The organism is Acinetobacter sp. ANC 4636 (genome assembly GCF_054454555.1).
This window is the reverse complement of sequence record NZ_JBTKVD010000002.1, coordinates 168799-284141: the sequence shown is the minus strand read 5'-3', so window position 1 is coordinate 284141 and position 115343 is coordinate 168799. Positions and strand designations below refer to the sequence as shown.

The window sequence follows — 115343 nt, the reverse complement described above, 5'->3', positions numbered from 1 at the left end:
TAGTTTTTGTCATTGGCAGTGGTATTTAAATATTCAGACTGGCCTTTTACTTCAAATTGGTATGCGTGTGCACCAGTCATGGCAAGTAGAACTGCTGCAGCTAAACCGATTTTTTTCATGTTAATTTCTCAACTTTCCAATAGACATACTTGCTATTCTATTGTTACAAAATATTAAGTCAATCAATTCAGCCGCATTACAATGTTTAAAAATTGTAGTTTTTCTTCATATAAATTAAATAAATCACAAAAAAAATTACTTTTTAGGGGGGAAATTAAAATAAAAATCGACTGTTATTTACAAATTTTTATATTGTTTTTCAATAATATATTGATTTAAAAATAATCAGTAAATAATTTGAAATATAAATTGAGCTGTCATTCATATTTTATACAGAATTTCAATCTTAAATTGTAAGAAGAGTTGATTTGTTTGCTGCCTATGATATTGAATTCTCAATTTTCTGGGTAAAACCTTGAAGTTGTCGAGGCGATGCTGTGAATGATTTAGGTAATCAATGTGATTGTATGATGAGAAATGCTTAATGAAAAAAGGAAGGAACAGTAATAGACGTGATTCATTGTTTCCCCATTTTTAGTTTTTCTCCCAGCGTAAGGGACATAAAATGGACTGATGAAAGACGTCAACTGTTCCTTCTTTATTTAGGCAAAATTATGCTAACAATGGCTTTAAAAAACGCCCTGTATGGGAAATCGCAACGTCTGCGACTTGTTCAGGTGTACCTTCGGCAACGATTTCACCACCGCCAGAACCCCCTTCAGGCCCTAAGTCCACAATCCAGTCAGCGGTTTTAATCACATCCAGATTGTGTTCAATCACCACAATGGTATTTCCTTTGTTGCGTAGCTCATGCAGGATGTCGAGCAGCTTGGCAATATCATGAAAATGCAGACCTGTGGTCGGCTCATCCAGAATATACAGGGTTTTGCCCGTATCGCGTTTTGCCAGTTCGCGGGCCAGCTTCACCCGCTGTGCTTCACCGCCAGACAGGGTGGTCGCCGCCTGACCCAAACGGATATAGCCCAAGCCAACCTGCATCAAGGTATCTAAACGACGATGAATCACAGGAATTGCATTAAAAAATTCTGCTGCATCTTCAACTGTCATGTTGAGTACATCGGAAATGTTCTTGCCTTTATAACCGACTTCCAGTGTTTCACGATTGTAGCGCTTGCCATTGCAGGCATCGCAAGGCACATACATGTCAGGTAAAAAGTGCATCGCGACTTTAATCATGCCATCGCCTTCGCAGGCTTCACAGCGTCCGCCTTTGACATTGAAGGAAAAGCGCCCAGCACTATAACCACGGGCTTTGGCTTCTGGGGTTTGGGCAAATAGCTCGCGAATCGGTGTAAATACGCCTGTATAGGTTGCAGGGTTTGAGCGCGGTGTACGTCCAATCGGGCTTTGGTCGATATCGACCACTTTATCCAGATGCTGCAAGCCATCAATTGACTGGTATTTTTCCGCCGTCAAGGTGGTTGCGCCGTTGAGTTCGGTTGCTGCAAGCGGCAGTAAAGTGCGGTTAATTAAGGTTGATTTGCCTGAACCCGAAACACCTGTGATACAGGTCATGACACCCAATGGCAGATTTAAGGTGACATTTTTCAGGTTGTGCCCAGATGCACCGCAAAGCTGAATGGTATTTTCAGGGTTTGGTGGGGTAACGCGCTGTTCAGGCACCGCAATTTTTAGTTTGCCTGCCAAGTATTGCCCAGTCAGCGAGTTTTTATTTTTTGCCAGTTGCTTAGCCGTACCTTCGGCAATAATTTCCCCACCATGTACCCCAGCGCCAGGGCCAATATCAATGATATGGTCAGCCGCACGAATTGCATCTTCATCATGTTCAACCACCAGTACCGTGTTGCCCAAGTCACGTAGGCGAATCAGGGTTTGCAGTAGGCGGTCATTGTCACGTTGATGCAGACCAATTGAAGGTTCATCCAGCACATACATGACGCCCATCAAGCCTGCACCGATTTGTGAAGCGAGTCGAATACGCTGCGCTTCACCACCTGACAATGTTTCAGCCGAACGCGACAGGCTCAGGTAATTCAGCCCGACACTGACTAAAAATTGTAGACGCTCACGAATTTCTTTAAAGATTTTATCGGCAATTTCACCTTTTGCCCCTTCAAGGCTCAAGTGTTGATAATAATCTGCCGCATCACCAATCGACATGCTCGTGATTTGTTCAATACTATGGTCTTTGACTTTGACATGACGTGAAATTTCGTTCAGGCGCGAACCACCGCAGGCATCACAGGCTGCATTGGATAAGTACTGTGCCAAGTCATCGCGAATATAGTTGCTTTCCGTTTCTCGGTAACGGCGCTCTAAATGTGGCAACACGCCTTCAAATGCCATGACACGACTGTGTTTGCGTCCGCGTTCGTCGATATAACTCAGGTCGATTTTCTCTTTGCCTGTACCATTCAGGAATTTCTTTTGGGTATCTTTATCGAGATCTTGCCACGGGCAATTGAGGTCAAAGCCATAATGTGCTGCGACTTTTTCTAGCATGCTGTAATAGTAGGGACGCTGGCGATCCCAACCGCGGATTGCTCCTTGATGAATCGACAGGTGTGGATTGGGGATCAGTTTTTCAGCACTAAAATGACTACGTGTTCCCAAACCATCACACACTGGGCAAGCGCCAAACGGATTGTTGAAGGAAAACATGCGTGGTTCAAGTTCTGCCACGGCACGGTCACACTTAGGGCAGGAGTGGCGCGCTGAAAACACGCGGTCAGGCTGTTCGCCTTTCATCCAGGTCAAAATCGCCAGATCACCGCCTAAACGCAGTGCGGTTTCAAATGATTCTGCCAAACGGTTGCCCAAATCATCACGCACTTTAAAGCGGTCGATCACCACTTCAATGGTGTGTTTTTTCTTTTTATCCAGCTCAGGCGGGCTGTCGATGTCAATGACTTCCCCGTCGACACGGGCACGAACAAAGCCCTGACTTTGCAGTTGTTCAAACAGGGTACTGTATTCACCTTTACGCTCACGCACTACGGGTGCAAGCAGCATCAGCGCTGTGCCTTCTTCTAAAGCTTTGACTGCATCGACCATTTCCGACACGGTTTGCGCCACCATCGGCAGGTCATGTTCAGGGCAATACGGTGTTCCGACGCGTGCATAGAGTAGGCGTAAATAGTCGTAAATTTCAGTAATGGTTCCCACAGTTGAACGTGGGTTGTGACTGGTAGATTTTTGCTCAATGGCAATTGCAGGACTTAAGCCTTCAATCGAGTCGACTTCGGGTTTTTCCATTTGCGATAAGAACTGGCGCGCGTAGGCTGACAGCGATTCGACATAACGGCGTTGTCCTTCAGCGTATAAGGTGTCGAATGCCAGTGACGATTTCCCTGATCCCGAAAGTCCTGTAATCACCACAAATTTATCGCGTGGAATATCAAGGGACACATTTTTCAGGTTATGGGTACGTGCGCCTCGAATACGGATATGACTGTGACTCATAAGATCTCTCGGTAATAAGCAAGTAGAAACTGCTATATGATAACGATTTAAAATTGTTCAAGCTGTAACAAAACGATTTTAGGCGACAGATCATGTCGGGTAAATGAAGAAGGAAAATAAAATGTTGATTGCAAAAATATTGATTGCGCTGATTGGCGTATTGCATGTGTATATTTTGGTTTTGGAAATGTTTTTATGGAATAAACCTGCTGGCTTAAAAGCCTTTGGCCATAGTCTGGAAAAAGCGAAACTTACCAAAGTCTTAGCACAAAATCAGGGACTATATAATGGCTTTCTTGCCGCAGGGTTATTTTGGTCATTGCTGGTGAGTAATCCTGATTTTTCTCGTTCAATTGCTACGTTCTTTTTAGGCTGTGTTTTTGTGGCAGGCGTTTATGGCGGTTTAACGGCGAGCAAAAAGATTATTTATATTCAGGCAGTACCTGCGCTGCTGGCTTTACTGGTGCTGCATTTTGCCTAATAAGCTGTATTTATAAAAAAAGCACAGGAGAACCTGTGCCATGGAGGAAAATGTGATTAAGCGCATGCAGGGGGTAATTCGCGCTTAAAAATCGAGTCGATTTGCTCAAAACGCAGCGTACGCCATCCATGTTGCTGAAAGGCATAATGAGTCACCTATTGTTCAAGCATAGACAAGAAATGTTCATAGCTACAAAATTCAGCATGAAATCCTGAATAGGGCGATTGGTAAAATAAATCAGATCAGGCGCAGCAGTACCACAATGCAAACAGCCTTGATGCAGATAGGTTTCTTTGTGATCAAACCAACACTGCCTCAAGCTTAATTAATAATGATTATTATTTATTTAATTAATGATTCCTGCTGAAAAAGCAAGCATAGCGTGCAATAAAACATGGGCAATGACTTAATTCTTTGTAAAATGCATGCGAAGAACATTAAGCGGTGAAGTGACGATGTGGGCGTTAGTATTTAAATGTACCTTGGGTGCACTGGTCGTGTTGCTTATTTCAATACTGTCGAAAAGCAAGGCGTTTTATATTGCAGGGCTGGTACCATTATTTCCGACCTTTGCCTTGATTGCGCATGTCATTGTTTTTCAGCAACAGGGTGCAGATGCGCTACGCCGCACGGCTTTATTTGGTTTATGGTCGCTGATTCCGTATGCCGTGTATTTGATCATGGTGTATTTACTTGCCACCCAAATGTCAGTGCTGAGCTGTTTAAGTCTGGCAACACTGGCATGGACAATTGCGGCAGGTATTTTACTGTATGGTTGGTATTTGTGGGCTTAAGGCTCGCTGTGTTGACGACCTGTCACCGCAATCCCAATCGATGCCGTAACAATCAACAATAACGCAATCCATTGAAAAAGGCTAAGTTGTTCGGACAGTAAAATATAACCTGTTAAGGCTGCGACAACAGGCGATAAACTGGTCAAAATACTATAACGCAGTCGTGCCAAATGTTTTAGTGCCACCAAATCAAGGGCATAAGGGATTGCTGTCGCTAAAATTGCAATCACTAAACCAAGCCACCAATACTGCACAGCGAACAGTTCATCGGGGTGTTGCCACAGTTCAATAGGCAATAGCATGATTGCTGAAAAACTAATGGCAATACTGAGCATATGGATGCCGATATTTTGCCGAACCACTTTGTGTCCAAAATAAATATACGCTGCCCAAAACAGCCCCGCACCAATCGCAAGGCACATGCCTAGATATGAAAAGTCCGCACTGTGCCCACCCCACGGAATAATCAGAATAATGCCTAAGATCGAGCAAAATACCCAAATCAAGTCACGACGACTCTGAATGGAACACAGTGCTAAACCCAAAGGGCCAATAAACTCTAAACCTACTGCAAGACCCAAAGGTAGATGGCTGAGTGAGCTATAAAATAACAGGTTCATGAGTCCCAATGAGACGCTATAGCACAACAGATCACGCCATTTGAGTGTTTTGAATTTCGGCAAAATACGCCATGAACGAAACACCACAATCACAATTATCGAGGCAAAACACAGCCGAAATAAGGTCACACTTAATGGATTGAGATGTTCAAATAGTTGTTTGGCAAAACTAGCGCTGACCTGATAAGACGCCATAGAGAGCAACATGCAGCCTGCGGCAAAAAGTTGTGAATTCATGTGCTGTCTCGCCGAGAAAAAAGTTCATGATTGAAATGCCCTGAAATACAACCCCTGCGCCGACAATAAAGTTCATTGCAACCTGTTCATGCAGCAGGATCACGCTAAACAGCGTCCCATAAAATCTATTGCATGTCATGTCGGCTGCCCTGATCATTCCATAAAAATGCCAGCAGCAATCTGCAAAAAGTGATGTCAAGACTGAGCCATTGCATACTGTTCAGCTATTCGCTTGGCAGTCGGTAATGCTAATGTCAGCCCACAAAAATCGGAGTAGTATACAGCAGAACAATACTGTGTTCAGCATGGGTTTAGTTTAAAAAATTATATAAAATCATTATCTTATATTAAAAACTGCGTTTATTAATATATTTATAAAACGCATGTATTATCCAGCCTACCAGTTTCAAAAATCCTTGCAGGCATGAACAACAGATGGATCAGAACAAGAAGAGTCAAGGCAGTCGCTACGGCCTCTATGCGACTGCCTTGGATTGAATCTAGCTCAATTCATACCCAAAGAATTTTTTACGAATCCAAAAGCTGACACTGACTAGCGAGATCAGGACAGGTACTTCCACCAGTGGGCCAATCACCGTGGTAAAAGCGACAGGTGACGCCAGACCAAAAGTTGCCACTGCCACTGCAAGTGCCAGTTCAAAGTTATTGCCTGCCGCGGTAAATGAAATTGCCGTGCTGCGTGCATAGTTGTTACCGAGCCATTTACTCATGGCAAAACTTAGAAAAAACATCACGATAAAATAAATGGTTAACGGAATCGCAATCCGTAGGACATCGCTTGGCAAGCTCAGAACTTCTCCACCTTTGAGGCTAAACATTGCCACAATAGTCAACAGTAATGCCACTAGGCTAATCGGGCTGATTTTCGGTAGAAACTGGTTTTGATACCAGCTTAAACCTTTGGCTTTGACCAGAATGCTACGGGTGAGAAAACCTGCGAAAAATGGAATGCCCAAATAAGTCAGTACCGCTTGGCTAATGTCTAAAAAGCTAACATCAATCACTTGCCCTTTTAGACCGAAATACGGCGGTAAAAAGCTGAGAAAGAACCACGCATAAGCACTAAAAAACAGGATTTGAAACAGACTGTTAAATGCGACCAGTGCTGCAACATATTGGTTGTCGCCACAGGCCAAACCATTCCAGACCAGTACCATGGCAATACAGCGCGCCAGCCCAATCAGAATCAGTCCTGTCATATAGCTCGGCGAGTCATGCAGAAAAATCACGGCCAAAGCAAACATGAGAATCGGGGCGATCAGCCAGTTCTGAATTAAAGACAGGGCAAGGGTTTTCTTGTCCTTAAAAATTTCAGGCAGGGCAGCATAGTCTACTTTTGCCAGTGGTGGATACATCATTAAAATTAAGCCAACGGCAATTGGCAGATTGACTGAACCGACACTCAAATGATTGAGAGCGCTAGAGGCTTGTGGGAAAAACTGTGAAATGGCAATCCCTAGCCCCATAGCCAGAAAAATCCACAGCGTCAGATTGCGATCAAGAAATGATAAACGAGATTGAGTCATGGCAAACATCATGTAAGAAATTAATCACAGCAATGCACTGCGGTTGAAGTTGCTGTGGGGAAGGCATTGTTTTGCTGCAACAACGCTAAAATTTCACGACACCATGTAGGCAGTTGCTCATGCAGACGGTAATACACCCATTGCCCCTTACGGCGGTCTTGTAAAATCCCCTGATTACGTAGCAGCGCCAGATGCCGTGAAATTTTTGGCTGGCTGAGTTGTAATTTTTCAGTCAGGTCACAGACACATAACTCTTGGTGTTGTGTGACCAATAACACCAGATTGAGGCGGGTTTCATCGGCAAGGCATTTAAAAAATTGTACTTGATCCATATTTTCAACCTGAGACACATTGCCCATGTTCATCAATAATCTGTTCGCCATCTTCTTTATAAAAAGCACCAAGCTGCGGTAAAGGTAAAATCTCCAGCACCACTTCAGATGGGCGGCACAGGCGTGTACCTTTTTCAGTCACAACAAAGGGACGGTTAATTAAAATCGGGTACTGCAACATGAAATACAGCAAGGCATCACCTGACCAGTGACTCTGTTCAAGTTGCAAAGTTATGTATGGTTCGACATTTTGACGCAAGGCTTCGCGCACGCTTAAGCCTGCATCGTGAATCAGTTGAATTAGCTGTTCTTTGCTTGGTGGATTTTTAAGATATTCAATGATTTCAGGTTCTATGCCTGTATTTTTAATCAGGGCGAGCGTGTTACGCGATGTTCCACAAGCAGGATTGTGGTAAATCTTGATGCTGGTCGACATATCAAAAACTTCAGTATATGGCAGATAAGCGCTTTTATATATGAATATCCATATATATACAATTACAGATATATGACAGCTTAAAAAAGCGCCAGAATATGGCGCTTTACAACTAGTAGACAGGATCGAGACCAGGCCATTGCTGTTGATGATAGGCACTGTCCCAAAACAGCCATTCGAGCTCAGCCCCACGACGGTAGACCTGCTGCATTTTGGCAAGTGTGTCTGCATCACAGCGCGCAGCAACTTTATCAATCGTGGCAATCACATTACGTACCGCAGCATGGAACTCTTCGCCTGCATAAGTGTCAATCCATGCCTGATAGGGGTTGTTGGCAGCCGAGTTTTCAACAATTGCCAATCCCACTTCGGCATAAATCCAGAAACAAGGCAGTAAGGCGGCCAGTACCACAGGATAGCTTTCTGACCATGCTGTTGCCAGTAAAAAAGAGGTGTAATGGTGGCAAGCCAAACTCAATGGTGTATTGGCAAACTGTTCAGGGCTAATCCCAAACTGCTGCATAAAGCCGGCATGTAAACTACGCTCCACAATAATCGCAATTTTTGCACCTTCCGAAAACTGCATGATGTCATCGGCATCAAAGGCTTTGGCTGCTGCGACTGCAAGAATGCGCCCATATGCCAGTAAGTAATGTGAGTCCTGAATAATATAATGTTGAAAAGCTTCCGATTTGAGCGTGCCCTGCGCCAACTCTTGGTTAAATGGATGCTGGACAATTTTTTGGTATAAGGCAAGGTTGTTCTGCCAGAGCTGCTCTGAAAAACGCATGGTCACTCCACGATGATGCGAAAACTGCAATATAGCGTGTTTTTTTTAAATAGGTAAAAAAACAGAAGCGCGTATAATATTGATTAATATTTTCTGATACGTGCGCGAACAGCATGTACTTTTTATTTTTTATAGGTCAGGTCAGTTCATGAAACATTTTCGTTTCTCATTTATTTTCAGCATCATCTGTTTGGGAATTGCAGCTTACTGGGGCTTCACGCATGGCCCTGAAGCCGGGGTTTCGACCATGCTACAGGCGCTCTCGGTAACTGCCATTTTGGCGATTATGGAAGTGTCTTTATCTTTCGATAACGCCGTGGTCAATGCATCGGTACTGCGGAGTTGGGATCATTTCTGGAAAATGATTTTCCTTACACTCGGGATGATTATTGCGGTGTTCGGTATGCGTCTGGTGTTCCCGATTGTGATTGTCGCAGTGACAGCTAACATGAACATGATGGATGTGGTCAGCATGGCGCTCAATGATCCGAAAAATTACTCAATGCGATTGATTGAACATCACGCGGAAATTGCAGCATTTGGTGGTGCATTCTTGGCACTGGTGTTTTTCAATTTCTTCCTTGATGCAGAAAAAGATACGCACTGGTTCAAATGGCTTGAAAAACGCCTGACTAACTTAGCCAATGTCCCTGCCATGTCAGTGTTTTTAACCCTGATCGCTTTATTGGTGATGGCACACAATGTAAGCGAGAGCGAGCGTTTGGCTGTGACCTTATCGGGGGTTTGGGGCATTGTGGTCTATATCGGTGTGCAGGTGCTTGGGCATTTACTCGGTGGTGAGCCTGAAGTGGACGAAGAGGCCAGCAGTTCAGGCAATGCTGCCAATGGCGTGATCAAAGCGGGTTTAGGTGGTTTCTTGTATCTGGAAGTGCTGGATGCATCTTTTAGTTTTGATGGTGTGATCGGGGCATTTGCGATTACTTCTGATGTCATCATCATTATGCTCGGGTTGGCAATTGGTGCAATGTTTGTGCGTTCCATGACGATTTATCTGGTCGAAAAAGGCACTTTAGAAGCCTATGTTTATTTGGAACATGGTGCGCATTATGCGATTGGTGCTTTGGCAGTGATTATGTTGGCCAGTGGTACAGGGGTGCATGTGCCTGAAGTGGTCACAGGACTGATTGGTGTAGCATTTATTGTTTGGGCGGTGATTGCCTCAATTCAATATAGTAAACGCCAGCTGATTGATTAAGGCAAATTTCAGGAAAATGTATAAAATGATGGGGTACAATGCTGTTGTACCCCATTTTTATTTTTAATGCTTTGCTTGTTTTCCCCAAGAGATTACAGATTGATATGATGAATGCTTTAGAACGCCGTTCCACTTTTGCCTTAAGCAGTATTTTTGCATTACGCATGTTGGGATTGTTCATGATTATTCCTGTGTTTGCAGTGGCTGGGCAGACATATCAATATGCAACGCCTGCATTGCTTGGGTTTGCCGTAGGTGTTTACGGCTTATCTCAAGCGATTTTACAAATCCCGTTTAGCCTGTGGGCAGACCGTTTTAGTCGTAAACCTTTGGTGGTCATCGGCTTGTTATTGTTTGCTTTGGGTGGTGCAATTGCGGCGATGTCACATACCATTTATGGTGTGATCTTAGGGCGTGCGATTGCAGGGGCAGGTGCGGTTTCTGCAGTGGTGATGGCATTGCTTGCCGATGTTACCCGTGAAGAAAACCGTACCAAAGCCATGGCGGCTATGGGCATGAGTATTGGGCTATCATTTGTGGTGGCCTTTAGTCTTGGGCCGTGGCTGACGCATCTGGTGGGAATTTCAGGGCTGTTTTGGGTGACCACCATTATGGGACTTGCGGCGATTGTTATGCTGCTATTGGTACCTAAAACCACACGTCATCATCGTAATTTTCAGCATGGTTATCTGAAGCAGCTTAAGCATGTATTGAAAATGCCTGACCTGAACCGTCTGCATTTCTCAATTTTTTCGCTACATTTGTTGCTCACTGCGATGTTTATTTATGTGCCATCGCAACTGATCCAGTATGCTGAAATTCCTTTGGCAAAACATGGTTTGGTGTATTTGCCATTATTGCTGATCGGTGTGATTTGTGCTTTCCCAAGTATTATTCTTGCTGAGAAATACCGCAAAATGCGTAGCATCTTTTTAGGTGCAATTGTTGGTGTCGTTGTGGGTTTACTGGTACTGGTTTTTGGTTATCAGTCCAAATATAGCTTGCTACTGGGTTTAGGGATTTTCTTTGTAGCATTTAATGTCATGGAAGCATTGTTACCGTCTTGGTTGTCTAAAGCCGCACCGATTCAGTCCAAAGCCACCGCCATGGGGGTAAATGCCAGTGCCCAGTTCCTGGGAGCATTTTTTGGTGGCACACTTGGCGGTCAATTATTAATGCTACATAATACTTCAACAGGTTGGAGCATTCTTGCTGCGATTGCCATGATCTGGGCATTGGTGAGTTTTGGTTTACAGCAACCGCGTTATTTATCTTCAGTCATTTTACGTTTGCCTGAGGGTAAACAAACAGATGAATGGACTAGCCAGTTATTGGCAATTCATGGTATTGAAGAAGTGGTGGTCATGCTGGATCAGCAGATCGCCTATGTAAAACTGGATAAGAAGCAGCTAGATGAAACTGCGCGACAACATTTAACGCACTTGTTGGGGAAAGAGCTAGTCATTTGAAGATAACTCTTATAAAGTAAAACGTAGAAACATATAGGAAGATAGTAGCGAATGCGTGGTGTCAATAAAGTTATTTTGGTCGGTACATTGGGTCGAGATCCTGAAACCAAGACTTTTCCAAATGGTGGGTCGTTAACTCAGTTCTCAATTGCAACGAGTGATTCTTGGGTAGACAAAAGTACAGGTGAGCGAAAAGAGCAAACCGAATGGCATCGTATTGTATTGCATAACCGTTTAGGTGAAATTGCCCAGCAATATTTGCGTAAAGGTTCAAAAGTCTATATTGAAGGCTCACTGCGTACTCGCCAATGGACAGATCAAAACGGTCAGGAGCGTTACAGCACTGAAATCCGCGGTGATCAGATGCAAATGCTAGATTCAACCCGTGGTCAGTCAGAACAAGGCGCAGGCGATAACTCAGGTTATGGTCAACCGCGGTTTAACAATAATAATCAGCAAGGCGGTGCTAATAGTAATAATAACTACAGTGGTGGTTATGGTCAAAATACTGGCTTTAATCAGCAAGGTGGTAGTCAAGGCGGCGGTTTCAATAACTATGGCGCAGGCAATAACAATGCCCAAGGTAGTTTTAATAACAACCAAGCGGCTAAGCCAAAACCAGCGGCAGCACCAGCTCCTACAGATTTAGATGACGATTTACCATTTTAATTACAGCATTCAATTTAAAAAACCTGATTAAGATCAGGTTTTTTTATGTCCGAAAGTGCCAAATCTGTATAGTTGAACAGAATATGATAAGATTTGAGAGACGATAAAATGTATTGATAATATTGAAGTTAATTCATAGAAAATAAAAAAATCGGTGAATAAAATTTAGAACATACCAAGATTCATTTGATTAAAAAATCTTATAACTTACTTACACATGGGGAATCGCTTTTGTGAATTTTAAAACAAATATGGCATGGTTATGGAAAATGCTGAAAAAGCATTGGTTTAAACTTTTTGCAGGAATTTTTATTTTCTATAGTTTTATCTTACCGTGGTATGTCATTAAATATCATTCAAATTTACCTCCTCAAGATCAGCTTTATAAAGAAGTCGGGACTTTAAACTATGAGAAGGTCGATGCCCGTAGAGGGTATTTGGTTGGAATTACAAGCCATGGTCAAACGAATTATTTTACCTGCCGTAGCCCAATGGGTAAGCGTAATGATTGTTTGATTTCTCAAGGATTTGATGAACTTAAGGCCAATAAAGGTAAGCCTGCTGAGGTATTGTGGTTTAAACAAGATCAAGGTATTGGCTATAGCCAAAGATTAGTTGCTCTAAAAGTTGATGGCAAAACATGGGTCAGTCTAAAAGAAGGGGAAAGACAATTAAGCATCCAGCGTAAAGGGATAGATGGCTTTACAGTATTCGCACTTCTTTTTATATTCTCTATATTCTGGGTAAAAAATAAACTAGAATGAAAAAAGAAAGACAGAGAAAATGTCAAAAATGAAAAGAAGCTCATTTAAAAAATAAATCATTTGATTAGAAAAACGAGGGACAGCTTTTGTGAACTTTAAAACTAGTATTACTGTTTATGCAAAAGCCAAAAAAGCCAATTCATAAATAATTCGCACAAATTTTAGCGATTGATTGAGCTGAAAAGAGATGCATCTTTTCTGTTTATGAACTTCAATTAGCAAAGAGATTTTTTTATTCGCCAAAAAAAGCATGCACTTTTAAAGCCAATATCGTTACTATAGCTTCCTGCGTTTTTTTTTAGTGTCATGATGTTTGGGAAATATGAAGATTGTTCAACTACTTTCAACTTTTGATAGCGCGACCATTGAGCGTAGTCGCGGTTATATCAATGAGATAGATGCTGAACAACTTTCGGTTCAACCCCAGTCGGCCAACCGTTGGCTGATTCAAGCACAGGTAAAGGGGCAGTTTGCCTATCGTACTCGTGTCACTCTCGATGCTGCTCGACAGCAGGTCTTACAAAGCCGTTGTAGTTGTCCTGTTGGTGATCACTGTAAACATGGGGCAGCGCTTGTTCAGTACGCTGTACAGCATCATTTGATTGCACCTCCTCAGATTGAGAGTACCAGTTCGGCATGGTCACAGCGTTTTGAGTCAACCCTGAACCATTTGCAAGTGCATCCAGAGATGGCTTCGGTTCTGGAAGAAAACTATTTTATTTATATTGTTGAGCGTCAACCACAAACGGGTTTAATGAGTCTGCAGCTCTACAAGGTACGCCGTAATAAACAAGGTGAAATTCGCGAAGCCAAACAATATACCAATTATGCCAATATCCTGAATGCTCATGTTGATACGACCGTGCAGGAACGTTTGTTGTTTCAAGATATATACACAGCACAAAATACCCAAAAAAATAATCAGTTACCTTCCCATACTTTAAGTTTTAAAGGTCTGCCAGCCAATCTGTTACAACAGGTCACACAGTATGGCTGGCTGTATGCCGAAGACTATAAACACGCTCCCTTGCGTTGGTCAGATACACTGTATCAACTGGATTTTACTTGGGAAACCCAGCCCGATGGGCAATCCGAGCAGTTGATTGCCGATATTTATGCATTGGGTAGCAAGAATGAATTAAAGCATGTGCCACATATCTGGATTTTGGCGACACAGCCTTTAACCTATATTGATCTGCGCCAAAATAGTATTGGTCGAGTAGAAGCCGCTTATCGTTATGACATTATTGATGATTTGCTGAATATGCCGATCATTCCTAGCCATTTGTTGGGGCAGATGGAGCAGACTTTACAGCGTTATCTGGTCGATCAAACGACATCTGCTTACCCATTCGAGCAGAATTTACCTGAAATGCAGGGTAATCCAACAGCTGTGCTGCGCTTTGGTGATCAAGCTCATCTGGATCAGATTTTCTCGAAAAACGATTTGGCATGTGCCAGCGTATTTTTTGATTATCCTGCAGGGCGCGTTCCTGCAAATTATGCAGAAAATAGTTTTGTAGGGCAGTATCAGCAGAAGCCTGTTCGGCAAATGCGCGATTTAAAACAGGAACAGCACCTGTTACGCAAGCTTTGGGAGCTCCTGCCGAATATCGCATGGCTGGAACAGTTGCCTCAGCTCAAATTGCCGTATGTCGATATGGCGAATTTGCTCTGTATCGATGCGCATGAATTGATCTCGGCACTGTTGCCTGTCAATTTGATTGAAGCTTTAGATTGGAAAGTCGAACATAGTGCACAGAGTTTATTTAATCTGCAATTGGCACAGCATGTCGATGTTGCGCTGACCCAAGCCGATGAGCGTTATGAATGGTTTAACATTGGCATGACCATTCAGGATCAGCGTGGTCATAAACACAACTTGGCAGAATTGCTGGCACGCCTGATTCAGTTACACCCCAAATTACTTGATATACAACGGTTGCAAGAATTTGATGAAGATCATTATTTTGTGCTGCCGATCAGTCATGCGCCTAGCTTGCTGATTTATTTGAAAGACATCAAGCCGATTCTGATTCATTTAAACCAGTTGTTTAATCAGGAAGATGATTTTCAGCTCGATGTTTATGATGTGGCACTGTTATCACAAGCCAATGATTTGAATCTGAATTTGTATCATGCAGAGCGTTTAAAACAGTTTGTGCAACGCTTGCAGCAAGGTGAACAGCAAGCGCTGGCTACGCCCGAAGGTTTCTGTGGAGAACTCCGCAGTTATCAACAGCAGGGTTTGGGCTGGCTTCAGTTCTTGACCGAAACTCGTCATGGCGGGATTCTGGCAGATGATATGGGCTTGGGTAAAACTGCGCAAACGCTGGCACATATTTTATTGCAGCAGCAAGCAGGAAAATTAAATAAAACCCCTGTGCTGATTATTTGCCCGACTTCGCTGACCTCGAACTGGTTTAAAGAAGCACAGAAATTTACACCACAACTCAAAGTATTGGTGTTGCATGGGCATAACCGTCATGTGCATTTCCAGCATTTGCCCGAATATGATGTGATCATTAGCACGTATCCACTGTTGGCACGTGATATTCATCTGTTAAAAAATCAAAAATTTCATACTGTGGTGCTCGATGAAGCACATTACATTAAAAATCCGAATGCCAAAGTCTCACAAGCGGCACGGCAACTGCAATCGCAGTATCGTTTGTGCTTAACAGGTACACCGCTGGAAAACCATTTGGGTGAGCTGTGGTCATTGTTTCATTTTCTGATGCCCGGATTTTTGGGGACGCAAGATTACTTTAACCGCAAGTATCGTTACCCGATTGAGCGTCAACAGCGTGTTGATTTACAGGAACGGCTGATTTTACGCACCCGCCCATTTATTTTGCGCCGTTTAAAAACTGAAGTCGCGAAAGAGCTGCCGAAGAAAACCACCATTGAAGTCAATATCGACATGAATGATGCGCAGCTTAAGCTCTATGAGGCGCTGCGTACTGCAATGCAGAGCAATGTGCGGCGGTTACTGGCAGAGCGTGGACTAAAACGCAGCCATATCCAGATTCTGGATGCCTTGCTGAAATTGCGTCAGGTGTGTTGTCATCCGCGGTTATTGAATCTGGAAGGCATGAACAGTCACAAGATTCATTCTGCCAAACTGGATTATCTCATGGAGACCTTGCCTGATATGTTGCAGGAAGGGCGCAAGATCCTGATTTTCTCGCAGTTTACCAGTATGCTCAGCCTGATTGGTGACGCTCTGCAAAAACAGGGCATCGAGTTTGCCAAACTGACAGGGCAGACGCAAAAACGTGATGAAGTCATTCAGCGTTTCCAGTCAGGCGAAGTGCCGATTTTCCTGATCAGTCTCAAAGCAGGCGGAGTGGGCTTGAACCTGACCGCTGCCGATACCGTAATCCATTATGATCCGTGGTGGAACCCTGCCGCAGAAGAACAGGCATCGGATCGAGCATGGCGCATCGGGCAGGACAAACCCGTGTTTGTGTATAAACTGATTATGAATCAGAGTATTGAAGAAAAAATCTTGCTGATGCAAAAAAACAAGGCACAACTGGCACAGTCGATTTTGTCGAAAAACAGCCAGATTAATGCGGCATTTAGTGAAGATGAGCTGTTGCAACTGTTTGATGCCACATAAAAAACAGCGATGTTTGGGAACATCGCTGGGGGTAAAAATGTCTTCTTGGAATGCTTTATTATTATTTGTCTAGGGTTTTACACAGTGAGCAGATGGTGCCGCTATGTTTGTGCGAGAACAACACATCTGGGCGTTCATAAGTTTCATCACAGACCACACAGTTATACACAGTTGCCATTGGCGTACCTTCTGCGTCATAACGCGGCTCTTTAATGCCGTCATGATCTTGTTTGATATAGTATTTTCCACCAGTTACCAAGCCCATGACTGGAGTCATCACAAAGGCAACCACGAGCGCAATCAGAGGCGAGTAGGCGGCAAGGAAACTGCCGAACATTCCAAAGAACGCTGCGATGGATAGACCTGCTGCGGCAAGGAAAGCCACCATGCCCACAGGGTTGATGTTGTACAGCATGTCGCGACGATATTCAGGTTCTTTCGGTGAAAGCTTTAACACATATTTGTTGATGGCAATGTCGGTTGCAACCACCACCACCCAAGCGATGGCAAAGTTGGAATAGAAGCCCAAGATTTTGCCCAAGACTGCAAACATGTTGCCTTCCATCAGCGCCAGTGCAATCGCCAGATTCACCAAGACAAAGATGATGCGACCCGGATAATGTTTGCTGATACGGGTGTAAGCGCTGGTCCATGCCAAAGAGCCTGAGTATGCATTAGTCACGTTAATCTTGATTTGTGAAATCACCACCAAAATCACCGCCAAAGCCAGCGCTAACCAACCCGGTAACATGTCATGGAAAGCGGCATTGAACTGCTGTACAGGTTCAGTGGTGTTGACCCCTGGGACTTTGGTGAGTAGATAGAATCCTAAAAATGCACCGATGACTTGTTTGATCGCACCCAAAATCACCCAACCTGGCCCTGCGGAAATCACCGCCGCCCACCATTGTTTGCTGTTGGCTTTGGTTTTGGCTGGCATAAAGCGTAGATAGTCAATTTGTTCACCAATTTGCATGATCAGCGATAAACACACGCCCGCACCGAGCATGATGGCTGCTATGTCCATCGGGGCAAAGCCGTCATGACCTGTAAACTGAGCAAACTGACCGACCAGATTCGGCTCTTTGTTGATGAGGTAGGCGACAGGGCCAACCATCAAAATTAGCCACACAGGCGTAGTCCAGACTTGTAATTTACTCAAGGCTTTCATGCCATAAATCACCAGTGGAATCACCATAAAGGTCGAGATCAGATAACCTGCCCACAGCGGAACACCCAGACCGAGCAGCAAGCCCTGCGCCATGATCGAACCTTCAAGGGCAAAGAAAATGAAGGTAAAACTGGCAAAAATAATACTGGTCAGCACCGAACCAAAGTAGCCAAAACCTGCACCACGGGTAATCAGATCAAGGTCGATGTTATAACGTGCGGCGTAGTAGGCGAGTGGAATCCCTGTCAGGAAAATGATGATTGCGGCAAATAAAATCGAAAATACTGCGTTGGTGGTGCCGTAAGACATGCCAATGCTTGCGCCAATCGAGAAATCCGCAAGGTAGGCAATGCCGCCCAGTGCGGTAATCGCCACCACTTTTGGGCTCCAGCGCCGAAAGCTGTGTGGTGCATAACGTAAGGTATAGTCTTCTAGGGTTTCGTTGACCGCTTTTTGATTGTCACTGCTGCCTTGCAGGCTGTTGACATCTGAATGTTGAGATACGCTCATAATTGCCATTCTCCCCGATGCTGATGGTGAATTCTTGAGATGCATTCAGTGTGGCGTGCAGGGACAAAATCGAAAATACGTTATATTGCGTATCTGTACGCAGGATAAAAGCATGGTCAAAATCGGCAAATTTTGGCAAAGTGCAATGAGAGATTTATTGTCCACATTTTGTTGGAATTCGCTGCATGCCAAAATCATCCACACCACCTTCTGCACCACAACGGGTAATTCCAACACGCCGTGAGTACAACATTTGGGTGGCGGATGAGAGTATTGAAGATTTTGCCTTGCGCTACGCACCGCGCTCGGTGCGGAAATGGTCGCCGTGGATGGTGACCAATACCGCCATGTCGACGGTGAGCTTTCTGGCGATGGAAGCGATTGGTGCAACCATGCTGTGGCAATATGGTTTTAGCAATGCGTTGATGGCAGCCATTGTGGTGTGTAGCCTGATTTTTCTGACCAGTTGGCCGATCAGCTACTATGCTGCCAAGTACAATGTGGATGTGGATTTACTGACGCGTGGTGCAGGTTTTGGCTATATCGGTTCGACCATTACTTCGGTGATTTATGCCAGTTTCACCTTTATTTTGCTGGCGTTTGAAGCGGCGATTATGGCAATGGCATTGGAGCTGGCGCTGCATATTCCGCAGAGTGTCGGCTATCTGATTTCAGCTCTGATCATTTTGCCTTTGGTGGTCAAAGGTGTGGGTTTTATCAATAAAGTTCAGGCGATTACTCAACCGATCTGGCTGATCTTACTGCTGCTACCGTGGATTTTTGTATGGTGGAAACAGCCGCAACTGCTTGAGCAAAGTATGCAGTTTGTTGGCGTTACTTCGCATTCGACCGCGTTTAATCTGACGTATTTTGGTGCTGCCTGTACCTTGCTGTTTGTGTTTGTGATTCAGATTGGCGAGCAGGCTGACTATTTGCGCTTTTTACCACCGCGTGAGCAGCATCCGCGCTCATGGTTGCTGGCGGTATTTCTGGGTGGCCCCTCATGGATTATTTTTGGTTTTGTCAAAATCCTGATGGGCATGCTGCTGATGGTGTTGGCCTATCGCTATGCCGTGCCGCACAGTGAACTGAGCAATCCGACCTATCTGTACTGGTTCGCTTTTCAGCAAGGGATTTCCTCGGCAGACGTTGCGCTCTGGCTGACGGTGCTACTGGTGTGTCTGGCACAAATCAAGATCAACATGACCAATGCCTATGCAGGCTCACTGGCATGGTCAAATTTCTTTGCGCGTTTAACCCATAGTCACCCTGGGCGGATAGTCTGGCTGATTTTCAATATCCTGATTGCGATCATGTTGATGGAAATGGGCATCAGCCATGCGGTTGAGCAGATTTTGGGGCTGTACAGCAATATTGCACTTGCATGGATGGGGGCGGTGGTCGCAGACCTAATCATCTGTAAACCGCTGGGTTTAAGTCCGAAAGGCATTGAGTTTCGCCGTGCCTATCTGTATGACATTAACCCTGTTGGAGTTGGTGCATTACTGCTGGCATCTTTGCTGTCGATGCTGAGTTATCTGGGGTTTTTCGGAGAACTGGCAAAAGGCTTAGCCAGTTTTATTGCACTGGGTACTGCGATGCTGAGTGTGCCGATGATTGCCTATCTGACTAAAGGTAAATATTACCTTGCCCGCCAGCCTGAACCTTTAGCTATGACTTCAGTAGCGACTTGTGTGGTGTGTCAGCGCGAGTATGAAGTGGCGGATATGGCGAGTTGCCCTGCCTACAGTGCAGAAATTTGTTCCTTGTGCTGTTCACTGGAGGCTCGTTGCCATGACCGTTGTAAACCGCATGCACGCTGGTCGGAGCAATGGAAAAATTTCCTGATTCGCTATCTACCGCATTCATGGGCGCAACGTCTCAATACGCGCCTAAGCCTGTATTTACTGGTGATGCTGAGTTTGGCACTAGCACTCGCGGTGTGTCTGAGCTTGGTGTATTTGCAGGAAAAAAGCAGCTTAGATGCCATCCATGCAGTCGGGCAGCAGCAACTGTTTGCTCTATTTGTGAAAATTTACTGCATCCTATTTTTGCTGATCAGTGTGGCAGCATGGTGGCTGGTGTTGAATGATGAAAGCCGCCGCAATGCCGAGCAGGAAAGTGAGCAGCAAAATAGCCTGTTACTGGAAGAAATTGCCGCGCATGAAGTGACTTCGCAGCATTTGCAGGATGCGCGGATTCAGGCGGAAAAAGCCAATGAAGCCAAAAGCCGTTATGTGATTGGCATTAGCCATGAGCTGCGCACGCCGCTGAACAGTATTTTGGGTTATAGCCAGTTGCTGCAAAAGCAGGAACATTTCTCGGAACAAGGCGAAAAAGCACTGGGAGTGATTAGCCGTAGCGGGCAGCATTTGACCTCATTGATTGATGGTTTGCTGGATTTGGCACGCATTGAAACAGGCAAGATTTCTCTGAATATGGTGGATATCCATTTCCCTGATTTTATTCAGCAAATTGTGCAAATGTTTCAGCCACAGATTGAGCAGAAGCATCTCAAATTTGTCTGTCAAATCAGTGAACATTTGCCGCAATATGTGCGTAGCGACAAAAAACGTTTGGAACAGGTACTGATCAATGTGTTGGGCAATGCGCTGAAATTTACCCGTAAAGGTGAAATCCGTTTGCAGGTCGATTACCGTTTTCAGACTGCCTATTTTACGGTTCAGGACACAGGCTGTGGCATTGCCGAAGAAGATTTGCAGCGGATTTTTAACCCGTTTGAGCGTGGACGAAATGTAGTGCAGGGTGGTTTTTTAGGGACAGGGCTAGGGCTACCGATTGTTAAATTACTGGTGGATTTGCTTGGTGGACAACTCACGGTGAGTAGTGAGTTGAATCGAGGCACGAGCTTTCATATCAAACTGTATTTACCCTCCAAAGATTTGGTGCATCCGATTCGTAACCTGCATAGTAATCAGATCGTCGGTTATGTCGGTGAGCGCAAACGGATTTTGGTGGTGGACAATGAAGCGGTGGATCGTGGTCTGGTCGCCAACTTTTTGCGTCCGCTGGGTTTTGAGTTACAAGAAGCCGAATCGGGGATTGACTGCCTGCGCCAAGTGCCGATGTTTCAGCCCGACCTGATTCTCATGGATTTGACCATGCCGTTGATGGGTGGCTGGGAAACCGCACGGTTGCTGCGCCAAAACCACATTACCAATGTGCCGATCGTGATTATTTCCGCTGATGCCAATGAGCGTGCTGTCAATCCGCAAGATGCTGTACTGACAGAAGATTTTTTACTTAAACCGATTGATCTGAATTTACTGCTCAGCAAAATTGGCGACAAACTGGATTTAACATGGCTAAATGCCGAGCAGCAAGCCCAGCAGCCCAATTTACAACATCAGGCAGAATCAACTCAGTCTCCAACAACATTAGACACGGTAAAAGCTGCTGAAATACAAACAGCGACTTCGGTACAGAGTTTGCCGCAAGCCTTGGATCATTTACAGGAGGTACTGAGTCAGGGCTATATTCGCGGGGTGCAGCAGGCACTACAGCAGTATCAGCAGGATTTTCCCGAACAGCAAAAATTATGGTTGCAGTTGGCACAATCTGTGCAAAAATTTGACCTGAAAATGGCCAAACAGCAGCTTCAGGACTTTAGCATTGATGAATAATCATGATGCGGTGATTTTAATTGTGGATGATGTGCCCGAAAACTTGGGGCTTTTACATGAAAGTCTTGATCAGGCAGGCTATCGGGTGTTGGTCACCACCGATGGTTTAAGTGCGATTGAAATTGCGCATCGCTGTCAGCCCGACATGATTTTACTCGATGGCAACATGCCACATATGGATGGTTTTGAAAGCTGTCTGCAACTCAAAGCCAGTCCAATTACCCAGCTCATTCCCGTGATTTTTATGACGGGGCTTTCGGAAACCGAGCATATTGTGCGTGGTTTTCAGGTCGGGGGCGTGGACTATGTCACCAAGCCGTTAAATATCGAAGAAGTGTTGGCGCGAGTCCGTACACATCTGACCCATGCCAAGTTATTGCAACAACAAAAACAGGTGATTGATGCCACCGAAACAGCAATTCTGGCACTGGATGCAGAAGGGCAAATGCTGTGGCAAACCCAAAAAGCCGAGCTGATTTTACAGGAATGCTTGTCTGATCAAGCAGGTTTTGCACAGGGGCTTAAGCACTGGTTTAGCGAACTGAGGCAGGACAAAGACCCGAAGCGTTTGATGAGCTGTACTTATGCAGCGCCAACCCAAAATCTACAGCTTTTGTTGCTGACGCTGTGGCAAGCCGAGCGCAGCAATCAAAACTATCTGGTACAGATTAAACTGGCAACAGCGAATTTAAGTGTGACGGATATTCTGAAATTTTGCCCGCAACTGACCCAGCGTGAAGCCGAAGTCATGCACTGGTTGATTTTGGGAAAAACCAATAAGGATATTGCGGAAATTTTGGCGCTCAGCCCACGCACTGTGAATAAGCATCTGGAACATGTCTTTGCCAAACTGGCGGTTGAAAACCGTACTGCGGCAGTGGCGTATTTGCATAGTCTGGTTCAGGATAAGGGGTAAATGAACAAGAATTTCTGCTGCTTGAATCTAACGAATTGATTCAAATAGTTTTTAAAAATCTGATAGTTTAAATATTTCAAAATGGTATCTTATTTTTTTTAAATCAGATGCTTGAAGCTCATCCGTTCTTTTGTTTTGCCAAAAGAACCAAAAACATTTGCCATTCGCAAAACTCGGCAAATTTCTACACTTTATTGATAAATCGCAAAAACACGATCTTTTCAAAGTATGGTTGCCTCGAACAGTTGCGAATGGCACTTCCATGAATCCAATTTAATCTAAGTAAATTTTGGATAAATGAATTTTTGAATATTAAGGACGCAGCAAGACTTTCCCTTGTTTCCCTGAACTTAGACTACGTTTCACCGCTTGCCCAATTTCGGCAAAAGGAAAAATCGCTTCAACAGGCAGTTTCAGTTCTTGGCTGATAAGACGCTGCATGAGTTCGCTAATCAGGCGTTTTTTATCTGCCACGCTCATGTTTTGGCTGACTTTACTGCCCCAAAAACCTTTCACGGTGGCTTGTTTAAAAATCAGATCACCCGAAGCAATTTGCATTGGCTCGCCGAGCTGAGTACCAAAAGATACTAGCGTGCCATTTTCCCCAAGCAAACTGAGTAGGTCTGCGCTGGCCTGTCCACCAATCGAATCCACCGCAGCACGAATCGGCGCACCCGCCACAAGCTGCTCGACTTGCTGTTGCCAGCCACTTTGCGCTGTGGAAACCACATGCTGAATGCCCAAAGCCTGTAACTCAGCCACGGCTTCATCACGACGTACAAGATTAATGCTATGCACGCCACGCGACTGTGCCAGCATCGCGAGTGTTTTGCCGACTGTACCATTGGCGGTATTTTGAATGATCCAGTCTCCCGCATTGACCTGTAAAAATTCCAGCAACATCAGGGCACTGAGCGGCATGGCGATCAACTGTGCCGCGACTTCATCGGGAATTGCATCGGGCAGTGGAATCACCATACGGCTTGGGGCAATAAAATATTCTGCCCATGTACCATGTACGGAAGCCACTGCAACACGTTGACCCACCTGCAAATGCTCAACCTCTGCACCCACAGCATCAATAATTCCGACGGCTTCACTGCCGCCAATCGCAGGGAAGCTTGGCTTGTAACCATAGCGTCCGCGTACCGTCCACAAATCATGATGATGAATCGGTGCAAGCAGGGTACGAATGCGTACCTGATCAGCCTGTAATTCAGGTACAGGTTGTTCAGCCAGATGCAAAACCTCTTCAGGTTCGCCAAAGCGCTCATGAATTAAACTTTGCATGAAATTACTCCTGAGTTGGGTTCAGCATATTTTGTAATTGTTGATACGCTGCGGCATAAGGTGCACGTAAACGTAAATTGGATTCGCCTTTCGGACTTTGCACCACAATCGGTTTGGCATGGCTAAAGCGTCTGAAACCATGCACGCCGTGGTATGCGCCAATGCCTGATGCCCCGACACCGCCAAACGGCAAGGTTTCAATTACTACATGGGTCATCACATCATTCACCACCAACGCACCCGAGGTGGTTTGTTCAGCAAAATACTGCTGTGCTGCGGCATCTTCCGAGAAGTAATAAGCCGCCAACGGGCGTGGATGCGCATTGATATAGTCAATTGCTTGCTGTTCTTGCTGATAGGTTTTGATCGGTAATATTGGCCCAAAAATTTCTTCCTGCATCACCAGCATGTCATCGCTGACATTCAACACCAAGGTAGGCACAATTTTACGGCTGACATCATCGTGTGTTGTTTCTTGCGTATGTGCAGTCAGCGGAATTAAGGTTGCGCCTTTGGCTTGGGCATCCTCTAACACATGCAATAAACGCTGATAATGCCGCGAGTTAATAATCGCGGTGTAATCAGGATTGTCTTGGAAATGGCTAAAGCTTTCTGCCATAAATTGCTGTGCAATCGCCACAAAATCCTGCTGTTGCTGTTCAGGCAACAACACATAATCAGGTGAAATACAGATTTGCCCAGTATTGAAGGTTTTCACCGTTAAAATGCGTTGCACAGCCTGTTCAAGTTTGGCATCAGGTGCAATTACCACAGGTGACTTGCCGCCAAGTTCCAACGTCACAGGTACAAGATTTTCTGCGGCAGCGCGCATCACATGCCGCCCGACCTGTGTACTGCCTGTAAATACCAAATGATCAAAAGGCAGGGCACTAAATGCTGCGCCCATCTCGGCATCTCCTGTAACGACACCGAGTTCCAAAGCATCGAAATATTGAGGAACCAGTTCTGCCAACAGTTCTGCTGTTTTAGGCGTCAGTTCAGAGGGTTTGATTAAGGCGCGGTTGCCTGCGGCAAATACACCTGCCAGTGGGCTAAAGGCAAGATTTAGCGGAAAATTCCATGGGCTAATAATTCCCACCACACCCAGCGGTTGTTGATGAATTTCGGTACGCATCTCGGCATATGGTGCTGCGACAATTTCAGGCTGCATCCACACAGCCAGTTGTTCTTGGGCATAACTCAACGCAGCAACAGAAGCCAAAATGTCTGACACCAAACTTTGGTAGGCACTGCGATGCCCGAAATCTGCCGAAATCGCAGCAATGAGTGCTTCACGATTTTCAATCAGTAATTTTTTGGCACGTTCCAAACGGTCATGACGCAGTTCCAGACTGGCAGGTGCAGCTTGAGTATGCGCTTGGCGCATGGCTGCCAAGCGTTGCTGTAAAGTTGTAATATCCATTTGAAGCGCTTAAGCTGCGGGGTTCAGCAAAGCGAGAAGCTGTTCTGCGACGGCTTCCGAGCTGGCAGGGTTTTGTCCTGTCACCAAATGTCCTTCGGTAACAATGAAAGACTGCCAGTCTGCACCTTTTTGATAATGTGCACCTTGTGCTGTAAATTCATCTTCAATTAAAAATGGCACAACCTCAGTCAGCCCAACCGCAGCTTCTTCACTGTTGGAAAAGCCTGTAACCTTTTTACCTGCCACGAAAGATTCACCTGCTGCAGTTTTGACATGTTTCAGTACCGCAGGGGCATGGCAGACCAAGCCCATCGGTTTGCCTGCACGGTCAAAATATTCAAGTAGCGCAATTGAAGCGGCATTTTCAGTCAGATCCCAAAGTGGGCCGTGACCCCCTGGATACATCACCGCATCAAAGTCAGTGACATCAACCTCAGCAAGGGCATGGGTGTTTGCCAATAGCGCTTGAGCTTCAGCATCTTGCTCAAAACGACGGGTTGAATCCGTCTGGAAATCAGGTTCGTTACTTTTAGGATCAAGTGGTGGTTGTCCACCTTGAGGTGAGGCTAATGTGATTTCTACTCCCGCATCTTTAAACACATAATACGGTGCAGTAAATTCCTCTAGCCAAAAACCAGTTTTATGACCTGTGTTGCCTAAGCGGTCATGGGAAGTTAGTACCATTAAAATTTTCATCATATTCTCCAAAATGCCTTAAGCGCTCGCTTGACCGAGCATAAATTCTGTTGCCCGCAGTGCATCGTGCATCGGGTCTTTGCTTTGACTGAGTTTGCCGAGCAGGGCAGCACCGAGCCACATCTGATACAGCACTTGTGCGGTGGCAGCAGGGTTACTGCACAACTGCATCGAACCTTCATCGACACCACGTTGTAGTAATTCACTCAGGCGAGCTAACAGGGTTTGCACACCTTGATGCATGATTTGACGCATATCTTCCGATAAATCAGCCACTTCAGCAGCGAGTTTGACAATCAGGCAGCTTTCCGCCCAACCTGTGTCGGGTTGTTCTGGGTCTTGAATCCACGCCTGAAAATAGCTCAGTAACTGCTCACGTGCAGACTGTTCAGTTTCGCTCCATAGAGCAGAGAGGCGTTGCCCATAGTTGCTGATGTAGTGTTGCAACAGCTCGCAACCAAACACTTCTTTAGAGGCAAAGTAGTGATAGAACGAACCTTTGGGAACACCACTGGTTTTTAAAATTTCCTGCAAACCGACACCGACAAAGCCTTTGTGCAGCACCAGCTCAAAGCCTGTATCTAAAATATGCTGTCGAGTTTGTTCTGCTTTCTTGCTGAGTGTCATCGGGTTACCTATTTTAAAATAGACCAGTCGTCTATTAATTAGATTACAGCAAATTATTTTCTTGTCAATTGGGGCAAATAGGGGAACAGATATAGTTAAAAATGATGGAAATAGTTATAAATTCAAAAGCTTTAACAAAAATAGAGAAAGGAGCAACATAAGATTTTTTACAAAAGGCTACAATTGTGGGGCGGATTCGTGAAGTGCCACAGTTTTACCATCCGAACAATTCGTGTTTAGCTCGCAATGTACTTTGTTTTCAATCCAAGAAGGCAACAATCTAATACATGGTATGAAGTAGAAAAATTTTTTAAATTAATGATATTTTGAATAATTTTGTTAAATTCCTGAGAGATTAGGCTGCGAATTTCGCACTGATTTTTCGTTAACTGGCAGTGTCAGTTTCGATATAACCTGTTTGGCATTTTTCTTGTATAGAGGTCTTTGTTAAACTAGATCTTTAGATTTTTCTCTCTGCGCATATGTCGGCACTTTCGCATTATTTACAACAGCAACAGTTTTGTCTGGTTCTTGAACAGATCGTGTCTAAGCGTGCAGAATTACTGCCGATTTCGACTTTGGCAGGCTTACCCTGTGTCATGGCATTTGCGGATCGTGTGCATGCCGATGATGACCCATCACCCATTGCTTTGGCTCAGAGTGTCAGTACTGATCAAGCCAAGCTGCTGCATTTCTCGGGTAAAGCGCGTGATGTTAAAGATTTACAGCAGTTTATCGAGCAAGCCAAACAGCAAAATATGCATGATGTGTTGTTACTCACAGGCGATAAGCTCAAACAGCATAATTTTGGCAAGCAAAACTCTCTGCAACGTACACGCTATTTAGAGTCAGTCAGTGCGTTAATGTGGGTCAAAGCCCATGCGCCTGATATGTACTGTGGTGTGGCGTTCAATCCATTTAAATATACTGAAAGTGAAGAACAAGCCCAGTATCTCAAATTTGAAAAAAAGCAGCGTGCGTGCGCAGATTTTGTGATTACCCAGTTGGGTTATGATCTAAATAAAATTTTGAAATTTAAACAGTTTGTGGATGCAAGTATCCAGCCTTTCCCTGTGTTGGCATGTGTGATGCCATTGACCTATCGCCGTGCCAAATTCATGGTCAAGCAACAGGTGGCAGGCATTGAAATTAGCCCGCATTTATTGCAACACTTGAAAGCCGAGCAGCAACAAAATGCTGCATGGGCAGAGCAACGGGTTTATGCACGTGCCGCACTGCAAATCTGGATTTACCGACACTGGGGGCTGGCAGGCATTCATGTATCAGGCTGTCAAAACCCAGAGCAACAGGCTTTGCTGGAACAGGCGTTAGCTCAGTATCAGACATGGACACTGGAGCAATGTTTGATGGAGTGGAATCATCTGTGCAAGATTGTGCGTGGTGATGAAATGCAGCCCGATTTATCGGCTGCCTATCCGCAGCAGCAACCTTCAGTCTTGAAATATCAGGTTTTACAAGTTACCCATGACTGGTTATTTGACAGTGCACTGGCGCAAAAAATCGGGCGTTTTGTGTTTCAACTGGGGTTTTGGCAGCAGGGATTGGCTGCCAAGAGTATTTTGGCTGTTGAATATGTCAGTAAACATGCTGCCGTGGGGTGTGAAAGTTGCGGGCAATGCCGTTTGGCTGAAACCCTGTATATTTGCCCTGAAACCTGCCCGAAAGGTTTAGCCAATGGGCCGTGTGGCGGAACGAAGCTAGATCGCTGTGAATTTGCGGATCGGGAATGTATCCATAGTCAAAAATACCGTCTGGCAAAACAGGTCAAGCAGCAGGATATTTTACGTCGTGAACTGATTCCTGCCGTGCCTGTGGAACTGCGCCAGACCAGTTCATGGGTCAACTGGTTTAACCCGAAAAGTCATTGATTTTTAATTTTTTATTTTAAAAAATCAGATCAGGATTGTTTGTAAAAAATGACTGTAAGCGAATGTAAAAAAAACGAATTATGGTATTTTTTAACAAGGTATTTGCTGGCAACATCGCACATAATGAAAAAAATGGGCTAAAAAACGGATAAAACATTGGATATTGCAGTCATTGGTAGTGGCATGGCTGGGCTTGCTACTGCAAGAATTCTCAAAGATGCAGGACATAATATTACCGTATTTGAATCGTTGCCCGGACGAGGCATGGACAGTCATACGGTCGAGTTTGATGGTGGGATTATTGATGCGCCACTGCGTGTCATGAATCCATATTTATGGAAAAATACCTTAAGTCTTGCAACTTACTTAGGTATTAAAACCTTTCCAGTGCGTACCTATATGGCATGTAGCTGGTTGTTTGAAGACAAAACCGAAACGTGGCTGACAACTTCGCGTGCACCGATTGGGAATTTCCCGATCATCAATAACCGTAAAGGCTTACAACAATACGGTGTGCGTTTGGTTAAAGGCATGCTCCAGCTGAAAACTGCAATTCACCGTTTCTTTAAATCGAAAAATCAGAATATTACCCTGACTGAATTTATTAATAAAAACGATATCGAAGAAGTGTTCTGGCATGGCGCAGTGATGCCAGTGCTATATACCATTTGTACCTGTAACCCGAAAACCATTGGCGAATGGCCAGCAAAACCATTACTGGTATTTTTAAGTCAGTTGACCAGTGGTGTTGAATTGTTGCGTTTGCAAGGTGGTACACCTGCTTTTGTGGGTAAGCTGATTGAAGGCATTACCATTCATAGCGGTGCTGCGGTGACTAAAGTTGAGCTCAAAGACGATAAAGTCTTTGTTGAAAATCAGGCAGGTACACAGCAATTATTTGACCGCGTGATTGTAGCAACCCCAACCAATAAAATTGAAGATTTCCTCAATCCAGAACAGTTTGCTGAAGATTTACAGCTTTTAAAACAGTTCCGTTTTGAAGAAGGCGATTTAGTGATTCATACCGATGCAACTGTGATGCCACCACGTCGTAAAGACTGGGCAGTACTCAGCTACATGATGGATCGACATTTTACCCGTCAGCAATTTACGGTTTGGATGAACGCGATTGAACCGACTTTGGTGGGTAAAAACCCTGTGTTCCAGACATGGCGTCCTGTGACACCGATTGACCCGAAAAAAGTCATTTCTACAGTGAAACTTACTCGCGCAGTGGTAAATTCTCAAACTGTAGAGCTTAGTCAGGAATTACAGCGCCGCCAAAAAGCGTCAGATCGTAAAGTCTACTTCTGTGGTTCATGGTCATGTGATGGTTTACCAATTCTAGAATCGGCAGTAACTTCTGCGATGCAGATTGCCAAGAATCTGGGTGCGCCAATTCCATTTGTAGGATTAAAACCAAAACCAGAAGTTGCCCCAGAATTGGGTTACTAATTTGCAATTTCTGCAACGTCTACGCCAGAAACTTCCCCAGCATAAATATGCGATTAATACGCAAATGTTGGGGGACTCTGCCACACTGGCGTGGAGTAATCTGGGCTTGTGGTCTGCACAAGCCCAAACTTATGTGCAGGCATGTGAACAGCTTGCCGAGCATCTTGCACAGAGCATTCAACTCACAGCACAAGATCATCTGCTCGATTTAGGTTGTGGGCATGGTGCAAGCTTGCAATACTGGGCGCAGCATTATGCTGTGCAGCATATTGAAGCGGTGGAAATACAAACCGCCTGTATTGAAAAAATTCAGCAACAAGCTTTGGCCTGTGTGCATGCCGTGCATCAGCGCTCTTTTATGAGTTTAAATGCTGAATGTTTTGAGCAGAAATTTGATGCAATAGTTTGCCTAGATGCGCTGTATCATTATGATTTAAAAAAATTCATTGCGCAGATTCCAGCACTTTTACAATTCAAAGGGCGAATTGGTTTTCATTATTTGTTATTCAATGACAACTGGTCAAAAGCCAGTTTTCTGAGTAAACAGCGTGATCAGTACCTGCTAAAACTTGCCGATGTGCAACTCCAACATCTAATGTACCAAACGGAACTTGAACAAGTGTTAACACAGCATGGCTTTGAGCACATTCAAATACAGATTTTGTCTGAACCTGTATTGGGTGGTTTTGCTCAGTACGTGCAACAGGAACTTCAGTTACATGGTTTTCAGCATGATCTGAATGCTTTAAAAATTCAAATGACAGCCAAATTGTGCCAGCAATTATTTCAAGAACAACGTATTGATTATGTACAGGTTACCGCAACCCTAGCTTAATTCTGGATGATGATGACGCTATTTAGTCATCATTTTACGGGATACGTGTGAGCGATTAAAAAAATAGTGCAGAAAATGCCATGGCAATGAAAGGTGATCTAGCCAAGAGCAAAAGGAAAGCTTCTATAACTCTCAGTTGAATCACAGTAAACTTTAGCTCTCAAGCAACAATAATGCAAAGTGCCAACACAAATCTTTGAGGCAGTATCGCCGTGATTGGATTTGATCCATTGGGTGGAATGTTAAATGCTTCCAGCCGAATCACAACTTAATAACTGATTTTAATTGCATAAAAAAGCCCCAAGTAAAAACTTGAGGCTTTTTGAATTTGATGGTGCCGACACACGGATTCGAACTGTGGACCTACTGATTACAAGTCAGTTGCTCTACCAACTGAGCTATGTCGGCAACGTGGCGAGAATTTTACTGGATTTGGGTAAAAGGTCAAGCCAAAAAATGAACAATTGATTGATATGAAAAAAATAAAGAGGGCATAAGCCCTCTTTATTGGATTTTAAAATCTTAGAATGCGTAACGCAGACCTAGAGTCACATCATGAGCATCAACTTTTACTTTATTTTCTACTTCGACAGTGTCAGAAGTGCTTTTGTTAATATAGTGAAGTCTGTTGGTAACATTACCACCATTGAGATAGCGGTAACCTAGATCTAAATGAAGTTTAGGGCAGATTTCATACGCAAACCCAGCCCCAACGCCCAATGCGATATGTGATTTTGTGTTTGAACCGATACCATCTTCAATAATTGCTGTGCTACTAGTAAGCACAGCACCTGTCTTTAATTTAGTATGTGCTAAACCAACACCTGCTGAAAGGTATGGTGTAAAACGCGAATGGTTTGTAAAGTCATAATAACCGTTGAGCATATAGCTTTGTAAGGTCAGGTCATGCTTATAGTTAATGTTATCAATATTCAAGCTGCCTAGAGATAGAACAGGTGAACCAGACGCAGACGAGTGAAGTGCAGCTTTATCATGATAGGCATATTCTACTTCTAAACGTACTGGTACGTTATATGCGGGAGCAAAATTAACACCGTAAGCAATGTTACCAGTGAAAACTGTTTTGCTATCATCACTTAATTTGACAGAGCTGGTTTCACTTTTAGAGGTTGCAAGGGTCTTATAAGTAAAAGAAGATTTATTATCGTAGTTAGAAACTGAACTTACGCCAAATTTAGCTGAAACATAAGCAGATTCAGCAAGCGTCACGGCATGGCTAGAAACGTTAGCAGCAAAACAAGAGAGTGCGATGACTGATAATGTAAGTTTTTTCATTGTTAACCTTTAGTTAGTTTCAGTTGTTATTAATTTTGAATCTGTATTTTACAAAAAATATACATTTTATCAATGAAAAATTCATTTTTTATTTTTTGGTCAAATAAAAAGATGACATAGCGTCATCTTTTTAAAATTTTTATTAAAAATAATTGGCTTACAAACGCATTTCAATGCCTTGTGCTGCCAAGAATTGTTTGGCTTCTGGAATTGTGTGCTGGCCAAAGTGGAAAATGCTGGCAGCCAAAACAGCATCTGCGCCACCTTTTAGAATTCCGTCGGCCAAATGCTGTAAGGTGCCGACACCACCAGAAGCAATGGTTGGAATCGTCACACGGTCATTAATCGCACGCATTAAAGCAAGGTCATAACCTGCCTTAGTTCCATCGGCATCCATACTGGTAATCAGTAATTCACCTGCACCATAGTCTGCCATTTTAACCGCCCATTCAATGGCATCAATCCCTGTTGGTTTACGGCCACCATGGGTGAAAATTTCCCATTTATTCTCGCCCGTTTTTTTGGCATCAATCGCAACCACAATACATTGTGCGCCAAAACGCTGAGAAGCTTCCTGAACAAATTCAGGGCTAAATACCGCAGCAGAGTTAATGCTGACTTTATCTGCACCTGCATTCAAAAGTAAGCGGATATCTTCAACTTTACGTACGCCACCACCGACAGTGAGAGGAACAAAAACGCTTTCTGCCATACGTTCTACAGTACGATACGTGGTGTCACGTCCATGATGGGTTGCGGTAATGTCGAGAAAGGTGATTTCATCTGCACCTTGTTCGTTATAACGGCGTGCAACTTCAACAGGATCACCTGCATCACGAATATCTAAAAATTGTACGCCTTTCACTACGCGGCCATTATCAACGTCAAGGCACGGAATAATACGTTTTGCAAGCATTGTGACATCCAAATGTATCGGTCTATGGAAAGAAAGTTCCCGAGAATGGGTGACATCTTGGTAAACTATGCGCACATTCTACCAAACTTATTTTGTTTCACGCAGGTTTTCTATGTCGGTTTACACTCCTTTGAGTTTAGATGAAGTTCAGCAGTTTTCTGAGGCCTATGGATTGGAGGTGGTTGAGCTCATTCCGATTCAAGGGGGTATTCAAAACACCAACTATTTTATTGTCACCCAAGATCAGAAACAGTTTGTTTTGACCGTCTTTGAAAATGAAACAGAACAAAGTGCAGGGGAACTGGTTCCTGTCCTGCAACAGTTGGCTGCCCACGGTGTTCCTGTCGCTGCACCGCTGATTCATCATGATCGTGCTATTCATTATATTGTGGGTAAACCTGCACAAGTTGCACCACGGGTTTGGGGTGAGCATCCTGAAACGACAACCACGACACAAGTCGCTGAAATTGCTACAGCACAGGCGAAGCTGCATGTTGCACTACAAGATTTTCCACTGACGCGCAGTCATAGCCGTGACCATGTCTACTGGACAGCGATTGGGCAAAGTCTAAAAACCAACATGTCCGCAGAAGATGCTGCACTGATGGAACGGGTTTATGCGGTATTTGCCGAGTATCAGGCACAGTATCCGCAACGTCCAAAAGGCTGGGTACATTCGGATTTGTTCCGTGACAACACTTTGTTTGAAGGCGATGAATTAAAAGGAATCTTGGATTTCTTTGAACTGAATTTTGATGAATTGCTGTTTGATGTTGCGATTACGATTAATGATTTTTGTAGCCAGTTCCCGAATGTGGAGTTGGATGCAGATAAATTGCAAGCCTATTTAGATGCGTATCAGCAGATTCGCGCACTGACTGCGGATGAACAAGCCTGTTTAAATGTGTATTTGGCCATGGCAGCCTGCCGTTTCTGGTTCTTACGTTTAAATGTGGCACGTCTCAATGCCGAGCAGGGGCGTGGCGGTGATGATGTGCATTGCAAGAACCCGAATGAAATGCGTGCCATGCTACAGCAGCGCTTAAGTCTCGTGTCTGGAGAAAAATAAAAAATGCGTGATCAAGGGCGCTTAGTGGAATGGTTTGATGATCAGGGTTACGGATTTATTCAACCTGATGATTTAAGCAAAGCACGGGTCTTTTTGCATATTAAAGATTTTGCCCAGCGTGGCCCTCGACCGATCGTTGGCTGCGCTCTTGATTACGTGGTCATTGTGGATGAGCGTGGGCGTTTTCGTGCCAAGCAGGTGGTTTATCTCAAGGCGAGTCAGACAAAAAATACCCGTCAAACCAGTGAGTTGACTTCTAAACCACATGCATCATTTCACCCGATTACGATAGTTATCGGAGTGTATGCGCTGTTTTTGCTGGTGGCGATTGGACTTAGGGCTTTGCCAAGCTGGTTGCTGTTGTATAGCTTGCTGATCAATGCCTTGTGCTACTGGCAATATACTCAAGATAAAACCGCCGCACAGCAAAACCAACGTCGTGTGCCCGAGCAAACCTTACACTTACTTTCATTGCTCGGAGGATGGCCCGCGGCGTGGTTTGCACAACAAAAGTTACGTCATAAAACCCAAAAGCAACCTTTCCGTCAAATTTATTTTGCTACGATTGTGCTAAATATCATGCTGTTATGTGCATTGATTGCACTGTTGCCAAAGTTCATGCACTAGGTCGGGGAGAGAGGAATGTACGTTGAAGCGGAGTTGCAGCCAAAAAGAAATCTGACTTTGCTGTTGTATGTGTTATATGGCTTTGCGATTTTCTCTGCTGGAGTTTTGGCAGTTGTGGCGCTGATTGTCAATTATGTGAAGCGTGATGCAATGCAGGGGACGATTTATGCCAGTCATTTTACCTGGCAAATCCGCACAGTCTGGTGGTATCTGTTTTGGAATGTCGTCGGTGTGCTGCCATTTGGCTATTTGTTCTTTAGCTTTGATCAACCCAATGTTTTTATTGGCACATTACTGACTGCGTTTATCTTTTGGGGGCTGGTCGCAACCGTTTCGTGGATCTGGATTGTCTATCGGGTGATACGTGGCGTGATTGCACTCAATGATGAGCAACCCATGTATGCAGACTAAAAAAGAGCTCTGATGAGCTCTTTTTTATGGGTTTGTGAAGAATTAGATTTTATCTTCATCGAGCAGGATTTGGGCATCGCGCAGGTTCAGTGTGCCTTCATAAATCGCACGACCTGTAATTGCACCTAAAATCCCTGTTTTGCCTTTCAATGCACGCACATCTTCAAGGTCAGTTACACCACCAGAGGCGATAATCGGTAAACCACAGTAGTCTGCCAAAGCCACGGTTTGTTCAACATTGACACCTTGCATCATGCCGTCACGTGCGATGTCAGTATAAACAATGCTAGATACACCTGCATCGGCAAAGCGTTTTGCCAAATCAGTTGCTTTAAGGTCAAGCACATTGGCCCAGCCATCGGTTGCCACATAGCCTTCTTTGGCATCGATACCGACAATGATATGTCCAGCAAATTTCTTGCAGGCTTCTTCAACAAATTCAGGTTCTTTGGCTGCTTTTGTGCCAATAATCACAAAAGAAACCCCAGCTTCCAAATAGTGTTCGATGGTTTCAAAAGAACGAATCCCGCCACCGATCTGGATTGGTAAATCTGGATGTGTTTTGGCAATCGCTTCAACTACGCCTTTATGAATCGGTGTACCTGCAAAAGCACCATTTAAGTCGACTAAGTGTAAACGACGTGCACCTTCATTGACCCAATGCGTTGCGGTTGCTACTGGATCGTCAGAGAAAACGGTATCGTCTTCCATGCGTCCTTGTTTCAAGCGGACACATTTACCATCTTTAAGGTCAATTGCTGGGATGATGAGCATGCTATGCACCTTATTAAAATTACAATCAGAGAATAATGGGATTTATCTTAGCAAACTATTTTTAAATCATTAATCTTTAATCACTTGGATTTGAGCTTTTCTGCTGTAACGCCAGATAGATTTTCAGGCTGGCATAGGCATCATTGGCGGCATAAGCACGTTGCATGGCCGAAAGTGGCTGCTGGCTCCAGTTGGATAATCTAACGCGCTTCGACTTTGGAAGGTATTGCTGCAATAACAGTGCAACCGCAGTTTGAATCCCGACCTGATTGCGATACCCAAAGGATTTGAACTGGTGTGACAGATCAAACATTCCCTCAAGCTGTAACTGATGTTTGTGCAGCAGTTTACGATCATTTTTCAGGCCGAAACCTACTTTTAAAATATCAGGGTTGGCAAGAAGCTGTCGCAGAGCAGGGTGCTGGAACTGATAGTATGAAAACAAAAATGCGAAATGTTCAGTGGCGATCTGGATCAGATGTGGCCCAGTTTGAGTTTCACCTTTTTGAAAAGTTGGTTTGCTTTCTGTATCAAAACCAACAGCTTGAACATGCTGGGTCTGTTGCTCAAACAGCTCAAAATGTTCGGGTTGATGAACATCAATAATCTGCTGGGCATCTAAACCCTGAAAAGCAGGAAGTTGGATCAGTGTAGTTTTGTCTATAGACATGTAGGATGGCAAAAAAAATCGACCTATACACTATAGGTCGATTGATCTGCTTGATGAAAGGGTTAAATATCCCATTCCACAAAGTTTTTCAGTAATTGCAGACCTGCTGTATGGCTCTTTTCAGGGTGGAACTGTGTAGCAAACAGGTTTTCTTTTAAAATCGCGGTACAGAACTCAAGACCATAATCACAAGTTGCAGCAACCACGGCTTGATCTTTGGGTTCAACATAGTAACTATGTACAAAGTAGAAGCGTGCATCTTGTTCGATGTTATTCCACATTGGGTGGCTTGGGTCACGCTGATGGACCTGATTCCAGCCCATGTGGGGCACTTTTAAGCCTTCAAAATGTGGAAAGTGTTTGACTACACCTTCAAAAATACCGAGTGCTTCACTGCCACCATTTTCTTCAGAACTTTCCAGCAAAGCCTGCATGCCGACACAAATTGCCAAGACAGGTTTGTTAAATGCGGCGTTGCGAATCACTTCATCAATGCCTGCTTCGCGCATACCCTGAATACAATCACGCATTGCCCCGACACCTGGAAACACGATTTTATCGGCTTTTGCAATCAGCTTTGGATCGTTGGTGACATCAACTGTTGCCCCGACATGCTCGAGTGCTTTTGCCGCCGAGTGCAGGTTGCCCATGCCATAATCAAGTAAAGCAATACGGGTCATTACAGGCTCCCTTTGGTTGAGGCAATGCTGTCAGCAGCGCGCGGATCAACTTCACATGCCATACGTAACGCGCGTGCAAAGGCTTTAAATACGCTCTCAATCTGGTGGTGGCTGTTTTTGCCTTTCAGATTGTCAATGTGCAGGGTCATCAATGCATGATTGACAAAACCTTGGAAAAACTCCGAGAATAAATCAACATCGAAGCTGCCAATACGCGCACGGGTAAATGGAATGTCCATAAACAATCCTGGACGACCTGAAATATCGACTACAACCCGTGACAAGGATTCATCTAGCGGCGCATAGAAATGCCCATAACGGCGAATGCCTTTTTTGCTACCAAGTGCTTGAGCAAATGCCTGACCGAGCGTAATGCCACAATCTTCAACCGTATGGTGATCATCAATTTCCAGATCGCCATCACAGTGGATGTCGATGTCAAATAGACCATGCCGCTTGATTTGATCAATCATATGGTCTAAAAAGGGAACTCCAGTATTTAATGTGCCCTGACCCGTACCATCGAGGTTAACCCGAACTCGAATTTTGGTTTCGTTGGTATTTCTGACCACTTCACTGATACGTTGCGTCATAGACACATTCCTCAAAAACGTCAAATTTTGCGATAAAAATAGCTGTGATACTGAACACAGCATATTAATTTGCTCAGGAGGGTTAATCAATGCCTATTACCGTACATGCCTATACTTCGATTGCCGATGAAGATATACGCAATCAACTTGAGCGTTTATACGATACCAGCCCTGAATTTAGCGACGGGCAAGATGCAATTGATCAACTTGAACACAATCTTGCTCAGTATACCTTACTTTATACTGCAGAATTTAATAGCCGTATTATTGGTGCAATTTGGTGTACGGGGAGTGGGGATGAACGTACCTTGCAGTATATCGTGGTACATCCTGCCAACCGTGGACGCGGGGTTGCCGAGCGACTGGTTGCTGAAGTTTGCCGGATGGAACAGGACAAGCAGGTAGAGCATTTTATTCCAGGTTGCGGAGCCATTCATCGTTGTCTGATGCATTTGGGTAAACTACCTCTGATTCCAAGCACATTTAAATAGTGCTGGAAAAATATGCAAATATCATTTTTTTAAATTAAACGCTTGACGCTTGATGCATTAAAGTGTTTAATACGCCCACATTGGCGCGATAGCTCAGTCGGTAGAGCAACGGATTGAAAATCCGTGTGTCCCCAGTTCGATCCTGGGTCCCGCCACCATGAATTTGTGTTTTCAATCCCTGATCCTAATCAGGGATTTTTTTTGCTTAAAGCTTAGTCAAACAGGTTTAAAAACAAAATATTACGTTGACACTTTTATGAAGTTCAGGCTTAATACACACCAATCGGCGCGATAGCTCAGTCGGTAGAGCAACGGATTGAAAATCCGTGTGTCCCCAGTTCGATCCTGGGTCCCGCCACCATATTCGAAAAACCCCAAACTTAAAGTTTGGGGTTTTTTTATTTGGGAATGATTTAAAAGCCATAAGATATTTATCTTATGGCACTGGATACATAACAATAAAATCTGTGCATCTTATATTTTTGCTGCTTAATTTTTTAAAAATTAATTATTTAAATCGCAAAGATAAATTTTATTCAATAACTCAGCAATACTGCTTGGCACCTCCTTTATTTCAGACTCGCTAGCCCATATTGCAAATGGTGAAGAATTCTCACTTGCGATTAGTATTAATTATCATTTATTATTGCGACCATCCTGGTATGTTTCATATCCAATTGTTCAAGGTATCGCCAATGCGTACGAAATTTTCTGTAAAACAAATGATTCTGGGTGTCCTCGTTTCTGCAGCAAGTATGGTGCAAGTGCATGCCGCTGATGCAGAGCAGTCTTTGGTGATTAAAAATCACCGTTTTGAACCTGCAGAAATTAAAGTTGCAGCGAATCAGCGGATTAAATTGAATGTAAGTAATCAGGATGCCACGCCTGAAGAGTTTGAAAGCCATTCCTTGAGCCGTGAAAAACGCATTCCAGCTGGAACCAATGCGGTCATTTACATTGGCCCGTTAAAACCAGGTCGCTATGATTTTTTTGGTGAATTTAACCCTGAAACGGCTACTGGTGCGGTTGTTGCCAACTAATTAAAGGTTTGGCCATATTTGCAACAGAATTAATCATTTTCAGGGCGACGCTAGAAGTGACCTTGTTTATCGGGATTACTGCTGCATCTATACGTGGTCTGGAAAACCGCTCACGCTAGCTGGCTGGTTTATGCTGGTCTGGGCAAAACAAACCGCACTGCCTGTTTACCTAACCAATGTGCTCATTCTGTGCTAGGCATGCTGCTACATGGTGTAGTGGGCTATCAGGCAACACCAACCCAGATGCAGGTCGTATTTTATTTAAGTTCAATCGCCATAATTTAGTTTTTTACTAAAAAATGAAGGCATTTGTTGCTGCAGCGTAAACAGCTGGTTGTAGTCATCTCAAGGGAAAAGGAAATAAAGATGTTATTGAACAAGGGTGTCTTTCAGGCAGGAGCACTATTGAGCCTGTTTTTAACAACAGCAGCTTATGCGGACCCCAGTGACTATGTGCGAACTCCGACGGTTGAGTACGGCGAACACGAAATTGATTTTAAAGCAGGTGTACAGCGTAATCGTGATGGTAGTTCCGAATCTGCTTATTCTATCGGTTATGGTTTTACGCCAACGCCATGGTGGTTTACTGAAATGTATGCCAAGTATGCCAAACCAGCCGGTGAGTCGACCAATTTTGATGCTTGGGAGTGGGAAAACCGCTTTCAGTTGACTGAGACGGGCAAGTATCCAGTCGATGTTGGCTTTTTACTTGAGGTAGAGCGTCCACAAGATCGCGCAGAAGGTTATGAACTGACTTATGGTCCAATGTTTCAGACATTATGGAACCAATATCAGTTCAATTTCAATGTATTGTTCCAGAGACATGTACATGCCAGTGAAGTTTTTGACACTGAATTACATTATCAGATGCAGGTAAAGCGTTTAGGCAATACTGAAAAACTGGACTGGGGTGTGCAGGCTTTTGGTAACGTGGGTCAATGGGATAACTGGCGCTCTTCTTCGAAACAAGAATTTAAGATTGGTCCTGCATTGTTTGGCAAAATTAAAACTGGAACTAAGCAAGCGATCAACTGGAATACTGCATTGCTGGCTGGAACAAACAATGCGACACCAAACACGACCTTGCGTTTGCAAATGGAATACGAATTCTAAAATACTGTTGAAAATTTAACCTCGTATCCTTGCTGGAAAATCAAAGCCTCAATCAGGATTGGGGCTTTTGCTTTTTTTGTATTGTTAATTTTTTTAATATATTGATTTTTAATGTTTTAGTTTGAATTTAATCAAGTGTGAAGTGTGGGTTGTAGCTAGGGAAGTGCGACTTTCTATATGAAAAATAATGGAAAGTATTTTAGTTTTTATTATAAAAACAGATATTTAAAATGCATACAATATGCTGGTCTTAACTACTCTATATGCTCCCATCATGAAATTGAAGCCTCAACTCCTTGTGCTTGTAGCAGCGCTTCCCTTCTTTGCAACCAATGCATTCGCAACCAATGGTTATTTCATGAATGCTTATAGTGTGACATCACAAGGTAATTCTGGTACATCGATTGCTAACTTTCAGGACAGTTTGACCATTGCCAGCAACCCCTCAGGTCTTAGCTGGATAGGACAACGTTTCGATGCCAGTGCGACCTTGTTTATGCCAGACCGTGAGGCAGATATTGTGGGGAATGGTGCAGGTGCAGATGGTCATTATGATGGGAACAGTCGCAAGTATTTTATCATTCCGAGTTTTGGTTACAGTCAGCCCTTGAATGATCAGTTGACCGCGGGTATCGCTGTCTATGGTAATGGGGGTATGGACACCAATTATAAAAAGAACCCATATGCTTCTTTTAATAATACGGGTAGTGCAGGGGTGAGTTTAAGTCAGGTATTTATTTCTCCAGCGATTTCTTGGAAATATGCCGATAATCAGTCGATTGCACTGGCAGCCAATATTTTGTATCAACGTTTTCAGGCGAAAGGGATTGGTGGAGACGTCTTCGGTGGTTTTTCCCAAGATAAAAATGCCATGAGTGACCGTGGTAATGATGATTCAACAGGTGTTGGGGCACGTATTGGCTGGTCAGCCAAAGTTAATGATCGACTGACTGTAGGTGCAACCTATGCTTCAAAAATTAATGCCAGTCGTTTTAAAAAGTACGAAGGTTTATTTGCTGAAAATGGCAGTTTTGATGTGCCAGAAAATTATGGTGTGGGGCTGAACTATCAGTTGACGCCAACACTATCGGTTGCTGCCGATTATCAGCGTATTAATTATTCTGATGTTAAATCGGTGGGTAATCAACTCGATGTGGCACAGGTGATGGCGGGGAATGCTTTTGGAACAGCCAACGGACCAGGTTTTGGCTGGAAAGATATTAATGTCTATAAGATTTCTGCAACTTATCAGGCATTGCCAAAACTGACTTTACGCGCTGGATATAGCTATAACGATCAGCCAGTGCAGGCAAATCAGGCTTTTCTGAATATTTTGGCGCCAGGCGTAGTTCAACAACATGTGAGTGTGGGGGCAACATGGAATATTGATCCTAAGCAGGAAGTCAGCCTTGCTTATACTCGCGCACTGGAGAAAACAGTGCATGGTTCAATTTCGCCAGCATTTGGTGGTGGACAAGCGAATTTGAGCATGGATCAGGACATTCTGGGTGTTTCATACGGTTTGAAATTCTAACTGTCCAGATCTTGACTTTAAATTCAACCCGGCATGTGCTGGGTTTTTTACATCACAATCGGGTCAAGCTGAACCTAGTTGAAGATCGGTAAAAGAATCTGCAAGCAGAGTGTAAATCTTGTCCAAGTTTTGAGTCTTGAGTGAAATGCGCGGGATTCTGTTCATGATATCCCCCAGCCAAGCTGTGCGATTTAGGGGCTTGTATTCAGCCATAAAAAAACGCCCAACCGGGCGTTTTTTTGCAAGACAAGATTAAGCGTTTGCTTCTTCTTGAATCAGCATCTGGCCAGTTTTTTTGAAGTTTACATGCCAAGATAATGCTTCTTCTAGAACATGTGGTGTTTGACCACCTTGTTCACATGCACGGTTGAAGTAGTCATTTAAAGCATCTTTGTAGGCTGGGTGTGCACAGTTGTCGATAATGGCACGTGCGCGTTCACGTGGTGCCAAGCCGCGAAGATCGGCAAGACCTTGTTCAGTCACTAGAATATCAACGTCATGGTTAGCATGGTCAACGTGAGATGCCATTGGTACTACAGAAGAGATCGCACCGCCTTTTGCAATTGATTTGGTCACGAAGATCGCAATGTTGGCATTACGAGCGAAGTCCCCTGAACCACCAATACCGTTCATCATGTGAGTACCGCAAACATGAGTTGAGTTTACGTTACCGTAAATATCGAATTCAAGGGCAGTGTTGATACCGATGATGCCTAAACGACGCACGATTTCAGGAATGTTTGAAATTTCTTGTGGACGAAGTACGAATTTGTCTTTGTAATGCGCCAAGTTGCCAAATACGCGGTTACCGCATTTTTCAGACAAAGTCATTGAACAGCCTGAAGCAAAGGTCATTTTGCCTGCATCGATCAATTCAAAAGTACAGTCTTGTAATACTTCAGAATACATCACCAAGTTTTCAAAGCTTGAGTGTTTAAAACCGGTTAATACTGCGTTGGCAATTGAACCAATCCCTGCTTGTAATGGTGCTAGATTATGTGGCAAGCGACCTTCAGCAACTTCTTTTTCGAAGAAATCGATCAGGTGATTGGCAATCGCCTGAGTTTCTTCATCTGGGTCGGTTACGTTAGATGGAGAGTCTGGTGTGTCATTGAAGACAATAGCTGCAATTTTTGCAGGGTCAACGTCAATACCAGTCGTACCAATACGTTGTTCAGAATAAGTTAAAGGAATTGGTTCGCGGTTTGGGCGTGGTGTTGGAATGTAAATATCATGTACGCCTTCAAAATCAGTACTTACAGAAGTATTGATTTCAACAATTACCTTATCAGCATATTCTACAAAGCTTGCAGAGTTACCGACAGAAGTTGTTGGAATGATGCTGCCTGTTTCAGTAATGGCAACAGCTTCAATGATTGCGATTTCAGGGCGTTTAATTTGGTTGCCGCGCATTTGTTCAACAGTTTCAGACAAATGCTGATCAATAAACATGACTTGACCATTGTTAATGGCTTTACGTAGTGTATTGTCTACTTGGAATGGCATACGACGAGCTAGAACACCCGCTTCAGTCAACTGTTTGTCTAGGTCGTTTCCTAAACTTGCCCCAGTTACCAGGCTAATTTTTAATGGATTTGTTTTTGCGCGCTTCACTAAAGCCAAAGGTACTGCTTTAGCTTCACCAGCACGAGTAAAACCGCTCATCCCTACTGTCATACCATCCTGAATTAGTTCTGCTGCTTGCTCGGCTGAAATGACTTTGTCATGTAATGAAGCTAAGCGAATACGATCTAATGACATGTTCTACTCTCAAAAAAAATGGATTTTTAAGTTATGCAGAGGGGATTCTACCCTCTGGTCAGGTAATTTTCATGCTTGTTAGGCTAAGGTCTAATTTTTAAAATAAATATGAATATCAAGTAAATAAATGAATTTTAAGTCATTGAAATTAGTTGTTTTATTAAAAATAAATCAAACCTTTGTCTAAATAAAATATGATGAATAAATGATCATTTTATTTCGGGTTTGCAATGCTTTTTCCCAGATGTTCAAAAGAGGGGTTGATCTTTTATAATTTTTCAGCTTTAGCAATAGGCAACAAAATAATCGCTTCAAACCCACCTTCAACACGATTCCGCAAAATCAGTTCACCCTGATGAATATCAACAATGCGTTTCACAATTGCCAGACCTAGACCGCTACCCTGAATGGTACGGGCACTATCACCCCGTACAAAAGGTTGCATCAATTCCTCGATCTGATCGGCGGGAATACCTTCACCATGATCTGCTACGCAAATCTTGATTTTGTCGGCATCAACACTGGCTGAAAGCTCAATCGGTTCTGCACCATAGCGTTTGGAGTTATTGATTAAATTCCCGATCAGACGTTTGAGTGATAAGCTTCGCGCCAGAATGATGGGCAGTGGTTCTGGTGTAAAGCGAATATCCAGAGGTTTAAACTGTACGACTAACTCTTGTAGCAAGGTGTTGATATCGGTATCAGAAAGTTCTTCATCTGACCCATCTCGCATATAGGAAATGAACTGATTTAGAATCGCATCCATATCTTCAACGTCATAAATCAATCCATCACGCAAAAATTCATCAGGGAGCATTTCGGCAGTCAGACGAATACGGGTCAGGGGAGTGCGTAAGTCATGCGAAATGCCTGCTAGCATAATCTGACGGTCTTTCTCGATTTGCTCAAGCGTGTAGATCATATGATTAAACGCTTGGTTAACTTCCCGAATCTCTAAAGGGCCGTGATTGGTGGCTAAAAATGGGGCTTTACCTGTTTTACTATAACTGTTGGCTGCATTTTGCAGACGTTTCAGTGGGCGGTTGAGCTGACGTACCAGAGTTAAAATAATAATGGCAGATAAAATGGGTACACCAAGAAACCACGCTAAAATCAGCTCTAAACTATAGTTCGCGTAATTTTTTAAAGGTTCACGAATCCATCCACCATGCATGCTTGGGGTTTGTACCCAAATACTTGGTGTGGGTTTGAATTTAAAAAAGACAGTAACGTCTTCGGGATCTGCATTAATCGCACTTGCCAGACTTTGTTTAATGCTGTCGGTAAAAAAGTCAGCGATCGGTTTATCGACAATCGCTGGGCGCTTGCTATCATCAGTCATGAACTCAACACCTAAACGTTGATTGAGCCACGTATCGACAGAGATTTCTTTGCCGTTATTTATAATTTTAAAATTGGGATTATGGATAATTTCCGATTCAATTGCCAGATAACCTGCGTGTTGTTGGAGTTCAGGCAAGTATAAGGTGCGCCAAATGAACCATAACGACATAAACAAGCTAAAACACACCACAAAAGTCACAAGAACTGTGGTGCGCAGTGCGGCTGAACGCGGTTTTAATTTGTCTAAAAAGCGTTCAAATTGGCTTCGTGGTTTTGCATAGTAACCCGAAGAATCGAGAACAATATTATTCTTCGGGTTATTTGGTTCAGCTGTCACGTAAGACCGCCCTAATTATTCAGCACCATCTGGAACAAAGACATAACCGACGCCCCAAACGGTTTGAATATAACGGGCACGTGCCGGATTATCTTCAATCAAACGGCGCAAGCGGGAAACCTGTACATCAATTGAACGTTCCATTGCACCCCATTCACGACCACGAGCAAGGTTCATGAGTTTGTCACGGGTCAACGGTTCACGCGGATGCTGTACCAGTGCTTTAAGGACAGCAAACTCGCCTGTGGTTAAGGTGACCACTTGACCTTCACGGGTCAAGGTGCGAGTCGACAAGTCGAGCGACCAAGGGCCAAAACTCACCACTTCCATATGCTGGCTTGGCGCACCAGGCACTTCACGCACTTGGCGACGTAAAATAGCGCGGATACGTGCAAGCAATTCATTTGGGTTAAATGGCTTTGGTAAATAGTCATCTGCACCTGCATCTAGACCAGAGATACGGTCAGAATCACTACCACGTGCAGTCAGCATAATGATTGGTGTATCAATGTTGGACTGGCGTAAACGACGGCAGATGCTTAAGCCATCTTCTACAGGCAGCATGAAATCGAGCACAATCAACGAAAACAACTCACGTTGTAACAGACGATCCATTTGAGTGGCATCGTGAGCAGTTTTCACGACAAAGCCTTTATCTTCTAAAAAACGTTGTAATAAAGTACGAAGACGGACGTCATCATCTACGACCAAAATTCGTTCAACGCGATCGGTGTCGTGAAGTGCGACATCTTTATTGTCAGCAGGTACCACTAAACTCATGAAGTGCTCCCTTGATTATCATTTATATAATAGTCGATGCTTTGAGTATAATGCTTTCATAATGCTTATGGCTATGTATTAATTTGCTCAAATTAACAAATATATACAGTCGCCTAAGTTATTTTACCTAAATTTTATTCAATTGATTTTATTCGGCTCTTTTCCCCAAATCTAAGTCATATTAAGAACGGAAAAACCAAGAAACAACTGAATGATGATGATAATTTTAGTTTTTCGGCATAATTTCTGTAGATTTTACGAGCATGGTCTTTATAATCACTGCTTTTATAGTTCTTATTCCTTATGGGATCAAACACGATGACTGACCTCGTTCAGCAGTTGGCAAGCGAGCTTGCCGTACGTCCGAACCAAGTAGAAGCTGCGATTCGCTTAATTGATGAAGGTGCAAGTGTTCCGTTTATTGCCCGCTACCGTAAAGAAGTCACCCAAGGCTTAGACGATACACAACTACGTCAGCTCGATACGCGCTTGAGTTATTTGCGTGATCTCTACGAGCGTCGTGAAAAAGTAATTCAATCATTACAAGAACAAAACAAGCTCAATGATGATTTGTTGGCACGCGTCAATGCCGCAGACACCAAAAATGCGCTTGAAGAAATTTATGCACCATACCGCCCAAAACGCACCAGCAAATCGTTTAAAGCGAGAGAAGCAGGTTTAGGTGATGCGGCAGAGAAAATCTTGACTGAACAGATTGAGCCAACGGCTGCAGTCGCAGGTTTTGAACATGCCGATTACCCAGATGTCGACAGCCAACTCGATGCGATTCAGCACATCATTATTGATGACTGGGCACAAAATATTGCGCTGACCACAGAATTGAAGGCGTTATTTGCAAAAACTGCCATTTTAAAAAGCACAGTGGCTTCTGATGAGAAAAAAGAAGTTGGCAAAAAGTTCCGCGACTACTTCGAATTTTCAGAAAATTTCAACAAAGTTCCATCGCATCGTTTGCTGGCCATGTTACGTGGTCGCCAAGAAAATGTCTTGGGCTTAAAAGTTGATGGTGAAGATGATGCAGCATTGGCACGCATCGAAACCGAATACAATCTCGATCAAATCCAGCCACAAGCGCGCCAAGATTTCTTAAAGCAAACTGCGAAATTATTCTGGCTGGGTAAAATTCGTCCGCAAATCGAACATTCTTTACTGACAGAAAAGCGTTTGGCGGCTGAAGCTGAAGCGATGAATGTCTTTGCTGAAAACTTACGCCACTTGTTGTTGTCTGCACCAGCGGGGGCACGTTGTACTTTGGGTGTTGACCCTGGTATCCGTACAGGCGTGAAATTGGCTGTTGTAAACCAGTCAGGCGATGTGGTTGCACACAGCACGATTTACCCATTTGCACCAAAAGAAGATAAAGCAGGTTCAATTGCTGAGTTGGCACGCCTTTGCCGTGAATATCAGGTTGAACTGATTGCGATTGGTAACGGTACAGCAAGCCGTGAAACTGAAGCTGTCGTTGCTGAAATGATGGCGCAAAACACTGACCTTCAATTGACCCGTATTACTGTCAGTGAAGCAGGTGCATCAGTCTATTCGGCAAGTGAGCTTGCATCACAAGAATTACCTGAACTTGACGTTTCGATTCGTGGTGCAGTTTCGATTGCCCGCCGTTTACAAGATCCACTCGCTGAACTTGTGAAAATCGATCCAAAATCGATTGGTGTGGGTCAGTACCAGCACGATGTCAACCAGACTGGTTTGGCAAAAACTCTGGATGCTGTAGTTGAAGACTGTGTGAACGCGGTTGGTGTAGATGTAAATACAGCATCAGCAGCAATTTTGGGTTATATCGCTGGTTTAAACAAAGCAATCGCTCAACAAATCGTTGAATATCGTAAAGAAAATGGTCGTTTTGATACACGTCATGCATTGAAAAAAGTACCACGTTTGGGCGAGCGTACTTTTGAACAGGCAGCGGGTTTCTTACGTATTCAAGATGGTTCTGAGCCGCTAGATGCTTCTGCAGTTCACCCCGAAAGTTATGGCTTGGTTGAGAAAATTGTGGCTGCGAAAGCAACAACAGTGAAAGATATCATTGGCAATACTGAAATTATTCGTCAGGTTGATGCTGATCAGTTTGTTGATGATCAATTTGGTTTGCCAACCATTAAAGATGTCTTGGCTGAGCTTGAAAAACCGGGTCGTGATCCACGTCCAGAATTCCGCACAGTCAAGTTCCGTGAAGATATTACCGATGTCGCTCAGTTGACAGAAGGCATGGAGCTTGAAGGTGTTGTGACAAACGTGACTAATTTTGGCGCGTTTGTAGATATCGGTGTGCATCATGATGGTTTAGTGCATATTTCTGAATTGGCCAATGAATTTGTTTCTGACCCACATAAAGTGGTGAAACCGGGTCAAATCGTCAAAGTTCGTGTAATTCAGGTCGATGCAGAACGTCATCGTGTGAACTTGAGTATGCGCCCTGAAGGATCACAAGCACCAGCCAAAGCACAACGTCAACCACGTCGTGAAAACGCTACGGAGCAAGCGGATCGTAAACCGAAACGCCCACAATCACGCCCTCAAGGTGAACGCTCACAACGTCAAGGTGGTCAAAAACCTCAAAACCATAAACCACAAGAGCAAAAAATTGGTGGTCTAGGTGCGTTGTTGCTACAAGCAGGAATTAAAGGTTCAAAATAATTTGAACTGATGAAACCTCCCTTCGGGGAGGTTTTTTTATGACTTATAATTAAAAAAAGATTGGAAAATTAAGGAAATAACAATGATCAATTTAGAAAGTTTGCAATTATTGGCGCGTTATAATATTTGGGCAACGACAAAATTAAGCCAGTCTTTAGCTGATATGACGGATGCTGATTTTTATCGGGATAGTGGCTTATTTTTTCAAAGTATTTTGGGGACATTGAATCATCTTTTGCTGGGTGAACATGAATTGTGGTTTCCACGTTTTGCAAAAGGATATTCACCAACGCTGCAGCTCAATACGATTGTTGAGGATGATCGGCATGTTTTAATTCAAACATTACAAGAAAAGACATTAAATTGGATCACATTTTTAAATGAACTTGATCCACAGTATTTGGCAGGAAATTTAAATTATCAAACATCGACAGGGCAGCCAAAGTCATTACCGTATGCAGCAACCTTGGTACATGTGTTTAATCATGGCACACATCATCGTGGACAAATCAGTGCAGCGCTTACAGCGATGGGCTATGCTTGCCCAGAGTTGGATTTGGTGTATATGTTGGTTGAAGAGCAGCAGAATTTACAATAAAAATTGAAACCAAGCCTGTATTGATCAGGCTTGGCGAAATAGCTGTTTACCAGTGTTCACCTGGAAATAATCGTGCATAAGTGCGTTGTACCCAGTTTAGTTTTTGCTGCTCACCAACAGAAGCGCTAGAGCTTGGGAACAGGTTAAAGCCGATGGACATGATCTTATCGTTAATTTCAGGCGCAATCGCATACGTCAGTGAAGACAGGTAACCCAAGTGTGTGGCTATTTTCTTCGGTTTTTTCACAATTGCATACGCGACTAGGTCTGCTGCCTGTTCAGGTGACAGGGTCGGTACATATTTGTAAATCTTGGTGGGTGCAATCATTGGGGTGCGTACCAATGGCATATACACTGTTGTAATGGAAATTTTGTGAGAATGTACTTCAGCAGACAAACAGCGGCTAAATGCATCAAGTGCAGCTTTTGACGCAACATAAGCTGAAAAACGTGTGGCATTCGCAAGAACACCAATTGAACTGATATTAATGATTTGCCCATGTTTGCGTTTAATCATGTGGGGCAAGATATTTAATACCAAACGTACAGCACCAAAGTAGTTAAGCTGCATGGTGCGTTCAAAATCATGAAAACGATCTATTGATTCGTGTACAGCGCGGCGAATGGAGCGTCCTGCATTGTTAATCAAAATATCAATATGGTCGACATCGGTTAAAATTTGTTTGGCGACTGCATCAATTGCGTCCATGTCATTCAGGTCACATGGGTACACCGATGCTTGACCACCATCTTGTTCAATTTCAGTTTTGACTTCTAAAAGCTTTTCTTCAGTACGAGCGACCAAGAGTACGTGTGCACCTGCGCTAGCCAATTTTTTAGCGACCGTCATACCAATGCCACTTGAAGCTCCGGTTACTAATGCGATTTTGCCGTGCACTTTCCCTTGGAATATTTTTTCAAGTTTTTTATCCACGTGTTTAGCCTGCCTCGATTTGATTTTAAAAAATGGGTATTTAATTATTTTATGGAATGTTGCTTCTCTGTCTAAAAGAAAGAGAACTCTAAAAAATCATACAACCAATATTGAAGGAAAAGCTAGAGGTAAGTGTATGAATTTATAAATAATAAATAGAGCAAATGCTCTATTTATTATAACAATTTAATGATTAAAACATAAATTGTATTGGCGGCATATTTTTACCTGATCAAGGGCATTAAAAAATAGGCAAAACAATCTGTTTTTTAAACAGCATTGAGTGCTTGCTCAAGGTCAGCAATCAAATCATCAATATGCTCAATCCCGATAGATAACCGTACCATATCTACACTGACGCCTGCTGCTTTTAGCTCATCGGGGTTAAGCTGACGGTGCGTTGTAGTGGCAGGATGACAGGCTAAGCTTTTGGCATCACCAATATTCACCAGACGCGTAAACAGTTGTAAGGCATCAATAAAACGCGTACCACCTGCCAAACCATCTTGTACCCCAAAAGATAAAATCGCAGAAGGTTTACCCTGTACATATTTTTGTGCCAGTGCATGCTGTGGATGCTCAGGCAGACCTGCATAGTTGACCCATTTGACTTTTGGGTGTTGCTGGAGGTATTCGGCAATACACTGAGCATTTTCGGTATGGCGCTCCATACGCAGGGAAAGGGTTTCCAGACCTTGTAAAATCAGAAAGGCATTGAACGGGCTAATTGCTGCACCTGTATTGCGTAGAGGCACAACGCGCGCTCGGGCAATATACGCTGCTTCACCTAAGGCTTCGACGTAGTTCACGCCATGATAGCTTGGATCAGGGGTGTTTAAAGATTTAAAGCGTTCAGGGTATTGTCCCCACGGAAATTTACCACTGTCGACAATAATTCCGCCAATACTGTTGCCATGTCCGCCAATATATTTTGTCAGTGAGTGGACAATAATATCTGCCCCAAATTCAAAAGATTTTTGCAATACTGGCGTAGCAACAGTGTTATCGACAACGACAGGAATGCCATGTGCATGTGCAATTTCGGCAATTTTTTCCAGATCAATAATATTTCCCAAAGGATTGCCAATCGATTCGACAAACACCAGTTTGGTTTTTTCATCAATGAGCGACGCAAGTTGATCAGGCTGTTGATAATCAAAGAAACGAACTTCGATCCCTTGCTTAGGCAGGGTATGGGCGAACAAGTTATAGGTGCCACCATATAAAGTCGAAACCGATGCAATATTGTCGCCCGCCTCAGCAATGGTCTGAATCGCATAAGTAATGGCTGCCATACCCGATGCCAGCGCCAGTGCCCCAATTCCACCTTCTAACGCTGCGATACGCTGCTCCAATACGGCTGTGGTCGGGTTCATGATGCGAGTATAGATATTGCCCTGAACTTTTAGATCAAATAAATCGGCGCCATGCTGAGTGTTGTCAAAAGAATAGGATGTCGTTTGATAAATTGGAACAGCAACCGCTTTAGTCGTAGCTTCAGGGCTATAACCTGCATGAATGGCAAGGGTTTCGTCTTTATGGCTCATGTTGTTTTCTTGTCCTATGTATTTATATTCATTGAGTTTAAAGTTTTTTAACTACAGCATGTATATGCTTTTGTGCGTTACTTATCTGAATTTATGCAATATCTGTTCGAATATATAGTACTGCCTTTGACAATGAATTGTCACAAACTGCTGACATGATCTAGGCGATAGTCTTATGTTTTTGACTGATTCATCGTATAATGCGAGCAATTTTTGTCGCGGTTTGCGATGTTTTGCTTTTTCAATTGAGGAGTCCTAAGTGGCCCAATATATTTATACGATGAACCGAGTGTCTAAGATGATTCCGCCTAAGCGCGAAATCTTAAAAGACATCTCTTTATCATTTTTCCCAGGTGCAAAAATTGGTGTACTTGGTTTAAACGGTGCAGGTAAATCGACCTTGCTTCGTATTATGGCGGGCGTAGACAAAGATTTTTCTGGTGAAGCACGTGCGCAACCGGGTATCAAAATCGGTTATTTAGAGCAAGAACCACCGCTCGATCCAAATAAAGACGTTCGTGGCAACGTAGAAGATGGTTTACGTGAACCATTAGATGCTTTGGCGCGTCTCGACGAAGTGTTTGCTGAATATGCGTCTGAAGATGCAGACTTTGATAAGTTAGCGAAAGAACAAGAAAAATTAGAAGCGATTATCCATTCATGGGATGCGCATAACCTCAGCAACCAAATGGATCAAGCCGCAGCTGCGTTGAACCTTCCAGCTTGGGATGCTGACGTGACTTTACTGTCAGGTGGTGAGCGTCGTCGTGTTGCGTTGTGTCGTTTGCTTTTATCTAAGCCAGACATGTTGCTTCTAGACGAACCGACGAACCATTTGGATGCAGAGTCTGTGTCTTGGTTAGAGCGTTTCTTGAAAGACTTTGCGGGCACTATTGTGGCGATTACGCATGACCGTTATTTCTTGGATAACGTTGCCGAGTGGATTTTGGAGCTTGACCGCGGTATGGGTATTCCTTACCAAGGCAACTATTCTTCTTGGTTAGAGCAAAAGAATGCGCGACTAGAACAAGAGAATAAGCAAGAAGAGTCTTTTGCTAAAGCATTGAAGAAAGAACTTGAATGGGTTCGTTCAAATGCCAAAGGTCAACAAAAGAAAAACAAAGCGCGTATGGAGCGTTTTGAAGAGCTTAACTCACGTGAATTCCAACAGCGTAACGAAACCTCTGAAATCTATATTCCACCTGGTCCACGCCTAGGCAACAAGGTTGTAGAAGTAGAAGGTATCAGCAAATCGTTTGATGGTCGCTTACTGTATGAAAACCTCAGCTTTACCGTGCCGCCTACAGCAATTGTGGGTATCGTGGGTCCAAACGGTGCGGGTAAAACCACACTATTCCGTATGATGACTGGTGAGCAACAGCCAGATACAGGTACGGTAACGTTGGGTGAGTCGGTTAAAGTAGCGTATGTGGGTCAGATTCGTGACACCTTAGATAACAACAAAACTGTTTGGGAAGAAGTTTCTGGCGGTTTGGATATCTTAAGAATTGGCGATTATGAAATTGCATCACGTGCTTATATCGGTCGCTTTAACTTTAAGGGTCAAGATCAGCAAAAACGTGTAGGCGAATTGTCAGGTGGTGAGCGTAACCGTTTGCAACTGGCGAAAATCCTGCAAATGGGCGCAAACGTGATCTTACTGGATGAGCCATCGAACGACTTGGATATCGAAACTTTACGTGCGCTTGAAGATGCCATTTTGGTATTCCCGGGTACAGTGATGGTGGTATCGCATGACCGTTGGTTCCTTGACCGTATTGCAACGCACATTTTGTCATTTGAAAATGAACAACCTGAATTCTACGAAGGCAACTATGCTGAGTATGAAGCATACCGCTTGGCACGTTTAGGCGAAGATGCGGTACAAAAGCGTACTAAATACAAAAAAATCAGTGGATAAATGGCACTGTTAGCAATTATTGCTGGGATAGCAAGCTGCACATTATTGATTGTGCAGCTTGGCTCTCTTTTTGTTGCTTTTCGGCGACTAAATTCTCCGATACATTCTTCTATTCTTAAAAAAACACCACACATTACACTGATTCGACCACTTTGTGGTCTAGATAATTTTGCAGAAGAATTACTCTTATCCTGCTTTAAACAGGATTATCCAGATTATGACATCCTTTTTTGCGTTGCTTCTGCACAAGACCCTGTGATTCCGTATGTCAATCGGTTAATGGCCTGCCACCCTGAAAGATCAGCCAAACTTCTGATCGGAAATGATCTGATTACTAAAAACCCCAAACTCAATAACATTGAGAAGGCATGGCAAAGTACATCTGCTCAATGGATTGCGATGGCGGACAGTAATCTGTTGCTTCCACCAGACTATCTGCGTTCATTAATTTTGAGTTTTGATGAGCAAGATACAGGGCTCGTGAGTTCGCCAGCCATTGGTATTCGACCAATGAATTTGTGGGGTGCAGTTGAAGCCGCATTATTGAATACACATCAGGCACGATGGCAGTTTTTATCCGATGCAATCGGCCTTGGATTTGCACAAGGCAAAACCTTGTTTTGGCACAGAGATGTTCTTGATCAGCGTGGTGGACTGTCTGCATTAGGGCATGAATTAGCCGAAGATGTTGCATCGACGAAACTGGTTAGAGATGCGGGCTTGAAAGTTCATTTAACACCACGCCCTTTTGGTCAACCAATTGGTGAGCGAACATTACGCGCGGTCTGGGATCGTCAATTACGCTGGGCACGTATCCGTCGGCTTGGTTTTTTCTGGCTATTTATTCCTGAAATACTTTTAGGGTCTATACCTGTAATGGCTAGTCTGATTTATCTGGCATATTTACAGATTATCCCTTGGATACTTCCTCCTGCTGTCTTTATTTTGTGGTACGGTGCCGAGTGGATGGTGGCGAAGCTGCTGCGTTGGCCGCATAGTGCCAGAGATGTATGGGCAATGATCATTCGTGACATGCTATTGCCATTGTTATGGCTATGGTGTTGGGCGGGCCGCAGTTTTGTGTGGCATGGGAATGCAATGAGTAGCTCGGCTTCTGTCAATGTGCAAGAACATAAAGAGATGGAGCATTAACCCTTGTTTGATCTCTCAATGACGGAAACTTTAATAAAAGCACATGGTTTGTTGCTGTTAACGCCTTTAGCCGTGATTGAAGGGCCAATTGTTACCGTCATTGCGGCCTATCTGGCCCGTCTAAATTATTTTAGTCTGCTGACTGTGATTGTGGTCGTGATCATGGCCGATCTGATCGGTGATATCTGTTTTTATCTGGTCGGTCGTGGCATGGTGAAAAAGGGAAGTGTGCCACCGAAATGGATGCAGCGTCTGGGATTGAACCCAGCCAGACTAGATGGATTGGTCAGTAAATTTGATGTAGAGGGCGGAAAACTTATTGTTATTGGCAAGCTCACACATTCCGCTGGTATAGCAGTTTTGTTGGGGGCGGGAATTGCAAGAATGCGTTTTCTTCCGTTCGTTTTTTATAGCGCCGTATCTACGATTCCTAAAAGTCTTTTTTTTGTTGCAATCGGTTATAGCTGTGGAAATTTTGTTAATCGGGTTGATCACTGGATTGGAATGATCTCTTTGATGATGCTGGTTATTATTGTTTTTGTCAGCATTTTTTGGCTGAAGAGAACTTCATGAAATTAAGTTGTATTATTCCTGCCTACAATGAAGCACCTCGTATTGGAAAAGTACTGGATGCAGTCTGTGGACATGCGCTTGTCGATGAAATTATTGTTGTGGATGATCGATCGACAGACAATACGGTTGAGGTCGCGCAGCGATCTGGCGTCAAGGTCATTACTTTAGAGCGTAACAGTGGGAAAAGTAATGCGGTTGCGGCGGGGATTTCAGCTGCATCGGGAAGTCATGTGCTTTTGCTTGATGCTGACCTGATTGGACTAACCGCATCGGACATTACGGCATTGGCTGAACCAATCTGCTCTGGTTTGGCTGATGTGTCTTTGAGTTTGCGTGGTAATAGCCCATTGCCGTGGCAAGTGATTGGATTGGACTATATTTCAGGAGAGCGCATCTTCAGGCGTGATCAGGTGATGCAATATCTGGGTGAAATCGGAACGCTTCCCCGTTTTGGGTTAGAGGTCTGGTTAAACCACTTATGGCTTGCAGATCGTTCCCGAATTAAAGTTGTACGTTGGCCTGATGTAATGAGCCCATATAAAGCGAAAAAAATGGGGTGGCTACAAGGTGGTATGGCAGATATCCAAATGCTGCGAGATATTTTTAATACCGTTCCACTGCATAAAGCAAGCATGCAAATTGTGAAAATGTGGCTTAGACAAAATAAAGTGAAAAAGAGTTTATCATCCAATCATAGTTAACTATTTGTTATATTTTAGATTTTATAAGTAGTTTTAAGGATGGTTTCAATGATGAATTGGAGCTGTCTTTCGGAAAGCATAATTTTACGTTTAATTGCTATAATTATAATAATAAGTCGCTGTTTTCATTTTTAAATTTAATTTTGCAACAATAACTCTACAACTCATAGGCCGTTACGTTCTGTTATGTATGGCATGGGTTTAATGATTCTATCTGGATTTATTGAATTCGTTTAGTGGTTCGTGCTTGATCGAAGTATTGTCATGTTCATATAAACCTTAAAACGTGATTCTATAACATGTCATAAAACTGTTATATTCGTTCGGAATCGTTCGAGAGCTTCTGCGTTGAAACGTTGCAGTGTTTTTATCACCATCTTGCTGACTTTGTTCATGTTCCAAAGTGTTTGGAATGTGGCAGCGGCATTTTGCACCCATGAAAACCGACCAGCGATACAAAAATCGAGTTCAGCGCATTTTGGACATCATCAACTGACCTCCGAGCATCTAGCACAGCATCCAAGTGTATTGAACACAGTAGATGATCCACCCGATGTTCAGGATCATAGTGATCATTTACCGTCTTTTTCACCTGTAATGGCAGTCGTGCAGGCACATACCCTTGCACCACATCATGCTTCTATGCAGGTGTTGCGGCATTATGACTGGAATAATTTATACCAGTCCCCTGATTTGTTTGCCGCCAATCCACCGCCTGTTTTTGCCCCGCTATTGGTGGGGTAGCCGAAAAATCGCCCACCGTAATATTTCTTTTTACGGGGCAAAACGATGTCTTTTTCTTTCTTCCATGCACAGGCATGGCGTTGCAGCATGCTGTTTGGTGTATGCAGCATGGCAACTTCTATGGCGTATGCTGTAGATCATTCGCTAAGTTTTCAGCAAGCTTTTAAAAAAGTTGAGCAATATCAGGCACAGCAAGGGCTGTGGCAGGCACGCGAAAGCATTGCCAATGCACAGCAGCAACAGAGTCGTTTGTGGGAAAATCCAACTCTTGCGGTGCAGAAAACGGGTTTTGGTTCTAGTCAGGATCGTGAACTGGAAGTCAATCTGTCGCAAAAACTGGATCTGTTTGGTGAGCGCCGTGCGGCACAGCACTTGGCAAAACTTGAGCTGAGTCAAGTTCAGCTTGATCAGCAGCTTTATCGGGCACAGTTACAACTGGCACTCAAATATCGCTGGGTGCAGTTAGCTGTGTTGCAGCAAGAACAGCAACTGACACAGGCACAGCTACGAAGCAGTCAGGCATTACTCAATGCCACCCGCCTGCGTTATCGGGCTGGGAGTATTTCCCAGTTAGATTTAGATCGTGGTTTGATGGCGCATATTGAAAATCAACAGCGTGATCAGCAAGCTCAACAGGCTGTCCAAATCGCCAAGCGGCAACTGGCACACTGCTGGGGTGAAACCAACAGTGATGTATTGGATCTTCAGCTTGAAGACCCGTTACGCAGCACTGAAGCATTGATCAAACAGCATCAGCAGCAGAATTTGTTCACTCGCAGTTTGCAATTGCAAAGCCAGCAACAGCAGGCTCAGATTCAGCATTTGCGCGCGCAAGCACGCCCTAACCCCACGCTACTGGTGGGTATGGTGCGTAGCCAGACTGCAAATCAAAACAATACCGAACAACAGTTCAGGGTTGGTGTGGAAATCCCGCTGACACTATTTAATCGACAGCAATATGCCCAGCAGATGTCACAGAGCAAAGCTGATTATTTAGATCACGCACAGCTGCGTTATCAGCAAGATACACAGCGGTTGCTTGAAACAGCCTTGCTTGAATTACGCAATTTAAATCAGCAACTCAGCTTGGTCAGAGATCAACAAATTCCATTGTCAGAGGGGATTTTACAAAAAACCTTGCAAGGGTTTCAGGCAGGAAAATACGCCATGAGTGATGTGCAGCAGGCAAATCTGCAATTGCAGCAGCAGCGATTGCAACAGGCACAGCTGTTAAAAAATGTCTGGCAAAAAGCACTGGATGCCGAGAGTTTGGCACTGGGTGTCGAGCCGAGCGTAGTGGGTGCAGAAGATGCCATTGCCCAAATCCAACAGCGTTTTTCCACTAATCTTGCAGGAGCACAATAATGTTGAATGTAATCAAAAAATCCCAATTGTTCTGGGTCTTGGTAATTGCGCTGTCGACTGTGGTACTGGCTGCAGGATTATTGTTGGATAATAAAAAGAATTCGGGTGCGAAAAGCGAAACCGAACACAGTGAGCAGAAAGAAGCAGAACATGCTTCTGAGTCAGAAGGTGTGGAATTTAGTTCGGCACAAATTCAACAGCAAGGTATTCAACTGGCACAAGTCGCCTATGGCGAGGTCAAGCAAAGTGTCAGTTATCCTGCCACGCTGATGGTCAATACCGATCAGCAGGCGCATGTATCGCCAAGTTTTGCGGGGCGTGTGGAACAGGTCAATGTCGAGCTGGGTCAGCAGGTCAAACGTGGACAGGCTTTAGCGACCTTGTTTGTGCCTGATGTGGTCGATCAGCAGGCTAGCTTAAGCATGGCACAGCAAAATTTACAGCTTGCCGAGCAGGATTATCAGCGTGAACGCCAATTGTGGCAGCAAGGGATTTCAGCCAAGCAAGACTATCAGCGTGCTTATAGTGCCTATCGTCAGGCGCAAATTACGGTGCAGGCGGCACGTTCTCGTTTGAATGCATATGGGGTGAATGCCAACAGTCGTGGGCGCTATGTGTTGTACGCGCCAATTTCAGGCGTGATCAGCAACAAAGACTTGGTGGTCGGGGAAAATGTGCAGCTCAGTGATCAACTGTTTACCATTGATCAACTGGGGCAATTATGGCTCGAATTTGTGTTGCCAAGTTCAGCGAAAAACCTGCAACCTGAGCAAAAAATCCAGTTTAAGTCCTTACAAACAGGCAAGATTTTTCAAGCCCAGATTCAGAGTTTAAGCACTGAGGCGGATAAATTTTCTGGACGTTTAAAAGTTCGTGCCAAAGTGTTAGAAGCGTCAAATGAACTGCGTCCAAATCTGATGGTCAATGTTTTGTTCGATGCTGAACAGCCGAAACAAGTATTGCGTGTGGCAAAAACTGCCGTGCAACAGCTTGAAGGTAAAAATGTGGTCTTTGTGGCAAAAGCAGAACAGGACAAAACCCATTTTCAGCCTGCTGAAGTGCAGTTGGGTGCATATTCGAGTGATGGACAATGGGTTGAAATCCTGTCTGGGTTGAATGCTGAGCAGCATTATGTTTCCGCAGGCAGTTTTGTACTGAAGTCGGAAATGGAAAAAGGCGAGGCTGAGCATGGACACTAAACTGCCACAGCCTGAAGGCTGGTTTGACCGAATCATTCAGTTTGCCATTCAAAATGCACTGTGGGTGATGCTGTTTACTTGTGCTTGGATTGGCGTTGGGGTGTACAGCTATCAGAAGCTCTCGATTGATGCTGTGCCTGACATTACCAACGTACAGGTACAAATTAACTCGCAAGCCAATGGATTTACTGCACTGGAAGTCGAGCAGCGGATTACTTATCCGATTGAAACTGCGATGGCGGGTATAGCGCATTTGCAGCAGACCCGCTCGATTTCCCGCTATGGGTTGTCGCAAGTTACGATTATTTTTGAAGATGGCACCGATATTTACTGGGCGCGGCAACTGATTAGTCAGCAACTTCAGCAGGCTAAAGCCGAGTTACCCGAAGGCATCGAACCACAGCTTTCACCCATCTCAACGGGATTGGGTGAGATTTACCAGTGGGTGGTTAAGGCTGAACCGAATGCCAAAAAGCCAGATCGACAAGCCTATACCGACATGGATTTGCGTGAGATTCAGGACTGGATTGTGCGCCCGCAGTTACAGCGTGTGCAAGGTGTTGCCGAAATCAACAGTATTGGCGGCTATAACAAAACCTATGTGGTTGCCCCTGATTTAAAGCGACTGCAACAACTACAAATTCCGCTAAGTGATTTGCATACTGCACTACGGGATAACAATGAAAACCGTGGAGCAGGTTTTATTGAGGACAATGGGCAACAGCTGACGGTGCGTGTCCCTGGTGTGTTGAGCTCGGTGCAGGATATTGAAAATATCAGTGTAGCCAACAAAAATGGCTTGCCAATCCGCGTGGCAGATGTGGCACGTGTTTCCATCGGGCATGACTTGCGTACAGGGGGGGCAACTTACAACGGTCAGGAAACCGTGCTTGGCATTGCCATGATGATGATGGGTGAAAATAGCCGCACAGTCGCTCAAGCGGTACATGCCAAAATGCAGGAGATTCAAAAAAGTCTGCCGAAAGGTGTGGTGATCGAAACCGTCTATGATCGAACTTCACTGGTGGATAAAGCCATCAAAACCGTGGCGAAAAACCTGATTGAAGGCGCGGTGCTGGTCATCGTGATTCTGTTTATTTTCTTGGGAAATTTCAGGGCTGCGCTGATTACCGCCTGTATTATTCCGCTGGCGATGCTGTTTACCCTGACGGGCATGGCAAAACAAAATATCAGTGCCAACCTGATGAGTTTAGGTGCGCTGGATTTCGGCATCATTATTGATGGTGCGGTGGTGATTGTAGAAAACTGTATTCGGCGTTTGGCAGAAGCGCAGCACCGAACAGGCAGGTTGTTAACCCGTAGCGAGCGATTCCGTGAAGTGTTTTTAGCTGCGAAACAAGCGCGTCGTCCGCTGATTTTTGGGCAAGCCATTATTATGGTGGTGTATTTGCCGATTTTTGCCTTGTCGGGTGTGGAAGCCAAAATGTTTCACCCGATGGCATTTACCGTGGTGATTGCCTTGGTTGGGGCAATGATTTTGTCGGTGACGTTTGTACCTGCGGCAGTGGCCTTATGTGTGACAGGCAAAGTACAGGAAAAACCAAGCCGCTGGATGCTTGGCTTGCAACAGACGTATGCCAATCTACTCGATCATGCTTATCAATATCGAGTTGTGGTACTGACCGCAGCTTTAAGTTTGTTGTTGCTGACAGGGGTATTGACCACCCGAGTCGGCAGTGAATTTGCGCCGACCTTGAGCGAGGGTGATTTTGCGGTGCAGTTGATGCGCGCGCCAAGTACAGGCATTGAGCAATCACTGAAAATGCAGGAACAGGCTGAGCAGCAACTATTGCAAAAATTCCCTGAAATTAAAGCAATTTTTGCACGGACAGGTACAGCCGAAGTTGCCACCGATGTCATGCCGCCCAATATTTCTGATGGGGTAATTTTACTTAAACCGCGTGAACAATGGCCTAATCCACAAGAAACTACTGATCAACTACGTGAGCGGATGTTGAAATTTGTCGTAACACTGGCAGGCAATAACAGTGAATTTTCTCAACCGATTGAACTGCGTTTTAATGAGCTGATCTCAGGCATTCGTAGTGATGTCGGGGTGAAAATCTTTGGCGATGACATGACCGTGTTGAATCAGGAAGCCGAAAAAATTGCCCAAAAATTACGTGCAATTTCAGGGGCAAGCGAAGTCAAGGTTGAGCAAACTTCGGGGTTGCCTGTGCTCAATGTCGCGATTGATTCGGCATTGGCAGCACAATATGGCTTGTCAGTAAAATCGGTTCAGGACTTGGTCGCCAGTAGTGTGGGTGGGCAAAATGTCGGGCAGATTTTACAAGGCGATCGGCGTTTTGATTTTGTGGTGCGGTTGCCTGAAGAATCGCGTAGTGCACAGCAACTGGCTCACTTGCCGATTCAATTGCCCAATGGTGGACTGATTCAGCTGCAAGATATTGCCAAAGTTGAACAGGTTTTAGGTTTGAGTCAGGTCAGTCGTGAGCAGGGTAAGCGCCGTGTGGTGGTGACTGCCAATGTGCGGGATCGAGATTTGGGTTCATTTGTGGTTGAGATGCAGCAAACTTTACAACAGCATGTATTGCCAACAGGCTATTGGCTTGGTTTTGGTGGTCAGTTTGAAAATCTTGCTTCGGCAAAAGCCCGTATGCAGATCGTTATTCCTTTGGCTTTGCTGATGATTTTTGCCTTACTCATGGCCGTATTTTCCAATGTCAAAGACAGCTTGCTGGTGTTTAGTGGTGTGCCATTTGCCTTGTCGGGTGGTGTCGTAGCGCTGTGGCTACGTGATATTCCCTTGTCGATGTCAGCAGGAGTCGGCTTTATCGCACTTTCAGGTGTCGCCGTACTGAATGGCTTGGTAATGCTGAGTTTTATCAATGAATTGCGTGACAACTACGACGTACATCGCGCTACATGGCAAGGTGCGGTGCTGCGTTTAAGACCTGTGCTGATGACCGCCTGTGTTGCCTCACTGGGCTTTATTCCGATGGCTCTCGCTACAGGTACAGGTGCAGAAGTGCAGCGACCTTTAGCGACTGTGGTGATTGGCGGGATTTTGTCGTCAACAGCACTGACTTTGCTGTTGTTACCTGTGATTTATCGCTGGCTGAATGAAAAATCCAGTTAGTCATTTTAAAGTAATCACGTTGGACAAATGCTGAAAATTTGTCTAACGTGGTTTTTATAACCATAAAAACAGGAGTCCCTGTATGAGTGGACACCATCATGGGCATGAGCATCATCATGCCGCAGTCAGTGAAAATAATTCGAAAAAACTTTGGCTGGCACTGGGGCTAACCAGTAGCTTTTTAATTGTTGAGGTTGTGGCAGGTTTTCTGACCCAGAGTTTGGCGCTCTTATCTGATGCAGCACATATGTTTACCGATGCTGCGGCACTGGCAGTTGCACTCATCGCCATTAAAATTGGCAAACTGCCTGCCGATGACAAACGTACGTTTGGGTATCAGCGGTTTGAAATTCTGGCAGCGTTGTTCAATGCACTGATGCTGTTTGTAGTGGCGGTCTATATTTTATATGAAGCTTATATGCGTTTTAGTCACCCGCCCGAAATCCAAAGTCTGGGTATGTTGGTGGTGGCGATACTGGGTTTAATTATTAACCTGATTGCCATGAAAATTTTAATGTCAGGTGTTGAAGATAGCCTGAATGTCAGAGGTGCATATCTGGAAGTGTTGAGTGATGCACTGGGTTCAGTTGGGGTGATTTTTGGGGCAGTGCTGATTTATCTGACGCAATGGGTGTGGGTGGATACCTTGGTTGCGGTCTTCATCGGGATGTGGGTGCTGCCACGTACATGGCTCTTGCTCAAACAAAGCATTAATATTTTGCTAGAAGGCGTGCCTGATGAAATTGATATCGAAGCGTTGCGGCAAGATCTGTTATCTCTTGATGGTGTGGAAAGCATTCATCAACTGAAAGTCTGGGCAATCAGCTCGAAAAATATTCATCTCGCGGTACATTTATTTGCGCCACAGGCAGAACGGAATCGCTTATATCATGAAGCAACAGAAATGCTGGTACATCGCCATGGGATTCGGCAGGTGACTTTACAGATTGAAGAAAATCCATGCCTGACTCATGAACATTCACACCAGCATTAATGTTTTGGCATGATGATTACAATTGCCACTCATGGTTACAGTCACGGCATTTCCATGCTTTTTGTGACTGGAGAAACCCTTGCATTGATAATTTAAAGTTTGGAAGTTGGCGCCAAAACAGCAGACCCGAACCCACGGTCACCAAAAATACCACGCCTGTAGCGATTTGTAGGATTGGGCTTGCACCATGGGCAAAAACCGACATCACAATACAGGCAATCACAAGCAGGAGCAGTAGAAAAATCGAAAAGACCAAAATAACTAAACTTTTTGGAATTTCCGGGCGGACGGCATTGCTACCTTGGGCAACAGGCATAATTTTAGCACTTTGGCATTGTGGGCAACGATATTGCATGGACACTCCCAAATGAATTTATGGTTATTTTAGCGAACTTCATGGCAAAGCAAAAAGTCTAGTCGAAAAAAAACCACTGATCATGTCAGTGGTTTTTTAGAATTTGGCGTCCCTACGGGGATTCGAACCCCGGTTACCGCCGTGAAAGGGCGATGTCCTAGGCCTCTAGACGATAGGGACTTATCGAGGCAACACATATGAGGTTTGGTGGAGCCAAGCGGGATCGAACCGCTGACCTCTACAATGCCATTGTAGCGCTCTACCAACTGAGCTATGACCCCAGTCTGTGTGAGCGCAATATTAGGGGCATTCCACTCACACGTCAAGAAAAAACATTACTCGCTTGTTTCAGTTGCTTCATTTTTCGGCAATTGGATGCTTTCGTTGAGTTTTTCCCAAACTTTAAGCTCTTTTTTGCTCGGACTGCCGACAATTTCAAGCGCACGGCGCAGACGGGCATAGGTCAAGTCAGGGCCAATGGTGACCATCGCTTGCATCACAGGGGTTGAACTTGTTGAACCTGAAATCGCAATAAAGAATGCTGGCATAAAGTCACGTAGTTTAATGCCCATCTGGTTTGCCAAGTCCATCAGGATCTGGCTTACGGTGTCATTGTTCCATGTGAAGGTTTTTTCTAAACGCCAGATGGCAAACTGTAAGCTTTGACGAACCTGTTCTTGACTCAGTTTTTTGCTTTCAAACATCTCTGCGGTGATATTTGGCATGTGGTTGAAGTAAAAACCTGCCCAGTTCACAGCTTCTGATAACAAGTTGATACGCGGCTGAATCGCTGCTGCAATCTCTTCAAGTTTTTTGCTGTCATTTTGCCAAGTCAAAATACGCTCTAGCAGTTGTACAGGGCTTAAACCTTTAATCCACTGACCGTTGAGCCAGTTCAGCTTGTCTACATCAAATACTGGACCGCCCAAAGACACACGGTGAATGTCAAAATTGTCCATCATGTCTTGTAAGGTGAACACTTCACGTTCATCAGGCATTGACCAGCCCATACGACCCAAGTAGTTCAATAGTGCTTCAGGCAACACACCGATGTCACGATAGTAGTTGATCGAAGTCGGGTTTTTACGTTTTGACAATTTCGATTTGTCTGGGTTACGCAACAATGGCATGTGACAAAGCTGTGGCATGTCCCAACCGAAGTATTGGTAAAGCAACTGGTGTTTAGGTGCAGAAGGTAGCCATTCTTCACCACGGAATACATGGGTGATTTGCATGAGATGGTCATCGACCACGTTGGCCAAGTGATAAGTTGGCAGACCATCGGTTTTCAGCAAGATTTGCATGTCAACCTGTGCCCAAGGAATATCCACTTCGCCACGCAGTAAGTCATTGACTTTACAAATCCCTTCTTCAGGAACTTTCATACGAATCACATGTGGTTCACCTGCTGCAAGGCGGCGTTGAACTTCTTCTTGAGAAAGTTTTAAACCACGACCATCGTATTTTGGCGATTCACCACGTGCTTGTTGTTCTGCACGCATTTGATCTAATTCTTCTGCGCTGGCAAAACAGTAAAAAGCATGTCCTTTTTCTACTAACTCTAAGGCGTATTGTTTATAGATATGCATACGCTCAGACTGACGGTAAGGTGCGTGTGGACCACCGACATCTGGACCTTCTGACCATTCGATACCTAACCAGCGTAGTGAATCCAAAATCATTTTTTCTGATTCAGGTGTTGAACGCAGTTGATCCGTATCTTCAATACGTAAAATAAACTCGCCGCCATGTTGTCTAGCGAAGCATAAGTTAAATAAAGCAATATAAGCTGTACCTACATGAGGGAAGCCTGTAGGAGAGGGCGCAATACGGGTACGGACTTTCATAATGGATTCAATTTTAAAATCTAATGCGGGCTATTATAACGAAAAAAGCCCTGTATAACGTGAAAAAGCAACGTAACACAAGGCTGATTTTGACGGGGATGTCTTAGGAATTAAGAGTCGCGTGTTTGAAATAATGCTTGGAGAATTCGAGAAAAACGTTCATGTTGGTAAGCAAAGAAACTTTGGCTTGGCTGTACATGAATGGCATTTAAGATTTTGATGCTATCCAGATCTGAATCAATGGCTTTGGTATTTTGTTTTTGCTTACTGAGTTCTTTTTCAATCAATGAAACATGATGAGCATTTTTACTCAGTGTAATCGCGGTTTTGCTTATTGCTTTGTCTTTATTTTCAATGACATTTGCATAGCTGCTTGTTGCGCCTAAACTTAGACACAAGCCTAAAACTACACCATGAAAATATGCCATAAAATAAAACTCCAAAAAATTAAAGCGGCTTTTTTTGTTATTCCCAGCGTATTTAAATAACGCTACCACTATTTTATCAGTTGCTACTATAACGTACATTTACATAAAAGAAAGCGTATTTATTTTACAAAATACCCATCTGGTTTATGACGATATACTTAGAATCCCACATAATGGCTGTTTTAACAAAGAAATAGACTTCTTTTGTAAGCCCGTTTTATTTTCTTGTGCCTCATTGGAATAGATTTCAATTTTGCTCAAAGAGAGATAAATAAAAAGGGGGTAATCATGATGAAACAGATCTAGGTCATCAGAATGAATAGCTAATAGTCACATACCAGTAGTATAGAAGGAAAACCTGAAAGCTTAGAATAAAACATTATAAATATTTGATATTTCAAATTTATTAAGAATAAGTATAGTGGTCTAAAAATATTTTGAGAATAAAAAATGCGCAAACTGATTACAGCAGGTGTAGTGACACTGCTCACGACAACAAGTTCATGGGTTTATGCAGATAAGACCTTCCTCAATGTGTCTTATGACCCAACCCGAGAGTTCTATCAGGAATATAATCAAATTTTTGGGCAGTATTGGCTCAAACGCACAGGCGAGAAAGTTGAGTTTAAACAGTCGCATGGGGGTTCAGGTAAGCAGGCTCGCGCAGTTGCTTCGGGATTGCCGGCCGATGTGGTGACGTTGGCACTTGCCAATGATATCGATGAAATTGCCAACGCAGGCTATATCCGTAAAGACTGGCAGCAACAATTTCCGCAGCATTCAGCGCCATACACGTCAACTGTGGTTTTTTTGGTGCGTAAGGGCAACCCAAAACAGATTCATGACTGGAAAGATTTGACCAAGCCTGGTGTGGAAATTATTACGCCAAATCCCAAAACTGGCGGTGCGCCGCGCTGGATTTATTTGGCGGCATGGGGCTATGCGCTTAAGCAGCCAGGTGGCAATGATGCCAAAGCCCGCGAACTGGTCTCTAAGCTGTATCACAATGTTAAAGTGCTTGACTCTGGGGCGCGTGGTTCACTGACCACATTTGCTGAGCGCGGTATTGGTGATGTGCTGTTGACTTGGGAAAATGAAGCGTTGCTGGCGCAGAATACCTTAGGAAAAGGTGAATATCAGATTATCTATCCTTCGGTTTCAATTTTAGCTGAACCTTCTGTCGCAATTGTCGATAAAACTGTCGATAAAGATGGCAATCGTTTATTGGCAAAAGGCTATTTAAACTTCTTATATTCCCCACAAGGGCAGGCACTGGCAGCCAAATATAATTTCCGCCCGCGCAATGCCCAGGTTGCACAAAAATACGAGTATAAATTCCCGAAAATCAAATTATTTACCATTGATCAAGTCTTTGGCGGCTGGGCAAAAGCGCAAAAAATCCATTTTGCCAATGGCGGTGTTTTTGACCAGATTTATGCCAAACCTTAAACAATTTGCCTCAGGTCGCTCGGGCGACGCATTGATTTGCTGATTTTTTTAACAAAAAACGGAAATAACTATCGCAAAATAATATTTCCGTACAAAAAGCCGTTTGGAACTTGCATGAAACATGGAGATAATGTGCAATTACATTTTTAATTCTCGATTTCCGTTCGTATGTCACATATTTCTGTATTACTCCATGAAACTATAGATGCGTTGTTAGCAGATCGTCATACAGGAATTTATGTCGATGCAACTTTTGGGCGTGGTGGGCACAGCCGCTTATTATTATCAAAACTCGATGCCAATAGTCGTGTATATGCCTTCGACAAAGACCCGCAAGCTTTGGCTGTGGCTGCTGAACTAGAACAACAAGACCCTCGTTTTAAAATTATTCATGCCAGTTTCGCCGATATTCAGCGAGAACTGAACGCATTAGGTCTGCATGAAGTCGATGGCATCATGGCAGACTTAGGCGTTTCATCCCCTCAGCTTGACCAAGCCGAGCGCGGTTTTAGCTTTATGCACGATGGCCCATTGGACATGCGCATGGACAATTCAAAGGGGCAGACCGCCAGTGAATGGTTATTGAGCATTGAAGAAGAAGCGCTTGCCAATATTATTTTTAAATATGGCGAAGAGCGTTATAGTCGCCGAATTGCCCGCGCCATTAAACAGGCAGGGGAAATTGGTACAACGGCACAGCTTGCTGAGATTGTCAAAGTTGCCCATCCAAAATGGGAAAAAAACAAGCATGCTGCTACGCGTACTTTCCAAGCCATTCGTATTGCGATTAATAAAGAACTCGATGATATTGAACAGTTTCTACCACAAGCGGTTGATTTGCTGTCAGTACATGGGCGTTTGGCGGTGATCAGTTTCCATTCGTTAGAAGACCGTCTGATCAAGCAATTTATTCAAAAAGAGTCTACTCTGGCAGAAGATCATGGCTGGGGCTTGCCGCAACAGCGAGTTGATACGCGTCGTCTGAAAAAAATCTCACGCATTCGCGCCAGTGAACAAGAAGTAAAAAGTAACCCACGCTCACGTAGTGCATGGTTACGTGTGGCTGAACGACTAGACAAATAAAGGCACACCATGAATATAGAGGTTGTTGAAGAAAAACCAGCCAAGGATCGAGTTGTATTGAAAAAAGGGCTGACCTATTTGGTTTTGGTCTGCCTGATTTTTATCAGTGCGGTTATGGTGGTATTTGAAGTATACGAATATCGGTATGATTATCGTCAATTGAGTAGTTTGCTGCGTGCTGAAGATGATCTAAATGCCGAATGGGGACGATTGCTGATCGAACAGCAAACTTTTGGGGCAACTGCCCAGATCGGGACACGTGCCGTGACCCAGCTTCGTATGTACTCACCACCACCTTCGGATACCGTGGTGATTTCTCTTCCTTCAACCGCGCAAAAAAAGTAAGGTCAGTTCAATGACTGAAAAACGAATGAATTTAAAACGTAAAACCAAGCTTTCAGTGACTGAAAAGAGCGAAATTACCTTTGATCAATGGCGCTTTTATTTGCTCTGGGGCATTGTTTTACTGTGTTTTTTAATATTGGTATTTCGTGCATTTTATGTGCAAATTATTAATAAGGACTTCCTGCAAAATAAAGCCAATGCGCTGATTTTACGTGATGAAACCATTAGGCCGATGCGCGGCATTATTAGTGACCGTAATGGTGTGCCGTTAGCGATTAGCACCCCGATCATGAAAGTGGTGATGGATCCACGTGATTATTTTGAAAACAAAAAACTCTATGATGAGATGACTGCCCCGCTTAAACCTGGCGAGCGTCGCAAACCAAAACAAAAACTGCCTGATAAAGACTTTGATCTCGATGAGCTGGCAAATATTGTGGGCGTGGATGCTGACTGGCTGAAGAAGCAAATGCAGGCACATCCTCATTCACGTTACTTGGTGTTAAAAACTGAAGTACCACCGCCACAGGCAGACTTTATTCTGGAACATAATTTTCAGGGCGTGTACACCGAAAAATCCTACAAGCGCTTTTACCCACAACCTCAGCCGAATGCCCAGATTATTGGCTTGACCAATAATGATGGTAAAGGGGTGGAAGGTCTGGAAATGAAGCTGAATAAAAAGTTGACGGGTGTCAACGGCTTGCAGATCAACATTCGGGACAAGTACGGTAACCGTGTCAAAGACCCAGAAGTGGTGAAACCGGTACAGGCAGGAGAAAATTTTACCTTAAGTATCGACTCGCGCTTGCAATACATCATGTACCGTGAATTGACTGCTGCGGGGATTGCCAATAATGCACGTTCAGCAACAGCAATTGCGGTCGATGTCAAAACAGGTGAAATTTTGGCGATGAGCAGTTGGCCATCGTACAACCCAAATGATAAAACCAGTTTAAATAATAAAGACGCGATGCGTAACCGTGGTGCAGTCGACATGTTTGAACCGGGTTCAACCATGAAGCCATTTACCATTTCTGCGGCATTGGAAAGTGGTAAATATACAGAAAATACGATTATTAATACCTCGCCAGGTTCCATGCGGATTGGTAATCATATTATTCATGACACCCATAACTATGGTGCATTGACTTTGGCAGGGGTGATTATTAAATCTTCCAACGTCGGTGCAGCAACCATTGCGCTGTCTTTACCAACGCCAACCATTCCAACCTTCTTTAAACGTGTGGGTTTTGGGCAGCGTTCTGCAGTACATTTTCCGGGAGAAAGTCCGGGACTGATCTTGCCATCCAAATATTGGAACATGTCTGAAATTGGTACGATGGCGTATGGTTATGGTCTGAATGCTACGGTATTACAGTTGGTGCAAGGCTATGCCATGCTAGCCAACCACGGCGTGGAAGTACCCTTAACCTTGTATAAACTGAATAAACCAGTTCAAGGTAAACAAGTGCTTGATCCAAAAATCGCCGATAAGGTCGTGCTGATGATGGAACAGGTCACCCAGCCAGGTGGTACAGCAACACAGGCACAAGTTCCCGGTTATCGCGTAGCAGGAAAAACGGGAACGGCACATAAGCTGAATGCTGACCGACGTGGCTATTCAAAAAATGAATACCGTGCCTTGTTTGCAGGGCTTGCGCCTGTGAGCAACCCACGTATTGCCATGGTTGTTGTAGTGGAAAACCCACAAGGTACTTATTACGGTGGTACGGTATCTGCACCTGTATTTTCACGCATCATGCAAGAGTTTTTGCGCTTACTGGATGTGCCACTGGATAGACCCTTACAAGCCCCTAAAATTCAATAATTGGTGAGTTCATGTCGATTACTTTGCAGCAGATTTATCCTGTTGAGTCTATTCAAACTTGGATGACTCAGCCCTTTCAAGGGTTTTGTTTAGACAGCCGTCATGTTGAAGCAGGGCAGATTTTTATTGCGCTGACCAGTTACTCTCAGCCTGAAAAAACTTTGCACTTTGCTCAGGCAGCATTGCAGCGCGGTGCGATCGGAATTATCGCCGAGCAGCCATTGCCACTGGAGAACTGTGTGGTTTGCCCAGACGTGCGTCAGCGCATGGGAATATGGCAAAAAGCCTATTTGCAAGCGACAGCAGCAACAGCACCCTTGCATATTTTGGCGGTCACGGGTACCAATGGTAAAACCACCATTTCGCGTTTGATTGCTGAATTGATCAGCTCACAACATCAACGCTGTGCGGTCATGGGAACTACAGGTAACGGTATTTTACCTAACCTTGAGCCATCCACCCACACCACTGTGGATGCGCTTTATTTACAGGATTTATTGCATAGCTACGCTGAGCAAGGTGCAAGCTTTGCTTCACTCGAAGCCAGTTCACATGGTTTGGAGCAAGGTCGTTTAAATGGCTGTGAGATTGAAATTGCGGTATATAGTAATTTAAGCCGTGATCATCTGGATTATCATAAAACGCTAGAGGCGTATGCTGAAGCAAAATCCCAGTTATTTGCATTTACGTCATTAAAATATACCGTGATTAATCTGGATGATGCTTATGCTGACGTGATGCTGAATGCTGCACGGCATAATCCAGCACAACCAAAAATTTTCACCTATGCAATCCAGCAAGCTGCTGATTTTTATGTCTCAGATTTGAGCTTTAGCTTGCAAGGTGCACGTTTTACTTTACATAGTCCCGTCGGACAGTTTGCAGTGAACAGCCCATTACTTGGACAGTTCAATGTTGAAAACTTATTGGCAAGTTTGATTGCAGCCTATGCGGCAGGATTTGATTTATCGGCATTGGTCGCGACTGTCCCACAATTGCAAGGCGCACCAGGTCGTATGCAGGTCTTGCGCGATCAGCAGCGCTTGTTTGTGGTGGATTATGCGCATACCCCAGATGCCTTGGTTCAAGTTTTGACCAGCTTGCAACGTCATGTCGAGCATCGCTTATGGGCAGTGTTTGGTTGTGGCGGCGATCGTGATCGTGGCAAGCGTCCACTCATGGTTCAAGCTGCATTGGAACATGCCAATCCTGTGCTATTGACTACCGATAATCCACGCACCGAAAACCCTGAACAAATTTTTGCCGATATGAAACAAGGCATTAATTTTGCTCAGCATGAGGTGCATGAAATCCATGACCGCCGCGAAGCGATTAAATTTGTTGTGCAGCAGGCACAGCCAGGTGATATTGTGGTCATCGCAGGCAAAGGACATGAAAATTATCAGGAAATCGATGGCGTTCGTCATTGGTTTGATGATGTGGTAGAAGTAAAAGCGGCTATCGATCATCAGCACGGAATGCTTACCGCGTATTCAGCTTTGGAAAATTAACGCACATGCATACATCGACCACCAGCACTGTTCCCTTGATGCCTTGGACAGCGGCTGAACTTCAACAGGCGACACAAGGTTATTGGTATCAAGATCAACAGCCAGAGCAAGTGATTAAGCGGATTTTGACCGATTCACGACATGCCGAAGCGGGTGATGCCTTTTTGGCACTCAAAGGTGAGCGTTTTGATGCCCACGATTTTGTTCAAAATGTTGCAGCGCAAGGTTGTCAGGTTGTTATTGTAGAACACCCGATTGAGCAGCTCGATATTGCCCAATTGGTGGTTGCAGATACCCGTCTGGCTTTGGGGCATCTAGGGCAGTTTCGCCGGCAACAATTTCCACACCTGAAAGTACTGGCGTTAACAGGCAGCAGTGGTAAAACCACCACCAAGGAAATGCTAGGCAGTATTTTGTCGCGGTTAGCCCCAACACTGATTACTCGTGGTAACCTGAACAATGATTTGGGTGTACCGATGATGTTACTGGAATTGCGTCCTGAGCATCAGTATGCCGTGATGGAACTGGGCGCAAGCCATGTGGGTGAGATTGACTATACCTCAAACTTGGTACAGCCACAGGTGGCAGGCATTTTAAATATTGGTACTGCGCATTTGGGCGAATTTGGTGGGCGTGAAAAAATCTGCCAAGCCAAATCAGAAATTTATCGTCATATTGCAGTCGAAGGTACATCAATTGTTCCAGCAGCAGATGACTTTACTACACAAATTAACGCGGCTGTCCAAACGGCAAAACGCTTAAGTTTTGGTGAAGGCGGTGATATTTTTGCTGAGCAAATTCAATTGCATCCACAATCGGCAAGTTTTGTATTGCATACGCCACAAGGTTCGGCACAGATCGTATTGCCTTTTGCGGGATTACACAATGTGCAGAATGCTTTGGCAGCATGTGCTTTTGCGCTGGCAATCGGGATTTCCCTTGATGATGTGGTGCAGGGTTTGCAACAGGCAAAAGGTGCGAAAGGCCGTTTGAATTTTATTTCACATCAGCAATATGTGTTGATTGATGATACTTATAATGCAAATCCAACGTCGATGCGTGCTGCGGCTGAGGTCTTGACCCAGCAACAGGGTATTAAAGTCATGGTGATGGGCGATATCGGTGAGCTTGGTGATCGTAGTCGCGATGAACACTTTGCCTTAGGCCGTGATTTGGCTCAGTTGCCATTAGATTATGTGCTTGCTGTGGGTGAATTCGCCAATGCAACGGTAGCGGGTGCAGCAGCAGAGCATTGCCATGCATTTGAAACGCAGGCACAAGCGCTGAAATTTTTAATTAATCTTGTAGAAAAACATCAACCTCAGACCATGAGTTTCCTGTTTAAAGGTTCTCGTTATACCCATATGGAGACGTTGATGGCTGATTTGATGGAGAAGCTTTAAATGCTGTTATGGTTATTTGAACATTTGGCAGGATTCGACAGTTCCTTCAAAGTTGTTCGTTATTTGACACTACGGGCTTTGCTCAGCGTATTGACTTCCTTGTTGATCGGGCTGTTTTTGGGTCCTGTCATGATCCGAAAATTACGCGCCTTAAAATATGGTCAGGCAGTCAGCTCGTTTGCTCCTGAAAACCATGCCAAGAAAATGGGTACACCGACCATGGGCGGGGTTTTGATTCTGATGTCGATTGGGATTAGCACCTTGCTCTGGGCAGATCTGTCTAACCCTTATGTCTGGATTGTACTTGGGGTGATGGTGATTTTCGGGGCGGTTGGCTGGGCAGATGACTGGATCAAAATCCGTTATAAAGACAATGCAGGTTTGCCTGCACGCAAGAAGTTCTTCTGGACATCGGTTGCGTCTTTAGGTGCGGGGATTGCGTTGTATGTGATCGCGATTAATCAGCATAACCCATTGTATACACACAATATGCTGGACTTGCTGATCCCATTTTTCAAAAACCTCAGCATTCCATTCTCAGTGATTCCTCTTGGACTTGCCTTTATTGCCTTTACTTATTTGGTGATTAATGGGGCATCCAATGCAGTTAACCTGACTGACGGTCTGGATGGTCTAGCGATCATGCCTGTGGTATTGGTCGCTGCTGGGCTGGGAGTATTTGCCTATTTGTCAGGGGATACCCGTTTTGCCAATTATTTGCATATTCCCTATATTAAATATTCATCTGAACTGATTGTGATCTGTTCTGCCATGGTTGGATCAGGTCTGGCTTTCCTTTGGTACAACGCGCATCCTGCTCAAGTATTTATGGGTGATGTTGGCGCGCTGGCACTCGGTGCAATGCTCGGTACGATTGCCGTGATGGTTCGTCAGGAAATTGTATTTGCGATTATGGGCGGTGTTTTTGTCATGGAAGCCATTTCGGTATTCCTGCAAATTGGTTCTCTGCGCATGCGCAACAAACGTGTCTTCTTGATGGCGCCGTTGCATCATCACTATGAAAAGCAGGGCTGGAAAGAAACTCAGGTGGTAATTCGTTTCTGGATCATTACGATTATTCTAGTGGTTTTAGGCTTAATGACGTTAAAATTGCGTTAATCCCTAATCCATAGCAAAAAAGCTGGCTTCGGTCAGCTTTTTTATTTTGCAGAAAATCGGAGTGAAAACCATGCAATTGCTGATGTGCCCTGTCTGCCGAGATTCATTAACCTTAGATGCACGAACTTGGCGCTGTCCACAGGGGCATAGTTTTGACTTGGCAAAACAAGGCTATGTCAATTTGCATGTGGTACAGCATAAGCATAGTAAACAGCCAGGAGATACGCCTGAAGCGGTTGATGCACGCCGAGCTTTTTTATCGGCAGGATTTTATGCACCCTTACGTCAAGCTGTTGAGCAAGTATTGCAGCGTTATCAGCCGAAAACACTACTCGATATTGGTTGTGGTGAAGGTTATTACACCAGTGCCATGCAAGCCCATGTGGAACAGTGTGTTGGCGTCGATATTGCCAAAAGCGCTGTGCAGCGTGCAGCCAAACTTAATCAAGACGTAACATGGGTCGTCGGGACGGGAGCAGTTTTACCTGTTTTGGATCACTCGATTGATTTGTGTAGTAGTCTATTTAGCCCTATTCCACAGCAGGAAATTTTACGTGTCTTAAAAGAAGATGGCTTGTGTCTTGTGGTGACGCCTGCACCTCGGCATTTATATGATTTGCGAGTTGCATTATTTGAACAGGTGAATTTGCATGAGCCTGAAAAATTTGTAGCACAGCTCAGTGAAAATTTTGAACTGATTGACGCACCTGTAGTTGAAGCTGAGCTCAACTTGCAACAACAAGACATCATTAATTTATTGGCAATGACGCCGTATGCTTACAAAGCTAAACTTGAAAAGCGTCAAGCTTTAGAACAGCGAGATAGCTTGCAGGTCACGGCATGTTTTCAGCTGTACCTCTTTAAAAAGAAAGCCGTCATTTGACGGCTTTTTCCTTTAGTCCACTTTATTAATCAGTTGTTCTAAGGAATCTGGGCTAGATTTTTTTGCTGCCGCAGCAGGTTGTGTATTATTCATTTTAGGTGGCGCTTTTTCTGATGGAATCAGGATTTCTTCACCTGGCAGATCTGAAAAATCTTCAACATCCTGCTTTTTGCTGACTGGTTTGGTCACAGGTGCAGGATGATACATTGGTCGAGCTAAGGGTGGCGCAACGCGGTTTTCATTACGACCAGCTCGTTCAACTGCAAGTTGTCCATGAGAAATAGGTGCTTTGGCATTTTTATCCAGAGTGACCCATGCAGGCGGTGTCCCTTCGAGTGAGCGACTCATGAAGTTAATCCAGACAGGTAACGCTGCAACACCACCGTATTCTAGGCGTCCCAATGTGGTCGGCTGATCAAACCCAACCCAGGAAATTGCCACCAGTTTGCTATTAAAGCCAGCAAACCATGCATCTTTTGCATCATTGGTGGTTCCTGTTTTACCACCCAAATCATCACGTCCAATTTTTAATGCTGCCCGTCCTGTACCATGCTGAATTACATCGCGCAAAATATTGGCCATATCATAGGCTGAACTGGATTTAATAATACGCTGTGCTTGGCGGAATTCACTGTTGCTGGCATCTGCTTGCTTGATTTGTACCTGAGGCTGTTGCTTAAAGGCTTCATCGTCAGGCGTGGCTGCTTGTTCAGAGGCAGCTGTATCATCGTTATTATTGCCATTAATGCAGGAAATACACGCATATTCTGGGTTGGCTTTATAAATGGTTTTGCCATAAGCATCTTCAATATGCTCAATAAAATAAGGCTCAACCCGAAAACCACCATTGGCAAAAGTGGCATAACCTGTTGCCATTTGTATAGGTAAAACCTGTGGCGTTCCCAGAGCAATGGTAAAGTTATTTGGAATTAGATTTTCCTGTAAACCAAAATCCATCAACAACTGACGAGCCCGATCTACACCCACACTTTGTAATAAACGAACAGAGACGGTATTACGAGAAAGATATAAAGCACGACGTAAAGGAATCATGCCCAAATAGCGGCCATCAGAGTTCTTCGGCGACCATTTGCCAATCGTAATTGGACTATCATTTACCATCGTATAGGGAGTCATTCCCCGCTCTAATGCCAGTGCATAAATAAATGGTTTAATAGTTGAACCTGGCTGACGCCAACCTTGAATGGCGCGGTTAAACGTTGACTGGGCATAGCTATAACCACCTACAACAGCTTCGATGGCACCATTATTCGGGTTTAATGCAATTAATTGTCCTTGAACTTTTGGAATTTGAACCAGAGACCAGACGGTTTTATTGTCATTTGGACGTAAGCGTACAATATCATCGGGTTTAACAATTTGAGATGCATGAGTTGGCGCTGCACCTACACTGTTGGCATTGCGATAAGGACGCGCCCATGACATTCCTGACCACGGCACTGTTACGATGGAACCGTCTTTTAATTCGGCTTCAAAACTGTTGCTGTCGACTTTAATGACTTTGGCTGGGTAATTGTTGGCGTAAGTAAAGAATTTTGCTAAGGATACGCCATGTGCTTCAGCACCACGCCAGCCATGACGGCGATCATAGGCTTCTAAGCCTTCTTGTACCGACTGTTCTGCATAGGCCTGACGTTTGCTATCAATCGTGGTGTAAATTTTGAAGCCAGAATCAACGGCTTTTTCCCCGAATTTTGCGACAATTTCGGCACGAACCATCTCGCCAATATACGGAAAGCGGGTTAGCACACCGCGATCTGGCATATTCAAGTTTAAAGGTTCTTCAATCGATTTTTGATACTCTACCTGATTGATATAACCGAGTTGGCGCATACGCCCTAAAATCCAGTTACGACGTTCAAGTGCGCGTTCAGGATTGGCAACTGGATTATATTTAGAAGGCGCTTTAGGCAGACCTGCGATCATTGCCATTTGAGCAGTGCTGAGCTGATTAATATTTTTGTTATAGTAAATTTTAGCTGCCGCCGCGATCCCGTAAGCATTTTTCCCTAAAAAGATCTTATTGACATAAAGTGTCAAAATTTCGGGTTTAGTTAGGTTTTGTTCAATCTTGCGTGCCAGAAAAATCTCGGTGAGTTTGCGCTTTAAAGTACGTTCAGGTGAAAGATAATAATTTTTCGCCACCTGCATGGTAATGGTCGAACCACCTGTTTGTGTATCTGAACCCGTTAAGCTTTCACTGACCGCTCGCCCCAAGCCTTTAAAGCTAATGCCACTATGTTCAAAAAATGAAGAATCTTCTGCTGCCAGAAAAGCCTGAATAAAATGGGGTGGAATCTGCTTATACTCAACAGGTACAGATAATTTTCCACCATATTCTGCAATCAATTGATTGTCTGCTGTATAAATTTGAATAGGTTTTAAAAGAGGTGCTTTTTTTAAGCTACTCATTTCAGGTAAGGAAGGGGCAATGTATAAATACATGCCATAAAAGCCCATTGGAATAAGAAGAATAATGATCAGTAAAAACAGAAAAATTGGATGAATTCGACCTGAACAAGATAGATTTTTCATAACAAGTAATATTTAATATGGAAAATGGGCGATCGGAGCTTGAGTATAGCTGAAGCCCAGTATAGCCGAGAAGGACCTTGTTCAGGGTATTATATATGTCATTATGGCGACGAAATGCATTACACGACAAGGTATTATGCTATTCTAAATAAAAAATAACAGGAATAAACATCGTGCTAAGGTTATATCGTAAACCTAAAAAGGGGTTAATAGGGGTTGATATTAGTTCGACTTCTGTAAAAATGCTGGAGCTTTCGGTTAAGCATGGGCGTTATTGCGTAGAAAGCTATGCGCTTGTACCTTTACCAGAAGGAGCCGTCGTTGAAAAAAATATTATTAATCCAGAAGCCGTTGCCGAAGCTTTAGAGAAAGCGATTGAAGCAGCAAACCCATCTACCGTTAATGCCGCTTTTGCAATTCCTACTTCAAGCGTTATTCATAAAATCATCGAAATGGATGAGGATATGAGTGATGATGAACGAGAAATTCAAATTCGAATGGATGCGGAACAGTACATTCCGTTTCCACTTGATGACGTGAGTTTGGATTTTGAAGTTTTGCCAGGAACTGTTTCCAAAGCAAATCGTGTCAATGTACTTCTGGTCGCAACACGTACAGAAAACGTGGAAGCACGCAATGAAGCCCTGATTTATGCAGGCTTAACCGCGAAAGTTGCAGATGTTGAAAGTTATGCAATGGAACGCGCATTGGGAATGTTTGCCGATACCTTACCGCTTGGTACACGTGTTATTGCTATTTTGGACATTGGTCATTCCATGACCACCTTGTCTGTTATGCATGATGGTAAAAATGTTTATACCCGTGAACATGTGTTTGGAGGCAAGCAACTTACCAAAGAAATTCAAAACCGTTATGGCTTGTCTTACGCAGAAGCAGGGCGGGCAAAAAAAGAACGCAGCCTACCCGATGATTTTGATGCTGAAGTGTTATTACCTTTTATGGATAGCATTGCTCAACAGGCACAACGCTCTTTGCAGTTATTTTTCTCATCTTCGCAGTTTAATGATGTTGATCATATTTTGTTGGCAGGTGGTACAGCAAATCTACCAGGTCTGGCAAAAATATTACAACAGCAGTTGGGTTATCGAGTCACTGTAGCGAATCCATTCTTACAAATGAGTTATTCTCCAAAAATTAATATTAAAAAAATTGAAGATGATGCTTCCTCTCTTCTGGTTGCTTGTGGTTTAGCGTTAAGGAGTTTTGATTAATGTCAAGAATAAACTTGCTACCTTGGCGTGATGAGCTACGGGAACAACGCAAAAAAACTTTTATTCTCATTTCCATTCTTGTTGCAGTCTTGGGGGGGGGGTCAGTTTTTGCAGCATGGATGTATTTTGATCAAAAGCAGAGTGATCAAGAAAGTGCGAACCAGTTGATTACTTCAAGTAATCAACAGCTTGATCAAAAACTAAAATCACTTTCTGGTTTGCAAAAACAAACGCAAGCTATTGTTGAGCGCATGAAGCTGATTCAGAATTTACAAGCACAGCGTCCAATTACAGTTCGTTTAATTGACCAGTTAGTACGCACAGTGCCAAATAATATGTACCTGACCAAATTTGAACGGGTTGGTGATCATTTTACTATTGAAGGTAAAGCTGAAAGCCCAAATGTTGTGGCTGATTTTATGCGAAACCTAGGTGGGTCAGCATGGTTTCGAAATGTGTTTATGAAATCATTTGATGCAGCTGCAGACAATAAATCGAACCCAACGCAAAGTTCAGTTGTACCGCGTGTTGAAGTTGGATATGGCAGCTTTGTTGTGACTGCGGATTTGGGTCAGATTGCACAAGCAGCAGAAGATCAAATAGCTTCAGAACCTCAAACAACAAAAGGGGCTGCGAAATGAGTCAAGAACAATTAGATGAATCAACAGAAAATGCAGTCAAGCCAGCAAAAAACAAAATGACACTGGATCGTTTTGTTAAGCAGTTTAACTCTCTGGATGCCTCTAATTATGGCGGATGGCCTGTTTCAGTTAAAATTACCTGCTGGATTTTTATTTTCCTTATTGTTTGTATTGTTGGATATTTTGTACTGATCAGTTCTAAAATTGATGCTATTACGACAGCTCATGCTCAAGAAGCCAATTTGCTGAATGAATACCGAGAAAAAGATTCAAAATTACGTAACTTGCAGCTTTATCAAAAACAGCTGATAAAAATGCAGGCGGATTTTAATCAGCAACTACAACAATTACCTAAAGAGTCTGAAATTCCAGGGTTGGTTGAAGATATTAACGTGACTGGTGTCACTGCAGGGTTGAAATTTAAAAATATTTCTCTTGAACCTGAAGTCAAGCAACAGTTCTTTATGGAACAACCAATCTCAATTCAGGCAACGGGTGATTATCATTTATTCGGGCAATTTGCCAGTGCAATTGCTGCGTTACCGCGTATTGTGACCCTACATGACTTTTCAATTGTCGCGGCGCAGGATGACAAGAAAAAATCGGATATCCCAGTCGTCAATTATACATTGCATGCCAAAACCTATCGTTATCTTGGTGCAGAAGAGGAGGCATCTGCTTCTGAACCTAAAGTAGCTAAAGCGGGAGCGACAAAATAATGAATAAGTATTTTATTATTGCTTTGTTGCCAGTTTTTCTGGTAGCGGGTTGTAGTTCTCGTATTGATGCTGTCAATGAGGAAATGGCGAAAATTCGGAGTGAACCGCCAGCACCGATTAAACCTGCGCCAGCTTTTGAACCTGTGCCACAGTTTGAGTATGCAGCACAAAACTTACGCAGCCCATTCTTACCTCAGTCTTTGTATACTGAGTTGAAAATTATGGCAGGCAAGCGAGTTTATCCAGATTTCTCACGTCAACCACAACCTTTGGAAAGTTTTGCATTAGAGTCAATTACGTTTAAAGGTAGTATGCGTAATGCGAATGGGCAAATTTTGGGGTTGATTCAAACTCCAGATAAACAGGTTGAACAAGTGCATGTTGGAAGCTACATGGGGCTCAATCAAGGGCGTATTACTAAAATTACGCCAACTCAGATTGATTTGATTGAGATTGTTTCAGATGGTCGAGATGGTTATATTGAACGACCACGTAGTCTTGTACTCATCGGACCTGCAGCATAATTTGGGGAATAATAATGAAAAAATCTGTAAAAAAATTTGGGGATACGCAACGAATGAAGCCATTTATTCATCAATTTGCTTTAGGTACCGTGGCAATGGCAATGGTTCAAATTGCAAATGCTACTGTTGCAATTACGAATGTTGTGCCTTTGCAAATTCCTGGACAGGGCACTGAAATTCGAGTCATGTTCAATGGCTTGCCACCACAACCACAAGCCTATCAGGTTGATCAGCCATCACGTTTGATTCTGGATTTTGATAAAGCAACACAAACGCTCAAGCAAAGTTCAATTCCTGTTTCAACGACCGAGGCAAGTTCTGTAGATTTGGCAGCAGATGCCCAACGCGCTCGCCTGACTGTTAATCTCAAAAAAGCAGGTGCATTTACCACGCGTGTAGAAGGTAATACCTTTATTTTAAAAATTAATAATGCTTCTACACCACAATTAGAAAATATTGCTCCAGCCATCATGCCACCTTCTCAAGGTGTGAATAATGTTGACTTTCATCGTGGCGATAAAGGCGAAGGGCAAGTTGTGATTGATTTGTCAAATCCAAATACGCCTGTCGATGTGAAACAACAAGGCAGTAAAATTGTTGTGCGTTTTCTTGGTAATAAAATTCCGACAGGATTGGCTCGCCGCTTAAATGTGAATGATTTTTCAACGCCAGTATCCTCTGTGGATGCTTTTAATGAAGGGCGTAATGGGGTCATTAATATTCAGGCAAATGGTAGCTTTGATTATATGGCATATCAAACCGATAACCGTTTAATTATTAGTGTCGCCAAAAAAGAAACGACCACAGCAAATGCCCAGCCTCACTTAGGTCATAAATACACTGGCAAAAAGATTTCTCTGGATTTCCAAGATATTGAAGTGCGCCGAGTTTTACAGTTACTGGCTGATTTTACTGGCGTGAATATTGTGGCATCGGATAGTGTTCAGGGTAATATTACCTTACGTCTAAAGGATGTTCCTTGGGATCAGGCTCTCGACATTATTATGAAATCCAAGAACTTGGATAAACGTAGAAATGGTAATGTGATTTGGGTTGCTCCTGTCCCAGAGCTACTTAAATCAGAAGAAGATGCCGCTAAAGCATATGCTCAGTCTGTTAAACTTTCACCTTTACAGACTGAGACCATGCAGCTGAATTATGTGAAGGCAGCTGATGTCAAAACAATGATTGAAGATGCTAACAACAGAAATAAAGCGAATAATTCATCTACAGATGATGGTATGCGCTCTCTCTTAAGCAGTCGTGGTTCGATTGTTATAGACACTCGTACCAATACGGTGATTATGAGTGATACCGCCGAGAAAATTGAACAGCTCAAAAATATTATTAAACAGATCGATTTACCTGTGAAGCAAGTCATGATCGAAGCACGTGTGGTTCGAGCAACAACAAGTTTCTCTAAGTCGATTGGGGTAAAATGGGGCTTTCTATCCAATAATAGTACGAGCGTAGCAAGCAATACTGATAATATTGGTGCTATGTCCCCATTATATAAGAGCTTGGGTTTAACAAGTGCGAGCACAAATAACTTAAACGTAGACTTGGGCGCATCAAGTTCAAGTACAGGTTCTAGTCCTGCAAGTATAGCTTTTGGTTTAATTAATACCGCTGATAGCTTACTGACTTTAGAGCTTTCTGCATTACAGGCAGATGGTCAGGGTGAAGTGATTTCGACACCAAAAGTCATGACAGGTGATAAGCAGGAAGCGATTATCAAGTCGGGTACGAAAATCCCATATTCAACAACCAGTGCAAATAATGGAACCACCACAACTTTTCAGGATGCTAATCTTGAGTTAAATGTCACTCCAAGTATTACTCCAGATGGTAATGTTCAAATGAAATTGAAGATTACCAAGGATACTGTAGGGTCATTGACAAGTGCGGGTTATGTAATTGATACCAATGCTTTACAAACCAATGTCTTGGTGAATAATGGTGAAACTGTGGTGCTTGGTGGTATTTATGAAGATACGCATCAAAATGATGTCAATAAAGTTCCGTTCTTTGGTGACTTGCCTTGGATTGGTAATTTATTCAAGACCAAGACTACGAGTGATAGCAAGAATGAGTTACTGATTTTCATTACACCACGAATTGTAGATGACACTGTTTCTAGAAATCATTAATATAAAATTATTGCTGTAATTGAAAAGGTGGCTCCTTGCCAAACAAAGCATTCAATACCCTGCCAAATATTTACTTGGTAGGGCCCATGGGGGCTGGAAAGACGACTGTTGGTCGACATCTTGCAGAACTGTTAGGTCGTGAGTTTGTCGATAGTGATCACGAAATTGAACGAAAAACAGGTGCTTCGATTCCTTGGATTTTTGAAAAAGAAGGTGAACTGGGTTTTCGTCAGCGAGAACAGTTGGTCATTGATGAATTGACCAGACGTTCTAATTTGGTGCTCGCAACAGGTGGTGGAGTTGTTACTCAATTGCCAAATCGCAATGCCTTACATCAGCGAGGCATTGTGGTTTATTTATTTGCACCTGTAGAAGTGCAGTTGCAAAGAACCTACCGTGATAAAAACCGTCCTTTGTTACAAGTCGAAAACCCCGAAAAACGCCTGCAAGATTTACTGACTTTGCGCGATCCTTTGTATCGGGAAATTGCACACTACGTGATTGATACTCATCAGGGAGGCGCTCGGGAACTGGCGCAAAAAATCCTGAAGGATATTGCTGTAAATTATTCAATTTAAATATTTTCTGGTTTTAATATGCAAACGTTATATGTCGAATTGGGTGATCGTCGTTACCCGATCTATATTGGTAGTCAACTTGACCCTGAGCAGTTACTCGCACCTTATATTTTCGGTAAGCAAGTCATGATTGTCTCAAATGATATGGTTGCGCCTCTATATTTGCAGCATTATGAGCAAGCATTACATAATTTAGGTAAAACGGTTGCACATTGTATTTTGCCAGACGGTGAGCAGTATAAAAATATTGAGCATCTTAATCTGATTTTTGATGCGTTATTGTCATCTGGTTTTAACCGCGATTGTACTGTACTTGCATTGGGTGGTGGTGTCGTTGGTGATATGGCAGGTTTTGCAGCAGCCAGTTTCCAACGTGGCGTGTATTTTATACAAGTGCCAACTACCTTACTTTCTCAGGTGGACTCAAGTGTTGGTGGAAAAACAGGGATTAATCATCCATTAGGTAAGAACATGATTGGGGCATTTAAGCAGCCACAAGTTGTCCTTGCTGATATGGCGCAGCTCAAAACATTGCCACCACGTGAATTATCTGCGGGTTTGGCAGAAGTGATTAAATATGCACTTTTGGGTGATGTTGAATTTTTGACATGGCTTGAACAGCATATCGATGTACTGGTTGCAGGGGATGAAACTTTACTTGCTGAAGCTGTTTATCGCTCTTGTGCCCATAAAGCACGTATTGTTGCCAATGATGAAAAAGAGCAAGGTGAGCGTGCATTACTTAATCTGGGTCATACATTTGGTCATGCGATTGAATCTTATCTGGGTTATGGTGTTTGGCTGCATGGCGAGGCAGTTGCAACAGGGATGGTCATGGCTGCGGATTTATCGTGGCGTTTGGGCTGGCTTTCGGAAGCAGATGTTACGCGCACAAAAAATATTATTCAGCGTGCCAAGTTACCGATAAAATGCCCTGCAATTCCACTCGATGAGTTTTTATCATTTATGTCACATGATAAAAAAGTTTTGAATGGACAGTTGCGTTTAGTATTAATGCGTCAATTGGGGCAGGCAATCATTACTAAAGACTTTGATGTCGAGTTAATGCAGCAGGCAATTTTGGCAAATCAGGAAAAGGCATAAGCATGTTAGAACAGCACCCTGCAGATACAACCATAATACGTCGGATTTTATTGATCGGTGGGGGAGTCTGCTTGGTGATTGCTGGTGCTTGTTTATTTTTAATCAATACACAGCCATTAAAACAAGCTTCTACTACACCTGTTGAAGAAGATGTTCAGCCGCAGTTTCAGGCTGAAAAATTATCTGCAATTCCAAATTTGGGCGTGATGGTCAATGAAGTGCGCCCATTGCAACAAACGACACGTGTAGTTGCTTCTGGTCAGCATAGTGCTGAATTTCGTGGTACACATTTTCTTCAGGAAAATCTCAACAATTATAGTCTGGAACTTTTTATCACCAGTAAAGAGGAAATCATTCTAGATTTTCTAGAAAAACGACCAGATCGTAATAAATTTACTTATTTGCGTTTAGCTGCTGAGCATCAACCTGAGCGCTATGTTTTGCTCTATGGTGTCTATACTGGAGAAGCTGATGCTGAACAACAGTTACAGTCATTAAATTTAGGTTTACCTAAATCGATTCACCCAAAAATAGTGCAATTTAAAGATTATACCGACTGGGTAAATGATATGGGAGCAGAAGAGCTGTCAAATCAGAAGCTGTATTCCATCCAGTTAGAGCCAGCAGTGATACCTCCACCTGCGATTGTGCCTAAAGCCAAGTCGACATCTGTTGTTGCGCCTGTTTCCCATGCTTTACAAACGACAATTACCCGTCATGATCGAGACGGGAATGTGGTGAGTGTGACCCAGTCAGCAGGTTTAGAGGCTTCAGTACCGCGTTAAAAAATAAAAATGCTATATTTTAGTGCAACTTAAAAAAACCTAACTGTGTGAAAAAAGTTCTAAAATAAGGCAAAAAATAATCAAGACACAAATAATGCACAAAAATAGTGCGTAATTTTGAGAGTGTTAAAGCTGATTTATGATGTTTTTTGAGTTTATTTATATGAAATATAAGAACTTTATATGTTAATTGTATTGTTTGGCATATTTTTTGCTTAAATGGTGCATGAGTTGAGTTAATTGTCCTTATTTTGGAGCAAAGAGATTCAATGTGGGCGTAATAGCTTCCAGTCCAGACACGACCAAAGTGTCACGCAGAAAAAGCATATTTTTGTCACAAAAGTAATGCAAGATTAGTCTAAAAAAGGCTATTCTTGAGAGCTGTCTGCGCGCTTGCTGCGAGGTCTGAGGCCTAAGCCGCCAAGGGAATTTGAAATATGTAATGCTCATTCGAGCAATGTTGAAAAGAAGGGTACGCTATGCACATGCCATCGCCAAATACTGTAGCTCCCGCTCAAGGTTTATATCAACCTGATGAGTTTAAGGATAACTGTGGATTTGGGCTTATTGCCCATATGCAGGGAGATGCAAGTCATCACCTTGTGAAAACTGCAATTCATAGTTTAAGTTGCATGACGCACCGTGGTGGGATTGCCGCCGATGGTAAAACCGGAGATGGATGTGGCTTATTATTAGCCATGCCCAAAGCCTTTTTCCGCGAAGAAGCCAAGAAACTCAGTGATGTAACTTTAAGCGAAATTTTTGCTGTAGGTACTGTTTTTCTAAATATTGACCCTGCTTTAGCGCAACATTCAAAAAATGTGCTCACCAAAGAGCTGGATGATGAAGGCTTACGAGTACTGGCTTGGCGTGTTGTGCCAACCAATACCGAAGTACTTGGTGAGATTGCATTACAATCTTTGCCTGTATTTGAACAAGTGATTGTAAACTGCCCAATGGGTGTGAGCGAAGTTGAATTCAACCGCAAACTGTTCATGGCACGCCGTCGTGCAGAAGAAAAATTATATAATGATGCTTCATTTTATGTGACAACATTAAGCTCAAATGTCATTACTTATAAAGGCTTAATGATGCCAGCAGCAATTGCTGACTTCTATACAGACCTTGCCGATGAGCGTTTAGAATCTCATATTGTCGTATTCCATCAACGCTTCTCAACCAACACATTGCCGCGTTGGCAATTGGCTCAACCATTCCGTTATTTAGCTCATAATGGTGAAATTAATACCATTACTGCAAACCGTAACTGGGCTTTGGCGCGTACTCCAAAATTTGAAAACCCGTTATTGCCAGGTTTAACAGAGCTTAACCCGCTAGTGAACTTGACAGGCTCAGATTCTTCAAGCCTCGATAATATGCTTGAGATTCTGGTTGGCGGTGGTATGGACTTGTTCCGTGCATTACGTATGCTTGTACCACCAGCATGGCAAAACGTTGAAACTTTAGATGCAGACTTACGTGCATTCTATGAGTTTAACTCAAAACATATGGAAGCATGGGATGGCCCAGCAGGTCTTGTAATTCAGGATGGTCGCCATGCGATTTGTATGCTTGACCGTAACGGTCTACGCCCAGCACGTTGGGTGATTACCAAAAATGGTTACATGACTCTTGCATCAGAAATTGGGGTTTGGGACTACGAACCTGAAGATGTGATTTCAAAAGGTCGTGTAGGACCTGGTCAAATCTTGGTGATCGACACTGTTACAGGTAAATTGCTTGAAACCAGTGATGTAAACAACCACCTGAAAAAAATGCGTCCATACCGTCAGTGGTTACGTGAAAATGCGGTGCGTTTACAAGGTAGTCCTGAGCTTGAAGAGCATTTAAGTAATAAAGGTTTAACAGGTGACCAGCTGAAAGCGGCGCAAAAAATGTTTATGGTCACTTTTGAAGAACGTGATCAGTTATTGCGTCCGATTGCAGAAAGTGGTCAGGAAGCTGTCGGTTCAATGGGGGATGATACCCCAATGGCAGTATTGTCACGTCAAGTGCGCCATGTATCCGATTTCTTCCGTCAGCAGTTTGCTCAGGTGACTAACCCGCCAATCGACCCATTACGTGAATCGATTGTGATGTCGCTTGAAACTTGCATGGGACGTGAGCAAAACGTATTTGAACAAAGCCCTGAACATGCTGATCGTTTGATCATCTCAAGCCCAGTGCTTACAAATTCAAAAATGCATCAGTTGCGTACTTTAGGTCGTAAAGGTTACGAGATTGCTGATATCGACCTGAACTATCCTGAATCTGAAGGTTTGCAAGCTGCGATTACACGTATTTGTGAAGAAGCGGCACAGGCTGTTCGTAACGGCAAAACTTTATTGGTGATTTCGGATAAGAAAATCCGTGAAGGTTATTTACCAGCCAATGCTGTGCTAGCAACAGGTGCGATTCATCATTATTTAAGCAAAACAGGTTTGCGTACCGATGCCAACTTGATTTTGGAAACTGCAGTTGCACGTGACCCGCATCAGTTTGCGGTGATCTTGGGCTTTGGCGCGACAGCGATCTATCCATATTTGGCATATGATGTGATCAATGACTTGGTTGCAAAAGGCGAGTTGCTCGGTGATCCAATTCACGCACAAGCTAACTTCCGTAAAGGCATTGAAAAAGGCTTATTGAAAGTTCTCTCTAAAATGGGGATTTCAACCGTTGCATCTTATCGTGGTGGTCAATTGTTTGAAGCAGTTGGTTTATCTCGAGAAGTTGTGGATCAGTGCTTTACAGGTGTACCAAGCCGTATTCAGGGTGCAACATTTGTTGATCTTGAAAATGACCAGAAAAAACTGGCTGATTCGGCGTGGAAAAACCGTAAGCCAATTGACCAAGGCGGTATGTTGAAATTCGTATTTGGTAAGGAATATCACGCGTTTAACCCAGACGTGATCAATGCTTTACATAAATCTGTACGTTCAGGTAAATACGAAGATTTTAAAGAATATGCAGAACTGGTAAATAACCGCCCAGTCACAACGATCCGTGACTTATTCAAGTTAAAAACCTCGAACTCGATTGCACTGGACCAAGTTGAATCGGTTGAAGAAATTCTTCCGCGCTTTGACTCAGCGGGGATGTCTTTAGGTGCATTGTCTCCTGAAGCGCATGAAGCGATTGCGATTGCCATGAATACCATCGGTGGTCGTTCGAACTCGGGTGAAGGCGGTGAAGATCCTGCACGTTACGGCACGATTCGTAACTCGAAAATCAAACAGATCGCGTCTGGTCGTTTTGGTGTAACACCTGCATATTTAACTTCAGCAGAAGTGTTGCAAATTAAAGTGGCGCAAGGTGCAAAACCGGGTGAAGGTGGTCAGTTACCGGGTGGTAAAGTCAACAGCCTGATTGCGCGTTTACGTTACTCTGTACCGGGCGTGACCTTGATTTCTCCGCCACCGCATCATGACATTTACTCAATTGAAGATTTGTCACAGCTCATCTTTGACTTAAAACAGGTCAATCCAAAAGCGATGGTATCAGTGAAACTGGTATCTGAGCCGGGCGTGGGTACGATTGCCGCAGGTGTTGCGAAAGCTTATGCTGACTTCATTACCATTTCAGGTTATGACGGTGGTACAGCAGCATCACCATTGTCTTCAATTCACCATGCGGGTTCTCCATGGGAATTGGGTCTGTCTGAAGCGCATCAAGCACTTCGTGTAAACGACTTGCGTGGCAAAGTACGCGTACAAACTGATGGTGGTTTAAAAACTGGTCTTGATGTTATCAAGGCAGCAATTTTGGGTGCTGAGAGCTTTGGTTTTGGTTCAACACCAATGATTGCATTAGGTTGTAAATATCTACGTATTTGTCACTTGAACAACTGTGCAACTGGTGTTGCAACTCAACAAGATCATTTACGTCAAGAGCACTATATTGGCGAACCAGAAATGCTCATCAACTTCTTCAAATTTATTGCTGAAGAAACGCGTGAATGGTTGGCAGCACTTGGCGTTGCTTCACTGAAAGACTTGATTGGTCGTGTTGACTTACTTGAAGTGTTGCCAGGTGAAACAGACAAACATGCACATCTTGATTTAAGTGCATTGTTGACTTCACATCCATCGGCTGAAGGTAAAGCACAGTATTGCCAAGTTCAGGGCAATGAACCTTTCGATAAAGGTGTATTGGCTGAGAAGATGATCACTGAAACGCTTTCTGTAATTGAGTCTGGTCAGGGTGGTGAGTTCTCTTATACAGTCAGCAACTGTGACCGTTCGATTGGTGCACGTTTATCTGGCGAAATCGCACGTCGTTATGGCGATTTGAGTATGGAAGCGCATCCTGTCATCTTGAATTTGACAGGTACAGCGGGTCAGTCTCTCGGTGTTTGGAACGCAGGTGGTTTACATATTAAACTTGAAGGTGACGCCAACGACTATGTTGGTAAAGGTATGGCAGGCGGCCGCGTGTCGATCTTCCCACCAAAAGGTTCACCATTCCAGACACAAAATACCGCAATCATTGGTAACACTTGCTTGTACGGTGCAACTGGCGGTAAGTTGTTTGCAGCAGGTACTGCGGGTGAACGTTTCGCAGTACGTAACTCAGGCGCGTTTGCGGTAATTGAAGGTGCAGGCGACCACTGCTGTGAATATATGACAGGTGGTATTGTAACCGTACTGGGTAAAGTCGGTCATAACTTCGGTGCAGGTATGACAGGTGGTTTTGCTTATGTACTTGACCTTGACAATGACTTTGTAGACTACTATAACCACGAGTTGATTGACTTGACTCGTATTTCAACCGAATCGATGGAAGATCATCAAGAGTTCTTGCTTCGTATTCTGGATGAGCATATTGCTGAAACAGGTAGTGCTTGGGCGTATAAGATCCGCAATGAGTTTGATTTCTACAGTCGTAAGTTCTGGTTAGTGAAACCAAAAGCTGCCAACTTCCAGACTTTGTTGAAAAAAATGAAAGCTGATCCTCAATAATTCCACTACTCAAGATTGACAGGTCGGTGTGATTAACCAAGTAGGTTATTCACACTTGCCCACGGAGAGAACAATGGCAGAGCGCCTAAATAATGACTTTCAATTTCTGGATGTAGCACGCCAAGATCCAGAGAAAAAAGATATTACTGTCCGCAAAGCAGAGTTTGTGGAAATTTATAAGCCATTTACTGCGGAAATTGCCCAAAACCAAACACACCGTTGTTTGGGATGTGGGAACCCGTACTGTGAATGGAAATGCCCAGTGCATAACTATATTCCGAACTGGTTAAAGCTGATTTCTGAAGGTCGTATTTTTCAAGCGGCGGAATTGTGTCACCAAACCAATACCTTGCCAGAGGTTTGTGGTCGTGTTTGTCCACAGGATCGTTTATGTGAAGGGGCATGTACCCTCAATGACGGTTTTGGTGCAGTAACCATTGGTAATGCTGAAAAATATATCAATGACACCGCCTTTGCTTTGGGCTGGCGTCCAGATATGTCAAGCGTGAAATGGACTGACAAAAAAGTTGCCATTATTGGTGCAGGACCAGCAGGTTTAGGCTGTGCGGACATTTTAGTGCGTAATGGTGTAAAACCTGTTGTATTTGACAAGCGCCCTGAAATTGGTGGTTTGCTGACTTTTGGTATTCCAGAATTCAAAATGGAAAAAGACGTCATGAAACGTCGCCGTGAAATTTTCCACGGCATGGGCATTGATTTCCGTTTAAATACCGAAATTGGTAAAGATGTCACGATTGCGCAATTACTTGAAGAGTACGATGCTATCTTCATGGGCATGGGAACTTACACCTATATGAAAGGTGGTTTCCCTGGTGAAGACCTTGAAGGTGTGCATGACGCACTTGATTTCCTGATTGCCAACGTGAATCGTTGCCAAGGTTGGGAAAAAGATGCGGCTGAATACATCAGTATGGAAGGCAAGAAGGTGATCGTACTGGGTGGTGGTGACACCGCGATGGACTGTAACCGTACTTCGATTCGTCAAGGCGCAGCTGAAGTTACTTGTGCATACCGTCGTGATGAAGCGAACATGCCTGGTTCGCGTCGTGAAGTGAACAATGCGCGCGAAGAAGGCGTAAACTTCCTGTTTAACCGTCAACCAATTGAAGTTGTCGGTGAAAATGGAAAAGTAACAGGCATTAAAGTTGTGACAACGCAATTGGGTGAACCTGATAGCCGTGGTCGCCGTAGCCCAGAACCAGTACCTGGTTCAGAAGAAATTCTACCTGCAGATGCAGTCCTGTTGGCATTTGGTTTCCGTCCAAGCCCAGCTGACTGGTTTGATGATGTCAACATTGTGATGGATGGTTCAGGTCGTGTGGTTGCTGCTGAACAGCAGGAATTCAAATTCCAGACTTCAAACCCGAAAATCTTTGCAGGTGGTGACATGGTTCGTGGTTCTGACCTTGTCGTGACCGCGATTTGGGAAGGTCGTCAGGCAGCAGAAGGCATTCTGGATTATCTTGATGTTTAATTAGCATCAAATCTGAATATCATCAAAACCCCAATTTCGATTGGGGTTTTTTGTATCTATAAAAAAGTAGCTGTTGATAAAATAATCACATACAATAAATTGAAAATATTAAATAACAATAATACGGATATGACATATGGGCTTAATCAAACGAATGGCATTGACGATCTTGCTCACCACAACGCTACTGGTTTCGGGCTGTGGCTATAACAGCTTGCAGGCCAAAGATGAGGCGGTCAATGCAGCATGGTCAGAAGTTGAAAATCAGTATCAGCGCCGTGCCGATCTTGTGCCAAATCTGGTCAATGTGGTGAAAGGCTATGCCAAGCATGAAAAAGATGTTTTAGTCCAAGTCACACAAGCACGCGCCAGTGTGGCAAGTTTAAAAATCGATGCGCAAACCTTACAAGACCCAGCCGCTTTTCAAAAATTCCAACAGGCGCAAGCTCAACTTGGTTCAGCACTTTCACGTTTAATTGCAGTCTCAGAAAACTATCCTGATTTAAAAGCCGATCAGCAATTTTTAGATTTGCAGGCGCAACTCGAAGGAACTGAAAATCGCATAGCAGTCGCGCGTAAACGCTATATTTCAACTGTGCAGGATTACAATACCTATGTACGCCAGTTTCCACAATCATTGACAGCAAAAGTGATCGGCATGAAAACTCGCCCTAACTTTAGTGCTGAAACAGGGGCAGACAAAGCACCAACAGTTTCATTCTGATTGAGAAGGTGGCCGCGATGTTGCAGATCAGCCGAATATTGTGTTTATGGATGCTTATATGTTGGAGTGGCCAGCTTCTTTGGGCTGATGATTCTGCTATATCCGAAGCAAGTACGATTGCCTTACCTGTACTGGATCAGGCTCACGTATTGACCGCTACAGAGCGGCAAGCCTTAACCCAAAAGATTTTGACGGTATATCAGCAGCAGAAAGCGCAGATTGGCATTTTGATTGTTCCAACAACGGGTCAGCAGGATATTTTTGATTACGCCATGCGTGTTGCTGAACAGTGGAAATTGGGGCGAAGTCAGCAAGACAACGGTTTGTTGATGGTGGTCGCGATCAACGATCATCGTATACAAATTTTGACAGGTTATGGCTTGGAAGGCGTTTTACCTGATGTTGTACTTAGTCGAATTATCCGTGAGCAAATGACGCCACTATTTAAACAGCAACAATATGCAAAAGGTATTCAGGCAGGTTTAGATGCCATTATTCAAATCCTGAATCAAGACCCAGAACTTGCGAAGCAAGCTGCTAACCAGTTAAAGCAACAGCATGCAGAAGCACTGCTTAAACAGCAATCCTATGCAAAAATGCTGTCTTATGTTGTGGTGATTCTTATCGTAGGTGTGGTTGCATCATTGATTGTTGGTGATGGGATTAGTGCAGTGCTAGCAGCGGTTGCAACTATTATTGCAGGTTGGGTTGCGAGCGTGGGGATTTTGATGAGCTTAGCGGCTGGAATAATTGTATTTTTTCTACTCATTACTTCTTTGGCACAGCTTATTTTCCAGTTGGGATTGTCTATGGCAACTGGTGGTACAGGCTCACAAGACGGTGGACGCTACCGAGGTGGTGGCGGTGGTTTTGGCGGTGGTTTTGGCGGTGGAGGAGCATCAGGTTCATGGTAATACAACTCAAGCGAACAGCCCATATTGTAACCTCGGCGAGATCTTTGCCTGCCTCGAGAAGCCTCAGACGTTGGTTGAAACATCTTTTCTATGTCTCAATGCGTTCTGACTATTTTTCTATGCAGGATCGTGAGCAAATTACCCATGCTGTACAGCAGGCAGAGCTAGGGCATAGTGGAGAGATTCAGGTGGTGATTGAGGCTAAGTTACCTAGTCATTTGGCTTATCGGTACACGACTTATGGTCGAGCATGTCAGCTATTTGCTGAGCTGGGTGTTTGGGATACTGCGTTGAATAGTGGTGTACTCTTATACTTGAATTTATGTGAGCGGCGGATTGAATTGCTTTTTGATCGTGGTTTACAGCAAGCTGCTTCTCAAGAAATGTGGGATCAAATTTGTAATCAAATGATTGAGCTGATTAAACATGAACAGTATTTGAAAGCCCTACAAATTGGAGTGGAGCAGATCGGGAAAATTTTACAATATTTTTATGCTCAGCAACCGACTGTTACAAGCTTGAATGAGTTAGCAGATGAGCCTATTTTGCTATAATTTCTTATTTTTTGATTTGATTTTAATCAAAAAATAAGAAATTAAGGTATTAATTGACAAAAAATGTCACTTTTTGCCTTATGTGTGTTACGAAAGTGTTAGGTTTTAAAGATTAAAAACAGAACAAAAAATTAAATCTTTTAAAATCAAAGCTATTAAAAAGCTGGCACAGTCTGTGCTATGATTAGTGCACAAACAAATTGTATAAGTAAATTATACAAACAAAATAACTTCCATGATTTTCGGAGAATGTTGATGAACGCTCAAAAGGGTTTTACTTTAATTGAATTGATGATCGTTGTTGCGATCATTGGTATTTTGGCTGCGATTGCGATTCCTGCATATCAAGACTATATCGCTCGCTCACAAGCTTCTGAAGGTTTTGTGCTGATTGATGGTTTAAAAGCTGATGTGAGTGATAATCTACAAAATGGTACTTGTGGTAGCACAGTACAGGGTGGTAAGTACTCAACTGTAACAGTGACTAGTACTTTACGTTCTGATAAAGGATGTGACGTTTCTATTAAATATCATGCAGGTATTTCTAGCAAAATTGCAGATCAAACAGTTGCTGCGGTGATTGCGTCTAATGGACAAGTTTCAGTTCCTGCACCAGGAACTCTAGCAAAATATTTACCTAAAGCAGTTCAATAATAATTTATTTTTGTATAAAAGCGACCTATAGGTCGCTTTTTTGCATAGTAGTAACTATTTTTATTATTATAAAAGCTAAGATGTATTATCAACTCCCAGTATAAAACTATACTGTATAAATCACTTCAAAGGGAATGAAATGCTAAGAAATCGTTTATTACCAGTGATTATTCTATTTTTTATATTGCTGTTGACGGTTTTTGTTTATTTCCCTGGATTAAAAGGAGGATTTTTGTTTGATGATTTTCCTAATTTAGGTGAAATGAGTAAATATGGTGATTTGCACCAATGGGAAAGTGCAAAAACATTTGTACTGAATGGGGTTGCAGGACCGACGCATCGCCCTATTGCATTATTGACATTTGTCCCTCAAGCAGGCGCTTGGTTTGCGGGTAATGCTTTGCCGTTTAAAGTGATCAATCTAATCATCCATTTACTCTGTGGTGTACTGTTATATTGGGTCACCTGCTTATTGCAGCTGGCTTATGGTGAACCAAAACAACAAAAAATAAAATGGATTGCCTTGTTAACTGCAAGTTTTTGGTTACTGCATCCACTTATGCTGTCCACAACACTGTATGTGATTCAGCGTATGGCACAATTGCCATTGTTATTTACATTACTGGCTTTAATTGGATATTTTAAAGGGCGTGCTTTAATTACAACAAGGCCTTATTTTGCGTATACCCTAATGACTGTTTCGATTGCTCTGGGTACGATATTGGCGACTTTTAGTAAAGAAAATGGTGCATTATTGCCATTGCTGGTTTTGGTAATTGAATTTTGTAACCCAAATAAAAATAATAAGCCAATATGGCAATGGAGAGCTGTGTGTTTGTGGTTACCTTCTATTGTAATAGCCGTTGTACTTTTACGTTATATTGATTTTTCACCCGATCCATGGCCTAGCCGTAATTTTAATCAAATTGAAAGACTACTTACCGAAGGGCGAATAGTTGTTGGTTATTTAGGGCAATTGTTTATTCCACGTATTGAAGGATATGGTTTTTTTCAGGATGGTTTTTTAGTATCCAAAGGTTGGCTATCTCCACCAAGCACACTGTTTTCGATTTTATTTTTATCATTATTATTCATCACTGCTTTATTTATTCGAAAAAAGAATCCTTATATAGCACTGGCAATTCTATTCTTCTTTGCAGCTCATCTCATGGAGTCGACTTTTATAGGTTTAGAACTTTACTTTGAACACCGTAATTATGTTGCAGCGATATTTTTATTTTTGCCGATTGCAATAGGTTTATATGCATTATCTGAACAAATAAAACCAAGTGTGGTTGTGTTTATTAGCGTATTACTTTTAGCATTCTTATCTATGATGACATGGCAGAGAGCGACATTGTGGTCTGACTCAAATAAACTTATGCTGTATTGGGCGCAAAATAGCCCAAACTCACCTCGAGCACAAAGTGTTATTGCCGTCTTTTTAGCAAATAGCGGGAAGTACAAAGAAGCCAATGCAGTTGTTGAGCGTGCTTTAGTCAAACGCCCTGAAAGTGGATTACTTGCATCGCAATTACTCATGCAAAAAATGCAAGAAGGTGCAGTGACTCAACAAGATTTTATTAGGCTCAAACAGCAAGTGATTACACAAAGAGCAGATACACAAGCTGCGATTGCTATTCGAGATTTAACTTTTTATGCTTTAGGGCAACCACAGATTATTGAAAAATTTGGTGATGATTTATTAGGTATATTAAGTACAACATTAAAAAATCCATCATACTTAAATATTAAAGACTTTCGTAGTTATATTATTTTTCTACAAGGTCGAATTTTGACAGTGCAGCATAAACCAGAACTTGCCTATCAATATTTTAGTAAATCATTGACTTTATCTAGAGATGTAGAAGATGGTTTAAACATGGTTATCTTATTAGGAAATGCTGGATATTTACAACATGCTCTAAAGTTACTTCAACAAACGGAAACTGTTTATAAAAACCAACCAGAAAATACGTTAAAAAAATCACATCTTTATTATGATACGACTATAAAGCAGACAAGACATGATATGTTAAATGATTTACATGCTGGATTAGGTAAGGTTGCATCATGAAAATCAGTGTTGTGCTTCCTGCTAAAAATGAGGCTGGTGCAATTGGTCAAACTATTGCACAGATCCAACGACTACAACTCGCATATGAAATTATTGTAGTCAATGATGGCTCTACCGACCAAACAAAACAAGTTGCAGAACAGGCGGGAGCAAAAGTGATTTCGCATCCATATTCCAAAGGAAATGGTGCTGCGATTAAAACAGGTGCCCGTCATGCTCAAGGTGAAATTATTATATTTATGGATGCTGATGGTCAGCATGATCCAAATGATATTCCTCAATTTATAAAAAAATTAGAACAAGGTTATGATTTAGTTGTGGGAGCTCGTCAAAAAGGATCGCAAGCAAGTCTTGGGCGTGGTTTTGCCAATGCTTTTTATAATAAGCTTGCAACTTATATGACAGAACATCAGGTCGAAGATTTAACTTCTGGTTTTCGGGCAGTGAGAGCCGAAAAATTTCGTGAGTTTTTGTATCTGTTACCTAATGGTTTTTCTTATCCAACAACAAGTACTATGGCTTTTTTTAGAGCTGGGTATTCGGTTACTTATATTCCAATTCATGCGGCAAAGCGTATAGGCAAAAGCCATATTCGCTTATTGCGAGATGGTACGCGTTTTGTACTCATTATTTTTAAGATAGCAACATTATACTCACCTCTAAAAATGTTTCTACCTATTGCTATTTTATTATTTATGATAGCAACTGGTTGGTATGGTTATACATTGTATGAGTATAGCCGCTTTACCAATATGAGTGCTTTATTATATACGGGAAGTATTATGGTTTTTCTGATGGGGCTTATTTCAGAACAGATTACTAGCCTTATGTATAAAGATAGTGAATAGTTAAGATGTTGGATATTATTTATCGCTTGTGGAAAACGTTAACTCAATTAGAAAAAAGAAAATTTGTTATCGTTCTTATTTTAACTATTCTAATGGCATTTTTAGAAACACTTGGTGTGATTTCGATTATGCCATTTTTAGCCGTTCTTTCTAGCCCTAATATTATTCAAAATGATCAGAAATTTCATTATTTTTATGAATTTTTAAATGCTACATCTTATACTAATTTTATTATTAAATTAGGCTTGGTTTCAATGGCACTGATTATTCTGTCAGCTATTTTTAAAGTGATTCATTCTTATGGAACAAGTCGCTTTGTAAGTTTACAGCGCCATTATTTATCGACTCGATTACTTTCGATATATTTAAAGCAAGATTATGAATTTTTTATTCAGAAAAATAGTTCCGAACTAACAAAAAATATTCTTTCACAGATTGATCAGCTAGTTGACAATATTATTCAGCCTATCATGATCATAATATCTTATGGTCTGGTTATTTTTGCTATGATTATGTTGATATTTATGCATAACCCATATATGGCAATCACTGCATTTATTTTGTTTTTAATGGTATATGTTTTAATTTACTTGGGTGTAAGAAAATTTTTAGGTCGAATTGGTCAAGAGTTTCATTATGCTAATAGTGAACGCTATAAAGCCTGTAATGAAGTCTTAGGTGGTATCAAAGATGTTAAAATTAATCATGCAGATCAAGGGTATTTAAAGCATTTCCAAGAGCAATCTCGAATTTTTGCAAGACATTTAGCCGCTAATCAAACCGTTGGGAATATTCCTTTATTGTTAGTTGAAGCAATGGGGTATTGTGCAATTATCGGTTTAGCAATAGGTTTAGTATTGAATAATCAAAATATTTCTACAATATTACCATCATTGGGCTTATTTGGTTTTGCTGCATATCGTATGTTGCCTGCAGCACAAAATATTTATCGTGCAATATCAAGTATGCGTTTTTCTTTAGATTCAGCCAATAAAATATTAGATGATTTGTATTTGCCTACTCAATTAGATCCAAAGCAGGATCATCTACAATTAAAATTTAAGCATCAAATTGAACTACGAAATGTAAGTTACGCTTATCCAAGTGATCCACATAAAAACGTATTAGAGAAATTTAGTCTCATTATTCCTTGTAAGAGTAGTATTGGAATTATTGGAAAAAGCGGTTCTGGTAAAAGTACGCTGATGGATATATTGCTTGGACTTTTGGAACCACAGCAGGGAGAGTTATTGGTAGATGGTATTGTTATCAATAAAACCAATGTGCATTCGTGGCAGAACTTGGTCGGCTATATTCCTCAATTTATTTACTTAGCAGATGATACCGTTGCTCAAAATATTGCATTTGGTGTTCCAAAAGATAATATTGATATGAATGCTGTTATAAAAGCAGCAAAAGCAGCACAAATTCATGAGTTTATCGTAAATAATTTAAAAGATAGTTATGATACTTTTGTAGGCGAGCGTGGGGTTATGCTTTCTGGTGGACAGCGTCAACGTATCGGGATTGCTCGGGCTTTATATAGAGACCCACAAGTGTTATTTATGGATGAAGCAACTAGTGCTTTAGACACAGAAACAGAGCAAGCGGTAAATGAGGCAATTCAAGGATTGAGTGGGGAAAAAACGATGGTGATTATTGCTCATCGAGAGAGTGCTGTGGCAAGGTGTAATGGTATGATAATACTGGGGAAATGAGATTGTTCTAAAAATATTATATATTTATCATTATTGAATTTTTCAGAACTTTTACTTAATAAGATTAGCGTCTATAGAGCGGAAATCAAGTTAAATATACTGACTATAGCACAGTACGCCATGATTCTAATTTGGATATAAGTTCTTATGTTAATAGGTACAAGTTCTTCTTCAATCAACAAGACAATTGACATTCTATTGAAGTAGATAAATGGCAGTATTTAAGTTACAACATTTGAATATTTTGTAGGAGTAGAAATGTTTCTACAGTATTTGTATCCTGAGGTAATTAGTTACCCAAAGCAGGCGTATGTGGTAACCCAGTTGGGGATATGGTTGAGGGAACATGATGTTTTTTAATGTTAAAATATGATTTTTATGGATCAGTAATGTTTAGTTAAACACTTTTATGGCGGAATAGTGATGTATCCTACTGTAGCAATAGGAATTATTTTTTATAACAATTCTACCGATGATATTCTAAAATGCTTTAGAGGTATTTTAAACCAGACAGCTATAGCTCAAATACCTGAAGTAATAGTAATTGATCAAGGAACGGGAGAAAATGCAGATTATATACTTCAGTGGAAGGAATCCCAAAATAACCTAAGTTTCAATCTAGTTGTTTTGAAGGGCGAAAATAAAGGCTTCGGAGGAGGTCATAATAACCTTGTAAATCATTCCACCTCTGATTTTTATCTTGCACTAAATCCAGATGGTTTCATGCATCCAACTTGTCTTGAGAACTTATTAACTTTAGCAAAAAGTAAAAATTGGAATGGCTTGTTTGAAGCGATTCAAGAGCCAATTATGCATCCTAAATATTATGATCCTAATACAGGTCTTACAGATTGGTGTTCTGGTGCATGTTTGTTAATGTCTAAGAGTATCTATAAGTATTTAAATGGGTTTGATGAGGATTTCTTCCTATATTGTGAAGATGTTGATATTTCTTGGCGTGCAAGAGCTAATAATATTCAATGTTTTACATGTAGTACGGCACTTTTTTTTCATTTTGCAGAAGATAGGAAGAGTAGACATATAGAGATTTGGAAATCTGCTATGATCTTGGCCTATAAATGGCGGTCTAGGAGTTTTTATAATTTTTCTAGAAAGATTTTAATGGAAATTTCTAGTAATGCCGTACAATTAGTTGAAAAAAATATGATAAATATAACAAAACAGTCACGCAAAAGTGTTGGGAGTGTTAGTCCTAATTTTAATTATGGCTTAAATTTTAGTAAGCCAATGTGGAAGAAAGTTTAATATGAATAAGACGGTCTCTATAATTGTTCGGACTATGCCAGATAGGCATAATTTTTTAGATAAATGTCTATTTATTTTGAGCGGGCAAAATTATTCTGATCTTGAGGTTATTGTTATATGTCAGACAACAATCAATAATCAAGATTTAAGTTCAATAGAGCTTGTTTTATCGAGATGGTCTATTTTTTTTGCTAAAAAAATAAAATTTATTCATCATTATTCTGATTTTGATGCAAGGTCAAAATCATTAAATATCGGGATCGATAATGCTACAGGTAGATATTTATCATTTATGGATGATGATGATAAGGTTTACCCCGATCATTTCAAAATGTGTGTTTCAAATTTAGAAAATAGCACTTTAGTTTGGTGCTTTACTAATTGTGAAAGAGCTCTTTATAATACAGATAATCAATTAAGGCTTAGGTCTAATCTTTTTCATGGAAATTATTATTCATTTCTGGAGCATTTAACCAAAAACTTTATACCTATCCATGCATTTGTTATTGATACTTTCAGGATAAGTGATCTCCATAGCTTTAATGAACGGTTAGCAAAGCATGAGGATTATGACTTTTTACTGCAATTGGCATATAAATATAAGCCATCTTATATTCCATTAGAAACAGTTCAATATTGTATTCGAGAAGGGAACAGCAATACTATTATTTCAGGTGGAGAGAGTAAAATTGATTACAAGCGAAAACAGCAAGAGTGGTTTGAAGCAAGTAATTATATCAAGGATCTGAAGATTGCTCATTTTGGGTGGTGGGCGCTTGAGGTAGAAACAGTAACTTATTCAAGGGAGGATGTCTTTTACTATCGGAATTTATGTGCTAGCTATTATAACTCTTTATCATGGCGCCTCATGAAGGTAATGAGAGGGATACTATATAGAGTATTGAAAGGTACTCAGTGCCCACCAGATATGATTCCTGATTCTGAGCAGGAGGCTAGATGGATTATGGAGAAAATCCAATCGTCATTTTCTTGGGAACTAACCGCACCACTGCGTCTTGTCACCAGAGTCTTTAGATTCATCACCAAGAAGAATCGTCGGTTATAAGGCCCTCTAATATGCCAAGAATTGTTAGCGTGATTATACCTAGTGCAGGCCGCCGCCCTCAACTTTTAAAACGAGCAATTAAAAGTGCGCTGATTGATGATGAAAGAATCCAAACAGAAATCCTTGTGATTTTGAATGGAAAGTCTGGCGTAGTTTTTGATGAGAGTTCATCCTTCCAACATCCTTTGGTCAAATACTATAAATTAGAGGAAGGGAATGTTTCTAAGGCAAGGAATTATGGACTTTCTATTGCACAAGGAGAATTAATTCGCTTCTTGGATGATGATGATTACTTAATACCTGAAGTAGCCTACAAGCAATATATTGAGTTATATAATTCAGATGCCGATTTAAGTACATATGCTGGAGCGATTGAGGATGATCTTAAACGCTATCAGATAATTAATCCTATTGATATAGATGATTATTGTGCAGCTACTCTAAGTGCATATTGCCCTGCTTTAACATTTGCAACATCTTATAAAATTAAGATTATTAAAAAATTAAGATGGGATGAAAATATTTCTATTACTGAAGACGAAAATTGGATGAGAAGTATTGCTGCTAGTCAAAAAATAAAATGGATCAAAGGCAATGATATCGTTGCTATATGGTATCAGCATAATCTTACAAGATTATCCTTTTCTATTAGTCATCCGGTTTATTATAAAAATAGGTGTATATCTATTTTGGAAACAATAGATATTTTAAAAAAAGACAATAGATTATCTAAAGACTTACAGAATATCTCAGCAACTGGTTTATGGTCAGCTATACATGGTGGTTTTTATTTTAACCCAATTTATTGGACTAAAATTGGGTTATATGCACGAACACTCGATCCAAATTCACGACCAAGTGATCCATTTTTTCAGAAACTACCTAATTGGATTCATCCACTTATTATAGAATGGTTAATGTTGCCTAAACGATGGATGAATCATCAACTTAGGCGGTTGAAATATAAGCTAGGTTGTAGCTCTTATATTCGGAAGATTTGAGATAAATTATGCAAAATTTTATGGTTGTTGTTGTTACATTCAATAGGAAGCAATTATTGTTGCAATGTCTACAAGCATTATCAGCACAAACACAGCAGCCATCAAAAATCTTGATTGTTGACAATGCTTCAACAGATGGAACAATTGAAACATTAAAACAAAATGGTTGGTTAGAGCAGCCAAAAGTTCAGTTAATTGCTTTGAGCGAAAATACGGGTGGGGCAGGTGGTTTTTCTGCTGGTATGCAGTATGCATTTGAGCAAGGTGCAGACTATGTATGGATGATGGATGATGATGCTGTTCCTCATCCTACCGCTTTAGAAGAAATTATGCGGCACGCAACACCTGAACATATTTATGGTTCGCTGGCTGTAAATGGAGAGGATACTGCATGGGCAACCACATTATTAGCTGAAAATAAGACCGTCCATCTAAAAAAACAGGTTTCTGAGCTAGCCGAAGTGCAATCTTTGCCGTTTCTAGGTTTCTTAACCAGTAAAGAAATTTATCAAAACATTGGTTTGCCAGATGCTTCATATTTTATTGCAGCGGATGATGTTGAATATTGTATACGTGCACAACATGTGGGTCACAAAATTTTTATTTGCGGGCAAAGCCAAATTGAACATCCAAAATCAGATCGTTATGAATTTAATTTTTTAGGGAAGAAAATTACATGTCTGAATTTGGTAGCGTGGAAGCGTTATTACGATACACGGAATCGACTCTTAATCGCCAAAAAATATTATGGATTTAAATATTATACACAAACGATTCCAGCATCATTTATTCGATTGTTTGCAGCTTTGCTTAATGAAAAAAACTCTCTAAAACAAGTAAAGGCTTTTTTTGCTGGTTTTTATGATGCTGTATTTTGTAATACAGGAAAACGTCATGATAAATGGGATTTATAAAGGTAAGGTTGTATGAAATTTTTAATCGTTGGGGCAGGCTTTGCAGGTGCAGTATCAGCACGTGAATTGGCAGAAGCAGGGCATCGAGTTTTAGTCGTTGATCGTCGAGATCATATTGGTGGTAATGCTTATGATGTCAAAGATTCTCATGACATTCTGATTCATCAATATGGTCCACATATTTTCCATACCAATAGTGAACGTATTTTTAATTATTTATCACAATTTACCCAGTGGCGCCCTTATGAACATCGGGTGCGTGGGATAGTCAATGGAAAAGAGTATCCATTTCCAATTAACCGAGATACCTTAAATCAGCTTTATGATTTAGATTTAACTGAACAACAAGCTGCTGAGTATTTTGAAAAAGTTCGCGAACCGCATGACCCTGTTCAGACCAGTGAAGATGTAGTACTCAACTCAGTTGGGCGTGATTTATATGAAAAATTCTTCCTCAACTACACCAAAAAACAGTGGGGGCTAGATCCATCTCAGTTAAAGGCAGGCGTAGCCGCACGTATACCAACACGAACCAATACCGATGACCGTTATTTTACTGACACATATCAGGCGATGCCGTTACAGGGTTATACGGTCATGTTTGAAAACATGCTGAATCATCCAAATATTACGGTCAAATTGAGTACGGAGTATAAAGGTCTTATTGCGCAAGGTATTGAGTACGATCACTTAATTTATACGGGTCCAATAGATGCATTTTATGATTATCGATTTGGACATTTGCCTTATCGATCACTACGTTTTGAACATGAAAACTTAAATATTGAACAGTATCAAAGTGTTGGTACAGTTAATTACCCAAATGATCATGACTTTACTCGAATTACTGAATTTAAGCATTTAACAGGTCAGCAGGCTCCATCCACGTCAATTGTGAGAGAGTATCCAACAGCGGAAGGTGATCCGTACTATCCAATTCCTCGCACTGAAAATGAACAGTTGTTTAAGCAATACCAAGCATTGGCAAATGCAGAGGAAAATGTAACGTTCGTTGGGCGTCTGGCTGAGTATCGCTATTACAATATGGATCAAGTAGTTGGTGCAGCGTTGAACGCTGTGAGTAAAATTTTGGAGCAAAAATAATTGAAAATCACATTTTTGTGTAAACGACAATATATGTCTAAAGATGTCATTTTAGACAAATATGCGCGTTTATATGAAATGCCTCATCAATTGAGTTTACTTGGGCATGAGGTGGCTTGTTTCTGTTTAAGTTATCAGTCTCATGCTGAAGGTGTTTGGGATGAAACAACACCTCATAAAAAGTTGATATGGTCTTCAAAAAGTTATTTGGGTATCAAGAAAGCAGGTCTTTTATTTTATCCTTTGTATTTATTGAAGAAAATAGCTGATTTTCAGCCCGATATTATTATTGCTGCTTCGGATATTCCCCATATTATTTGGGGGGCATGGTTGGCAAAAAAACTGAATAAGCCCTTTGTTGCAGATTTATATGATAATTTTGAATCTTATGGTCAGGCTAAAATCCCTCTATTTAGGAACTTGTTCCATAAGGCGCTAGATCAGGCATCTTTGGTGACGACTACGAGTCATAGTTTGGCAAAAAAAATCCGTACCGAGCATCCAGCAGTTAAACATGTTTTGGCATTACCAAGTGTGATTGATAAAGCCTTATTTAAGGTTGGAGATCAACAACAGGCGCGCCAACAGTTGAATTTACCGCTCGATGTTCCTCTCATTGGTACAGCAGGTGGTTTAACCAAGATGAAGGGAATTACGGATTTATTTCGAGCATGGGAAATCATTAAGCAGCGAGATCCCCAGATACATCTAGTCTTGGCTGGTCCTATCGAGCCACAAACACCAATTCCCCAAGACGAGCGTGTGATATATTTAGGATTGCTGTCTCATCAACAAGTGGTAACACTATTCCAAGCTCTTGATGTTGGAGTGTTATGTATTCCTGATGATGCTTTTGGACAGTATTGTTTTCCACAAAAAGCCTATGAAATGTTGGCAACAGAACTCACCATTGTTTCAACTGCTATTGGGGATATGGTTGAGTTGGTTGGTCAACATCAAGAATTACTTTATTCATCAGGAAATTTCAGGCAATTGGCTGATCGTGTCATGTGGCAGTTACAACACTATCAAAAGCTCGATGTTCATATCCCAGACTGGTCTGAAAATATTCAGATGATGAATGGTTATCTTATTTTATAGTCTGCTCTAGTTTTGTATTTAAGGATTGCCAGCTAAATTGAGCAGCATATTGCTGGCAATTGTCTGCTGATATAGTTTGGGGTTTGAGTGCATCGAGAATGGTGTTGGTAAATAGAGTGTAGTCATTCGGTGTAATTAATAGTCCCGAATAATTTTGTTTTACAGCGTCAACAATGCCACCTGTCGCAAAGGCAACAGTCGGTGTGCCATGTGCTGCGGCTTCTATGGCAACCATACCAAAACCTTCAGGGTCATGAGGGATGTGTTTTACTGGAAAAACATGTAGATCTGCCAAATAGTAAAAACTAGCAAGTATGTCATCATTCTGAATGTTGCCAGTAAATATAATATTGTTCGTTAGATTATGCTTTTTTGCTGTAGTTAAAATTAGCTCTTTAGATTGCAGGTTTTTATTGAGTGATTGGCTTGGAGTATCTCCAATAATAACTAAAACAGTGTCTGGTAGGGTATCTACGACTTTTGAGAAGCATTGATCTATAAACTCATTCATACCTTTACGTTCTGTCAGTCGACCTACAGAAATCAAAATTTTTTTATCATTTAGACTATATTTATCTTTAAGACCCTGAATGAGCTCTTCATTCTTAGGTTTTGGAGGATATGTTACGCCTGGATGAATGATACTTAGCTTACCTTTTACGACTTTCTTCTTTAAGCATAGCTCATATGTTGGACTACTATTTGCAATGACCTGATCAGCGTTTCGTATAAATGGAACCCAACACAAATTATAGATCTTGTTGTTTGTACCTATATCTAGTCCATGTATATAAATAATACTTTTTTTTCTAAAAACTTTAGCCAGTAAAACAACTATGGGTGCAGTAAGCCCACTTCCTGCAAATAAAGTATCAGTAGGTTGAGTTATGCAAATCCAGAAAGCGCGTATAAAACTAAGAATAAGAAAAAGAGGGAGTGGACTCAAAGGAACTTCATAGAATTTTACATTTTTAGGAGCTAATTTTTTTGCTGCTGAGTGGCTAATCATAGTCACTTTATTTTGTTTAGATAACTCATCTGCAATATGCCAGTTTAAACGCTCCATACCACCGACTAATGGGGGTAAATTTCGAGTGATAATAAGAATATTATTATTCATCTGGGCACAATTAAAATTAGAGTCACGCGATTATATAGAATGAAGTGATAGGTGAGAAAGTGATAACTCAAAAAAGATAAAACCCGAGCAAGCTCGGGTTGAATATCTTGGTCAAACGTCCAGTTTAGCTACATCCATTCTTTGTCGTTCCATTGACAACTCAGCATACAATCCATGTGTGAACAAATCCTTTGTTCATTTCCATTTGCTGATGGCGCTATACTAATTGCCTGTATAAAATTACAGTAGACGCAAAAACCGTAAAATAATGTAAGTATTTTCTTACAAAGTTGGATGTATTGATCTGCTTTTAACTCATATTGTTTCATTCTGTGTGGCTTAAAGATTGATATTGCACAAAAAATGTCAGGTTGAAGTACATTGCAATAAAAAAGTGCAAAATCGCTTGCGTATAGGTAGGGTCTTCTATACAATGCGCCAATCGGTTGTAAACTGATACTTAAAACTTACTTTAAACCAGAAAGTAAGTTATGTTGATGCGGGATGGAGCAGTCTGGTAGCTCGTCGGGCTCATAACCCGAAGGTCGTTGGTTCAAATCCAGCTCCCGCTACCAATCAATAAAGTATGCAACTTTATTGAAGCTAAAGTAAAATTTAGTTAAACTATTGCATCGTTAATGCGGGATGGAGCAGTCTGGTAGCTCGTCGGGCTCATAACCCGAAGGTCGTTGGTTCAAATCCAGCTCCCGCTACCAAGATTCTTTCGAGAAGGCTCACATACAGGTGGGCCTTTTTGCACAATGGGCTTTGCTCGTTGTGACAGATGGGGCGAATTAACGCCCTTTTTTATTGGCGATCGTGTAGTGTCGACATCAATTGGTCAAAAAACCGTGTTTCACTACTAAAGGTTGTATCGGTGGTTCACCGATTGTTGTATTGCACAAAAATGACGAGAGTACATGAAACTATCAAATAAAACCCAAGCGTTACAAGATCTAATCGCACCTGCAGTTCATGCTTGTGGCGTTGACCTTTGGGGAATTGAATTTCTACCTCAAGGTAAGCGTTCTTTATTACGTATCTATATTGATAAACCAGCCGATGAAAATGCAGAACCTGTCATCAATGAAGATGGCGAAGTTGAGCATGGTCGTGGTGTCGGTGTAGAAGATTGTATCCGTGTTACCCAGCAGGTAGGTGCAATGCTGGATGTTCATGATCCGATTTCAGGTGAATATGCACTTGAAGTGTCTTCACCAGGTTGGGATCGTCCATTTTTTCAATTGGCACAACTGCAAGATTATATCGGGCAACAAGTGGCTTTTCGTTTAATCAGTGCTGTTGATAATCGCCGTAAATTTCAGGCAAAACTGGTTGCGGTGGATTTGGATGCGGAAACCATTCAGGTTGAAGTGGAAAAACAGCAGGTACTGGAAATCGATAGTCATAATATCGACAAAGCAAACTTAGTTTATCAAGACTAAATTATTAAGAAAATCTGAGATATAGGTGACTTATGGGTCGTGAGATTCTTACCGTTGCAGAGACGGTCAGTAATGAAAAAGGTGTAAGCCGCGAAGCCATCTTTGAAGCACTTGAACAAGCGCTTGTTGCTGCGACTAAGAAAAAATTCTACGAAGGCACAAATTCAGAAGAAGCACGTTTGCGCGTTGAGATTGACCGTAAAACTGGTGACTATCGCACTTTCCGCCAATGGGAAGTTGTAGCAGACGAAGATCATGAAATGCCTGCTTGCCAAGATGCAATTTCTGATGTTGATCCAGCGAAATGGTCAATCGGCGATATTCGTGAGCTTGAAGTTGAATCAATTGAATTTGGTCGTATTGCTGCCCAAATCGCGAAACAAGTGATTGTGCAAAAAATTCGTGAAGCAGAACGTGCGCTTATTGCTGATGCATATGCCGCTAAAGTTGGTGAGTTGATCTATGGTGAAGTGAAAAAACAAACCAAAGACGGTTTTATCATTGATTTAGGTGACAACGCAGAAGCATATTTGGCACGTGATCAAATGATTCCAAAGGAAATCTTACGTCCAAAACAGCGTGTCAATGCGATTCTTTATGAAGTGAATCGTGAAGGTCGCGGTGCGCAGCTATTATTGTCGCGTTCACATCCTGATATGCTGATTGCTTTAATGAAAAAAGAAATTCCAGAAATTTCTGAAGAAATTATTGAAATCAAAGCAGCTGCACGTCAAGCCGGAGTCCGTGCTAAAATTGCGGTGAAAACCAACGACCATCGTATTGACCCAGTAGGTGCATGTATTGGTATGCGTGGTACGCGTATTCAGGCAGTTCAGTCAGAATTGAATGGCGAGCGTATCGATGTTGTGGTGTGGTCAGATGATCCAGCACAGTATATTGCCAGCGCATTGGAACCTGCTGATGTATCAGGCATTGTCATTGATGAAGATGCAAAAACTGCAGATATTATTTTTGCAACCAGTGATCAGTTAGCACGTGCGATTGGCTCACAAGGTCAAAATGTACGTTTAGCTTCTGAACTAACTGGCTTTAAGCTTGATATGATGCTTGAAGATGAATACCGCTCGCGCCAGCAAAACGAAGCGCAGCAATACCTAGACATGTTTGTAACCCGTCTGGATATTGATGAAGGCCTGGCGATGGCTTTGGTTGAAATGGGCTTTACTTCACTTGAAGAAATTGCTTATGTGCCTGCAGAAACTTTCGATGAAATCGATTTGGATGCGGACACAGTTGAGTTGTTACAAACACGTGCCAAAGAAGCCGCTTTAGCGGATGCACTGCAACAACAAGAAAATGTTCAAGAGCCAAGTGAAGCATTATTAAATATGCAAGGCATGACACAAGAGATTGCCTATGCACTTGCCGGTCGTGGCATTGTGACGATTGATGATTTAGCAGACCAAGCCACCGATGATATCGCGGATATTGAAGGTTTAAATGCTGAAACTGCAGGTCAATTGATCATGAAAGCGCGTGAATCATGGTTTAACTAGGAGGTGGTGAATGACGGACAAGTCGATTAAAGAATTGGCGCAAAATGTAGGGCGTTCAGTTGAAAAACTTCTAGAGCAAGTTCGTGATGCAGGGCTGTCACAGCGTCATGCCGACGATATTATTACTACAGAACAGCAAGATACCCTTGTCAGCTATTTGAAGAAAGTTCATGGGCAAGACAGTGGTAATGCAGGAAAAATCACGTTGAAACGTAAAACAACCAGTACCGCAAAAGTTGCAAGTACCTCAGGTAAGGCGAAAACTATTAATGTAGAAGTACGTAAAAAGCATACTTTTACTAAGCCTGACCCAGAACAGATTAAAGCTGAAGCGAAAGCCAAGCTAGAAGCTGAAACCAAAGCACGCGCTGACACCGATGCGCAGGCACGTCCACAAGAGCAAACTAGTCGCCAGCCTGAAAACAATGCGACAGCAAGCCTCGAAGCCATGCGCGCTGCGCACAAGCAAGATAAAAAAGTGGTGGAAAGCCCGAAAACGGCTGTGGTGGTAAAAAAACGTGGCGGTGGTGCATTAAAACCGTTACCAAAACCAGCAGAAACACTCGAACAGAAAAAAGCACGTGAAGCTCAAGCTGCACAGCTGAAAGCGACCGAAGAAGCAGCACGCCGTAAAGCTGCAGAAGAAGCACAACAGCGTACACTTGAACAGATGCGTAAAATGGCATCTAAGTATTCAACTGACGAAGCAGCTACAACTATTCGTGTAATTGATGATGCTCCACTTGCCGCTGGTCTTGTTGGTCAGGCATATGAAGATTCGTTTGCTAAAGAAGACCGCGAAATTAAACGTGGCGGCAATACCAAAGATACGCGTAGCCAGAAGAAAGGTGGGCGTAATCAGGAAGAACAAAACTTCCAGAAAGCACATCATAAACGCGGTTTGAAGTTGAGCCAGTCAAATAAACACGGCTTTGAAAAACCAGTTAAAAAACAAGTCTATGATGTTGAAATTGGTTCAACAGTTGTAGTTGCCGATCTTGCACAAAAAATGGCTGTGAAAGTACGCGAAGTGATTAAAACACTCATGAAAATGGGTGAGTTAGTGACTCAAGACCAGTCGATTGAGCAAGATACTGCTGCACTTGTTGTTGAAGAAATGGGGCATAACCCGATTCTTGTGTCGGATACTCAGGCCGAAGACAACTTACTTGAAGCGGCTGAGCAAAAACGTGGTGAACTCAGCACTCGTCCACCTGTTGTGACGATTATGGGTCACGTTGACCATGGTAAAACCTCATTGCTTGACCGTATTCGCCGTTCAAAAGTGGCTGCGGGCGAAGCAGGCGGGATTACTCAGCACATCGGTGCTTACCATGTGGAAACACAAAAAGGTATTATTACTTTCCTAGATACTCCGGGACACGCAGCGTTTACTGCAATGCGTTCACGTGGTGCGAAAGCGACTGATATTGTGGTCTTGGTTGTTGCAGCAGATGATGGTGTTATGCCACAAACTGCAGAAGCGATTGACCATGCTCGTGCAGCAGGTACGCCAATTATTGTTGCGATCAACAAAATGGATAAAGAATCTGCTGATCCAGATCGCGTATTGAATGAATTGACTACCAAAGAAATCGTACCTGAACAATGGGGCGGTGACGTTCCAGTTGCATTGGTTTCAGCACATTCGGGTCAAGGTATTGATGAACTTCTTGATTTGATCTTGATTCAGGCTGAAATGCTAGAACTACAAGCTTCTGAAGAAGGTGCAGCACAAGGTGTTGTTATTGAAGCACGTGTTGACAAAGGTCGCGGTGCAGTGACTTCGATCTTGGTACAAAACGGTACATTGAATGTAGGTGACTTGGTTCTTGCAGGTTCATCTTATGGTCGTGTGCGTGCCATGTCAGACGAAAATGGCCAGCCAATCAAATCGGCAGGTCCTTCTATTCCTGTGGAAATCTTGGGTCTTCCAGATGCGCCAATGGCAGGTGACGAAGTTCTTGTTGTTAACGATGAGAAAAAAGCACGTGAAGTGGCTGATGCACGCGCAGACCGTGAACGTCAAAAACGTATTGAGCGTCAAAGTGCAATGCGTCTTGAAAACATTATGGCGTCTATGGGCAAGAAAGATGTACCAACCGTTAACGTAGTGCTTAAAACTGACGTTCGCGGTACATTAGAAGCCTTGAATGCAGCATTGACTGAATTGTCAATGGACGAAGTACGAGTTCGTATCATCAGCTCTGGTGTTGGTGCGATTACTGAGTCTGATGTGACTTTGGCAGAATCTTCTGAAGCTGTATTGCTTGGCTTTAACGTTCGTGCTGATGCAACTGCACGTCAGAAAGCTGATCAAGACGGTATCGATATTCGTTACTATAGTGTTATCTATGAATTGATCGATGACGTAAAAGATGCCATGAGTGGTAAATTGGCGCCTGAACATCGTGAAACCATCTTGGGTATCGCACAAGTACGTGAAGTGTTCCGTTCAAGCAAGTTCGGTGCAGCTGCGGGCTGTATGGTAATGGAAGGTGTAATTCACCGTAACAAACCAATTCGTGTCTTGCGCGACGATGTTGTGGTATTCCAAGGCGAACTTGAATCTCTACGTCGTTATAAAGATGTAGTTGAAGAAGTTCGTGCTGGTATGGAATGTGGTCTTGCCGTGAAAGGTTATAAAGACATCAAAGCACTCGACAAGATCGAAGTGTATGATGTTCAAATTGTGAAACGGAGTCTTTAATGGCGGGTAGCCAACGCTTAAAGCGCATGGCGGATTCGGTACAACGTGAGTTGTCTGGGCTTATCCGTCAGGAGCTTAAAGATCCTCGCTTAGGTGGTCTAGTGACCATCTCTGCGGTGAAAGTCAGTGCAGACATGGGTTATGCTGAAGTTTATGTCACTGTAATGGGACGTGAGCTTGGTGATGAGCAAAGTGAAGCAGCAAATAAAGAAACTTTAGACGTATTAAATAAAGCTTCTGGTTTCTTGCGTCATGAGTTGAGTCGTCGTATCAAGACACGTATTACGCCAAGATTGCGTTTCCACTATGACAAAACCAATGCTTATGGTAACTATATGTTTGGTCTGATCGCTGAGGCAGTCAAAGACTTGCCTGAGCAAGACAAAGAATAAAGAAAAAGCCACCTTCGGGTGGCTTTTTTATGCGTATTTCTATGTACATATTCATATGTTTTGTTTCAGCGATGATTTGTCGATTTTGTGAATGTTTGGGCATTCTTATTAATTTGATCTAATCGAAATCGTGGAGCACTGGTTAAGGAATAGGTGTAAAGTGTGACGATACACGTAAAAGTCGTTGTTGTGTGCTGATATTTGAAATGTATTTATATAAGTAGTTGAATTTAAAATAATAAAAATAGATTTTGCATAAGGTATACTATGTTAATCTTAAAGGAACTTAAAAATATTCATTTTTGTTTCAGCCATAAATGTATATTTTTCTAAAGTAAAAAAGTCAATTATATTTATAATGATATCTTTGATTTCAACCAAATTTTTATTAATTTATAATATGAAATGTCTAATTAAATTGTTATTAGTTTCATCTTTTTTGGGTATTTCAATAGTTTCTTCATTTGCCAATGAGCGGGAAGTTAAAACAATTGCAATCCGGAAGCCCACTGGCAAACTTTATTCATGTGAATACACAATTACCTATTCAAATTTGGAAAATCAAAAAGCGTTTTCGAATGACAAAATAGCCAATAAAAATCTACCATTTATTTACACAAAAACAGTTAATAGTGTTTACCAATATGAAGAGAGCCCAATTGTGCATCCGCCTAAAAATTTAAATATTAAAGTGGACTTTGATTTAAAAATGGATAAGAAAGCATATAACATCAAAATTCATCCTAGTACCGATTCTGCAAGTCTAGATAAAAGCATTCAGAGTGCTTTTTTAATCGCCAGATTTTCTACACATAAAGGTTTTTGGTGGGGGGATACTTTAAAGTTTTCAGATGAAATAAGATTAGAAAAAACTGATAATTGTAAAATACGAAATATGTATGATAACGAGCTTTTGTTATGGCATAAGAAAGCATCTTCCTAATAATTACAGTTTTATTTTTGACTATTTAATATAATGGTTGCTATACGAAATGCTCTTTAAAAACTTATTATTTTTCAATTCTTTAAAATTTCGACTGACCTAAAAGCAGCAATTAGAAACAAAGTACTCTCTCCATCAGAAAGATAAAGAGAGTGTGAACTATGATAAAAGAAGCTTATTCATCAGGAGTCTGGTTAAAGCGCTGCTCACGCTTTTGCGCCTGACGCTGTAAACGGTAACGATCCCAAGGTAATGGACGTTCAATCGCTTCGGGAACATCGCCACTTAAAGAGCGTAGCTTTAAATGCAGTGCAGCTTGCGCCATTAAATTTGCAGATACAGGCGCAGTAATAAAAGCTAGCAAGGTAATCAATAATT

The 115343-nt window shown here is 42.6% G+C and carries 96 protein-coding genes and 7 tRNA genes (2 of these 103 only partly in view); 71 read left to right on the top strand and 32 right to left on the bottom strand.

What is annotated here, in order from left to right; translation table 11 throughout:
- Positions 1 to 119: the start of a porin Omp33-36 gene (omp33-36, locus tag ACX1N5_RS03475; protein ID WP_131381887.1), read on the bottom strand. It extends 781 nt beyond the left edge of the window; the window shows 119 of its 900 coding nt (coding positions 1–119); its start codon is at positions 117 to 119; its stop codon lies off the left edge, out of view.
- Positions 120 to 672: 553 nt separating this feature from the next.
- Complete coding sequence (uvrA, locus tag ACX1N5_RS03470) at positions 673 to 3504, bottom strand: excinuclease ABC subunit UvrA (RefSeq protein ID WP_458799500.1); 2832 nt, start codon at positions 3502 to 3504, stop codon at positions 673 to 675.
- Between the two features lie 124 nt (positions 3505 to 3628).
- Between uvrA and ACX1N5_RS03465 the strand changes: the two genes are divergently transcribed.
- Together ACX1N5_RS03465 and ACX1N5_RS03460 are read left to right on the top strand one after the other, a co-directional pair.
- Entirely contained in the window at positions 3629 to 3985 is a 357-nt protein-coding gene (locus ACX1N5_RS03465) for a DUF1304 domain-containing protein (RefSeq protein WP_458799852.1), read from the top strand.
- A gap of 455 nt (positions 3986 to 4440) precedes the next feature.
- Entirely contained in the window at positions 4441 to 4779 is a 339-nt protein-coding gene (locus ACX1N5_RS03460) for a GlpM family protein (RefSeq protein WP_004754677.1), read from the top strand.
- On the opposite strand, the gene ACX1N5_RS03455 is transcribed toward ACX1N5_RS03460, so the two are convergent.
- The 5 genes from ACX1N5_RS03455 to tenA all read right to left on the bottom strand — a co-directional run bounded on the left by ACX1N5_RS03455 (position 4776) and on the right by tenA (position 8741).
- Positions 4776 to 5636: an EamA family transporter gene (locus tag ACX1N5_RS03455; protein ID WP_458799502.1), complete on the bottom strand. Its 861-nt coding sequence runs from the start codon at positions 5634 to 5636 to the stop codon at positions 4776 to 4778. The genes ACX1N5_RS03460 and ACX1N5_RS03455 overlap by 4 nt on opposite strands.
- A 500-nt stretch (positions 5637 to 6136) precedes the next feature.
- Positions 6137 to 7183 (bottom strand): ACR3 family arsenite efflux transporter, encoded by a 1047-nt coding sequence (arsB, locus tag ACX1N5_RS03450; RefSeq protein WP_458799504.1) that lies wholly within the window; start codon positions 7181 to 7183, stop codon positions 6137 to 6139.
- Positions 7184 to 7203: 20 nt separating this feature from the next.
- The gene (locus ACX1N5_RS03445) at positions 7204 to 7515 is read right to left on the bottom strand and encodes a metalloregulator ArsR/SmtB family transcription factor (RefSeq protein ID WP_458799506.1); all 312 of its coding nucleotides are present in this window, start codon (positions 7513 to 7515) and stop codon (positions 7204 to 7206) included.
- 4 nt (positions 7516 to 7519) lie between these two features.
- A complete protein-coding gene (arsC, locus tag ACX1N5_RS03440) occupies positions 7520 to 7951 on the bottom strand; it encodes an arsenate reductase (glutaredoxin) (protein ID WP_458799508.1) in 432 nt (143 codons plus the stop codon).
- A 112-nt stretch (positions 7952 to 8063) separates the two neighbouring features.
- Positions 8064 to 8741, bottom strand: coding sequence for a thiaminase II (gene tenA / locus ACX1N5_RS03435; protein WP_458799510.1), 678 nt, complete (start codon positions 8739 to 8741; stop codon positions 8064 to 8066).
- A 148-nt stretch (positions 8742 to 8889) separates the two neighbouring features.
- Between tenA and ACX1N5_RS03430 the strand changes: the two genes are divergently transcribed.
- The 5 genes from ACX1N5_RS03430 to ACX1N5_RS03410 all read left to right on the top strand — a co-directional run bounded on the left by ACX1N5_RS03430 (position 8890) and on the right by ACX1N5_RS03410 (position 16484).
- Positions 8890 to 9957: a DUF475 domain-containing protein gene (locus ACX1N5_RS03430; RefSeq protein WP_004754664.1), complete on the top strand. Its 1068-nt coding sequence runs from the start codon at positions 8890 to 8892 to the stop codon at positions 9955 to 9957.
- A gap of 104 nt (positions 9958 to 10061) precedes the next feature.
- Positions 10062 to 11426, top strand: coding sequence for an MFS transporter (locus ACX1N5_RS03425; protein ID WP_458799512.1), 1365 nt, complete (start codon positions 10062 to 10064; stop codon positions 11424 to 11426).
- Positions 11427 to 11477: 51 nt separating this feature from the next.
- Positions 11478 to 12095 (top strand): single-stranded DNA-binding protein, encoded by a 618-nt coding sequence (gene ssb / locus ACX1N5_RS03420; protein ID WP_458799514.1) that lies wholly within the window; start codon positions 11478 to 11480, stop codon positions 12093 to 12095.
- Between the two features lie 233 nt (positions 12096 to 12328).
- Entirely contained in the window at positions 12329 to 12859 is a 531-nt protein-coding gene (locus tag ACX1N5_RS03415) for a hypothetical protein (protein ID WP_458799516.1), read from the top strand.
- Positions 12860 to 13181: 322 nt separating this feature from the next.
- On the top strand, positions 13182 to 16484 hold the full coding sequence (locus ACX1N5_RS03410) for a DEAD/DEAH box helicase (RefSeq protein WP_458799517.1): 3303 nt from the start codon (positions 13182 to 13184) through the stop codon (positions 16482 to 16484).
- Positions 16485 to 16545: 61 nt separating this feature from the next.
- On the opposite strand, the gene ACX1N5_RS03405 is transcribed toward ACX1N5_RS03410, so the two are convergent.
- Positions 16546 to 18165 carry a purine-cytosine permease family protein gene (locus ACX1N5_RS03405; protein WP_458799519.1) on the bottom strand — a complete coding sequence of 540 codons (1620 nt, stop codon included), beginning with the start codon at positions 18163 to 18165 and terminating at the stop codon, positions 16546 to 16548.
- 176 nt (positions 18166 to 18341) lie between these two features.
- Here ACX1N5_RS03405 and ACX1N5_RS03400 point away from each other — a divergent pair, with 176 nt between their 5' ends.
- Positions 18342 to 21809, top strand: a complete 3468-nt coding sequence (locus ACX1N5_RS03400; protein WP_458799854.1) for a hybrid sensor histidine kinase/response regulator — start codon at positions 18342 to 18344, stop codon at positions 21807 to 21809.
- Positions 21802 to 22725 carry a response regulator gene (locus ACX1N5_RS03395; protein ID WP_458799521.1) on the top strand — a complete coding sequence of 308 codons (924 nt, stop codon included), beginning with the start codon at positions 21802 to 21804 and terminating at the stop codon, positions 22723 to 22725. The genes ACX1N5_RS03400 and ACX1N5_RS03395 overlap by 8 nt, the downstream gene beginning before the upstream one ends.
- Before the next feature lie 312 nt (positions 22726 to 23037).
- Here the strand turns inward: ACX1N5_RS03395 and ACX1N5_RS03390 are convergent, their stop codons facing one another.
- From ACX1N5_RS03390 to ACX1N5_RS03375, 4 genes are read right to left on the bottom strand one after another with little or no spacing between them, the layout of a single operon-like run.
- Positions 23038 to 24015, bottom strand: coding sequence for a zinc-binding dehydrogenase (locus ACX1N5_RS03390; RefSeq protein ID WP_458799523.1), 978 nt, complete (start codon positions 24013 to 24015; stop codon positions 23038 to 23040).
- Positions 24016 to 24019: 4 nt separating this feature from the next.
- A complete protein-coding gene (locus tag ACX1N5_RS03385; RefSeq protein WP_458799525.1) occupies positions 24020 to 25438 on the bottom strand; it encodes a coniferyl aldehyde dehydrogenase in 1419 nt (472 codons plus the stop codon).
- A gap of 9 nt (positions 25439 to 25447) precedes the next feature.
- Positions 25448 to 26134, bottom strand: coding sequence for a type 1 glutamine amidotransferase domain-containing protein (locus ACX1N5_RS03380; protein WP_458799527.1), 687 nt, complete (start codon positions 26132 to 26134; stop codon positions 25448 to 25450).
- Between the two features lie 18 nt (positions 26135 to 26152).
- Positions 26153 to 26761, bottom strand: a complete 609-nt coding sequence (locus ACX1N5_RS03375) for a TetR/AcrR family transcriptional regulator (protein WP_458799529.1) — start codon at positions 26759 to 26761, stop codon at positions 26153 to 26155.
- Between the two features lie 482 nt (positions 26762 to 27243).
- Here ACX1N5_RS03375 and ACX1N5_RS03370 point away from each other — a divergent pair, with 482 nt between their 5' ends.
- From ACX1N5_RS03370 to ACX1N5_RS03360, 3 genes are all read left to right on the top strand, one after another.
- Positions 27244 to 28650, top strand: coding sequence for a methylenetetrahydrofolate reductase C-terminal domain-containing protein (locus ACX1N5_RS03370; protein ID WP_458799531.1), 1407 nt, complete (start codon positions 27244 to 27246; stop codon positions 28648 to 28650).
- A 156-nt stretch (positions 28651 to 28806) separates the two neighbouring features.
- A complete protein-coding gene (locus tag ACX1N5_RS03365; RefSeq protein WP_116726629.1) occupies positions 28807 to 30105 on the top strand; it encodes an FAD-dependent oxidoreductase in 1299 nt (432 codons plus the stop codon).
- Positions 30106 to 30169: 64 nt separating this feature from the next.
- Positions 30170 to 30940: an SAM-dependent methyltransferase gene (locus ACX1N5_RS03360; protein ID WP_458799855.1), complete on the top strand. Its 771-nt coding sequence runs from the start codon at positions 30170 to 30172 to the stop codon at positions 30938 to 30940.
- Between the two features lie 332 nt (positions 30941 to 31272).
- Here the strand turns inward: ACX1N5_RS03360 and ACX1N5_RS03355 are convergent.
- The 3 genes from ACX1N5_RS03355 to hisF all read right to left on the bottom strand — a co-directional run bounded on the left by ACX1N5_RS03355 (position 31273) and on the right by hisF (position 33152).
- Positions 31273 to 31348 (bottom strand) — tRNA-Thr (locus ACX1N5_RS03355).
- Positions 31349 to 31462: 114 nt separating this feature from the next.
- Positions 31463 to 32236 carry an outer membrane protein gene (locus ACX1N5_RS03350; protein ID WP_458799533.1) on the bottom strand — a complete coding sequence of 258 codons (774 nt, stop codon included), beginning with the start codon at positions 32234 to 32236 and terminating at the stop codon, positions 31463 to 31465.
- A 157-nt stretch (positions 32237 to 32393) separates the two neighbouring features.
- The gene (gene hisF, locus ACX1N5_RS03345) at positions 32394 to 33152 is read right to left on the bottom strand and encodes an imidazole glycerol phosphate synthase subunit HisF (RefSeq protein ID WP_458799535.1); all 759 of its coding nucleotides are present in this window, start codon (positions 33150 to 33152) and stop codon (positions 32394 to 32396) included.
- A gap of 112 nt (positions 33153 to 33264) precedes the next feature.
- On the opposite strand from hisF, the gene ACX1N5_RS03340 reads away from it, so the two are divergent.
- From ACX1N5_RS03340 to ACX1N5_RS03330, 3 genes are read left to right on the top strand one after another with little or no spacing between them, the layout of a single operon-like run.
- A complete protein-coding gene (locus ACX1N5_RS03340) occupies positions 33265 to 34221 on the top strand; it encodes a homoserine kinase (RefSeq protein WP_458799537.1) in 957 nt (318 codons plus the stop codon).
- A 3-nt stretch (positions 34222 to 34224) separates the two neighbouring features.
- Positions 34225 to 34848, top strand: coding sequence for a DUF1294 domain-containing protein (locus tag ACX1N5_RS03335; protein ID WP_458799539.1), 624 nt, complete (start codon positions 34225 to 34227; stop codon positions 34846 to 34848).
- A 15-nt stretch (positions 34849 to 34863) separates the two neighbouring features.
- The gene (locus tag ACX1N5_RS03330) at positions 34864 to 35259 is read left to right on the top strand and encodes a DUF4870 family protein (RefSeq protein WP_458799541.1); all 396 of its coding nucleotides are present in this window, start codon (positions 34864 to 34866) and stop codon (positions 35257 to 35259) included.
- Between the two features lie 42 nt (positions 35260 to 35301).
- On the opposite strand, the gene hisA is transcribed toward ACX1N5_RS03330, so the two are convergent.
- The 4 genes from hisA to hisB form a co-directional block, all read right to left on the bottom strand.
- Positions 35302 to 36033, bottom strand: coding sequence for a 1-(5-phosphoribosyl)-5-[(5-phosphoribosylamino)methylideneamino]imidazole-4-carboxamide isomerase (hisA, locus tag ACX1N5_RS03325; protein WP_116726634.1), 732 nt, complete (start codon positions 36031 to 36033; stop codon positions 35302 to 35304).
- Between the two features lie 76 nt (positions 36034 to 36109).
- Positions 36110 to 36703, bottom strand: a complete 594-nt coding sequence (locus tag ACX1N5_RS03320; RefSeq protein WP_458799543.1) for a 3'-5' exonuclease — start codon at positions 36701 to 36703, stop codon at positions 36110 to 36112.
- A gap of 62 nt (positions 36704 to 36765) precedes the next feature.
- Positions 36766 to 37383, bottom strand: coding sequence for an imidazole glycerol phosphate synthase subunit HisH (hisH, locus tag ACX1N5_RS03315; RefSeq protein WP_131388660.1), 618 nt, complete (start codon positions 37381 to 37383; stop codon positions 36766 to 36768).
- Positions 37383 to 37976 carry an imidazoleglycerol-phosphate dehydratase HisB gene (gene hisB, locus ACX1N5_RS03310; RefSeq protein ID WP_458799546.1) on the bottom strand — a complete coding sequence of 198 codons (594 nt, stop codon included), beginning with the start codon at positions 37974 to 37976 and terminating at the stop codon, positions 37383 to 37385. The genes hisH and hisB overlap by 1 nt, the downstream gene beginning before the upstream one ends.
- Positions 37977 to 38065: 89 nt before the next feature.
- On the opposite strand from hisB, the gene ACX1N5_RS03305 reads away from it, so the two are divergent.
- The 7 genes from ACX1N5_RS03305 to ACX1N5_RS03275 all read left to right on the top strand — a co-directional run bounded on the left by ACX1N5_RS03305 (position 38066) and on the right by ACX1N5_RS03275 (position 42154).
- Positions 38066 to 38467 (top strand): acetyl-CoA sensor PanZ family protein, encoded by a 402-nt coding sequence (locus tag ACX1N5_RS03305; RefSeq protein ID WP_004898952.1) that lies wholly within the window; start codon positions 38066 to 38068, stop codon positions 38465 to 38467.
- A gap of 82 nt (positions 38468 to 38549) precedes the next feature.
- Positions 38550 to 38625 (top strand) — tRNA-Phe (locus ACX1N5_RS03300).
- Positions 38626 to 38752: 127 nt separating this feature from the next.
- A tRNA-Phe gene (locus ACX1N5_RS03295) sits at positions 38753 to 38828 on the top strand.
- Between the two features lie 334 nt (positions 38829 to 39162).
- On the top strand, positions 39163 to 39507 hold the full coding sequence (locus tag ACX1N5_RS03290; protein WP_458799548.1) for a cupredoxin domain-containing protein: 345 nt from the start codon (positions 39163 to 39165) through the stop codon (positions 39505 to 39507).
- Positions 39508 to 39600: 93 nt separating this feature from the next.
- Complete coding sequence (locus tag ACX1N5_RS03285; RefSeq protein ID WP_458799550.1) at positions 39601 to 39792, top strand: hypothetical protein; 192 nt, start codon at positions 39601 to 39603, stop codon at positions 39790 to 39792.
- 81 nt (positions 39793 to 39873) lie between these two features.
- On the top strand, positions 39874 to 40620 hold the full coding sequence (locus ACX1N5_RS03280) for a hypothetical protein (RefSeq protein ID WP_458799552.1): 747 nt from the start codon (positions 39874 to 39876) through the stop codon (positions 40618 to 40620).
- A gap of 274 nt (positions 40621 to 40894) precedes the next feature.
- A complete protein-coding gene (locus tag ACX1N5_RS03275) occupies positions 40895 to 42154 on the top strand; it encodes an OmpP1/FadL family transporter (protein ID WP_458799554.1) in 1260 nt (419 codons plus the stop codon).
- 252 nt (positions 42155 to 42406) lie between these two features.
- Here ACX1N5_RS03275 and ACX1N5_RS03270 read toward each other — a convergent pair whose 3' ends face one another.
- The 3 genes from ACX1N5_RS03270 to ompR form a co-directional block, all read right to left on the bottom strand.
- On the bottom strand, positions 42407 to 43915 hold the full coding sequence (locus ACX1N5_RS03270; protein ID WP_458799556.1) for an acetyl-CoA hydrolase/transferase family protein: 1509 nt from the start codon (positions 43913 to 43915) through the stop codon (positions 42407 to 42409).
- Between the two features lie 268 nt (positions 43916 to 44183).
- The gene (locus tag ACX1N5_RS03265) at positions 44184 to 45596 is read right to left on the bottom strand and encodes an ATP-binding protein (RefSeq protein WP_458799558.1); all 1413 of its coding nucleotides are present in this window, start codon (positions 45594 to 45596) and stop codon (positions 44184 to 44186) included.
- Positions 45597 to 45611: 15 nt separating this feature from the next.
- The gene (ompR, locus tag ACX1N5_RS03260; RefSeq protein ID WP_004898958.1) at positions 45612 to 46376 is read right to left on the bottom strand and encodes an osmolarity response regulator transcription factor OmpR; all 765 of its coding nucleotides are present in this window, start codon (positions 46374 to 46376) and stop codon (positions 45612 to 45614) included.
- Between the two features lie 318 nt (positions 46377 to 46694).
- Here ompR and ACX1N5_RS03255 point away from each other — a divergent pair, with 318 nt between their 5' ends.
- Positions 46695 to 49049, top strand: a complete 2355-nt coding sequence (locus ACX1N5_RS03255; RefSeq protein ID WP_458799560.1) for a Tex family protein — start codon at positions 46695 to 46697, stop codon at positions 49047 to 49049.
- A gap of 85 nt (positions 49050 to 49134) precedes the next feature.
- Entirely contained in the window at positions 49135 to 49647 is a 513-nt protein-coding gene (locus ACX1N5_RS03250; protein ID WP_458799857.1) for a DinB family protein, read from the top strand.
- A 46-nt stretch (positions 49648 to 49693) separates the two neighbouring features.
- On the opposite strand, the gene ACX1N5_RS03245 is transcribed toward ACX1N5_RS03250, so the two are convergent.
- Together ACX1N5_RS03245 and ACX1N5_RS03240 are read right to left on the bottom strand one after the other, a co-directional pair.
- Positions 49694 to 50581 carry an SDR family NAD(P)-dependent oxidoreductase gene (locus ACX1N5_RS03245; RefSeq protein WP_458799562.1) on the bottom strand — a complete coding sequence of 296 codons (888 nt, stop codon included), beginning with the start codon at positions 50579 to 50581 and terminating at the stop codon, positions 49694 to 49696.
- A 269-nt stretch (positions 50582 to 50850) separates the two neighbouring features.
- On the bottom strand, positions 50851 to 52128 hold the full coding sequence (locus ACX1N5_RS03240; protein ID WP_458799564.1) for an O-acetylhomoserine aminocarboxypropyltransferase/cysteine synthase family protein: 1278 nt from the start codon (positions 52126 to 52128) through the stop codon (positions 50851 to 50853).
- A gap of 259 nt (positions 52129 to 52387) precedes the next feature.
- Here ACX1N5_RS03240 and ettA point away from each other — a divergent pair, with 259 nt between their 5' ends.
- The 9 genes from ettA to ACX1N5_RS03195 all read left to right on the top strand — a co-directional run bounded on the left by ettA (position 52388) and on the right by ACX1N5_RS03195 (position 63898).
- Complete coding sequence (gene ettA, locus ACX1N5_RS03235) at positions 52388 to 54049, top strand: energy-dependent translational throttle protein EttA (RefSeq protein ID WP_131379665.1); 1662 nt, start codon at positions 52388 to 52390, stop codon at positions 54047 to 54049.
- On the top strand, positions 54050 to 55201 hold the full coding sequence (locus tag ACX1N5_RS03230; RefSeq protein WP_458799567.1) for a ceramide glucosyltransferase: 1152 nt from the start codon (positions 54050 to 54052) through the stop codon (positions 55199 to 55201).
- Between the two features lie 18 nt (positions 55202 to 55219).
- Positions 55220 to 55774, top strand: coding sequence for a DedA family protein (locus ACX1N5_RS03225; RefSeq protein ID WP_228127425.1), 555 nt, complete (start codon positions 55220 to 55222; stop codon positions 55772 to 55774).
- On the top strand, positions 55771 to 56475 hold the full coding sequence (locus ACX1N5_RS03220) for a glycosyltransferase family 2 protein (protein ID WP_458799569.1): 705 nt from the start codon (positions 55771 to 55773) through the stop codon (positions 56473 to 56475). The genes ACX1N5_RS03225 and ACX1N5_RS03220 overlap by 4 nt, the downstream gene beginning before the upstream one ends.
- Before the next feature lie 348 nt (positions 56476 to 56823).
- Positions 56824 to 57219, top strand: coding sequence for a cation efflux protein, CzcI-like (locus ACX1N5_RS03215; RefSeq protein ID WP_458799571.1), 396 nt, complete (start codon positions 56824 to 56826; stop codon positions 57217 to 57219).
- Between the two features lie 45 nt (positions 57220 to 57264).
- Positions 57265 to 58584 (top strand): TolC family protein, encoded by a 1320-nt coding sequence (locus ACX1N5_RS03210; protein ID WP_458799573.1) that lies wholly within the window; start codon positions 57265 to 57267, stop codon positions 58582 to 58584.
- Complete coding sequence (locus ACX1N5_RS03205) at positions 58584 to 59783, top strand: efflux RND transporter periplasmic adaptor subunit (protein WP_458799574.1); 1200 nt, start codon at positions 58584 to 58586, stop codon at positions 59781 to 59783. The genes ACX1N5_RS03210 and ACX1N5_RS03205 overlap by 1 nt, the downstream gene beginning before the upstream one ends.
- Positions 59773 to 62904, top strand: a complete 3132-nt coding sequence (locus tag ACX1N5_RS03200; RefSeq protein WP_458799575.1) for an efflux RND transporter permease subunit — start codon at positions 59773 to 59775, stop codon at positions 62902 to 62904. The genes ACX1N5_RS03205 and ACX1N5_RS03200 overlap by 11 nt, the downstream gene beginning before the upstream one ends.
- Positions 62905 to 62986: 82 nt before the next feature.
- Positions 62987 to 63898, top strand: coding sequence for a cation diffusion facilitator family transporter (locus ACX1N5_RS03195; RefSeq protein WP_458799577.1), 912 nt, complete (start codon positions 62987 to 62989; stop codon positions 63896 to 63898).
- A gap of 16 nt (positions 63899 to 63914) precedes the next feature.
- Here ACX1N5_RS03195 and ACX1N5_RS03190 read toward each other — a convergent pair whose 3' ends face one another.
- The 5 genes from ACX1N5_RS03190 to ACX1N5_RS03170 form a co-directional block, all read right to left on the bottom strand.
- A complete protein-coding gene (locus ACX1N5_RS03190; protein WP_131312928.1) occupies positions 63915 to 64253 on the bottom strand; it encodes a zinc-ribbon domain-containing protein in 339 nt (112 codons plus the stop codon).
- A 104-nt stretch (positions 64254 to 64357) separates the two neighbouring features.
- Positions 64358 to 64433: transfer RNA gene (locus tag ACX1N5_RS03185), tRNA-Glu, on the bottom strand.
- 25 nt (positions 64434 to 64458) lie between these two features.
- Positions 64459 to 64534: transfer RNA gene (locus ACX1N5_RS03180), tRNA-Ala, on the bottom strand.
- 54 nt (positions 64535 to 64588) lie between these two features.
- Entirely contained in the window at positions 64589 to 66100 is a 1512-nt protein-coding gene (gltX, locus tag ACX1N5_RS03175; protein ID WP_458799579.1) for a glutamate--tRNA ligase, read from the bottom strand.
- A gap of 110 nt (positions 66101 to 66210) precedes the next feature.
- Positions 66211 to 66528, bottom strand: a complete 318-nt coding sequence (locus ACX1N5_RS03170) for a hypothetical protein (protein ID WP_458799581.1) — start codon at positions 66526 to 66528, stop codon at positions 66211 to 66213.
- 450 nt (positions 66529 to 66978) lie between these two features.
- Here ACX1N5_RS03170 and ACX1N5_RS03165 point away from each other — a divergent pair, with 450 nt between their 5' ends.
- The 8 genes from ACX1N5_RS03165 to ACX1N5_RS03130 all read left to right on the top strand — a co-directional run bounded on the left by ACX1N5_RS03165 (position 66979) and on the right by ACX1N5_RS03130 (position 76152).
- A complete protein-coding gene (locus tag ACX1N5_RS03165; RefSeq protein WP_458799583.1) occupies positions 66979 to 67977 on the top strand; it encodes a sulfate ABC transporter substrate-binding protein in 999 nt (332 codons plus the stop codon).
- Between the two features lie 168 nt (positions 67978 to 68145).
- Positions 68146 to 69060, top strand: a complete 915-nt coding sequence (gene rsmH / locus ACX1N5_RS03160) for a 16S rRNA (cytosine(1402)-N(4))-methyltransferase RsmH (protein WP_458799585.1) — start codon at positions 68146 to 68148, stop codon at positions 69058 to 69060.
- Between the two features lie 9 nt (positions 69061 to 69069).
- Entirely contained in the window at positions 69070 to 69405 is a 336-nt protein-coding gene (gene ftsL, locus ACX1N5_RS03155) for a cell division protein FtsL (protein WP_004754568.1), read from the top strand.
- 10 nt (positions 69406 to 69415) lie between these two features.
- Complete coding sequence (gene ftsI / locus ACX1N5_RS03150) at positions 69416 to 71236, top strand: penicillin-binding protein PBP3 (RefSeq protein ID WP_004754566.1); 1821 nt, start codon at positions 69416 to 69418, stop codon at positions 71234 to 71236.
- A gap of 11 nt (positions 71237 to 71247) precedes the next feature.
- Positions 71248 to 72747 carry a UDP-N-acetylmuramoyl-L-alanyl-D-glutamate--2,6-diaminopimelate ligase gene (locus ACX1N5_RS03145; RefSeq protein ID WP_458799587.1) on the top strand — a complete coding sequence of 500 codons (1500 nt, stop codon included), beginning with the start codon at positions 71248 to 71250 and terminating at the stop codon, positions 72745 to 72747.
- 5 nt (positions 72748 to 72752) lie between these two features.
- A complete protein-coding gene (locus tag ACX1N5_RS03140; protein ID WP_458799589.1) occupies positions 72753 to 74150 on the top strand; it encodes a UDP-N-acetylmuramoyl-tripeptide--D-alanyl-D-alanine ligase in 1398 nt (465 codons plus the stop codon).
- Positions 74151 to 75269: a phospho-N-acetylmuramoyl-pentapeptide-transferase gene (gene mraY / locus ACX1N5_RS03135; protein ID WP_004754562.1), complete on the top strand. Its 1119-nt coding sequence runs from the start codon at positions 74151 to 74153 to the stop codon at positions 75267 to 75269. It begins immediately after the preceding gene.
- A 70-nt stretch (positions 75270 to 75339) separates the two neighbouring features.
- Positions 75340 to 76152, top strand: coding sequence for a putative RNA methyltransferase (locus tag ACX1N5_RS03130; RefSeq protein ID WP_116726660.1), 813 nt, complete (start codon positions 75340 to 75342; stop codon positions 76150 to 76152).
- A 12-nt stretch (positions 76153 to 76164) separates the two neighbouring features.
- On the opposite strand, the gene ACX1N5_RS03125 is transcribed toward ACX1N5_RS03130, so the two are convergent.
- Entirely contained in the window at positions 76165 to 78708 is a 2544-nt protein-coding gene (locus tag ACX1N5_RS03125) for a penicillin-binding protein 1A (protein WP_458799592.1), read from the bottom strand.
- A gap of 173 nt (positions 78709 to 78881) precedes the next feature.
- Here ACX1N5_RS03125 and ACX1N5_RS03120 point away from each other — a divergent pair, with 173 nt between their 5' ends.
- The 23 genes from ACX1N5_RS03120 (at position 78882) to ACX1N5_RS03010 (ending at position 106838) form a co-directional block, all read left to right on the top strand.
- A complete protein-coding gene (locus tag ACX1N5_RS03120) occupies positions 78882 to 79940 on the top strand; it encodes a pilus assembly protein PilM (RefSeq protein WP_213073268.1) in 1059 nt (352 codons plus the stop codon).
- Entirely contained in the window at positions 79940 to 80581 is a 642-nt protein-coding gene (locus tag ACX1N5_RS03115; RefSeq protein WP_458799594.1) for a PilN domain-containing protein, read from the top strand. Before ACX1N5_RS03120 ends, ACX1N5_RS03115 begins: the two co-directional genes overlap by 1 nt.
- Positions 80578 to 81300: a type IV pilus inner membrane component PilO gene (locus ACX1N5_RS03110; protein ID WP_458799596.1), complete on the top strand. Its 723-nt coding sequence runs from the start codon at positions 80578 to 80580 to the stop codon at positions 81298 to 81300. The genes ACX1N5_RS03115 and ACX1N5_RS03110 overlap by 4 nt, the downstream gene beginning before the upstream one ends.
- On the top strand, positions 81300 to 81824 hold the full coding sequence (locus ACX1N5_RS03105) for a pilus assembly protein PilP (protein WP_131379630.1): 525 nt from the start codon (positions 81300 to 81302) through the stop codon (positions 81822 to 81824). The genes ACX1N5_RS03110 and ACX1N5_RS03105 overlap by 1 nt, the downstream gene beginning before the upstream one ends.
- A gap of 14 nt (positions 81825 to 81838) precedes the next feature.
- Positions 81839 to 83974 carry a type IV pilus secretin PilQ gene (locus ACX1N5_RS03100; RefSeq protein WP_458799598.1) on the top strand — a complete coding sequence of 712 codons (2136 nt, stop codon included), beginning with the start codon at positions 81839 to 81841 and terminating at the stop codon, positions 83972 to 83974.
- Positions 83975 to 84009: 35 nt separating this feature from the next.
- Positions 84010 to 84552, top strand: coding sequence for a shikimate kinase AroK (gene aroK / locus ACX1N5_RS03095; RefSeq protein WP_004754546.1), 543 nt, complete (start codon positions 84010 to 84012; stop codon positions 84550 to 84552).
- An 18-nt stretch (positions 84553 to 84570) separates the two neighbouring features.
- Positions 84571 to 85656, top strand: a complete 1086-nt coding sequence (gene aroB / locus ACX1N5_RS03090; RefSeq protein ID WP_458799600.1) for a 3-dehydroquinate synthase — start codon at positions 84571 to 84573, stop codon at positions 85654 to 85656.
- Between the two features lie 2 nt (positions 85657 to 85658).
- Positions 85659 to 86441, top strand: a complete 783-nt coding sequence (locus ACX1N5_RS03085) for a hypothetical protein (protein WP_458799602.1) — start codon at positions 85659 to 85661, stop codon at positions 86439 to 86441.
- 485 nt (positions 86442 to 86926) lie between these two features.
- On the top strand, positions 86927 to 91402 hold the full coding sequence (gene gltB, locus ACX1N5_RS03080; RefSeq protein ID WP_458799604.1) for a glutamate synthase large subunit: 4476 nt from the start codon (positions 86927 to 86929) through the stop codon (positions 91400 to 91402).
- 73 nt (positions 91403 to 91475) lie between these two features.
- Entirely contained in the window at positions 91476 to 92897 is a 1422-nt protein-coding gene (locus ACX1N5_RS03075; protein ID WP_458799606.1) for an FAD-dependent oxidoreductase, read from the top strand.
- A 136-nt stretch (positions 92898 to 93033) separates the two neighbouring features.
- Complete coding sequence (locus ACX1N5_RS03070) at positions 93034 to 93621, top strand: LemA family protein (protein WP_458799608.1); 588 nt, start codon at positions 93034 to 93036, stop codon at positions 93619 to 93621.
- Between the two features lie 50 nt (positions 93622 to 93671).
- A complete protein-coding gene (locus tag ACX1N5_RS03065) occupies positions 93672 to 94535 on the top strand; it encodes a TPM domain-containing protein (protein ID WP_458799859.1) in 864 nt (287 codons plus the stop codon).
- Positions 94529 to 95089 carry a TPM domain-containing protein gene (locus ACX1N5_RS03060; RefSeq protein WP_458799610.1) on the top strand — a complete coding sequence of 187 codons (561 nt, stop codon included), beginning with the start codon at positions 94529 to 94531 and terminating at the stop codon, positions 95087 to 95089. The genes ACX1N5_RS03065 and ACX1N5_RS03060 overlap by 7 nt, the downstream gene beginning before the upstream one ends.
- A gap of 255 nt (positions 95090 to 95344) precedes the next feature.
- Complete coding sequence (locus ACX1N5_RS03055; protein ID WP_458799612.1) at positions 95345 to 95743, top strand: pilin; 399 nt, start codon at positions 95345 to 95347, stop codon at positions 95741 to 95743.
- Positions 95744 to 95882: 139 nt separating this feature from the next.
- Positions 95883 to 97820, top strand: a complete 1938-nt coding sequence (locus ACX1N5_RS03050; RefSeq protein WP_458799614.1) for a hypothetical protein — start codon at positions 95883 to 95885, stop codon at positions 97818 to 97820.
- The gene (locus ACX1N5_RS03045; protein ID WP_458799616.1) at positions 97817 to 98668 is read left to right on the top strand and encodes a glycosyltransferase family 2 protein; all 852 of its coding nucleotides are present in this window, start codon (positions 97817 to 97819) and stop codon (positions 98666 to 98668) included. Before ACX1N5_RS03050 ends, ACX1N5_RS03045 begins: the two co-directional genes overlap by 4 nt.
- Positions 98669 to 98673: 5 nt before the next feature.
- The gene (locus ACX1N5_RS03040) at positions 98674 to 100386 is read left to right on the top strand and encodes an ABC transporter ATP-binding protein (protein ID WP_458799618.1); all 1713 of its coding nucleotides are present in this window, start codon (positions 98674 to 98676) and stop codon (positions 100384 to 100386) included.
- 423 nt (positions 100387 to 100809) lie between these two features.
- Positions 100810 to 101652: a glycosyltransferase family 2 protein gene (locus ACX1N5_RS03035; RefSeq protein WP_458799620.1), complete on the top strand. Its 843-nt coding sequence runs from the start codon at positions 100810 to 100812 to the stop codon at positions 101650 to 101652.
- A 1-nt stretch (position 101653) separates the two neighbouring features.
- The gene (locus tag ACX1N5_RS03030) at positions 101654 to 102718 is read left to right on the top strand and encodes a glycosyltransferase family 2 protein (protein ID WP_458799622.1); all 1065 of its coding nucleotides are present in this window, start codon (positions 101654 to 101656) and stop codon (positions 102716 to 102718) included.
- Between the two features lie 11 nt (positions 102719 to 102729).
- The gene (locus ACX1N5_RS03025) at positions 102730 to 103719 is read left to right on the top strand and encodes a glycosyltransferase family 2 protein (RefSeq protein ID WP_458799624.1); all 990 of its coding nucleotides are present in this window, start codon (positions 102730 to 102732) and stop codon (positions 103717 to 103719) included.
- A gap of 8 nt (positions 103720 to 103727) precedes the next feature.
- Positions 103728 to 104633 carry a glycosyltransferase family 2 protein gene (locus tag ACX1N5_RS03020; RefSeq protein WP_458799626.1) on the top strand — a complete coding sequence of 302 codons (906 nt, stop codon included), beginning with the start codon at positions 103728 to 103730 and terminating at the stop codon, positions 104631 to 104633.
- A 12-nt stretch (positions 104634 to 104645) separates the two neighbouring features.
- Positions 104646 to 105737, top strand: a complete 1092-nt coding sequence (gene glf / locus ACX1N5_RS03015) for a UDP-galactopyranose mutase (protein ID WP_458799627.1) — start codon at positions 104646 to 104648, stop codon at positions 105735 to 105737.
- Positions 105738 to 105770: 33 nt separating this feature from the next.
- Positions 105771 to 106838, top strand: coding sequence for a glycosyltransferase family 4 protein (locus ACX1N5_RS03010; protein ID WP_458799629.1), 1068 nt, complete (start codon positions 105771 to 105773; stop codon positions 106836 to 106838).
- Here the strand turns inward: ACX1N5_RS03010 and ACX1N5_RS03005 are convergent.
- The gene (locus ACX1N5_RS03005; RefSeq protein WP_458799631.1) at positions 106828 to 107958 is read right to left on the bottom strand and encodes a glycosyltransferase family 4 protein; all 1131 of its coding nucleotides are present in this window, start codon (positions 107956 to 107958) and stop codon (positions 106828 to 106830) included. The two genes, ACX1N5_RS03010 and ACX1N5_RS03005, sit on opposite strands and share 11 nt — an antisense overlap.
- 498 nt (positions 107959 to 108456) lie before the next feature.
- Between ACX1N5_RS03005 and ACX1N5_RS03000 the strand changes: the two genes are divergently transcribed.
- From ACX1N5_RS03000 to ACX1N5_RS02970, 7 genes are all read left to right on the top strand, one after another.
- Positions 108457 to 108533: transfer RNA gene (locus ACX1N5_RS03000), tRNA-Met, on the top strand.
- A gap of 64 nt (positions 108534 to 108597) precedes the next feature.
- Positions 108598 to 108674, top strand: a tRNA-Met gene (locus ACX1N5_RS02995).
- Between the two features lie 204 nt (positions 108675 to 108878).
- The gene (gene rimP / locus ACX1N5_RS02990) at positions 108879 to 109403 is read left to right on the top strand and encodes a ribosome maturation factor RimP (protein WP_458799633.1); all 525 of its coding nucleotides are present in this window, start codon (positions 108879 to 108881) and stop codon (positions 109401 to 109403) included.
- 32 nt (positions 109404 to 109435) lie between these two features.
- Entirely contained in the window at positions 109436 to 110920 is a 1485-nt protein-coding gene (gene nusA / locus ACX1N5_RS02985) for a transcription termination factor NusA (protein ID WP_004754509.1), read from the top strand.
- Between the two features lie 10 nt (positions 110921 to 110930).
- Complete coding sequence (infB, locus tag ACX1N5_RS02980; protein WP_131379592.1) at positions 110931 to 113630, top strand: translation initiation factor IF-2; 2700 nt, start codon at positions 110931 to 110933, stop codon at positions 113628 to 113630.
- Positions 113630 to 114022 carry a ribosome-binding factor A gene (locus ACX1N5_RS02975; protein ID WP_004754506.1) on the top strand — a complete coding sequence of 131 codons (393 nt, stop codon included), beginning with the start codon at positions 113630 to 113632 and terminating at the stop codon, positions 114020 to 114022. The genes infB and ACX1N5_RS02975 overlap by 1 nt, the downstream gene beginning before the upstream one ends.
- A 418-nt stretch (positions 114023 to 114440) precedes the next feature.
- On the top strand, positions 114441 to 114965 hold the full coding sequence (locus ACX1N5_RS02970) for a hypothetical protein (RefSeq protein ID WP_458799636.1): 525 nt from the start codon (positions 114441 to 114443) through the stop codon (positions 114963 to 114965).
- 175 nt (positions 114966 to 115140) lie between these two features.
- On the opposite strand, the gene ACX1N5_RS02965 is transcribed toward ACX1N5_RS02970, so the two are convergent.
- Positions 115141 to 115343, bottom strand: the 3' end of a protein-coding gene (locus ACX1N5_RS02965; RefSeq protein WP_458799637.1) for a Na+/H+ antiporter subunit G. It continues 205 nt past the right edge of the window; only the last 203 of its 408 coding nucleotides appear in the window; its start codon lies off the right edge, out of view — the gene reads right to left on this strand; its stop codon occupies positions 115141 to 115143.

Coding starts and splice junctions, on each gene's coding strand:
- uvrA (WP_458799500.1), bottom strand. CDS start 3,504: ATGAGTCACAGTCATATCCGTATTCGAGGCGCACGTACCCATAACCTG.
- ACX1N5_RS03460 (WP_004754677.1), top strand. CDS start 4,441: ATGTGGGCGTTAGTATTTAAATGTACCTTGGGTGCACTGGTCGTGTTG.
- ACX1N5_RS03455 (WP_458799502.1), bottom strand. CDS start 5,636: ATGAATTCACAACTTTTTGCCGCAGGCTGCATGTTGCTCTCTATGGCG.
- arsB (WP_458799504.1), bottom strand. CDS start 7,183: ATGACTCAATCTCGTTTATCATTTCTTGATCGCAATCTGACGCTGTGG.
- ACX1N5_RS03445 (WP_458799506.1), bottom strand. CDS start 7,515: ATGGATCAAGTACAATTTTTTAAATGCCTTGCCGATGAAACCCGCCTC.
- arsC (WP_458799508.1), bottom strand. CDS start 7,951: ATGTCGACCAGCATCAAGATTTACCACAATCCTGCTTGTGGAACATCG.
- tenA (WP_458799510.1), bottom strand. CDS start 8,741: ATGCGTTTTTCAGAGCAGCTCTGGCAGAACAACCTTGCCTTATACCAA.
- ACX1N5_RS03430 (WP_004754664.1), top strand. CDS start 8,890: ATGAAACATTTTCGTTTCTCATTTATTTTCAGCATCATCTGTTTGGGA.
- ACX1N5_RS03425 (WP_458799512.1), top strand. CDS start 10,062: ATGATGAATGCTTTAGAACGCCGTTCCACTTTTGCCTTAAGCAGTATT.
- ssb (WP_458799514.1), top strand. CDS start 11,478: ATGCGTGGTGTCAATAAAGTTATTTTGGTCGGTACATTGGGTCGAGAT.
- ACX1N5_RS03410 (WP_458799517.1), top strand. CDS start 13,182: ATGAAGATTGTTCAACTACTTTCAACTTTTGATAGCGCGACCATTGAG.
- ACX1N5_RS03405 (WP_458799519.1), bottom strand. CDS start 18,165: ATGAGCGTATCTCAACATTCAGATGTCAACAGCCTGCAAGGCAGCAGT.
- ACX1N5_RS03395 (WP_458799521.1), top strand. CDS start 21,802: ATGAATAATCATGATGCGGTGATTTTAATTGTGGATGATGTGCCCGAA.
- ACX1N5_RS03390 (WP_458799523.1), bottom strand. CDS start 24,015: ATGCAAAGTTTAATTCATGAGCGCTTTGGCGAACCTGAAGAGGTTTTG.
- ACX1N5_RS03385 (WP_458799525.1), bottom strand. CDS start 25,438: ATGGATATTACAACTTTACAGCAACGCTTGGCAGCCATGCGCCAAGCG.
- ACX1N5_RS03380 (WP_458799527.1), bottom strand. CDS start 26,134: ATGAAAATTTTAATGGTACTAACTTCCCATGACCGCTTAGGCAACACA.
- ACX1N5_RS03375 (WP_458799529.1), bottom strand. CDS start 26,761: ATGACACTCAGCAAGAAAGCAGAACAAACTCGACAGCATATTTTAGAT.
- ACX1N5_RS03370 (WP_458799531.1), top strand. CDS start 27,244: ATGTCGGCACTTTCGCATTATTTACAACAGCAACAGTTTTGTCTGGTT.
- ACX1N5_RS03360 (WP_458799855.1), top strand. CDS start 30,170: ATGTTGGGGGACTCTGCCACACTGGCGTGGAGTAATCTGGGCTTGTGG.
- ACX1N5_RS03350 (WP_458799533.1), bottom strand. CDS start 32,236: ATGAAAAAACTTACATTATCAGTCATCGCACTCTCTTGTTTTGCTGCT.
- hisF (WP_458799535.1), bottom strand. CDS start 33,152: ATGCTTGCAAAACGTATTATTCCGTGCCTTGACGTTGATAATGGCCGC.
- ACX1N5_RS03340 (WP_458799537.1), top strand. CDS start 33,265: ATGTCGGTTTACACTCCTTTGAGTTTAGATGAAGTTCAGCAGTTTTCT.
- ACX1N5_RS03335 (WP_458799539.1), top strand. CDS start 34,225: ATGCGTGATCAAGGGCGCTTAGTGGAATGGTTTGATGATCAGGGTTAC.
- ACX1N5_RS03330 (WP_458799541.1), top strand. CDS start 34,864: ATGTACGTTGAAGCGGAGTTGCAGCCAAAAAGAAATCTGACTTTGCTG.
- hisA (WP_116726634.1), bottom strand. CDS start 36,033: ATGCTCATCATCCCAGCAATTGACCTTAAAGATGGTAAATGTGTCCGC.
- ACX1N5_RS03320 (WP_458799543.1), bottom strand. CDS start 36,703: ATGTCTATAGACAAAACTACACTGATCCAACTTCCTGCTTTTCAGGGT.
- hisH (WP_131388660.1), bottom strand. CDS start 37,383: ATGACCCGTATTGCTTTACTTGATTATGGCATGGGCAACCTGCACTCG.
- hisB (WP_458799546.1), bottom strand. CDS start 37,976: ATGACGCAACGTATCAGTGAAGTGGTCAGAAATACCAACGAAACCAAA.
- ACX1N5_RS03305 (WP_004898952.1), top strand. CDS start 38,066: ATGCCTATTACCGTACATGCCTATACTTCGATTGCCGATGAAGATATA.
- ACX1N5_RS03290 (WP_458799548.1), top strand. CDS start 39,163: ATGCGTACGAAATTTTCTGTAAAACAAATGATTCTGGGTGTCCTCGTT.
- ACX1N5_RS03280 (WP_458799552.1), top strand. CDS start 39,874: ATGTTATTGAACAAGGGTGTCTTTCAGGCAGGAGCACTATTGAGCCTG.
- ACX1N5_RS03275 (WP_458799554.1), top strand. CDS start 40,895: ATGAAATTGAAGCCTCAACTCCTTGTGCTTGTAGCAGCGCTTCCCTTC.
- ACX1N5_RS03270 (WP_458799556.1), bottom strand. CDS start 43,915: ATGTCATTAGATCGTATTCGCTTAGCTTCATTACATGACAAAGTCATT.
- ompR (WP_004898958.1), bottom strand. CDS start 46,376: ATGAGTTTAGTGGTACCTGCTGACAATAAAGATGTCGCACTTCACGAC.
- ACX1N5_RS03255 (WP_458799560.1), top strand. CDS start 46,695: ATGACTGACCTCGTTCAGCAGTTGGCAAGCGAGCTTGCCGTACGTCCG.
- ACX1N5_RS03240 (WP_458799564.1), bottom strand. CDS start 52,128: ATGAGCCATAAAGACGAAACCCTTGCCATTCATGCAGGTTATAGCCCT.
- ACX1N5_RS03230 (WP_458799567.1), top strand. CDS start 54,050: ATGGCACTGTTAGCAATTATTGCTGGGATAGCAAGCTGCACATTATTG.
- ACX1N5_RS03225 (WP_228127425.1), top strand. CDS start 55,220: ATGACGGAAACTTTAATAAAAGCACATGGTTTGTTGCTGTTAACGCCT.
- ACX1N5_RS03220 (WP_458799569.1), top strand. CDS start 55,771: ATGAAATTAAGTTGTATTATTCCTGCCTACAATGAAGCACCTCGTATT.
- ACX1N5_RS03210 (WP_458799573.1), top strand. CDS start 57,265: ATGTCTTTTTCTTTCTTCCATGCACAGGCATGGCGTTGCAGCATGCTG.
- ACX1N5_RS03205 (WP_458799574.1), top strand. CDS start 58,584: ATGTTGAATGTAATCAAAAAATCCCAATTGTTCTGGGTCTTGGTAATT.
- ACX1N5_RS03200 (WP_458799575.1), top strand. CDS start 59,773: ATGGACACTAAACTGCCACAGCCTGAAGGCTGGTTTGACCGAATCATT.
- ACX1N5_RS03195 (WP_458799577.1), top strand. CDS start 62,987: ATGAGTGGACACCATCATGGGCATGAGCATCATCATGCCGCAGTCAGT.
- ACX1N5_RS03190 (WP_131312928.1), bottom strand. CDS start 64,253: ATGCAATATCGTTGCCCACAATGCCAAAGTGCTAAAATTATGCCTGTT.
- gltX (WP_458799579.1), bottom strand. CDS start 66,100: ATGAAAGTCCGTACCCGTATTGCGCCCTCTCCTACAGGCTTCCCTCAT.
- ACX1N5_RS03170 (WP_458799581.1), bottom strand. CDS start 66,528: ATGGCATATTTTCATGGTGTAGTTTTAGGCTTGTGTCTAAGTTTAGGC.
- ACX1N5_RS03165 (WP_458799583.1), top strand. CDS start 66,979: ATGCGCAAACTGATTACAGCAGGTGTAGTGACACTGCTCACGACAACA.
- rsmH (WP_458799585.1), top strand. CDS start 68,146: ATGTCACATATTTCTGTATTACTCCATGAAACTATAGATGCGTTGTTA.
- ftsL (WP_004754568.1), top strand. CDS start 69,070: ATGAATATAGAGGTTGTTGAAGAAAAACCAGCCAAGGATCGAGTTGTA.
- ftsI (WP_004754566.1), top strand. CDS start 69,416: ATGACTGAAAAACGAATGAATTTAAAACGTAAAACCAAGCTTTCAGTG.
- ACX1N5_RS03145 (WP_458799587.1), top strand. CDS start 71,248: ATGTCGATTACTTTGCAGCAGATTTATCCTGTTGAGTCTATTCAAACT.
- ACX1N5_RS03140 (WP_458799589.1), top strand. CDS start 72,753: ATGCATACATCGACCACCAGCACTGTTCCCTTGATGCCTTGGACAGCG.
- mraY (WP_004754562.1), top strand. CDS start 74,151: ATGCTGTTATGGTTATTTGAACATTTGGCAGGATTCGACAGTTCCTTC.
- ACX1N5_RS03130 (WP_116726660.1), top strand. CDS start 75,340: ATGCAATTGCTGATGTGCCCTGTCTGCCGAGATTCATTAACCTTAGAT.
- ACX1N5_RS03125 (WP_458799592.1), bottom strand. CDS start 78,708: ATGAAAAATCTATCTTGTTCAGGTCGAATTCATCCAATTTTTCTGTTT.
- ACX1N5_RS03115 (WP_458799594.1), top strand. CDS start 79,940: ATGTCAAGAATAAACTTGCTACCTTGGCGTGATGAGCTACGGGAACAA.
- ACX1N5_RS03110 (WP_458799596.1), top strand. CDS start 80,578: ATGAGTCAAGAACAATTAGATGAATCAACAGAAAATGCAGTCAAGCCA.
- ACX1N5_RS03105 (WP_131379630.1), top strand. CDS start 81,300: ATGAATAAGTATTTTATTATTGCTTTGTTGCCAGTTTTTCTGGTAGCG.
- ACX1N5_RS03100 (WP_458799598.1), top strand. CDS start 81,839: ATGAAAAAATCTGTAAAAAAATTTGGGGATACGCAACGAATGAAGCCA.
- aroB (WP_458799600.1), top strand. CDS start 84,571: ATGCAAACGTTATATGTCGAATTGGGTGATCGTCGTTACCCGATCTAT.
- ACX1N5_RS03085 (WP_458799602.1), top strand. CDS start 85,659: ATGTTAGAACAGCACCCTGCAGATACAACCATAATACGTCGGATTTTA.
- gltB (WP_458799604.1), top strand. CDS start 86,927: ATGCCATCGCCAAATACTGTAGCTCCCGCTCAAGGTTTATATCAACCT.
- ACX1N5_RS03075 (WP_458799606.1), top strand. CDS start 91,476: ATGGCAGAGCGCCTAAATAATGACTTTCAATTTCTGGATGTAGCACGC.
- ACX1N5_RS03070 (WP_458799608.1), top strand. CDS start 93,034: ATGGGCTTAATCAAACGAATGGCATTGACGATCTTGCTCACCACAACG.
- ACX1N5_RS03065 (WP_458799859.1), top strand. CDS start 93,672: ATGCTTATATGTTGGAGTGGCCAGCTTCTTTGGGCTGATGATTCTGCT.
- ACX1N5_RS03060 (WP_458799610.1), top strand. CDS start 94,529: ATGGTAATACAACTCAAGCGAACAGCCCATATTGTAACCTCGGCGAGA.
- ACX1N5_RS03055 (WP_458799612.1), top strand. CDS start 95,345: ATGAACGCTCAAAAGGGTTTTACTTTAATTGAATTGATGATCGTTGTT.
- ACX1N5_RS03050 (WP_458799614.1), top strand. CDS start 95,883: ATGCTAAGAAATCGTTTATTACCAGTGATTATTCTATTTTTTATATTG.
- ACX1N5_RS03045 (WP_458799616.1), top strand. CDS start 97,817: ATGAAAATCAGTGTTGTGCTTCCTGCTAAAAATGAGGCTGGTGCAATT.
- ACX1N5_RS03040 (WP_458799618.1), top strand. CDS start 98,674: ATGTTGGATATTATTTATCGCTTGTGGAAAACGTTAACTCAATTAGAA.
- ACX1N5_RS03035 (WP_458799620.1), top strand. CDS start 100,810: ATGTATCCTACTGTAGCAATAGGAATTATTTTTTATAACAATTCTACC.
- ACX1N5_RS03030 (WP_458799622.1), top strand. CDS start 101,654: ATGAATAAGACGGTCTCTATAATTGTTCGGACTATGCCAGATAGGCAT.
- ACX1N5_RS03025 (WP_458799624.1), top strand. CDS start 102,730: ATGCCAAGAATTGTTAGCGTGATTATACCTAGTGCAGGCCGCCGCCCT.
- ACX1N5_RS03020 (WP_458799626.1), top strand. CDS start 103,728: ATGCAAAATTTTATGGTTGTTGTTGTTACATTCAATAGGAAGCAATTA.
- glf (WP_458799627.1), top strand. CDS start 104,646: ATGAAATTTTTAATCGTTGGGGCAGGCTTTGCAGGTGCAGTATCAGCA.
- ACX1N5_RS03010 (WP_458799629.1), top strand. CDS start 105,771: ATGTCTAAAGATGTCATTTTAGACAAATATGCGCGTTTATATGAAATG.
- ACX1N5_RS03005 (WP_458799631.1), bottom strand. CDS start 107,958: ATGAATAATAATATTCTTATTATCACTCGAAATTTACCCCCATTAGTC.
- rimP (WP_458799633.1), top strand. CDS start 108,879: ATGAAACTATCAAATAAAACCCAAGCGTTACAAGATCTAATCGCACCT.
- nusA (WP_004754509.1), top strand. CDS start 109,436: ATGGGTCGTGAGATTCTTACCGTTGCAGAGACGGTCAGTAATGAAAAA.
- infB (WP_131379592.1), top strand. CDS start 110,931: ATGACGGACAAGTCGATTAAAGAATTGGCGCAAAATGTAGGGCGTTCA.
- ACX1N5_RS02975 (WP_004754506.1), top strand. CDS start 113,630: ATGGCGGGTAGCCAACGCTTAAAGCGCATGGCGGATTCGGTACAACGT.